Source organism: Paraburkholderia sp. BR14320, assembly GCF_040948665.1.
In the GTDB taxonomy this organism is placed as follows: Bacteria; Pseudomonadota; Gammaproteobacteria; order Burkholderiales; family Burkholderiaceae; genus Paraburkholderia; species Paraburkholderia youngii.
In genome coordinates this window covers 1-94,046 of record NZ_JBFPKG010000030.1, presented here as the reverse complement: position 1 = coordinate 94,046, position 94,046 = coordinate 1, and the positions used below count along the sequence as shown (strand labels likewise).

81 protein-coding genes, 1 tRNA gene, 1 pseudogene and 2 riboswitches are annotated in these 94,046 nt (G+C 64.5%); of the genes and pseudogenes, 29 read left to right on the top strand and 54 right to left on the bottom strand.

From position 1 onward, the window contains the following. Nucleotides 1–313 precede the first annotated feature (313 nt). From fliL to fliR, 7 genes are read left to right on the top strand one after another with little or no spacing between them, the layout of a single operon-like run. Nucleotides 314–814, top strand: a complete 501-nt coding sequence (gene fliL / locus AB3X89_RS25095) for a flagellar basal body-associated protein FliL (RefSeq protein ID WP_368585684.1) — start codon at nt 314–316, stop codon at nt 812–814. 57 nt (nt 815–871) lie between these two features. Then, on the top strand, nt 872–1,870 hold the full coding sequence (gene fliM, locus AB3X89_RS25090; RefSeq protein ID WP_013090865.1) for a flagellar motor switch protein FliM: 999 nt from the start codon (nt 872–874) through the stop codon (nt 1,868–1,870). Beyond that, nucleotides 1,863–2,327 carry a flagellar motor switch protein FliN gene (gene fliN, locus AB3X89_RS25085; protein WP_368585683.1) on the top strand — a complete coding sequence of 155 codons (465 nt, stop codon included), beginning with the start codon at nt 1,863–1,865 and terminating at the stop codon, nt 2,325–2,327. Before fliM ends, fliN begins: the two co-directional genes overlap by 8 nt. Continuing rightward, entirely contained in the window at nt 2,324–2,839 is a 516-nt protein-coding gene (fliO, locus tag AB3X89_RS25080; protein ID WP_368585682.1) for a flagellar biosynthetic protein FliO, read from the top strand. The genes fliN and fliO overlap by 4 nt, the downstream gene beginning before the upstream one ends. Nucleotides 2,840–2,880: 41 nt before the next feature. Then, nucleotides 2,881–3,648: a flagellar type III secretion system pore protein FliP gene (gene fliP / locus AB3X89_RS25075; protein ID WP_368585686.1), complete on the top strand. Its 768-nt coding sequence runs from the start codon at nt 2,881–2,883 to the stop codon at nt 3,646–3,648. A gap of 34 nt (nt 3,649–3,682) precedes the next feature. Next, nucleotides 3,683–3,952, top strand: coding sequence for a flagellar biosynthesis protein FliQ (gene fliQ, locus AB3X89_RS25070; RefSeq protein WP_368585681.1), 270 nt, complete (start codon nt 3,683–3,685; stop codon nt 3,950–3,952). Nucleotides 3,953–3,983: 31 nt separating this feature from the next. Further along, complete coding sequence (gene fliR, locus AB3X89_RS25065; protein ID WP_368585680.1) at nt 3,984–4,766, top strand: flagellar biosynthetic protein FliR; 783 nt, start codon at nt 3,984–3,986, stop codon at nt 4,764–4,766. A gap of 75 nt (nt 4,767–4,841) precedes the next feature. On the opposite strand, the gene flgL is transcribed toward fliR, so the two are convergent. From flgL to flgB, 12 genes are all read right to left on the bottom strand, one after another. Then, the gene (gene flgL, locus AB3X89_RS25060; RefSeq protein WP_368585679.1) at nt 4,842–6,071 is read right to left on the bottom strand and encodes a flagellar hook-associated protein FlgL; all 1,230 of its coding nucleotides are present in this window, start codon (nt 6,069–6,071) and stop codon (nt 4,842–4,844) included. Between the two features lie 11 nt (nt 6,072–6,082). After that, a complete protein-coding gene (gene flgK, locus AB3X89_RS25055; protein WP_368585678.1) occupies nt 6,083–8,077 on the bottom strand; it encodes a flagellar hook-associated protein FlgK in 1,995 nt (664 codons plus the stop codon). Between the two features lie 226 nt (nt 8,078–8,303). Beyond that, nucleotides 8,304–9,077 (bottom strand): flagellar brake protein, encoded by a 774-nt coding sequence (locus AB3X89_RS25050; protein ID WP_368585677.1) that lies wholly within the window; start codon nt 9,075–9,077, stop codon nt 8,304–8,306. Between the two features lie 237 nt (nt 9,078–9,314). Next, nucleotides 9,315–10,322 (bottom strand): flagellar assembly peptidoglycan hydrolase FlgJ, encoded by a 1,008-nt coding sequence (gene flgJ, locus AB3X89_RS25045; RefSeq protein ID WP_368585676.1) that lies wholly within the window; start codon nt 10,320–10,322, stop codon nt 9,315–9,317. A gap of 12 nt (nt 10,323–10,334) precedes the next feature. Then, nucleotides 10,335–11,504, bottom strand: a complete 1,170-nt coding sequence (locus tag AB3X89_RS25040) for a flagellar basal body P-ring protein FlgI (RefSeq protein ID WP_368585675.1) — start codon at nt 11,502–11,504, stop codon at nt 10,335–10,337. A gap of 2 nt (nt 11,505–11,506) precedes the next feature. Continuing rightward, nucleotides 11,507–12,205 carry a flagellar basal body L-ring protein FlgH gene (flgH, locus tag AB3X89_RS25035; RefSeq protein ID WP_368585685.1) on the bottom strand — a complete coding sequence of 233 codons (699 nt, stop codon included), beginning with the start codon at nt 12,203–12,205 and terminating at the stop codon, nt 11,507–11,509. A 29-nt stretch (nt 12,206–12,234) separates the two neighbouring features. Continuing rightward, nucleotides 12,235–13,023, bottom strand: a complete 789-nt coding sequence (gene flgG / locus AB3X89_RS25030) for a flagellar basal-body rod protein FlgG (RefSeq protein ID WP_368585674.1) — start codon at nt 13,021–13,023, stop codon at nt 12,235–12,237. Between the two features lie 54 nt (nt 13,024–13,077). Continuing rightward, the gene (flgF, locus tag AB3X89_RS25025; RefSeq protein WP_368585673.1) at nt 13,078–13,836 is read right to left on the bottom strand and encodes a flagellar basal-body rod protein FlgF; all 759 of its coding nucleotides are present in this window, start codon (nt 13,834–13,836) and stop codon (nt 13,078–13,080) included. A gap of 17 nt (nt 13,837–13,853) precedes the next feature. Next, a complete protein-coding gene (locus tag AB3X89_RS25020) occupies nt 13,854–15,365 on the bottom strand; it encodes a flagellar hook-basal body complex protein (protein ID WP_368585672.1) in 1,512 nt (503 codons plus the stop codon). 43 nt (nt 15,366–15,408) lie between these two features. Then, nucleotides 15,409–16,116, bottom strand: a complete 708-nt coding sequence (locus tag AB3X89_RS25015) for a flagellar hook assembly protein FlgD (protein ID WP_368585671.1) — start codon at nt 16,114–16,116, stop codon at nt 15,409–15,411. An 11-nt stretch (nt 16,117–16,127) separates the two neighbouring features. After that, nucleotides 16,128–16,553, bottom strand: a complete 426-nt coding sequence (gene flgC, locus AB3X89_RS25010; protein ID WP_013090881.1) for a flagellar basal body rod protein FlgC — start codon at nt 16,551–16,553, stop codon at nt 16,128–16,130. Nucleotides 16,554–16,679: 126 nt separating this feature from the next. Beyond that, a complete protein-coding gene (gene flgB, locus AB3X89_RS25005; RefSeq protein WP_368585670.1) occupies nt 16,680–17,180 on the bottom strand; it encodes a flagellar basal body rod protein FlgB in 501 nt (166 codons plus the stop codon). A 218-nt stretch (nt 17,181–17,398) separates the two neighbouring features. Between flgB and flgA the strand changes: the two genes are divergently transcribed. The 5 genes and pseudogenes from flgA to AB3X89_RS24980 all read left to right on the top strand — a co-directional run bounded on the left by flgA (nt 17,399) and on the right by AB3X89_RS24980 (nt 20,827). Continuing rightward, on the top strand, nt 17,399–18,871 hold the full coding sequence (flgA, locus tag AB3X89_RS25000) for a flagellar basal body P-ring formation chaperone FlgA (RefSeq protein WP_368585669.1): 1,473 nt from the start codon (nt 17,399–17,401) through the stop codon (nt 18,869–18,871). 177 nt (nt 18,872–19,048) lie between these two features. Then, complete coding sequence (gene flgM / locus AB3X89_RS24995) at nt 19,049–19,408, top strand: flagellar biosynthesis anti-sigma factor FlgM (protein WP_368585668.1); 360 nt, start codon at nt 19,049–19,051, stop codon at nt 19,406–19,408. 94 nt (nt 19,409–19,502) lie between these two features. Further along, a complete protein-coding gene (locus AB3X89_RS24990; RefSeq protein ID WP_368585667.1) occupies nt 19,503–19,949 on the top strand; it encodes a flagella synthesis protein FlgN in 447 nt (148 codons plus the stop codon). Between the two features lie 290 nt (nt 19,950–20,239). Then, nucleotides 20,240–20,420 (top strand): annotated as a pseudogene (locus tag AB3X89_RS24985) (type II toxin-antitoxin system HicA family toxin). Continuing rightward, nucleotides 20,417–20,827 (top strand): type II toxin-antitoxin system HicB family antitoxin, encoded by a 411-nt coding sequence (locus tag AB3X89_RS24980; RefSeq protein ID WP_368585666.1) that lies wholly within the window; start codon nt 20,417–20,419, stop codon nt 20,825–20,827. The pseudogene AB3X89_RS24985 and the gene AB3X89_RS24980 overlap by 4 nt, the downstream one beginning before the upstream one ends. 94 nt (nt 20,828–20,921) lie before the next feature. Here AB3X89_RS24980 and AB3X89_RS24975 read toward each other — a convergent pair whose 3' ends face one another. The 20 genes from AB3X89_RS24975 to flhD form a co-directional block, all read right to left on the bottom strand. Next, nucleotides 20,922–21,656 (bottom strand): RNA polymerase sigma factor FliA, encoded by a 735-nt coding sequence (locus AB3X89_RS24975; protein WP_368585665.1) that lies wholly within the window; start codon nt 21,654–21,656, stop codon nt 20,922–20,924. A gap of 30 nt (nt 21,657–21,686) precedes the next feature. Then, the gene (locus AB3X89_RS24970) at nt 21,687–22,556 is read right to left on the bottom strand and encodes a MinD/ParA family protein (RefSeq protein ID WP_368585664.1); all 870 of its coding nucleotides are present in this window, start codon (nt 22,554–22,556) and stop codon (nt 21,687–21,689) included. Then, complete coding sequence (gene flhF, locus AB3X89_RS24965; protein ID WP_368585663.1) at nt 22,549–24,504, bottom strand: flagellar biosynthesis protein FlhF; 1,956 nt, start codon at nt 24,502–24,504, stop codon at nt 22,549–22,551. Before flhF ends, AB3X89_RS24970 begins: the two co-directional genes overlap by 8 nt. Nucleotides 24,505–24,786: 282 nt before the next feature. Next, nucleotides 24,787–26,889: a flagellar biosynthesis protein FlhA gene (gene flhA / locus AB3X89_RS24960; RefSeq protein WP_368585662.1), complete on the bottom strand. Its 2,103-nt coding sequence runs from the start codon at nt 26,887–26,889 to the stop codon at nt 24,787–24,789. After that, complete coding sequence (gene flhB, locus AB3X89_RS24955; protein ID WP_368585661.1) at nt 26,886–28,121, bottom strand: flagellar biosynthesis protein FlhB; 1,236 nt, start codon at nt 28,119–28,121, stop codon at nt 26,886–26,888. The genes flhA and flhB overlap by 4 nt, the downstream gene beginning before the upstream one ends. A 175-nt stretch (nt 28,122–28,296) precedes the next feature. Then, nucleotides 28,297–29,610 (bottom strand): DUF3443 domain-containing protein, encoded by a 1,314-nt coding sequence (locus tag AB3X89_RS24950; protein ID WP_368585660.1) that lies wholly within the window; start codon nt 29,608–29,610, stop codon nt 28,297–28,299. Between the two features lie 14 nt (nt 29,611–29,624). Beyond that, complete coding sequence (locus AB3X89_RS24945; protein WP_368585659.1) at nt 29,625–30,170, bottom strand: DUF2844 domain-containing protein; 546 nt, start codon at nt 30,168–30,170, stop codon at nt 29,625–29,627. 337 nt (nt 30,171–30,507) lie between these two features. Beyond that, on the bottom strand, nt 30,508–31,218 hold the full coding sequence (gene cheZ, locus AB3X89_RS24940) for a protein phosphatase CheZ (protein ID WP_176109974.1): 711 nt from the start codon (nt 31,216–31,218) through the stop codon (nt 30,508–30,510). 1 nt (nt 31,219) lies between these two features. Beyond that, a complete protein-coding gene (gene cheY / locus AB3X89_RS24935; protein WP_368585658.1) occupies nt 31,220–31,615 on the bottom strand; it encodes a chemotaxis response regulator CheY in 396 nt (131 codons plus the stop codon). A 61-nt stretch (nt 31,616–31,676) separates the two neighbouring features. Next, on the bottom strand, nt 31,677–32,765 hold the full coding sequence (locus AB3X89_RS24930) for a chemotaxis response regulator protein-glutamate methylesterase (RefSeq protein WP_176124469.1): 1,089 nt from the start codon (nt 32,763–32,765) through the stop codon (nt 31,677–31,679). Nucleotides 32,766–32,770: 5 nt separating this feature from the next. After that, entirely contained in the window at nt 32,771–33,484 is a 714-nt protein-coding gene (gene cheD, locus AB3X89_RS24925) for a chemoreceptor glutamine deamidase CheD (RefSeq protein ID WP_368585657.1), read from the bottom strand. Then, the gene (locus AB3X89_RS24920; RefSeq protein WP_368585656.1) at nt 33,481–34,443 is read right to left on the bottom strand and encodes a CheR family methyltransferase; all 963 of its coding nucleotides are present in this window, start codon (nt 34,441–34,443) and stop codon (nt 33,481–33,483) included. The genes cheD and AB3X89_RS24920 overlap by 4 nt, the downstream gene beginning before the upstream one ends. Before the next feature lie 204 nt (nt 34,444–34,647). Then, nucleotides 34,648–36,510: a methyl-accepting chemotaxis protein gene (locus AB3X89_RS24915; protein WP_368585655.1), complete on the bottom strand. Its 1,863-nt coding sequence runs from the start codon at nt 36,508–36,510 to the stop codon at nt 34,648–34,650. Nucleotides 36,511–36,549: 39 nt separating this feature from the next. Then, nucleotides 36,550–37,083: a chemotaxis protein CheW gene (locus tag AB3X89_RS24910; protein ID WP_368585654.1), complete on the bottom strand. Its 534-nt coding sequence runs from the start codon at nt 37,081–37,083 to the stop codon at nt 36,550–36,552. Between the two features lie 78 nt (nt 37,084–37,161). After that, nucleotides 37,162–39,498 carry a chemotaxis protein CheA gene (cheA, locus tag AB3X89_RS24905; RefSeq protein WP_368585653.1) on the bottom strand — a complete coding sequence of 779 codons (2,337 nt, stop codon included), beginning with the start codon at nt 39,496–39,498 and terminating at the stop codon, nt 37,162–37,164. A gap of 96 nt (nt 39,499–39,594) precedes the next feature. Continuing rightward, the gene (locus AB3X89_RS24900; protein ID WP_176109968.1) at nt 39,595–39,972 is read right to left on the bottom strand and encodes a response regulator; all 378 of its coding nucleotides are present in this window, start codon (nt 39,970–39,972) and stop codon (nt 39,595–39,597) included. An 83-nt stretch (nt 39,973–40,055) separates the two neighbouring features. After that, nucleotides 40,056–41,066: a flagellar motor protein MotB gene (motB, locus tag AB3X89_RS24895; RefSeq protein WP_013090903.1), complete on the bottom strand. Its 1,011-nt coding sequence runs from the start codon at nt 41,064–41,066 to the stop codon at nt 40,056–40,058. Between the two features lie 22 nt (nt 41,067–41,088). Then, a complete protein-coding gene (gene motA / locus AB3X89_RS24890; RefSeq protein ID WP_368585652.1) occupies nt 41,089–41,949 on the bottom strand; it encodes a flagellar motor stator protein MotA in 861 nt (286 codons plus the stop codon). A 136-nt stretch (nt 41,950–42,085) separates the two neighbouring features. Continuing rightward, nucleotides 42,086–42,736: a flagellar transcriptional regulator FlhC gene (flhC, locus tag AB3X89_RS24885; RefSeq protein ID WP_368585651.1), complete on the bottom strand. Its 651-nt coding sequence runs from the start codon at nt 42,734–42,736 to the stop codon at nt 42,086–42,088. Then, nucleotides 42,736–43,056, bottom strand: coding sequence for a flagellar transcriptional regulator FlhD (flhD, locus tag AB3X89_RS24880; protein WP_176109964.1), 321 nt, complete (start codon nt 43,054–43,056; stop codon nt 42,736–42,738). Before flhD ends, flhC begins: the two co-directional genes overlap by 1 nt. A gap of 800 nt (nt 43,057–43,856) precedes the next feature. On the opposite strand from flhD, the gene AB3X89_RS24875 reads away from it, so the two are divergent. Next, nucleotides 43,857–44,921 (top strand): glycosyltransferase family 4 protein, encoded by a 1,065-nt coding sequence (locus AB3X89_RS24875; protein ID WP_152852578.1) that lies wholly within the window; start codon nt 43,857–43,859, stop codon nt 44,919–44,921. A gap of 293 nt (nt 44,922–45,214) precedes the next feature. Here the strand turns inward: AB3X89_RS24875 and AB3X89_RS24870 are convergent, their stop codons facing one another. Continuing rightward, nucleotides 45,215–45,517 (bottom strand): H-NS family nucleoid-associated regulatory protein, encoded by a 303-nt coding sequence (locus AB3X89_RS24870; RefSeq protein ID WP_013090908.1) that lies wholly within the window; start codon nt 45,515–45,517, stop codon nt 45,215–45,217. Between the two features lie 286 nt (nt 45,518–45,803). Between AB3X89_RS24870 and aqpZ the strand changes: the two genes are divergently transcribed. The 3 genes from aqpZ to AB3X89_RS24855 all read left to right on the top strand — a co-directional run bounded on the left by aqpZ (nt 45,804) and on the right by AB3X89_RS24855 (nt 48,048). Next, the gene (gene aqpZ / locus AB3X89_RS24865; RefSeq protein WP_368585650.1) at nt 45,804–46,544 is read left to right on the top strand and encodes an aquaporin Z; all 741 of its coding nucleotides are present in this window, start codon (nt 45,804–45,806) and stop codon (nt 46,542–46,544) included. Between the two features lie 152 nt (nt 46,545–46,696). Then, on the top strand, nt 46,697–47,464 hold the full coding sequence (locus AB3X89_RS24860) for a histidine phosphatase family protein (protein WP_368585648.1): 768 nt from the start codon (nt 46,697–46,699) through the stop codon (nt 47,462–47,464). Between the two features lie 287 nt (nt 47,465–47,751). Beyond that, nucleotides 47,752–48,048: a PXPV repeat protein gene (locus tag AB3X89_RS24855; protein WP_368585647.1), complete on the top strand. Its 297-nt coding sequence runs from the start codon at nt 47,752–47,754 to the stop codon at nt 48,046–48,048. A gap of 113 nt (nt 48,049–48,161) precedes the next feature. Here AB3X89_RS24855 and AB3X89_RS24850 read toward each other — a convergent pair whose 3' ends face one another. Together AB3X89_RS24850 and AB3X89_RS24845 are read right to left on the bottom strand one after the other, a co-directional pair. Next, nucleotides 48,162–48,983 (bottom strand): Cof-type HAD-IIB family hydrolase, encoded by an 822-nt coding sequence (locus AB3X89_RS24850; RefSeq protein WP_368585645.1) that lies wholly within the window; start codon nt 48,981–48,983, stop codon nt 48,162–48,164. Nucleotides 48,984–49,042: 59 nt separating this feature from the next. Next, complete coding sequence (locus AB3X89_RS24845) at nt 49,043–49,921, bottom strand: BadF/BadG/BcrA/BcrD ATPase family protein (RefSeq protein ID WP_368585644.1); 879 nt, start codon at nt 49,919–49,921, stop codon at nt 49,043–49,045. Between the two features lie 140 nt (nt 49,922–50,061). On the opposite strand from AB3X89_RS24845, the gene AB3X89_RS24840 reads away from it, so the two are divergent. Together AB3X89_RS24840 and AB3X89_RS24835 are read left to right on the top strand one after the other, a co-directional pair. After that, nucleotides 50,062–50,658 (top strand): DNA-3-methyladenine glycosylase I, encoded by a 597-nt coding sequence (locus AB3X89_RS24840; RefSeq protein WP_368585643.1) that lies wholly within the window; start codon nt 50,062–50,064, stop codon nt 50,656–50,658. Nucleotides 50,659–50,820: 162 nt separating this feature from the next. Then, nucleotides 50,821–51,246: a hypothetical protein gene (locus AB3X89_RS24835; protein ID WP_368585642.1), complete on the top strand. Its 426-nt coding sequence runs from the start codon at nt 50,821–50,823 to the stop codon at nt 51,244–51,246. Nucleotides 51,247–51,348: 102 nt separating this feature from the next. Here the strand turns inward: AB3X89_RS24835 and rpsU are convergent, their stop codons facing one another. From rpsU to AB3X89_RS24805, 6 genes are all read right to left on the bottom strand, one after another. Beyond that, nucleotides 51,349–51,561, bottom strand: a complete 213-nt coding sequence (rpsU, locus tag AB3X89_RS24830; protein WP_006050883.1) for a 30S ribosomal protein S21 — start codon at nt 51,559–51,561, stop codon at nt 51,349–51,351. A 418-nt stretch (nt 51,562–51,979) separates the two neighbouring features. Beyond that, nucleotides 51,980–52,921: an aldo/keto reductase gene (locus AB3X89_RS24825; RefSeq protein ID WP_368585641.1), complete on the bottom strand. Its 942-nt coding sequence runs from the start codon at nt 52,919–52,921 to the stop codon at nt 51,980–51,982. Nucleotides 52,922–53,132: 211 nt separating this feature from the next. Further along, on the bottom strand, nt 53,133–55,487 hold the full coding sequence (locus AB3X89_RS24820) for a tetratricopeptide repeat protein (protein ID WP_368585640.1): 2,355 nt from the start codon (nt 55,485–55,487) through the stop codon (nt 53,133–53,135). Nucleotides 55,488–55,822: 335 nt separating this feature from the next. After that, nucleotides 55,823–56,122, bottom strand: coding sequence for a flagellar protein FliT (gene fliT / locus AB3X89_RS24815; RefSeq protein ID WP_368585639.1), 300 nt, complete (start codon nt 56,120–56,122; stop codon nt 55,823–55,825). 19 nt (nt 56,123–56,141) lie between these two features. Then, the gene (fliD, locus tag AB3X89_RS24810; protein WP_368585638.1) at nt 56,142–57,728 is read right to left on the bottom strand and encodes a flagellar filament capping protein FliD; all 1,587 of its coding nucleotides are present in this window, start codon (nt 57,726–57,728) and stop codon (nt 56,142–56,144) included. A 148-nt stretch (nt 57,729–57,876) separates the two neighbouring features. Beyond that, on the bottom strand, nt 57,877–59,100 hold the full coding sequence (locus tag AB3X89_RS24805) for a flagellin (protein WP_368585637.1): 1,224 nt from the start codon (nt 59,098–59,100) through the stop codon (nt 57,877–57,879). Between the two features lie 414 nt (nt 59,101–59,514). Here AB3X89_RS24805 and AB3X89_RS24800 point away from each other — a divergent pair, with 414 nt between their 5' ends. Next, nucleotides 59,515–61,647, top strand: coding sequence for a tetratricopeptide repeat protein (locus AB3X89_RS24800; protein WP_368585636.1), 2,133 nt, complete (start codon nt 59,515–59,517; stop codon nt 61,645–61,647). A gap of 284 nt (nt 61,648–61,931) precedes the next feature. Here the strand turns inward: AB3X89_RS24800 and rffA are convergent, their stop codons facing one another. The 7 genes from rffA to AB3X89_RS24765 are packed head-to-tail and all read right to left on the bottom strand — an operon-like array spanning nt 61,932 to nt 69,121. Continuing rightward, complete coding sequence (gene rffA / locus AB3X89_RS24795) at nt 61,932–63,092, bottom strand: dTDP-4-amino-4,6-dideoxygalactose transaminase (protein WP_368585635.1); 1,161 nt, start codon at nt 63,090–63,092, stop codon at nt 61,932–61,934. Nucleotides 63,093–63,101: 9 nt separating this feature from the next. Then, nucleotides 63,102–63,998 (bottom strand): hypothetical protein, encoded by an 897-nt coding sequence (locus tag AB3X89_RS24790; protein ID WP_368585634.1) that lies wholly within the window; start codon nt 63,996–63,998, stop codon nt 63,102–63,104. 29 nt (nt 63,999–64,027) lie between these two features. Next, the gene (locus tag AB3X89_RS24785; RefSeq protein ID WP_368585633.1) at nt 64,028–64,693 is read right to left on the bottom strand and encodes an acetyltransferase; all 666 of its coding nucleotides are present in this window, start codon (nt 64,691–64,693) and stop codon (nt 64,028–64,030) included. Continuing rightward, nucleotides 64,690–65,325 (bottom strand): class I SAM-dependent methyltransferase, encoded by a 636-nt coding sequence (locus AB3X89_RS24780; protein WP_368585632.1) that lies wholly within the window; start codon nt 65,323–65,325, stop codon nt 64,690–64,692. The genes AB3X89_RS24785 and AB3X89_RS24780 overlap by 4 nt, the downstream gene beginning before the upstream one ends. Nucleotides 65,326–65,337: 12 nt before the next feature. After that, nucleotides 65,338–66,162, bottom strand: coding sequence for a phytanoyl-CoA dioxygenase family protein (locus AB3X89_RS24775; protein WP_368585631.1), 825 nt, complete (start codon nt 66,160–66,162; stop codon nt 65,338–65,340). A gap of 26 nt (nt 66,163–66,188) precedes the next feature. Continuing rightward, nucleotides 66,189–66,887: a WbqC family protein gene (locus AB3X89_RS24770; RefSeq protein WP_368585630.1), complete on the bottom strand. Its 699-nt coding sequence runs from the start codon at nt 66,885–66,887 to the stop codon at nt 66,189–66,191. Continuing rightward, nucleotides 66,884–69,121, bottom strand: a complete 2,238-nt coding sequence (locus tag AB3X89_RS24765) for a glycosyltransferase (RefSeq protein ID WP_368585629.1) — start codon at nt 69,119–69,121, stop codon at nt 66,884–66,886. The genes AB3X89_RS24770 and AB3X89_RS24765 overlap by 4 nt, the downstream gene beginning before the upstream one ends. 165 nt (nt 69,122–69,286) lie before the next feature. On the opposite strand from AB3X89_RS24765, the gene AB3X89_RS24760 reads away from it, so the two are divergent. Further along, complete coding sequence (locus tag AB3X89_RS24760) at nt 69,287–69,463, top strand: hypothetical protein (RefSeq protein WP_368585628.1); 177 nt, start codon at nt 69,287–69,289, stop codon at nt 69,461–69,463. A 62-nt stretch (nt 69,464–69,525) separates the two neighbouring features. Here the strand turns inward: AB3X89_RS24760 and AB3X89_RS24755 are convergent. After that, nucleotides 69,526–69,601, bottom strand: a tRNA-Arg gene (locus tag AB3X89_RS24755). A gap of 307 nt (nt 69,602–69,908) precedes the next feature. On the opposite strand from AB3X89_RS24755, the gene AB3X89_RS24750 reads away from it, so the two are divergent. Continuing rightward, nucleotides 69,909–70,808: a cytochrome c5 family protein gene (locus AB3X89_RS24750; protein WP_368585627.1), complete on the top strand. Its 900-nt coding sequence runs from the start codon at nt 69,909–69,911 to the stop codon at nt 70,806–70,808. 117 nt (nt 70,809–70,925) lie between these two features. Here the strand turns inward: AB3X89_RS24750 and AB3X89_RS24745 are convergent, their stop codons facing one another. Continuing rightward, nucleotides 70,926–73,010, bottom strand: a complete 2,085-nt coding sequence (locus AB3X89_RS24745) for a UvrD-helicase domain-containing protein (protein WP_176109948.1) — start codon at nt 73,008–73,010, stop codon at nt 70,926–70,928. Nucleotides 73,011–73,260: 250 nt separating this feature from the next. Here AB3X89_RS24745 and AB3X89_RS24740 point away from each other — a divergent pair, with 250 nt between their 5' ends. From AB3X89_RS24740 to AB3X89_RS24705, 8 genes are all read left to right on the top strand, one after another. Continuing rightward, nucleotides 73,261–74,310, top strand: a complete 1,050-nt coding sequence (locus AB3X89_RS24740) for an oxidoreductase (protein WP_368585626.1) — start codon at nt 73,261–73,263, stop codon at nt 74,308–74,310. Nucleotides 74,311–74,527: 217 nt separating this feature from the next. Further along, entirely contained in the window at nt 74,528–74,878 is a 351-nt protein-coding gene (locus AB3X89_RS24735; protein ID WP_368585625.1) for a hypothetical protein, read from the top strand. 217 nt (nt 74,879–75,095) lie between these two features. Beyond that, a riboswitch (glycine riboswitch) is annotated at nt 75,096–75,198 on the top strand. A 20-nt stretch (nt 75,199–75,218) separates the two neighbouring features. Next, nucleotides 75,219–75,379: riboswitch (glycine riboswitch) on the top strand. A gap of 80 nt (nt 75,380–75,459) precedes the next feature. Next, on the top strand, nt 75,460–76,578 hold the full coding sequence (gene gcvT, locus AB3X89_RS24730) for a glycine cleavage system aminomethyltransferase GcvT (RefSeq protein WP_368585624.1): 1,119 nt from the start codon (nt 75,460–75,462) through the stop codon (nt 76,576–76,578). Nucleotides 76,579–76,638: 60 nt separating this feature from the next. Then, the gene (gene gcvH / locus AB3X89_RS24725; protein ID WP_368585623.1) at nt 76,639–77,019 is read left to right on the top strand and encodes a glycine cleavage system protein GcvH; all 381 of its coding nucleotides are present in this window, start codon (nt 76,639–76,641) and stop codon (nt 77,017–77,019) included. A 94-nt stretch (nt 77,020–77,113) separates the two neighbouring features. Next, nucleotides 77,114–80,050, top strand: coding sequence for an aminomethyl-transferring glycine dehydrogenase (gcvP, locus tag AB3X89_RS24720; protein ID WP_368585622.1), 2,937 nt, complete (start codon nt 77,114–77,116; stop codon nt 80,048–80,050). A gap of 125 nt (nt 80,051–80,175) precedes the next feature. Next, entirely contained in the window at nt 80,176–81,306 is a 1,131-nt protein-coding gene (locus AB3X89_RS24715) for an alginate lyase family protein (protein WP_368585621.1), read from the top strand. A gap of 28 nt (nt 81,307–81,334) precedes the next feature. After that, a complete protein-coding gene (locus tag AB3X89_RS24710; RefSeq protein WP_368585620.1) occupies nt 81,335–82,723 on the top strand; it encodes an L-serine ammonia-lyase in 1,389 nt (462 codons plus the stop codon). Between the two features lie 238 nt (nt 82,724–82,961). Further along, complete coding sequence (locus AB3X89_RS24705; protein ID WP_368585619.1) at nt 82,962–84,689, top strand: thiamine pyrophosphate-binding protein; 1,728 nt, start codon at nt 82,962–82,964, stop codon at nt 84,687–84,689. A 73-nt stretch (nt 84,690–84,762) separates the two neighbouring features. On the opposite strand, the gene AB3X89_RS24700 is transcribed toward AB3X89_RS24705, so the two are convergent. The 4 genes from AB3X89_RS24700 to AB3X89_RS24685 all read right to left on the bottom strand — a co-directional run. Continuing rightward, complete coding sequence (locus tag AB3X89_RS24700) at nt 84,763–85,911, bottom strand: branched-chain amino acid ABC transporter substrate-binding protein (RefSeq protein WP_368585618.1); 1,149 nt, start codon at nt 85,909–85,911, stop codon at nt 84,763–84,765. A gap of 88 nt (nt 85,912–85,999) precedes the next feature. Next, nucleotides 86,000–89,938, bottom strand: a complete 3,939-nt coding sequence (gene putA / locus AB3X89_RS24695) for a trifunctional transcriptional regulator/proline dehydrogenase/L-glutamate gamma-semialdehyde dehydrogenase (protein ID WP_368585617.1) — start codon at nt 89,936–89,938, stop codon at nt 86,000–86,002. A gap of 881 nt (nt 89,939–90,819) precedes the next feature. Beyond that, nucleotides 90,820–92,250 carry a YeiH family protein gene (locus AB3X89_RS24690; protein WP_368585616.1) on the bottom strand — a complete coding sequence of 477 codons (1,431 nt, stop codon included), beginning with the start codon at nt 92,248–92,250 and terminating at the stop codon, nt 90,820–90,822. A 169-nt stretch (nt 92,251–92,419) separates the two neighbouring features. Next, nucleotides 92,420–94,046, bottom strand: a 1,627-nt coding sequence (locus AB3X89_RS24685) for a primosomal protein N' (RefSeq protein ID WP_368585615.1), incomplete at its 5' end; no start/stop codon positions are given.

Below are 94,046 nucleotides of genomic sequence, written 5' to 3'. Positions count from 1 at the left end.
CCGCCATGCGGCAGTTCGCGATCCTCTACGAGGATCGCTTCACACGACCCAACAGCTAGAATGAAATTGATCGCCTGCCACGCCTGAAATGTTCAGACGCCTTGCACACAAAAATTCAGACACTCCCCTAATAGACCGATAAGAAGGCAAGGAAAGGCCAACACCGCAAAGAACAACGACAAAAAAACAAGCAAAAACTAGAAACAGCCAGAAATAGCCAGAAATAGCCCTTCTTTTCGACCCATAGCGCCGCAGGCAAATCAACAACAATCACCCTAACCCTTACTACGCCAGCACCAGGCTGGCAAACCAAATGGCAACCACGACCGCCCCGCAACAAGCCGCGCCCGCCTCGCCGGGCCCCATGAAGCGCATCATCCTGATCGTCCTCATTGCGCTGATCGCCGCGGGCGCTGCCGGTGCCGGCATGTGGTTCTTCATGTCGAAGCGCGCACCCGTCGCCGTTTCGGCCGAAGCCGCGCCGGCGCTGTCCGCCGCGCCGCTGTTCTTCCCGCTCGAATCGATGACCGTCAACCTGCAATCGGACGACGGCCAGCAACACTTCCTGCGCATCGGCCTCACGCTGAAGCTCGGCGACGCCGGCACCCAGCAGGCGCTCACCGATCACATGCCGGAAGTGCGCAGCCGCATCCTGCTCGCGCTGTCGAACAAGCACCCCGAAGAACTCGCGCCGCTCGAAGGCAAGCGCGCGCTCGCCGAAGAGCTAAAGACGCTGATCACCGAGCCGACCGAGCGGGGCGCCGCACCGATCCGCGTGCAGGACGTGCTGTTCACCGAGTTCGTCGTGCAGTGACGTGACCTTGTCCAGCGCTGCCATCATCAATCGCCAAGGGACGCACGAGGAAAAGCAATGAGCCACGAAGAGTTCATGTCCCAGGAAGAGGTCGATGCCCTTCTGAAGGGCGTCACCGGCGAATCCGACACGGAATCCGAGCAAAACGATCGCACGGGCGTACGCCCGTACAACATCGCGACGCAGGAACGCATCGTCCGTGGCCGGATGCCGGGCCTCGAAATCATCAACGACCGCTTCGCGCGCCTGTTGCGCGTCGGCATTTTCAACTTCATGCGGCGCTCGGCGGAAATCTCCGTCGGCCCGGTGAAGGTGCAGAAGTACAGCGAATTCACGCGCAATCTGCCGATCCCGACCAACCTGAACCTGGTCCACGTGAAGCCGCTGCGCGGCACGTCGCTGTTCGTGTTCGATCCGAACCTCGTGTTCTTCGTGGTCGATAACCTGTTCGGCGGCGACGGGCGTTTTCATACGCGCGTCGAAGGACGCGATTTCACGCAGACCGAGCAGCGCATCATCACGAAGCTGCTCAATCTGACGTTCGAGCACTACACCGCGTCATGGAAGAGCGTGCGCCCGCTGCAGTTCGAATACGTGCGCTCGGAAATGCACACCCAGTTCGCCAACGTCGCGACGCCGAACGAAATCGTCATCGTCACGCAATTTTCGATCGAGTTCGGCTCGACGGGCGGCACGCTGCACATCTGCATGCCCTACTCGATGATCGAGCCGATCCGCGACGTGCTGTCCTCGCCGATCCAGGGCGAAGCGATGGACGTCGACCGCCGCTGGGTGCGCGTGCTGTCGCAGCAGGTGCAGGCTGCCGAAGTGCAGCTGACCGCCGACCTCGCACAGGTGCCGGTCACGTTCGAACAGATCCTGAACATGCGCAAAGGCGATGTTCTGCCGATCAACATCCCCGAGCACATCACTGCGAAAGTCGACGGCGTGCCGGTGATGGAATGCGGCTACGGAATTTTCAATGGTCAGTACGCGTTGCGGGTCCAGAAGATGATCAGCGCAGCCGACACGATGAAGGAAGGTGGATATGAGTGACCTGAACGCAAAGCCCGAGAGCGATCTCGAGGCCGCCGAGCAACTCGCCGCCGGCGCGCTGTCCGCCGCGGAAGACGACGCGGCGATGGACGACTGGGCCAGCGCGCTCGCCGAGCAGAACGGCAACGCCGAGGTCAACCCGGCCGCGGCCGGTGTGTTCCAGCCGCTGTCGAAGGTCGAGCCGACCACGACGCACAACGATATCGACATGATCCTGGACATCCCCGTCCAGATGACGGTCGAGCTCGGCCGCACCAAGATCGCGATCCGCAATCTGCTGCAGCTTGCGCAGGGCTCGGTCGTCGAGCTCGACGGCATGGCCGGCGAGCCGATGGACGTGCTCGTCAACGGCTGTCTGATCGCGCAGGGCGAAGTGGTGGTCGTCAACGACAAGTTCGGTATCCGGCTGACCGACATCATCACGCCGTCCGAACGCATCCGGAAACTCAATCGATGAAACGTTTGGCAGGTCGCGGCGTGTTGCTCGCGGCGCTCATCGCGTCCAGCGTCGCGCACGCCGCCGACATGAACGCGGTCAACAACGCCGCGAAGATCGCCTCGGGTGTCGGCACGGGTAGCGCGGTGCCGGCGCTCGGCGTCGGCGCGGTGCTGCAAACCTTCGTCGGACTCGCGGTCGTGATCGGCCTCGTGTTCGGCTGCGCATGGCTCGCGCGACGCTTCGGCCTGCAACCGGGCCAGCGCGGCGGCCTCGTGAAGACGGTCGGCGGCGCTTCGCTCGGCGGCAAGGAGCGCGTCGCGGTCGTCGAGATCGGCGATACGTGGCTCGTGCTCGGCGCCGCGCCCGGCAACGTGCGGCTGCTGCATACGATGCCGGCGGGTTCCGTCGCAGCCGATACGGTTGTCCCTTCGGCCGCACCGCTTTCCGGCACCTTTGGTCAACGCTTTCGCGACGCCATGAAGGGCGAAGTGGGCAAACGTTTCAACGCGCACCGCGGCGGGGATCGGTAATGCAGGTCAGTTTCAGGCAGTCAGGTTGTTTCTTCACGCTAATGCGCGGTGCGGCGCGCGCGCTCCCCGCAGCGCTTCGACTCGCGCTGCCGGCACTGCTGGTCGCGCTGCCGACGCTGTCGTTCGCGCAAACCGCCGGCCTGCCGGCCTTCACGACGAGCCCCGGCCCGAACGGCGGCACGACCTACTCGCTGAGCGTGCAGACGATGCTGCTGCTCACGATGCTGTCGTTCCTGCCCGCGATGGTGCTGATGATGACGAGCTTCACGCGCATCGTGATCGTGTTGTCGCTGCTGCGCCAGGCGCTCGGCACGACCACGACTCCGCCGAACCAGGTGCTCGTCGGTCTTGCGCTGTTTCTGACGTTTTTCGTGATGTCGCCGGTGCTCGATAAGGCCTATAACGAAGGCTACAAGCCGTTTTCGGAAGGCACGCTGCCGATGGACCAGGCGGTCTCGCGCGGCGTCGCGCCGTTCAAGACCTTCATGCTGCGTCAGACCCGCGAAAGCGACCTCGCTCTGTTCGCGCGCATCTCGCACGCGGCGCCGATGCAGGGGCCCGAAGACGTGCCGCTGTCGCTGCTGGTGCCGTCGTTCGTGACGAGCGAGTTGAAAACCGGCTTCACGATCGGCTTCACGATCTTCATTCCGTTCCTGATCATCGACATGGTGGTCGCGAGCGTGCTGATGTCGATGGGTATGATGATGGTGTCGCCGGCGACGATTTCGCTGCCGTTCAAGCTGATGCTGTTCGTGCTCGTCGACGGCTGGCAGTTGCTGCTCGGCTCGCTCGCGCAGAGCTTCGTCTGATTATTTTCGACTCCTCGTTCTTGAGGTACCCACGATGACACCCGAAGCAGTCATGACGCTGGCCCACCACGCCATGTACATCGGCCTCATGATGGCCGCCCCGCTGCTGCTCGTCGCGCTCGTCGTCGGTCTGGTCGTGAGCCTGTTTCAGGCGGCCACGCAGATCAACGAGAGCACGCTGTCGTTCATCCCGAAGCTGCTCGCGATCGCGGCCACGCTGGTGATCGTCGGTCCGTGGATGCTGACCACGATGCTCGACTATCTGCGCCACACGCTCACCAGCATTCCGACGCTCGTCAACTGAGCGCCGCTCGCACGTCCGCCCTCCCCGCTCCATGTTCACGGTCACCTACGCGCAACTGAACGTCTGGCTGACCGCGTTCCTGTGGCCGTTCGCGCGCATCGCCGCGCTGATCGCGACCGCGCCGGTGTTCGGCAATACGTCGCTGCCTTCGCGCGTGAAAATCGGCCTCGCCGCGTTCACGACGATCATCGTCGCGCCGACGATCGGCGCGCTGCCGCAGGTCACCGTGTTTTCGGCGGACGGCGTGTGGATTCTCGCCAACCAGTTCCTGATCGGCGTCGCGCTCGGCGTGACGATGCAGATCGTGTTCCAGGCGATCGACGCAACCGGCTACTTCATCGGCCTCGGCATGGGTCTCGGCTTCGCGACCTTCTTCGACCAGCAGGCGACCGGCTCGGGCGTCGTGATCTCGCGCTATATGACGACGATCGCGACGCTGGCGTTTCTCGCCGTCGATGGTCATCTGCAGATGATCGCCGCCCTCGTCACGACGTTCCAGTCGGTGCCGGTGTCGGCCAACCTGCTCGCGCCGCACGGCTGGCAGACGCTGGCGAACTGGGGCAGCTCGATCTTTTCGGCGGGGCTGCTGCTGTCGCTGCCGGTCGTCGTCGCGCTGCTGATCGCCAACCTGGCGCTCGGCATTCTCAATCGCGCGGCGCCGCAGATCGGCGTTTTCCAGATCGGCTTTTCGCTGACGATGCTGGTCGGTCTGCTGCTCGTGCAACTGATGCTGCCGAACATGATCCCGTTCTTCGTGCGGCTGTCCGATAGCGGCATCGATGAGATGGGACGGGTCGCGGCGGCGCTGAAATAACCCGGAAAATCCCGGACATAAAAAAACCGGCTCGAGTTCATCGCGCCGGTTTTTTTATTGCGCCGCCGAGCGGCATCAGTTGTTGATGTACTGGAACAGCGACATGTTCTGGATTTGCACGAACGCTTGCTGCGAAGCCTGCAAGGCTGCCTGCTGCATCGTGTACTTGCTGATCGTCGAGACCATGTCGGTCTGCGTCAGGTCCGCGAGATTGCTTTGCGTTTGCAGCGAGTTGGTCTGCGTGACCGTTTGCAGCGCCTTGACTTCCTGCTCGCGGCCGCCCACCGATGCCTGCACCGCGGTGATGTTGTCCAGCGTGTTGCCGAGCTGCGACAGGCCCGTGTTCAACGCGTTCTGCAGCGTCGCCGCGGCCGCGGGGTTGCCGTTCACCGGCTGCTGGAGCGCGGTGATCATCGCGTTCAGGTTCGCGAATACGTTGGTGCCCGCCTGGTTGGCCGGCTGCACGGTGAATGTGTCGTTGGCGGCCGGTGTGCCTGTGATCTGGACCTTTTGGCCGGCGATCGTGATGTCCGAGCCTGACGTGTATGGCTGGGCCGTAGCAACCGGGGCGTTGGTGGTCGTGTCGGTGATCGTGTACGTGAGCGAGCTGCCGCTGCCGCTGAACTGGATCTGGTAGGCGTCCGCATTCCCCGCGTTGGTCGGATCGTTGACCGACACCGCGCCGATCACGCCGCTGCCCGTATTGGCCGAATTGCCCGAGGCAATCGACTGCGCGTTGGTCGCGCCGACGCTCATGAACACCGCCAGCCCATTGTCGCCGGTCGCGACGGCGTTGCTATCGGTGACCTGCACCGTGCGCGAGCCGGTGTCGCCCGTATAGGTGACGTTGCCGGCCGCATCGGTCGTGAAGGCCTGGGTCGAATTCTGGAAGCCGGCGAACAGCGCATTGCCGGAGCCGTCGGTCGCATTCGCGTAGGTGAGGAGCTGGTCGCGCAGCGTGGTCAGCTGCGCGGCGATCGCCGTGCGGTCGGCGTCGTTCAAAGCGCCGTTGCCGGCGCGCAGGCCCAGCGTGTTCGCGCTTTGCAACGTCGTGATGACGGTGGACAGCGTCGAGTCCTCGGCCTGCAACGACGTGAGCGCCGCGGTCTGGTTCGTCGTGTACTGCGACAGCGCGGCCGCCGTCGAGCTGAGCTGCACGGCCTGCGCCGCGCCGAGCGGATTGTCGGCGGGCGTGGTGAGGCTCTGGCCGCTCGAAATTTCCTGATAGATCTGCGACAACTGAGCCTGCTGATTGCTCATGTTCGCGACGTTCATGCTGAAGTACTGCTGGGAAGAAATTCGCATGGTTCAACGCCTTACGAGAAGATGCCAAGCAAAGTCTGGAACAGCGTCTGCGCCGTCTGGATGACCTTGCTGTTAGCCTGATAGAGCTGCTGGTATTGAAGCAGGTTAGCCGCTTCCTCATTGATATTGACGCCCGACACCGACTGCTGCGCCGACGTGATCTGCGTGACGAGCGAGGTTTGCGTCGTCGCCATCGCCTGGATCTGCGTGGCCTGGTTGCCGATGTTGTTGACGTAGCTCGCGTACGCGCTCGTGAGGGTCGCGGTGCCGCCCGCGAGCACCTGCGCCTTCGTCAGGTTCGACAACAGTTGCGCGTTGCGGCCGTCGTTGGTCGCGCCGGTGTTCGGTCCGATCGTGAACGAGTCGCCGTTGGCTGGCGTGCCGCTGATCGTGACCGTCACGTTGTTCATCACGCCCGCGTTCGTCGAGTTGGTCGGGTTGGTGATGGTCAGCGTCGCGCCCGAATTCGGCGAGTACGGCACTGCGTCCGCTGCCGTGTTGATCGTGTACGACGTGGACGGCGAGCCGGCGACCGTCACCACCGAGCCGATCGGGAAACCGGTGAGGCCGGTGCCCGCGGTGTAGATGATCTTCGACGCGCTGGTCGGCGCGCTATAGCCGGCCGAAACCGTACCTTGCGTGATCGTCGCGCTGCCGGTGTTCGACGTCGACGCCGACGCGAGCACCGGCGCCGCGGCCGCGATCGCCGAGCCCGCCGTGGTGGTCAGCGCGAAGCCGTTCAGCGCGCCGCGGGTCGGCTCGACAGTGAACGAGTCGCCGGCGTTCATCGTGCCGCTCGCGACCGAGAACTGCAGGCCGCCGATCGGGTTGGTCAGGGCCGCCGCCGAACCGACGATGCTGCCCGTCTGGTTGTCGGTCAGCGTGTAGGCGCTGCCGTTGTACGACAGCGTGTAGTCGCCCGTGGTCGGCTGGCTCGCGTTGGCGAACGAGACGCCGAGCGTCGCGGTGCCGCTGTTCTGCGAGTTCGCGTACACGGTCGGCGAGCCGACGGTGAACAGCGCGCCGCCCGGGGTGCCGTTCAGCGTCAGGCCGAGTTCGTTCTGCGCATTGACCTGCGCGGCGAAGCTGGTCGCGATCGCACCGAGTTGCGCCTCGGCCGGATCGAGCGTTTGCGATCGGAATTGCACCAGGCCGCCCAGCGTGCCGCCGGACACGCTGCTGTCGGACAGCGTCTGCGGAGTCGGGGTCGGCTTCGCGCCAACCTGGCCGAGATACTGGACCGACAGTTCGGTCGGATCGGCCGACGAAGTCGCCGTGCCGAGGTTGAAGCTGTTGCCGGCCAGCACGAGCGGCTGTCCGTTGGACATGAACAGGCTATAGCTGCCGTTGTCCTGCACGACCGACACGCCGATCAGCTGCGACAGGTTCGACACCGCCAGGTCGCGTTGGTCGAGCAGCTGGTTCGGCGGTTGGCCCTGGCTGCTCGCCTGCGTGATCTGCGTATTCAGCGACGCGATCTGCGCCGTGAAGGTGTTGATCTTCGTGACCGCGTCGCTCATCTGCGTGTTGACGCTCGCGCGCAACTGGTCGTATTGCTGGCCAGCCGCGTTGATCTGATTCGCGAGCGTCTGCGCGTCGCTGATCGCGGTTTGTCGCGTCGCCACGCTCGACGCGTCGTTGGCGACGTTCTGCAGCCCCGTGAAGTAACCGCTGATCGCGCTCGCAATCCCCCCAGTCGGACTGCCGACGAGGTTGTTGAGCTGGCTGATCATCGTGTTGTACGTGCTGAGCGAGCTGCTCCACGACTGCGCGTTGTTGAGCTCGGTCGTCAGGTACTGGCTATACGCGCGCGTTATGGTGTCGGTGGAGACGCCCATCGGCATGTAGCCGGAGCCCGTATAGTTGCCGCCCACCTCCGAATACACCGGAGTTTCCATCGTATAGCCGGGCGTCGACGCATTGCTGATGTTCTCACCAGTCGTCGTCAAACCCCATTGGGCCGCGTTGAGTCCGCTAAGGCCGATATTCAACAGATTGCTGGACATGCGTCATCCTGAAGGGCGGCATCGCAGACATGCCACCGTGTTAGTGGAACATCCTCTTTAACGGCCCGTGGTGCGAAAAATTGAGGGCCATTCCACCTCGTTTGCGCTCATCGCTTGGTTTCCGAGCTATTGCTTTCACTGCGTGTGCAACGTTTGCTTAGCGGGCCAAAACGTTCGCGCGGTGCCGAGCGTCTCGCGCACGGCCGCCGCGCGTTCGGCTCGCGGCTCAGCGCGCGAGCGAGCGGCGCTTCATTTCGAGCTGCGTGATCAGCCGCTGCAGCGTGTTTTCCGCGCTGCCCGGCAGCGACAGGAAACGGAAGCCGAGCTGATAGCGCTGCGTGCCGTTCGGCATCGCGAGCGAGCGATGCGACACGAGCTGCAGATCGAGCGACAGACGGCCGAGCGCGCCGAGCGTGAGCTCGCAGTCCATCAGGCGGGCGCCCATCGGCAATTCGGCAACGCGCAGGTCGGCCGTGCGCATGCCGACGCCGCCGAGCGACAGGTCGTGCACCTCGAAGCGGAACGTGTCGCCGTCGGGCAGACGGCCCGTACACATGAACGGGTCGAGAATCGGCGCGGCGACGCGGAAGTATTCGCGGCGCTGCACGTAGAACAGCACCTCGGGGAAGTCGGCCTCGAACGCCGGCATTCCTTCGAAGCGCGTCTCGCGCGGCGTCGGCGTCGCGAACTCGACGCGCACGCCGTCGGGCGATGCGTGGAACTGGCAACGCGGGGCGCTGAGCAGCCCCTTGTTCTGCTCGGGGAGCGCGCCCCAATCGAAGGTGAAGGTGCGCTCGCGCACGTCGACATCGAGCAGGCGCGTGACGAGCTGGCCGCCCGCATATTCGACCGTGAGGAAATCGCCGCGATTGACGATATTGCGCAGCTGCACGCCGATTTCCAGCGGATTGCGGCGGCCGAAATCGGAAGGGCTCTCGTCTTGCGGGACGTGCGGCTGACCGTTCGTGTCAATCAGGCCGTTCGACTGGTTCATATCCATGGGCTTGCCGGTAAGCATGTTCTTGCGGGCACGTGCCAGGGCCTAGCCATCGACTCTGAGGGTCTTCATGCAAAGCCGCAGCACACGCGTTCGACCGGACCTTGCAGCGCTGTTCCGGTATCGGGTCTAACTCGTTAGCGGCAGCATCGAGCCAAAATTTAGGGGCTTAATTTAAATATTCGCCGGCAAAGTTCGCGCAAACGTTAAAAGCGTACCCGCCCCATTTCCGGCGTTCAATCAGCCCATTTTCTGCATGATCGACAGCAGCTTTTTCGCGTAATGCGGGTCGGTCGCATAACCGGCGCGCTGCATGCCGTTCGCAAAACCGTTCACGTCGCGCGACGAATTGAGCACCTGTGCGTAACGCGGATTGTTCTTCAACAGGCGCGCGTAATCGGTCATCGCTTCCTCGTACGAGTCGTACGCGCGGAATTTCTCGACCGTGCGATGCGGCTTGCCGTTCACGTATTCGGTCGTGGCCGTCGACACGGTCTTGCCGGTCCAGTCGTTGCCCGCCTTGATGCCGAACACGTTGTGGCTGGTCGAGCCATCGGCCTTCTTGATCTCGCTCTTGCCCCAGCCCGATTCGAGCGCGGCCTGACCGATGATGAAGCGCGCCGGAATGCCGGTCGCCGCGCTCGCGGCCTGCGCCGGCGCGGCGAGCTTGTCGACGAACGCATCGATCTTCGGCGAGCTGCCGTCGCCGCGCGTCGGCGGCGTCAGCGCGCTATTGGCCGAGTAGCCGCGGCCCAGCGCGAGCTGGCCGTTGGCCTGGGCGTTGCCGTACGCGCGCGCGAGCGCGTTGAGCGCGGCGCTCCGGCCTTCGTCGCCGCCGCCGACGCCGCCGCCGAGCGCGTTGGCCATGCCGGCGAGACCACCCGCCGCGCCCGCGCCGTTCGCGCCACCCACCTGCATGCCCTGGTTGCGCATCAACTGCTTGAGCATCGCGTCGGCGACGCCGATGCCTCGCTTGGACAGCTGTTGCGCCATCTGCTGGTCCATCATCGACGTGAAGGTCGCCGTGTCGTGCGAATCGAACGGACTGTCCTGCGGCGTCGCATCGCGCATGCTCTTCAACATCATCTGCGTGAACACGGCGTCGAACTGCTGCGCGGCCATCTTCATGCCGGCTTGCGGCGAAGCCTTGGCCTGCGCGCTCAGTGCGCCGAAGCCCTGGACGTCGAGCGCAAACCGGCTGGTCAGGTCGCCGGCGGAGTTGATGCCATTGGTCGGATCGGAATTCATCTCGTGTGCTCCTTAGATGATTTCAAGCTCGGCGCGCAAGGCACCGGCTGCTTTCATGGCTTGCAGGATCGACATCAGATCCGCGGGCGTCGCGCCGAGCGCGTTGAGCGCCTTCACCACTTCGGCGAGGTTCGCTCCGGCGTTCACGAGTTTCAGCGAGCCGTTGTCCTGCTTCATCTGGATCTGCGACTGCTGCGCGACCACGGTGCGGCCGTTCGAGAACGCGCCCGGCTGGCTCACCACCGGCTGCGTATTGATCACGACCGACAGATTGCCATGCGCGACCGCGCAGCTTTGCAGCGTGACCATCCGGTTCATCACGATCGAGCCGGTGCGCGCGTTCAGGATCACCTTGGCGGCCGCCTGCCCGGGGCGCACTTCGAGGTTCTGCAATTGCGCCATGAACGAGACCTGCTGCTGCGGATCGGCCGGCGCGCGCAGCTGGATGGTGCGGCCGTCGAGCGCGGTCGCGGTGCCGCTGCCGAACGCGTTGTCGATCGCCGCGACCACGCGCTGCGTGGTGTCGTAGTCCATGTCGTTCAGGTCGAGCTGCATCATGCCCGCCTGCGACACCGCGGTCGGCACCGCGCGCTCGACGATCGCGCCGCCGGTGACGCGCCCCGCGGCCAGCTGGTTGACCTGCACCTTGCTGCCGTTCGCGCTCGCGCCCGCGCCGCCCACGGCGACGTTGCCCTGGCCGAGCGCATACACCTGGCCGTCGGCGCCCTTGAGGGGCGTGAGCAGCAGCGTGCCGCCGCGCAGGCTCTTCGCATTGCCGAGCGACGACACGGTGATGTCGATCGCTTCGCCCGGCCGCGCGAACGGCGGCAGCACCGCGGTCACCATCACGGCGGCGACGTTCTTCAACTGGATGTTCGACAGCGACGACTGCGAGTTGCTCGAGCCGGCCGCCTGGTTGTTGATCGAGATGCCGAGGTTCGCGAGCATGTTCGCGAGCGTCTGCGTCGTGAACGGCGTCTGCGTGGTCTGGTCGCCGGTGCCGTCGAGGCCGACCACGAGGCCGTAGCCGATCAGCGGGTTGTCGCGCACGCCCTGGATCTGCGCGAGGTCCTTCAGGCGCTCGGCATGCGCGGGCGTCGCGGCCGGCAGCGCCGCGCAGGCGAGCGCGACGAACATCAGTGCGCGGCCCGCGCGCGACAGCGTGTTGAAAACAGTACCCATGATCACCACGGCGCCACGTTGAGGAAGAACCGCTGCAGCCAGCCCATGGTCTCCGCTTCGTTGATGTAGCCCTTCGCGGAGTATTCGATTTTCGCGTCGGCGACCTGGGTCGAGTACACGGCATTCAGGCTCGAAATCGTGTTGGGGTTGACGACACCCGAAAAGCGCACGAACTCGTTGCCCTGATTGATCATCATCTGTTTCTCGCCGCTCACGATCAGATTGCCGTTGGCCTGCACGCCGGTCACGGTCACGGTGATCGTGCCGTTGAACGTGTTCGACGCGTTCGCGCCGCCAGTACCGGCAAAACCGTTGACGCCGCTTGCGCTCAGGTTGGTCTTGGCGAACAGTCCGCTAAGAAAGCCCGCGGTCGGCACGCTCAAGTTCGTGCTGCCATTGCGACTCGCATTCGCGCCCGAGTTCTTCGTTGCGTTGATGTTCTCGGCGATGACGATCGTGATGATGTCGCCCACGTTGCGCGGCCGCTGATCTTCGAATAGCGGACGGCCCGCGAAGCCCGGGTTGTAGATCGAGCCCGGCGCCTGTGCCTGCGGCGGCACCGGCGGCAGCGCGGTCATCGGCTGCTGGATGATCGGTTGCTTCGGCACGAGCGCGCAGCCGCCGAGCGCGGCGAGCAGCGTGAGCTGCACGAGCGCGACGGCCGTGCGCGAATGAACCGGAGTGCGAGTGGAATGCGACATCATCGTTTACCGCCTTAAATTTCCAGTCCTCAAACCGGCATCTGGCTCAAGGTCTGCAGCATCTGGTCGGAGGTCGTCACGGCCTTGCTGTTGATTTCGTACGCGCGCTGCGTCTGGATCATGTTCACCAGCTCCTGCACGACGTTCACGTTCGACGCTTCCACGTAACCCTGGTTGAGCGAGCCCGCGCCGTTCAGACCCGGTTGCGCCACGTTCGGCGCGCCCGAGGACGCGGTCTCCGCGAACAGGTTCTCGCCCTTCGAGTCGAGGCCGGCCGGGTTGATGAAGGTCGCGAGCTGCATTGTGCCGAGCTGCTGCGTATTGCTCGATCCGGCCACGGTGATCGACACCGCGCCGTCGCTGCCGATCGTCAGCGAGGTCGCGTTGGCGGGAATCGTGATCGCCGGAATCACCTGGTAGCCGCTCGCCGTGACGAGCTGACCCTGCGCGTTGGTCTGGAACGAGCCGTCGCGCGTGTAGGCAGTCTGGCCGTCGGGCATCTGCACCTGGAAGAAGCCCGCGCCGTTGATCGCGACGTCCTTCGAGTTGCCGGTCTGCTGCAGGTTGCCCTGCGTGTACAGACGCTCGGTCGCGACCTGTTGCACGCCGGTGCCGAGCTGAATGCCGGACGGCAGTTCGGTTTGCTGCGTCGAGTTCGCACCCGGCTGGCGGATGGTCTGGTACAGCAGATCCTCGAACACCGCGCGCGAGCCCTTGAAGCCGTTGGTGCTGACGTTCGCGAGGTTGTTCGAGATCACGTCCATCTGCGCCTGTTGCGCATTCATGCCGGTGGCGGCGATATAGAGTGAGCGGTTCACTTATGGTTCTCCTGGTCTCGGGGCGAGCCTCGTAGGGCACCCCGTGGCAATCCGTTAGCTGAAGCTGAGAATCTGGTTGGCGGACTGATCGTTCTTGTCGGCGTTTTGCAGCAACTGCGTCTGCATCTGGAACTGGCGCGCGTTGGTGATCATCGAGACCATCGCGCTCACCGGATTCACGTTGCTGCCTTCGAGCGACGCCGGCGCGAGCGTCACGGTCGGATCGGCGTCGGCGGGGTTGCCGTCGGCGGTGCGAAACAGACCGTCATCGCCGCGCGTGATCGACTGCGGATCGGGATTGACGAGCTTCAGCTGATCGATGGTGACGACCGCGGTGGGCGGATCGCCCGGCGTCAATGCCGTCACCGTGCCGTCCTTGCCTATCGTGATCTGCGCGCCCGGCGGCACCGATACCGGCCCGCCGTTGCCGAGCACGACCTGATTGGTCGCGTTCACGAGCTGGCCGTTTTCGTCGATGTGCAGATTGCCCGCGCGCGTGTAGGCCTCGTTGCCGTCGGCGGTCTGCACCGACAGCCAGCCGGCCCCCTGAATCGCGACGTCGAGCGGATTGCCGGTCTGCTGGATCGGCCCCGGCGTGTAGTCGGCGCCCGGTGTCGACGACAGCACGAAGGTGCGGGTCGTGTTGTCGTTGATCGTGCTGCCGTCGCCGAACGACATCGGCACGGCGCGGTAGGTTTCGAGCTGCGCGCGAAAGCCCGTGGTCGACGCGTTCGCGAGGTTGTTCGCGACGATCGCCTGCTGTTCGAGCGCTTGCGCGCTGCCCGACATCGCGGTGTAGATCAGCCGATCCATGAAGAGGTCCCGTTGGCTTACAGGTTGATCAGGGTCTGGTCGACGGCCTGCTGGGTCTTGATCGTCTGCGCGTTCGCCTGATAGTTGCGCTGCGCGGTGATCAGGTTGACCAGCTCGCTCGTCAGATCGACGTTCGAGTTCTCGACCGCGCCGCCTTGCAGCACGCCGTGATTGGTCGAACCCGGCGTCGAAATCTGCGCGACGCCGGAGGCCGACGTCTGGCCGTACTCGTTGTTGCCGAGGTTGACGAGACCGTTCTGGTTCGCGAAGTTCGCGAGCACGATCTGGCCGAGCGCCGCGGTCTGGCCGTTCGAGTAGTTGCCGGTCAGCGTGCCGTCGGCACCGACCGTGAAGCTGGTCAGCTGGCCCGCCGCGTAGCCGTTGGTGGACAGGCTGTTCACACCGTTCTTGCCGCCGTACTGCGTGGTGCCAGCCATGTTCAGCGTGACGCTCTGCGGCGTGCTCGAACCGTCGGTGTTCGGCAGCGACATGGTGAACGCGCCGAGCGTCGCGGTCGCGAGGCCGGTCGTCGCGTCGGTCGTGCTGACCAGCGTGCCCGACGAATTGAAGTTCGCGGTGCCGATCAGCGAAGCGGTGCCGTTCGACGGGCCCGCGTACACGTTCCACGTGCCCGAGCCCGTCTTCGCGAAATACATGTTGACGGTCTGCGAGCCGCCCAGCGAATCGTAGACCGTCGTGCTCGTCGAGTAGTTGTAGGTCGTCGAGCTGGCCTGGTTGAACGTGGTTGGGTTCGGCGCAACCGTATAGCTGTCACCCGCCGTCGGCGTACCGCTGAAGGTGATGCTCTCGCCGTTGCCGAGCGTGATCGCCGTGCCCGCAGTGAAGGTCTGCGGGGCGCCGGGCGTGCCGGCCCCGACCGTGACCGTATAGTGGGTCGGGTCGGTGAAGTTAATCGTGTACGTGTCCGTGTTGGTGCCCGCGCTCGCGTTAGTAATCGTCGCGCCGGTCGTGCTCAGCCCTGCGCTGTTCCCGGCGCCGGGCGTCACGGTCGGCGCGCCGAGCATGATGTTGTCCTGCGCGTTCAGGTTCAGGCCCGCGGTGATCGAGGTGGTCGCCTGCGGCGCGATGTTCGCGGTCGGCACGGTCAGCGGCACGGTCTGCGCGGTGTTGATGATGCCCGCGCTACTGGCCGCATAACCCATTAGCTTCAGGCCCTGCGCGTTCGTGATGTAGCCGTTCTTGTCGAGCTGGAACACGCCGTTGCGCGAATAGACCAGCGTGCCGTTGTCCGACAGCTGGTAGAAGCCGTTACCGTTGATCGCGACGTTCAGCGCCTGGTTCGTCGTCGTGATCGTGCCTTGCGAGAACTGCTGCTGCACTTCGGAGAGTTTCGTACCGATGCCGATCTGCTGGCTCGTCGCGGTCGCGACCGAATTGGCGTACATGTCGGCGAACTCCGCGGTGCCGCTCTTGAAACCGACCGTGTTGGCGTTGGCGATGTTGTTGCCGATCACGTCGAGATCGCTCGACGACGCCGACAGACCGCTCAAACCTGTTTGATAGCTCATGACGTACTCCGTATCTGGAAAGTCGTAACTGGATGGATCCGGATTACAGGATCGCGGCGACGCTGGTCAGGCCGACCGTCGTGCCGTTCGACAGCACGAGGCCCGGCGTGCCGCTGCTCTGCTGGACGATGCCTTGGACCGTCGCGCTGGTGAGCGTGGTGGCCGTCGCCTGCTGGCCGTTGATCGTGCCGGTCGCGGTAATCGTGTAAGTGCCGTCGGGCAGCGTGTTGCCTGCCGTGTCGGTCGGTGTCCAGCCAACCGGAACCGTGCCGGCCGACTGCTTGCCGAGATCCAGCGTGTTGACGATCGTGCCGGCCGAGTTCTTTACGACGATCTGCAGGTCGCTCACGGCATTCGCGAGCGTGACGCCGAACTCGTTCGCCTTGCCGCTCGACACCGTGACCGAGTTGCCCGGAGCGAGCACGGTCGAGCCGATCAGCAGCGCGGACTGCGCCTGCTGGCTGGCCGACAGCTGCGTCGACAGCGAGGTCAGCGAGGTATTGAGGTTGCTGATGCCCTGCACCGTGCTGATCTGGGCAAGCTGCGAGGTCATCTGCGAGCTGTCCATCGGATTGGTCGGGTCCTGGTTCTTCAGCTGCGCGACAAGCAGTTGCAGGAAGGTGTTCTGCAGGTCCGAGGCCGAGGTGCCCGAGGTGCCGTTCGTCGAGCTGCTGTTCGTGCCGTTCATCGTGTCGAGCAGCGTCTGCGAAACGGTCGTGCCGTTGCTGCCGATCGTGGTGTTGGTGGTCAAAGGCTCTCTCCTCAGGTTCCGATCGTGAGCGTTTTCAGCATCAGGGTTTTGGCCGTGTTCAGCGTTTCGACGTTGGCCTGGTACGAGCGCGAGGCCGAGATCATGTTGACCATCTCCTGCACCGGGTCGACGTTGGGCAGCGTCACGTAGCCGTTCGCGTCGGCGGCCGGATTGCCCGGGTCGTACGCGGTCTTCATTGGCGACGGATCGTCGACCACGCCGGTCACCCGCACGCCGCCGACCTGCTGGCCGGAGCGCGTGCGCGCGCCGCCGATCGGGTTCACCGCGAATATGACCTGCTTGGCCTTGTACGGCTGACCGTCGGGGCCCGTCGTACTGTCCGCGTTGGCGAGGTTCGACGCCGTCACGTTGAGTCGCTCCGACTGCGCCGACATCGCGGAACCCGCGACACCAAAAATATTCATCAGGGATGGCATGTTTCCTGACCTCTCCTGCCGGTTCGCACCGGCTTCACGTTAAGTCCCGTAGCGTTTCTGTTCGTGCGTGCATGCTGCCTGTGTTCAGGCTATGCGCCCTGCTCGTGCGGCGTACTCGTGCCCGGCTTACGACGAGCCCGACGTGATCGCCGACAGCATCGTCTTGATCTGGTTCGACACGACCGTCATACCCGACTGGAAGTGCACCGTGTTGTCGGCAAACTGCACACGCTCGACGTCGACGTCGACCGTGTTGCCGTCGAGCGCCGGCTGCAGCGGCATGCGGTATTGCAGGTTGCCGTAGTCGTCGGGGCTGCCGCCCGTCGGGGTCAGCCTGGCCTTGCCGCTCATGTGGCCGGCCTCGGTCGTGTTCATCGACATGCCGCTCGTCACGCCGGCGGGTTGCGCCATTGCGAGCGTCGTGTTGTTCGACGCGCCCTGCCCGGCGGTGCTGCGGCCCGTTTTCTTCAGCGCGCCGGCGAGCGACGACGCGAAGTCGATATCGCGCGCCTTGTAGCCGGGCGTGTCGGCGTTCGCGATATTCGACGACAACAGTTCCTGCCGGTATGCGCGTACATCCAGCGCCTGCCGGCCGAACGCGAATTCGGCATCGAGTTTGTCCAGCATCGGAATCTCCCGAGAACGTTTCCAAGGCCGTCCCGTGTGCGCATCGTGAGAGACACGCCGTGGGTGCGAAGGCCTTTTTGCATGTGATGCATCTTATTGGCCGGGCGCAAGGGGCAATCGGACGAATAACCGGGAAAGGGGGCTTCTATTCAACGTTTGCGCGAAAGGGGCGCTCACTAGAATGCAAGGCGTACCGATGCATTCGATGGAGACCCGCGATGGACCAGCCCACCAACACCTTGCCGCAGCGTGCGGGCGGCACGACGAGGCGTCGCGTGGGTGGTGCGGGGGCCGATGAGCATGTCGATGGTTCGGAGGGTGTGCTCGCGCAACCGCTGCCGCGCTCTATCTCGCGGTGCGTTGCGCGTTGCCTGACGCGGGTGGTGATCAACGTCGCCGTATGGGTTGCGGGCGGCATCGTGTTGCTGCCGGCTACGACCAAGGCGCAGGATGCGGCTGGCCCGATCGTGATTCCGGGGCCCGCCGAGAACAACCCCGCCGCGCTGAACGATCTGGCGCAACGGATTCAGACGCCGGCGCAGCGCGGCGCGTCGGCGGCTTCGCTCGCGGCGGCGACCGCGCAGTCGCTCGGCCGCGCACCCGCGTCGCGCGACACCGATACGTTCGGGCGTGCGGCGAGCGCTAGCGGCGCGATCGTCATTCCGGGCGCGGGCGAGCCCGCAGCCGCCGCGCCGGCCATCATTCGCACCAACTTCAAACCGGACGCCAACGGCGTCGTGACGATTCCTCCGGCTGCCAGCACGGGAGCGTCGGGCGTCGCGCGCGTGAATGTCGAAGCGGGCCCGGCCGCCGGCGCCGCGAATTCGCGCGCGGTCGCCGCCAATGCGCCGCAAGGCGATGGCTTCGACAGTCTCGCGGCACGCGGCGAGCCGCCCGAGTTCGGCGCGAATGGCAAGCCGCTCGCGGCCGCTGTCGGCCAGCCGGCGCGTCTGCCAAGTGTGAAAGCGCCCGCGACGTCGCCCGGCGCGCGCCAACCAGCCGCCAACACGTCCACCGCCATTGCACAGAGAACGCCGCAGACCGCTGCCGCACCCGCGCCGCTGCCAGGCCAGCAGGACCCGGAAGCGATTCATGCAGCCGCGCTCGCGTTCCTGAAACAGCAGACCGTCGGCCTGCCCGGCAAGGTCGACATCACGGTCGCGTCCTCGTTTGCACGCGGCCTCGCCGCGTGCACGTCGCTCGAACCGTTCATGCCGAGCGGCGGGCGCTTGTGGGGGCGGCTCACCGTCGGCGTGCGCTGCGCAGGCGAGCGGCCGTGGACCATTTATCTTCAGGCGCGCATCTCGCTGCATGCAACCTACTACCTCGCCGCCCGCGCGATGGCGCCGGGCGAAGTGCTCACGGCCGCCGACCTCGTCGCGCGGGAAGGCGACCTGACCGGCCTGCCGCAGGCGATCGTCACGGACCCGTCGCAGGCGGTCGGTTCGGTCTCGCTGGTGCGGATCTCGGGCGGCATGCCGCTGCGCCGCGACATGCTGAAGAGCGCGTCGGCGGTGGTGTTCGGCCAGACCGTACGGGTCGTCGCAGCCGGCGACGGTTTCTCGATTTCGTCCGAGGGCAGCGCGATGAACAACGCGTCGCCGGGTCAGCAGGTGCGCGTGAAAACCGCAAACGGCCAGATCATCTCCGGCATCGTCAAGGACGGCGGCACGGTCGAGATCCAGATGTGAGCGGACTGGTGGCAACGAGCACCGTCGCAGCTGCTGGCGCCGCGGTGGCCGGAGCAGACAGACGGGTATTGAAAGGGGCAGATGGCCGCCTGCCGGCGGGCCGGGGGTCGAGCGATTGCGCTAAAGTTTTGATCAGCAGTTGCCGTTATCAGGATCAAATCGTAAGGGAAGCCAATCGTGAAAGTCGATCCCACCACCTCTTCGAATCTGCCGTCGTTGAAAGACGCTTTGTCCCGTTCGCAGCAGAGCGGCGAAGCCACGCCGGCAACCAGCGCCACGCAGGGCGCGACGGGCACGGCCGCGCGAGCCGCGAGCAGCGCGTCGGGCGACACGAGCGTCAACCTGTCGGGTCTGTCGCAGCATCTGCGCAGCCTCGCGGCGTCCGGCTCGGCCGACATCGACACCGCGCACGTCGAGTCGATCAAGCAGGCGATCAAGGACGGCACGCTGCAGATCGACTCCGGCAAGATCGCCGACGGCGTACTGCAGACGGCGCGCGATCTGTTGCAGAACAAAACCTCGTCGACCGGCAACTGATCGGCATTGCGCCGCGCGGTGATCTGCCGGGCGGCGTTCGACCAACGCGGTTCGCGCGTCGTTCGCGAGCCGGTGTGCGTAGCGAGTTGCTGACATGAAAGACGCCCTGGTTGCTACCCTGATCGAAGAATATTCGACCGTCGAAGCGTTCGCCTCGATCCTCACTCTCGAAACCAAAGCACTGACGGCGGTCTCGCCAATGGAGCAGTTGCCAGCGATCGTCGAGAAGAAAACCGAACTGATCGGCGTGCTCGCGAGGCTCGAAGCCGCGCGCGACGCACACCTGACCGAACTCGGCTTTCCGACCGGCTGGTCCGGCATGGAACTCGCGGCGAGCACCGACGCGCGCATCGCGACGCAATGGAAGCTGCTGCAGAAAGCCGCGGATCGCGCTCGGCGCGTCAACACCAACAACGGCGAGCTGATCCGCGTGCGGATGGACTACAACCAGCGCGCGCTAAAAGCGCTGCAAGTCAACGTGCCGCGCAAGACGAATCTGTACGGGCCGGATGGACGAGTTCCGGCTTATTCGGGACTTTGATCGGCGCGCCTGTCCGGCCCGCAATCGGGCAATATCCGAAATGAATCAAAAGGCCCGTCGATGACGGGCCTTTTCATTTTTCGCCACCGCTTTTTCACCCACTTCCCTCCTCATTCCACGCCGCGTTGGCCGTTCGGCTAGCTGGCGCCAATCCACCTCATCACGTTGAAATGATGACTTCGTTCGAGGTTTCTCCGACGCCGCGGCTTCGAGGGGGCCGAGCATCGACGGGCGAAATCTTGTCTGCTAGTGATTTTGTGTAGGTGTGTGTATAATGGAGGGTGTGATGTGTGAACAGTGCCGAGGTCGTCAAATTGATTCAAGCAAATGGCTGGCAGCTCGTCCGCATAGCGGGCAGTCATCATCATTTCAGGCACGCGGGAAAGCGGGGGCTCGTCACCTCCCCATCCGAAAAAAGATTTGCCGGCCGGCACCCTGAACAGCATTCTGAAACAGGCGGGGCTCAAATGAAGCATCTGATCTTTCCGATCGCCATCGAACCCGGAGACAACACGCACGCGTTCGGCGTCGTGGTGCCCGATATCCCGGGCTGCTACTCCGCGGGCGACACGCTCGAACAAGCGTATGCGAACGCGAAAGAGGCGATCGAATCGCATCTCGAAACCTTGCTCGACGAAGGCTTGCCGCTACCCGAGCCGCTCACGCTCGGCGAGCATCGGCGCAATCCCGAGTTCGAGGGGTTCACATGGGGTTTCGTGACAACGCGCAATATTCCGGCGTTGAAGAAGGCGGTTCGCATCAATATCTCGTTGCCCGAGGTGCTGGTGCAGGAGATCGACGCGTATGCACAGGCGCGCGGCATGTCGCGCTCGGCGTTTCTCGCGCTCGCCGCCGAACATGAAATGGCGGACGCTTGAGCAAGGGTGGGCGGCACCGGCGTGCATCGGCATCGTCGCACCGCCGCATCTGAACGGCAGCGCTTGAAGATCGCCGGCCTGCCCCGCGGTCGCGTCAGTTCGTTTCGGCGTTCGCCCAGGCCATTTCGCGCAACCGGGCGCGCAGGCGTGCCACCGCCTGGCTGTGCAACTGGCATACGCGCGATTCGCTGACTTCCATCACCGCGCCGATCTCGCGCAGATTCATGCCGCGCTCGTAGTACAGCGACATCAGCAGCTTCTCACGCTCCGGCAAGCGGTCGATCGCTTCGATGAGCGCCGAGCGCAAGCTGTCGTCGAGCAGCGCCGACAGCGGATCGGAATGATCGACGCAGTAGCGGTCCAGAAAAGGTTCGTCGTCGGCGGAGCGGTCGAAGTCTTCGTAGTAGATCAGCTGGCTGCCGTGCAGGTCCTGCAGCATCGACTGATATTCGTCGAGCGGCATCTGCAGGTGCTCGGCGACTTCCGCCTCGCTCGCCGAGCGGCCCAGGTTCTGCTCCACCTTGTGCACCGCGGATTCCACTTCGCGCGACGTGCGGCGCAGGCTGCGCGGCAACCAGTCGTTGCTGCGCAGCTCGTCGAGCATCGCGCCGCGAATCCGCTGGCTGGCATAGGTCTCGAACTGTGCGCCCTGGTCTTCCTTGTAGCGGCCGGCGGCATCCAGCAAGCCGATCATGCCGGCCTGGATCAGGTCGTCGAGATCGACGCTCGCCGGCATTTTTGCGACAAGCTGCAAGCCGAGTCGACGCACGAGCGGTGCGTATTTCGTCAGAACGTCGGCCTGAGAAATCTTTCCCTGAGCGTTGTACATCGTGCTCCCCTTATCCTTCGTGCACGCCTTTTAAGCGTGATGCGCGGACGGTTGGTCGGCGTGGTGCGCCGCTGTAACTGTCGCAGGCGCCCGCCAGGGCGTTTGCGACGACATCGCTGGCCGCATCGGCCAGTACTGCAATTCGGCGGCGAGATGGCGGAAGTCGCGCGCGGCCGGGGTCGACGGAAACGCATCGACCACACAGCGCGACAGCTCGAGCGCCCGCGCCATGCGCACGTCGGCCGCGATGCAGCCGGCGCATTCCAACGCGACGGTCAGGTAACGGCCGGCCACGCCGGCGAGCTTCGCGAACGCGGCTTGCGCGTCGTTGGCGCTTTGCACGTGATTGGCGAGCACGCGCAACTGCGCGATCGCGTGCGCGTAGTGCAATCGCTTGATGCACGCATACGCGTCGGTGATCGCCTCGCCCGACATGCGCGCGACGATCATCACGTCGTGCGCCTGCTTCGCGAGCGGCGACAGATGCCCTTCGACGTCGAGCTGCGCGTCGATCAGCACGATGTCGGCCGAGCCGCCGAGCAGCGCGCTGAGTTCGGCCTCCGTGTGACCCTCGCGGTTGTTGCGCGACGCGGCCAGCACCGAAAAGCCGAGCGGGTGACGCGCTGCGGCGAAGTCGACCGGCGTGTCGCCGCGCATCACCGCCGCGAAGTTGCCCGCGCCGCGCAAGCCGCCAAGCATTGCGCTCACCGAGTTCTCACCGACGCATTCGTCGATCACCAACACGTCCTTGCCCTGCTGCGCGAGCGCCGCGGCGAGGTTCACCGCCGCTGTCGTATTGCCGACGCGCGACGACGCACCCGCCAGCGCGATCACGCGCGCACCGCCGCGCGCGAGCAACCGCCGTAACCCTTCGGCTTGATCTGAACCGAACTTATCCAAAGCGAACCTCGTGCAGCTCGGCCGTCGAACGTGCGGAAAGCGAGGACAGCAAAGCAGGGATGTCGTCGTCGTGCGGCACGAACGGCGAGTTGTCGCGCGGAATGCAGAAGGTGCTCTTGATCAGGAATTTCTTCGTCGCGACGTACAGGTTCTCCGGCACCTTCTGTCCGGTCGATACGTAATGCACCGGCAGCTTGTAGCGGATCACCGTATCCAGCACGCCGCCGAGGTTGGTCGCTTCGTCGAGCTTGGTCAGGATGCAGCCGGCGAGCGGATGCTGGTCCGGCGCACGCTGATAAGCCTGCACGACTTCGTTCAGCGTGTCGCCGTGGCTCGTTGCGTTGAGCAGCAACAGACGCTGCACCGGCTGGCCGGCGCGGCTCAGCATCGCGATCTGCTCGGACACGAGGCGGTCGCGCTGGCTCATGCCGATCGTGTCGATCAGCACGATGTGCTTGTTGCGCAATTCAGAGAGCGCGAGTTGCAGATCGGCGCTGTCCTTCACCGCGTGCACGGAAACACCGAGAATCTTGCCGAAGATGCGCAGCTGTTCATGACCGCCGATGCGGTAGCTGTCGGTGGTCAGCAGCGCCACCTTGCTCGCGCCGAAGCGCATCACGCAGCGCGCGGCGAGCTTCGCGGTGGTGGTCGTCTTGCCGACGCCGGTCGGCCCCATCAGCGCGAACACGCCGCCGCGCTCCATCAGCGCGTCTTCGTTTTCCATCACCGGCAGGTTCGATTCGAGCACCGAGCGCACCCAGTCCATGCCGCCGTCCATCGTGTCGACGGCTTCGGGCATGTTGTCGACCAGCATCTGCACGAGCTGCGCGGAAAAGCCCGCGGCGAACAGATGCTTGGTGAGCGCGGCGCGCGCCGGACTGCGGCGCTGTCGATCGCCCCACATCAGACCCGCGAATTGCTCTTCCATCATGTCGCGCATCGACGACAGCTCGTTCATCACGGTGTCCCGGACGACCTGCTCCATGCGCCCCTTGATCGCTTCGGCGACGGCGGCCGGCGTGCGGCCCTCGTCGCTAGAGGACGCCGGCGCGATCTTCTGCGCGCTGCGGCGCGCGGCGACTTCCGCGGCTTCGCGTGCCCAGGCGGGCGTGTCGATCACCGGCCGCGCGTCGACCGCGTTGCCGAGGCCTTTGGCGGTCGCGACGGCGGGCGTCATCGCGGCGGGACGTGCGCTGTATTGGCCGTCCTGTTGCTGCTGCTCGGCCGCGATGCGGCGCGCGTGATCGATCAACCACGGATTCGATTCGGCCATCGTGCGCGGCGCGGCGGCCTCGCGCGCTGCGACGGCCGGCGGTACCGGCACGCCGGCGGCCTTCAGCAGATCCGCGCGGATGTCTTTCGGCAGGCGCGTGGATGCGGCGCGGGCGCTCGCGCCGGAAGGCGCGGCGGCAGCGGGCTGGCTCGCGACGGGCGCGGCGCTCGTCGCGATGGCCGCGGACGCGCCGCTCGCGCCCAGCATCGCCGGGCCAGCTGGCGAACCGGCGGGCAACGAGGCCGGCGCTGCTTCAGTCGCGGAAAGCATGTCGCCCGTCTGGCCGACCGCGGAATTGAGCGCCGAATTGAGCGGCGTCCTGTTCGCCGGGCCGCCCATCGAATCCGCGGCTGCATTCGCAGGCTCGATCGCCGGCATCGCTTCGGCACCCGCTTCCGGGCTCGCGCCGAACACCGACGAAAACACGTCCGGCATGGCGCTCGCATACGGATTCATCGGCGCCGCGGACAAGCCTCGCGGGGCCGCCGTCGATCCCGCGCCTTCGCGCGCCTTCGGCGTGATCGCGGCCAGATCGCTATCGGCGAGCGCGACGATTTCGACGCTGCCGTCGTCCATCGTCCGATTCGACAGCACGACCGCATCGGCGCCCAGTGCTTCGCGAACGAGACGCAACGCATCGCGACTGGTAGCACCGACAAATTTACGAATGTTCAAGCTGGACCCCCGATGAGGTATACGGACTGACGGACCGGCAATACACCGCTTCCCATTGCGATCAATTATTGCGAAACGCGTCGGGCGACGATCGATGGATAAAGACCGTTAAAGGCGGGCAATTCGCGCGATGGACACACGGCAGACATACCGCCTGCGGAGGCCCGCAAAGGCGTTTTTACCGATCCAACGGCAGACGGAATCGCAAGCGCAAACAAAAACCGGCGCCCCACTGGAGCGCCGGTTTGCGTCGTATCGACAGTCACGAGCGAGCGGCCTGTATCAGCCGTGCGCGCCGATCAGGTTCACCACCTTGACGTTGCGCGTATCGGGCACTTCCGCATACGACAGCACCTTCAGCTGCGGCAGGCTGCGGCGCAGGAAGCGCGCGAGCATCGGCCGCAGTGCGTGCTGCACGAGCAGCACCGGCGCGAGGCCGAGGTTTTGCTGACGCATCATCGCCTTCTGCGTTTCGCTGAGCAGCGTGTTCGCGAGACCCGGTTCGAGACCCGGGTTCGGGCCGGTCGAGAGCGCCTGCGACAGCACCCGTTCGAGGTTCGCGTCGAGGCCCATCACCTGCATGTCGGCGGTGCCGGGGAACCACTGCTGCGTGATCGCGCGACCCAACGCGAGCCGCACCGCGGCGGTCAGCTCGTGCGGGTCGGTGATCTTGGTCGCGTGCTCGGCGAGCGCTTCGAGGATCGTGCGCATGTCGCGGATCGGCACGCCTTCTTCGAGCAGGTTCTGCAGCACCTTTTGCAGCGTGGTGAGCGGCAGCATCTTCGGCACCAGATCGTCGACCAGCGACGCCGTGTCCTTCTGCATCCGCTCGACCAACGACTGCACCTCGCGGCGGCCGAGCAGCTCCGACGCATGCGTGACGACGAGGTGATTCAGGTGGGTCGCGACCACCGTGCTCGAATCGACGACCGTGTAGCCGTACACCTGCGCCTGCTCGCGCAGGTTCGTATCGATCCAGATAGCGGGAAGGCCGAACGCCGGGTCCTGGGTCGGCGTGCCCGGCAGCGCGGCCGACACCTGACCCGGGTTGATCGCGAGCCACTGGCCCGGGTACGCCTCACCCGAACCGACCTCGACGCCCTTCAACGCGATCCGATAACCGTTCGGCCGCAATTCGAGGTTGTCGCGGATATGAATGACCGGCGGCAAGAAGCCGATTTCCTGCGCGAACTTCTTGCGGATGCTCTTGATCCGCTTGAGCAGCTCGCCGTCCGAGTTCTTGTCGACAAGCGGAATCAGCCGGTAGCCGACTTCGAGGCCGAGCGTGTCGATCATCGTCACGTCGTCCCAGCTCGCCTCGGCGTTTTCGACCGGCGCGAGCGCGGCCGGCGCGACGTCGACGAGCGCCGGCGCGTTCTTGCGCTCCTCGTTGCGCTTCTTCATCGTGCGGCCGAGCTGGATCAGGCCGCCGCCCAGAATCAGGAAAGCGAAGTGCGGCATGCCCGGGATCAGGCCCATCAGCACGAGAATGCAGCCCGTGATCATCAGCACGCGCGGGTTCGTGAAGAGCTGCCCCGTCAGCTGCGTGCCGATATCTTCGTTGGTCGCGACGCGCGACACGATCACGCCGGCCGCCGTCGAAATCACCAGAGATGGAATCTGCGCGACGAGGCCGTCGCCGATCGTCAGCAGCGTGTAGTTCTTGCCCGCCGCGGCAAAACTCATGTCGTGCTGGACCATCCCGACGATCAGCCCGCCGATGATGTTGATCACCATGATCAGCAGACCGGCGATCGCATCGCCGCGCACGAACTTGCTCGCACCGTCCATCGAGCCGTAGAACTCGGCTTCCTGCGAGATTTCCGTGCGACGCTTACGCGCCTGCTCTTCGTTGATGAGGCCGGCGTTCAGATCGGCGTCGATCGCCATCTGCTTGCCGGGCATCGCGTCGAGCGTGAAGCGCGCGGACACTTCGGCGATCCGGCCCGCGCCCTTGGTGATCACCATGAAGTTGATCACCATCAGGATCACGAACACGACGATACCGACCGCGAAGTTGCCGCCGACGAGGAAGTGGCCGAACGACTCGATCACCTGGCCGGCCGCATCGGGGCCGGTATGGCCTTCGAGCAGCACGACCCGCGTCGAGGCGACGTTCAGCGACAGCCGCAGCAGCGTCGAGAACAACAGCACGCTCGGGAACGCGGCGAAGTCGAGCGGCTTCTTCGTGTACATGCTGACGAGCAGCACCATCACCGACAGCGCGATGTTGAACGTGAACAGCAGATCCAGCAGGAACGGCGGCAACGGCAGAATCATCATGCCGAGGATCATGCAGATCAGCACCGGCCCGGCGAGGGCGCGCAGGTTGGTGCTGCTCAGCGCATCCGGCCGTCGGGCGAGGAAACCGGCGCGAGCGTTCATGCGGAGGCTCCGTTGTTGTCGCCGCTAGTGGCGTCGTTGGCGTTGTCGGCGGTCGGGTTCAGCGTGTCGGCGGCTTCTTCGGCGGCGTCCTGGTCCGACACGCCGCCCTTGTCGAGTTCCGGCGGCACGTCGAGTTCGGTCGGCGCGAGCGGCACGTCGCCGCCTTCGGCCTTGAAGCGGCGCAACTGATAGACCCACGCGAGCACTTCGGCGACCGCGCCATAGAGCGGCCCCGGAATCTCGCGATTCAGATCGACGTTGTGATAAAGCGCCCGCGCGAGCGGCGGCGCTTCGAGCAGCGGCACGTTGTTTTCGGTGGCGATTTCGCGAATCCGCGCGGCCACGAGGTTCACGCCCTTGGCGACCACCTTCGGCGCGCGCATCTCGCCGTCCGTGTATTGCAGCGCGACCGCGAAGTGCGTCGGGTTCGTGACGACCACGTCGGCCTTCGGCACTTGCGCCATCATGCGGCGCCGCGCGATCGCGCGCTGCTGCTGGCGAATCTTGCCCTTGATGTGCGGATCGCCTTCGCTCTCGCGATGCTCGCGCTTCACTTCTTCCTTCGTCATGCGCAGCTTCTTGTGGAACGACCACAGCTGATACGGGACGTCGAGCGCGGCCACCGCGAACATGCCGGCCACCGTCATGCCGCAGCACACCGCGATCAGATGCATGGAGTTGGCGAGCGCGACTTCGAGCGGCTGCGTCGCGAGCGCGAGGAATTGCTCGTGGCGATTCCAGATCGCCGTGCCGCCGATCAGACCCACCACCAGCGTCTTCGCGAGCGACATGCCGAGCTGGATCGGTCCGTTGATCGAAAACATCCGGCCGAAGCCCTCGATCGGGTTCAGCCGGTTGAACTTGGGCTCGAGCCCTTTCGCCGACAGCTGCCAGCCGCCCAGCGCCATCGGTGCCAGCAGCGCGGCCAGTCCGGTGACGCCGAGCACTGGCAAGAGCGCATACAGTCCTTCGCGACCGGCCGTGCCCGCGCCGATCAGCATGCGGTTCGTGTCGAACACGCTCGCGTGGTTGAACATCAGCGACGCACGCACCATGTTCTGCAGATGGTCGCCGATGTTGCCCGACATGCCCCATACACCGTAGAACCCGGCCGCGAGCAGCGCGAAGGTCGACAGTTCCCGCGAACGTACGATCTGCCCCTCCTCGCGCGCCTTCTGCAGGCGCCGAGGGGTGGCGGATTCGGTTTTTTCGAGGTCGCTGTCCTCTGCCACATAGCTCTCCAGTCGGCCGAGGCACGGCGCCTCTTTCCAGTGAGAGCGATTATTCCTGCTCGACGCAAGCGCCGATCGGCGGATAAAGAAGGAGAAACGGGGGTATTTCGACGGATGACCGGACGGCTCGCGCGTGTCTCACGCGCGCCGTCCGGCATCGGATAGACGTGCGGCTTTAGTAGCCGACGAATGGGGAAGGACCGCCGCTCGCGGTCTGATCGAGGTGGTAGTACACATGGCGGCCGTAGAAGAACGGCAGACCAAGGTCGAAGCTGGCGTTGCCGCCGATCTGACCGGCGAGGTTGTTGAACGCGAAGTTGCTGCCGTTCGCGAACAGCGTCTGCGCACTCAGAATGCCAATGCTCGCGACCGCCGACACCTTGTTCAATCCCACCAGCGTGACCGTGCGGGTTTGCGCCGACGACGGGCAATAGAAGCCCGCGAACTGGCTGCCACACAGCGCGATCGAGCTATCGGTGAAGAAATAGCCGTTCGAGCCGGAATCGAGGAACGCCTGGACCGTCGCGCCGTTGAAGGTGCTGTTGTTGAGGTCGCCGAACGGATCGGTCGTGAAGACCTGCGCAGCGGCGAGCGGGTTGTTCCCCTGCGTGCCGATGCCGAACACCAGCGTGCCGGTCGCCGACGCCTGCCCGAAGTCCGACACGGGTGCCATCTGTACGATCACACCGTTGTTGTCGAGCGGGAAGTTCGCGACCGGGTTGGCCACCTGTTGGTTGAGCGGCACCGCGGTGCGGCTGCACGACGTGCCGTTCGGGCAGGCGAAGTAGTTGCTGTAGGTCACCGCGGTCACCGGGTTCGCACAGGTCGCGCCGCAATCGGTCGGCGCGGTGCCGACGCCGAGAATGCCGTTGGCGCCCAGATCGCTGACCGTGTTTTGGGGCGAACCGCTGCCGCAGCCGCGCGTGGGTACCGTGCTGGTGGGCTTGTCGCCGATGATCTGCAGCGGAATGGCGCCGGTCGTCGTTTCACCGCCGATCGTCACGAGCGCGGTGCGCACCGAGCCCCACGTGAAGCCGTCCGCGAACGTCGCGCACTCGGCGAGCTGCGCGCCGTTGCCGCCAATCGTGCTGACCGGCAGCGCGCCGAGCAGCGTCGAATTGAGTACCGAGCTGACCACGCGCAAGCCGAACGAGCCGGTATCGAGCTGAATGTTGTTGATGGTCTGGCAGTTGGCGGTCGAGCCCGGCGCGCAGATCGTCACGCTGACGGTCGGGATGTTGATGACACCGGCCGCGCCCCGGCCGACCGTGATCGGCACCGTGTTCGACGCGTTCGCGGAAATCGGCTGCTGGGTCGGGCTGGGCGGCAGCGAGCCGCCGTTCAGTCCGTTGGACGCGCCGCCGCCATTGTTCGAGTTGTCATCGCTACCGCCACCTCCTCCGCAGGCAACGAGCGTCGCCGTCAGCAGCACGGCAAGGGCGGCCTGCATCCAGCCTTTCAGATTCGCGGTCGTGAGCATGATTCGCATCGTCGTCCTCGCCGTTACTGGATGTCGGAGCCGCTGACGCCGGCCGGTAGCGCTGACGGCAGCCACGCGACGCCGCTGAACGCGCCCATATGGCCGCCCGAATGGACCACGATGTCGCTGTCGTTCACGGCGACCGGCCCCCGCGCGTTGCCGCGCGCGGCCCGAGCGGCCTTCACGCCGGCCACGTACTGCGGGAAATAACTGCCGAGCAGATCATTGAGATCGGGCATTTGCGGACCACGCCACGCAATGCCGAATACCGCGCCACTCGTGCTCAGATATTCGCGCACCACGGTGCCGTTGCCAAACGTGGTCTCGCGTACCGTGTAGGAAGCAGGTGTGGAAGAGGTGGACGATGCCCCGCTCGCTTGGGAACGCATCACACTTTGCGATGATCCGCTGGAGGGCTGCACCACGCGGGACGACACCGACGCGTCGGACGGTGGGGTAAGCGGCGCGCTGCCCAGCGCCGCATGGGCTGACTGCGCGGCCGTCAGGGCCAGTAACGAACATGGCAACACGAGCGCCGTAACTCCGGCGCGACGAATACGACTCCACATGAGAAGCTCCTCCCGGGCCGCGGTGCGCTTCGCCGGTTACGCGAAGCGGCCGCTTATAGGCAGATGATACGGCGCCACCGTGGCCGCAATGCCGAGGGATCCCCTCACCACGCGACTGCCCGGCGTTGCGCGGGCCGGATGCCGTACCGCTTTGACCTCGTAGTATGCCTGCGGATTCTTTCAGCCGGCGCAAGGTGCGCCCGCACGTGCGATTTACCGGCTATTACTAGCAGGAAATCGTAAAGAAGATGTGGAGTCGGTGCTGATTTACCGCGTGTTTGGCGTAAATCGCGGAGAAAGGACCAGCCCGGCGCGCTTGCCGGGCCGAATCGCCTGATCAGAAACCGAGACTCGCAAGCAGATCGTCGACCTGCGACTGATCCTGGACCACATCCGTCTTGCCTTCCGGATTGATCTGCGGACCGTTGAGCAGATGCTCGGGGCTGCCCGTCGACGACACCTCGGCCTTCAGAGCCGCCGCGTGCGCCGCGAACTGCTCGCGCCGTTCGAGCGCGATGTTTTCGACCAGCACGCCGAGCAGCTGCTGCTCGATCAGATAGACGACCTCGGTGATCTTCTTGATCACCTGGCCGGTCAGATCCTGGAAGTCCTGCGCGAGCATGATCTCCATCAGCTGCGAGTTGGTCGCGCTGGTCGAGTCGGGCACGCCGCGCAGGAAGGTGCGCGTGTCGTTCATCAGCGCGCGCACTTCCTCGCGTTCGATCGGCGCCGCGTACCACTGCTCCCAGCGCGCGTCGAGCGTGCACGCGTCTTTCTGCAACTGCTCCTGGATCGGCTTCGCGATGTCGATCGCCGACAGCACGCGCTCGGCGGCCTGCTCGGTCATGTTGGCGATGTACTTCAGCCGGTCGCGCGCATCGGGCACGGCTTCGGCCGCGCGCTCGACGTGCTTGTCGAGCCCGAGCTCGCGCATCGAATCGCGCAACGTGCGCGTCAGTTGACCGATACGGGCAAGGATGCGGTCCGACGCGAAGTCGCCGCTATCGCTGCCCGCTTCGGCGCCAGGCGTTTGGGTCGGCGGCGTCACGTCAGCTCCCGGCTTTCGCCATCTTCTCGAGGATCTTGTTGAGCTTCTCGTCGAGCGTCGCGGCCGTGAACGGCTTGACGACGTAACCGCTCGCGCCGGCCTGCGCCGCCGCGATGATGTTTTCCTTCTTCGACTCGGCCGTCACCATCAGCACCGGCAGATGCGCGAGGCTCGCGTCGGCGCGAATTTCCTTCAGCATCGCGAGGCCGTCGAGGTTCGGCATGTTCCAGTCCGAGATCACGAACTCGTAGTTGCCGCTGCGCAGACGCGCGAGACCGGCCGCGCCGTCTTCCGCCTCGTCGACGTTCGAGTAGCCCAGTTCCTTCAGCAGGTTGCGGACGATCCGGCGCATCGTCGGAAAATCGTCAACCACCAGAATCTTCATTCCCTTATCCATTTCTTTCCCTTTGCTTGATCCATGTTGCGGCGTTGAACCGCGTCATTCCATCCGGCACGCATCATACCCGCTGAACGCGGTCACCCATCGACGACAAACGCGCCATCACGCGCCGGCTCATGTCCGGCAGCGAGGCGATTTCGTCGGCCGCACCGAGCGCGATCGCCTCGCGCGGCATGCCGAACACGATGCAGCTCGCCTCGTCCTGCGCCAGCGTGTAGGCACCCGCCTTTCTCATCTCCAGCAGACCGGCCGCGCCGTCGCGCCCCATGCCGGTCAGAATCACGCCGACCGCGTTCTTGCCCGCGTGCTGCGCGGCCGAGCGGAACAGCACATCGACCGACGGACGATGCCGGTTCACCGGCGGGTCGTCGGACAGATGCGCAATATAGTTCGCACCGCTCCTCGCGAGCAACAGATGCGCGTGGCCCGGCGCGATGTATGCGTGCCCCGGCAGCACCCGCTCGCCGTGCTCTGCTTCTTTAACGGTAATCCGGCACAAACCATTGAGGCGTTGCGCAAAAGATTTCGTAAAGCCCGGCGGCATGTGCTGCGCGATCAGCACCGCGGGCGCATCGGGCGGCAGCGGCACCAGCACTTCGCGAATCGCCTCGGTGCCGCCCGTCGACGCACCGACGATGACCAGCTTCTCGGTACTCAGCAGCGGGTTGTTGAAAAGCGGCGCGGAGCCGACCGGCGCGTGCGCCGCCTGAGTGGCCGCCTGCTGCGCGGGCGCCGCCTGGCGCACGCGCGCGCGGGCCGCCGCGCGAACCTTGTCGGCGAGCTTTTCCGCGTAGTCCAGCATGCCGTCGCGAATGCCGACCTTCGGCTTGGTCACGAAATCGACCGCGCCGAGTTCGAGCGCGCGCAGCGTGATTTCGTTGCCGCGCTCGGTCAGCGACGACACCATCACGACCGGCATCGGCCGCAGACGCATCAGCTTCTCGAGAAAATCGAGGCCGTCCATGCGCGGCATTTCGACGTCGAGCGTCAGCACGTCCGGGTTGTGCTGCTTGATGAGCTCGCGCGCGACGAGCGGATCGGGCGCCGTCGCCACCACCGTCATGTCCGGCTGGCCATTGATGATCTCGGTCATCAGGCTGCGGATCAGCGCCGAATCGTCGACGCACAATACCTTGATCTTTTGCACAGCGCTCACGCCTCCTCTGTGGTTCTGGCGTTGTTGGAATAAGTCGGGCGCGGGCTCGCGCCGAACAGTTCGATTTTCGGCCGCGCGGCGGCCGGCTTCGCGAACAGCTCGACCCGGCTGCGCGCCGCGGCGAGCCGCTCGGCGCGCGCTTCGGCGCTCTGCCGCACGAGCGCCTGTTCGCGCTCGGCGACGCCCGCTTCCTGTTGCAAGCGCAATTTCTTCACCATCACCTGACCGGTGCGCGGCATGAACGCGACCTTGCGCGGATGCGAGCCCTGCAGGTCCTCGGCGACGATGCGGATCTTTTCGGTGGCCAGATAGCGGCGCACGAACTCCGAGTTGCGGTCGCCGATGTTCATCGTCGTCATACCCGCGAGCACCGCGCCGCCGCCGAACACCTTGGCCTCGAAGCGCTCGCGCCGGCCGCCCGCCTTGATCAGTTCGTTGATCAGCACTTCCATCGCGTACGCGCCGTAGCGCATCGAGTCCGACGCGGCCTGCGCGACGTCCGCGCCGTCGTCCGGCAGCATGAAGTGATTCATGCCGCCGATGCCCGCGGTGCGGTCCTGGATGCAGGCCGCGACGCACGAGCCGAGTACGGTCACGAGCACCATGTCTTCGCTCGTCGTGTAGAACTCGTTGGGCAACAGCTTCACGCCGGGGCGCTGGAAGTGGTTGTCGTAGTACAGGTTGGTAGCGATCGGCAGCGTGCTGCTCATGCGGCCACCCCGCTCGCCTGATGTGCGTCATGCGCGTTCGCGCGCGACGGCGCGCGCGCGCCGCTGGTGTCGCGCGTCAGTTCATAGACGGTCTGGCCGCGCAGCCGGAACGCCTGCGTCACGTACGTGAAGTTTTCCGAATGACCGGCGAACAGCAGGCCGCCCGGCTTCACCAGCGGCTCGAAGCGCGCCAGCACCTGCGCCTGCGTCGGCTTGTCGAAATAGATCATCACGTTGCGGCAGAAGATCGCGTCGAACTGCGTGCGCAACTGGTAATCGCGATCGGTCAGGTTCAGTTGCTCGAAGCGCACGAGCGCGCGCACTTCGGGACGCACCTTGACCATCCCCGCATGCGCGCCCGTGCCCTTCAGGAAGAAGCGCTTCAGGCGCTCGGGGGACAGGTGCTTGACCTGATCGAACTGGTAGACGCCGGCCTCGGCCTTCGCGAGCACCTGGGTGTCGATGTCGGTCGCGAGCACCGACGCCTGGCGCGCGCCGGTCTCGCCGAGCGCCTCGATCAGCGTCATCGCGATCGAGTACGGCTCCTCGCCGGTCGATGCCGCCGAGCACCACACGGACACCGGTTGCGACCGGCGCGGCACGAACTCGGCGAGGATCGGAAAGTGATGGGCTTCGCGGAAGAACGCGGTCAGGTTGGTGGTCAGCGCATTGGTGAACGCTTCCCACTCGGCCGGATCGTTTTCCGCTTCGAGCAGATCGAGATACTGGCGGAACGTATCGATGCCGCGCGCCCGCAAGCGTCGCGCGAGGCGGCTATACGCCATGTCGCGCTTGTGGTCCGACAGCGAGATGCCCGCCACGCGATGAATCAGATCGCGGATGCGGGCGAAATCCGCCGCCGTGAATTCGAAATCGCGTCCCGTCTCGACGGACCTGGCCGGCTCGATGCCGTCAGGTGCCGCCCGCACGGGGCGTTGTGTTGCGCGCGTTGCCATCATCAAAATTCCTGTCTGCGATATGAGCCATCACGCTCGCCGCCCAGCCGGACTGGCTGGGAGGTAGGAATTGTCTTCGCGGGGTCGCGCCCTCCCGCGAGTACCATCGACATACGGCCGGCTCGCGACACGCGTGCTGCGCGTGCTTCGATGCTTCGCCCATCCGCGGGCGCGATGCCGGTTGACCACATATCACTCTGCCGTTGCCTAAAACGTTTCCCAGTCCGCGTCCGAGCTTGCCTTCGCCGTGCTCGCCGGAGCGGCGCGCGCGGGCGTGTCGGTCGTCGCGCGAGCCGCTGCTGCGGCCGGCCTGGACTTCAGTGCCGGTTCGACTCGTGCGGCTGCCTCGTGCTGGGCCGGGGCCGCCGGCGCCGCAGCGGTTGCCTTCGCTTCGCTGCTCGCGCCGGCCGGGTTCACCGGCGTCGCCGCGCTCGCTGCTTGCGGTGCGGCCTTGGCGAACTGCGCGGAGGCTTGCGAACGCGGCGTCGCCGGTGCGCTTTGACGCGCCGGTGTGCCGCCGGTCACCTTCCAGCCACTCAGCACCGCCTGCAACTGGCGCGTCTGGTCTTCGAGCGACGCCGCCGCGGCGGCCGCCTGTTCGACCAGCGCCGCGTTCTGCTGCGTGACCGAATCCATCTGCACGACCGCGCGATTGACCTGCTCGATGCCGCTCGACTGCTCTTCCGACGCCGCGCTGATCTCGCCCATGATGTCGGTCACGCGGCGCACCGCCTGGACGATTTCGTCCATCGTCGTGCCCGCGCGGCCGACCAGTTCGGAGCCGCTCTTCACCTTGTCGGCCGAATCGCCGATCAGCTCCTTGATCTCTTTCGCGGCGCTCGCGCTGCGCTGGGCGAGGCTGCGCACTTCGCCCGCGACCACCGCGAAGCCGCGGCCCTGTTCGCCGGCGCGCGCGGCTTCGACCGCCGCGTTCAGCGCGAGGATGTTGGTCTGGAACGCGATGCCCTCGATCACGCCGATGATGTCGACGACCTTGTTCGAACTGGTCGCGATTTCCTGCATCGTCGTGACGACCTGGCTCACCACCTCGCCGCCGCGCGTCGCGATGTCCGACGCGTTGACGGCGAGCTGGCTCGCCTGGCGCGCGTTCTCGGTGTTCTGCCGCACGGTGCCGGTCAGCTGATCCATGCTCGACGCGGTTTCCTGCAGCGACGCCGCCTGCTGCTCGGTGCGCTGCGACAGATCGGTGTTGCCCATCGCGATTTCGCGCGCGCCGGTGTCGATCGATTCGGTACCGCTGCGCACCGCGCGCAGCATCGTCGCGAGGCTTTCCTGCATCCGCTTGATGCCCGCGAACAGGCGGCCGATTTCGTTGTTGCTGAATGCCTCGACCGGGGTGGACAGGTCGCCCGCGGCGATCCGCTCGAAGCACGCGGTCGCGTCTTTCAGCGGCTGCACGATGAGCCCGCGCAGCGCGAAGCTGATGCCGACCACCACCAGCAGCGCGAACACCGTGATCACGCTGATCAGCGTGATCATCAGCGATGTGTTCGACTGCGCGCTCGCCTCCTGATCGGCCACGCTCTGCTGCAGCGCCTGGATCACCGCGGCGGCCGCCGCGTCGTAGGCGATGAACATCGGGCTGATCTTGGTGTCCGCGACCGCGTGATACGCGTCGAGATTGTTCGCATTCAACGCGGCGAATTCGACGTCGACGCCGTCGTGCATCACCGTCGTATGTTTGGCGAGCACATCGTCGAGCAAGGGCTGCTCGACGCCGTGCTTCGGCGCGTCGAGATACGCCTGCCAGCTCTGATTGCTCTTGCCGAGCAGCTCCTGCGCGCGATCGAGTGCCTTCTTCGCCTCGTCCGCCTTGCCGGCGGCCGTCAGCGTGTTGAAGCGTTCGATCGCGATGCGCGCGCGCAGCAGAGACGCCGACGCGTCGTCGAGCGCATGAATCGCGACCAGTTCGCCGCGCGCGATGCGTTCGAGCGAGCCGCTCGCGCGATTCAGCGCGGTCAGCCCGAGCGCGCCGACCGCCACGGTCAGCGTCACCAGAAGAATCCCCACCATCGTCAGCGACGTGCGGATCGACCACCTGCTCAGCATGTTGATGCTCCTTGTGCCGGGTTCCGTTGCTGCATGCCGTCAGACGCCGAGCGTCTCGGTCAGCGCCATCTCGGAGCTGGTCATCAGCTTCTCGATGTCCATCAGGATCAGCATGCGGCCGTCGACCGTACCGAGGCCGGTCAGGTATTCGGTCGTCAGCGTCGCGCCGAATTCCGGCGCCGGCATGATCTGGTCGATCGCCAGCGTCAGCACGTCCGACACGCCGTCCACGACCATCCCGACCACGCGATGCGCGACGTTCAGGATGATCACGACGGTCTGATGGTCGTACTCGACGCGGCCCAGATGGAACTTGATCCGCATATCGACGATCGGCACGATGATGCCGCGCAGGTTGATCACGCCCTTGATGAACTCGGGTGCATTGGCGATGCGCGTCACGTTGTCGTAGCCGCGGATTTCCTGCACCTTCAGGATGTCGATGCCGTACTCTTCCGCGCCGAGCGTGAAGACGAGGAATTCCTGACCGCCGGCGTCCGCCTGCGCGTCGCGGCGGCCATTCGTACCGCTCGCGTTTGCGACGCTCGAATTGATGGATTGGACTTCTGCCACGTTAGCCCCCAAACGGTTGGGATGAATTGAGTTGAAGTTGTGTTGCGATGTCTGTCATTGCGGCGTTTGCTGCAAGCGTCACGCGAGGCTCATCGCCTGCGCATGCCCATGCGCGTGACGCGTTTCGCGGTTCAGCGCCGCGACGTCCACGATCAGCGCGACGCTGCCGTCGCCCAGAATGGTCGCCGCGGAAATGCCGTGTACCTTGCGGTAATTCGTTTCCAGATTCTTCACGACCACCTGCTGCTGGCCGACCAGTTCGTCGATCAGCATCGCGAAGCGCCGTCCCTCGGTCTGCATGATCGTGACGATGCCCTGGGTCGGCTCCTGCTTCGCTTCCGACACGTTGAACACCTCGTGCAGCGCGACGAGCGGCAGGTATTCGCCGCGCACGCGCACCACGCGCTCGCCGTTGGCGACCGTGTAGATGTCTTCGGCTTGCGGCTGCAGCGACTCCATCACGAAGTTCAGCGGCAGGATGAAGATCTCGTTGCCGACCTTCACCGACATGCCGTCGAGAATCGCCAGCGTGAGCGGCAGCACGATCCGCGTGGTGCTGCCCTTGCCCGCGTGCGACGTGATCTCGACGTGACCGCCCATCGACTGGATGTTGCGCTTCACCACGTCCATGCCGACGCCGCGGCCGGACACGTCGGTGACCTGCTCGGCGGTCGAGAAGCCCGGCAGGAAGATCAGGTTCCAGACTTCCTCGTCGGTCATCGTTTCGCTGACCTGCATGCCCTGCTTGGCCGCCTTCGCGAGAATCTTGTCGCGGCGCAGGCCCGCGCCGTCGTCGCTGACCTCGATGACGATGTTGCCGCCATGGTGGGCCGCCGACAGCACCAGCTGACCGGTCGAATCCTTGCCCGCCGCGCGCCGCGCCTCGACGGTTTCGATGCCGTGGTCGAGACTGTTGCGCACGAGGTGCGTCAACGGATCGATGATCCGTTCGATGAGGCTCTTGTCGAGTTCGGTCGCCTGACCGAAGGTGACGAGTTCGACCTCCTTGCCGAGTTTCGCCGCGAGATCGCGCACCAGACGCGGGAAGCGGCTGAATACGTAATCCATCGGCATCATGCGGATCGACATCACCGCTTCCTGCAGATCGCGGGCGTTGCGCTCGAGCTGCGCCATGCCGTTGAAGAGCCGGTCGTGCAGCGCCGGATCGAACGTGCTGGTGGTCTCCGCGAGCATCGCCTGCGTGATCACCAGTTCGCCGACCAGGTTGATCAGCTGATCGACCTTCTCGACGCCGACGCGAATCGAGCTGCCTTCGCCGCTCGCCGCCGCGGCGGCCGGGCGGGCCGCCTTGCGGTCGTGTTCGGCGGACCCGGCCGAAGCGGGTTTGGCTGCCGCCGGAGCCGCCGCGGGCGGCGCTGGCGGCGGCTCGATGCTGTCGGCGTGACTGGCCGCGCTTGCGGGCGCCGCGGCGTGAGCCGCCGGAGCCGACGATGCCGGCTGCTCCGCATGAACGACCGGCTGCGCCTGCGCTTGCGCCGCGGGAGCGGCGGGGGCGACAGGCGCGCTTTGCGCCGGTGCCGGAGCGGCGGCAGCGGCGGGCGTTCCAGGTTCGCCCTGCTGCGCGTCGTCCGCCGGCGCGGTGCCGCGGCCGATCGTGATCTGACTTTCGTCGATCACGAAGCAGCACACGGCGATGATGTCGTCGGAGGGTACGTCGCTCGAGAGCCACAGCATCAGATCGCCGCCGCTCTTGACCTGCCCGACGATATTGCCCAGGTTGCCCAGCTCTTCGGCGAGCAGTTCCTGGTCTTTCTCTCCCACGCCCCGTAGCGTGATTTTCAGATGTGGGCCGGCGCTGTCGTCCGTGCCCGCGGCTTGCCCGGTCTGTGCCGGTTCGCCGTCCATCCATTCGCCCGCCATTTGCACCGCCTGTTCGACGACGTGCTCGGGCGGGGTGCCGCCTTGCTGCTGTACCGCGGTTGTTGCTGTTGTTGTTTGGGTTGCCGCCTGCGCCGCGACCGGCGCGGGCTCGACGGCTGCCGCTGCCGGCGCGCCGCCCATGCGGCTTTCCGCGTGCAGCTGCTCGAGCTTCGCGCAGATCGCGCGCGCCACCTCGGCGTCGGGCTCGGCGCTCGCGCGGTAGTCGGCGAGCTGGCCGGAAAGCACGTCCTTGGTTTCCAGGAACGTGTCGATCATGTCCTTGCGCAGCACCAGCTCGTTGTTGCGCGCGCGATCGAGCAGCGACTCGAGAATGTGCGTGGTCTCGGTGAGCGCGGTGAAGCCGAAGGTCGCCGCGCCGCCCTTGATCGAATGCGCGGCGCGAAAGATCGCCGCGAGGTCTTCGGGGTCCGGGCGGGCCACGTCGAGATTGAGCAGCAATTGCTCCATCTGCGCGAGCAGTTCGTCCGCTTCGTCGAAGAACGTCTGATAGAACTGTGTGATGTCGAGTGTCATGCCTGGTTCACCGCGAGAGTGCCTGTCTGGCGTGAGTTGCCGGAGAGGCGCGTCGAGAGCTATCTGTACTGTGTCTAAAGGTATTGAATGCGCGGATCAATCCGGGTCCGGTTCGGCCAGCGCCGCCACCAGCTCGGTCAACATGTCCGGGTCGAGCGGCTTTTCGATCCAGCCGGTCGCACCCGCTGCGCGCGCCGCCTCTTTGAAGGGCTCGCCCGATTCCGTCGTGAGGACGAGGATGGGCGTCGCCTGGTAGGCTGGATTTCCGCGCAGCGCGGTGATCAGATCGAGACCGGTCTTGCCGGGCATATGCTGGTCGGTCAACACGAGATCGAACGCCATCGCGAGCGCGTTTTCGAGCCCTTCGTTGCCGTCCGCCGCGAGCGTGACCTCATAGCCGGCGCCTGTCAGCGTCGCGGCGAGGATCTGCCGCATCGATGCCGAATCGTCGACTGCCAGGATGTGCCTGATCATGAAAACCTCGCTGCGCTAAACACTGGGCCGCCTGGCGGGGCGCGCCGCTCGGGCGCGGACCCCGGCCCGGCGGCCGCGGTCTGTTACTTTGCCGGCGGCGCCGCCGCCGGCAACTTCGGTGCAGCCGTCACCGGCTGCGCAAGTTTTTGCAGCAGCGGCTTCGAGCCGGCTGCGTCGTCCGACAGCGTGGTCGTCGTCGAATCGTCGTGATCGAGCGCCGCCTCGGACTTCTTGTTCAACACGATGATGCTGATGCGACGGTTCTCCGGATCGAGCGGGTCCGCCTTGTTCAGGTTCTGCGTCGACGCGAGGCCGAGCACGCGCATCACCTTCGCTTCGTCCATGCCACCCGCGACCAGCTCGCGCCGCGACGCGTTGGCGCGGTCGGCCGACAGCTCCCAGTTGCTATAGCCCTTCTCGCCGCCCGCGTACGGCACGGCGTCGGTGTGGCCCTGGACGATGATGCGGTTCGGCACGTCGTTCAGCGTGTGGCCGATCTCGCGCAGAATGTCGCGCATGTACGGTTCGACGACGTCGCGCGCGGTCGCGAACATCGGCCGCTTCTGCGAGTCGACGATCTCGATGCGCAGGCCGGTCAGGGTCGAGTCGATGCGGATCTGCTGCTTGAACTGGCGCAGCACCGGGTTCGCCTCGATCGCGGCCATCAGCTTGACCTGCAGGTCGTGCAGGCGCACCTGCTCGCGGCGTTCGAGCTCGCCCTGCAGCTGCTTCACCGAGTCTTCGTTGTTGCGCGACGCGGTGCGCTCGGCGCGGTTGCTGCTGCCGTCGGTCGAGCGGGTCACGCCCTGCGCGTCGGTCGAGATGTCACGCCCGCCGCCCTTCAGGATGCTCGAGTCTTCGGCGCTGCGATCGCCGCCCCACAGCGTGATCTTCAGCGGCTGGTTGAAGTACTCGGCGATGCCCTTCAGTTGCACGGTCGAGGCCGAGCTCAGCAGCCACATCAGCAGGAAGAACGCCATCATGGCGGTCATGAAGTCCGCGTAGGCGAGCTTCCATGCGCCACCGTGATGACCGTGCTTCCTCGGTGCCGAGCGCTTGACAACGATTGCGCGGTCTTTGTCCTTGCTGCTCATCGATTCGGTTCCCGTCGCCGCCTTATTTCGCCTTGACGCGGCGCACGTGCTCTTCGAGCTCGGCGAACGACGGGCGCTCGGTCGAGAACAGCACCTTGCGGCCGAACTCGACCGCGATCGCCGGCGCGTAGCCGTTCAGGCTCGCGAGGATCGTCACCTTGATGCACTGGAACATCTTGGTGGACTCGGTCACGCGCTGTTCGGCGACGCTCGCGAGCGGTCCGATCAGCCCGTACGAAAGCAGAATGCCGAGGAAGGTGCCGACCAGCGCCTGCGCGATCATCTCGCCGAGCACCGCGGGCGGCCTGTCCGCCGAGGCCATCGTGTGCACGACGCCCATCACCGCGGCGACGATACCGAACGCCGGCATCGCGTCGCCGACCTTGCTCAGCGCCTGGGCGGGCGCCTCGCCTTCCTGATGGTGCGTTTCGATCTCCTCGTCCATCAGGCTTTCGATCTCGAACGCATTCATGTTGCCGCCGACCATCAGCCGCAGGTAGTCGGTCAGGAACTCGATGATGTGCTTGTCGGCGAGGATCTTCGGGTACTGCGTGAAGATCGGGCTCTTCGACGGATCGTCGATGTCGGCTTCGAGCGTCAGCGTGCCTTCCTTGCGCGCTTTCGCGAGCAGCACGTACAGGAGCCCCATCAGCTCCATGTAGACGTCCTTGTTGTACTTCGCGCCCTTGAACAGGGTCGGAATGACGCGCAGTGTCGCCTTGATCGTCTTCATCCCGTTACCGAGAATGAACGCGCCAAGTCCGGCGCCGGCGATCATCAGCACCTCAACGGGTTGCAGCAGCGCGCCGAGATGGCCCCCTTCCAGCGCGTAACCGCCGAAGACGGACAACAGCGTCACGAGTGTTCCCACGAATATCAGCACTGCCGAGCCCTCACAAAAATGCGACGGTCACCGTCGTTAGTCAGGTTTACGGCACCGAGGCGGAAAACTTTGGGGAAAAAGACGGCGCTCGCGTCCGGTGTAAACCAGAGGCTTGCGCTGCCTCAACGTGCGCCGCTCAAACTTCGGCGGTGGCGAGGGTGTCGAGCGTGGGAGCGGTGCGGCGGACCTCGTGAGTCCGCGTGTCGGCCACCTGCGGCACTCCGGCCGGGATTCCGGCGACGGCGGTTTGCCGCTCGGCCCGCGTTTGCGCTGCTTTTTTCGTTTTGCCCGCGCGCGACGGCGGCTGACACAGCCCGCAAACGAACGCGTGCTGCGGATCGTGCGCGTGCGCGACGAAGTGGCCGCCGCAGCGGCGACAGGCGCTCAGCTGCAGCATGCCCGAGTCGAAGAAGCGCACCAGCGTCCACGCGCGCGTGAGACTGAGCACCGGCTCGTCGTCGTGCAACTGCACGTGCTCCAGATACAGCCGGTAGCTCTTCACGATCGATTCGATCGCGCGGCAGCCGCCGTAGCCGGCCATGAAACGGTAGATGTTGTAGAACAGCGATGAATGAAAGTTCGGCTGCCAGGTCATGAACCAGTCGGTCGAAAACGGCAGCATGCCCTTGGGCGGCGACACCCCTTTCAGTTCCTTGTACAGCTTGATGAGCCGGTCGCGCGACAGGCTGGTTTCAGCCTCCAGCAATTGCAGACGCGCGCCCAGTTCGATCAGCTCGATCGCGAGGGTGATTTGTCGGGCTTCGAGTACGACGCTCTTACTGGCCATCAGCCGAGCTGCTCGACCGGCTGGCTCGCCATCAGGATGGCCGAATGAGCCTGCGCGATCGCGCTCGACTTGTCCTTGTCCGCGAGGGCGGACAGTACCGCGTGATCGTCGAAGCGGAAGCGGCACAGCATCTGGTTGGACGCCGCGAGCTTGACGGTCTGCGCCAACGACAGGTTGGCGAGCACGTCGGCCAACTGGTCCGAAATACCCATGCGGAACATGCCCATCGGCTTGTCTTCGCGCAGCAGACGCTGGGCGAGCAGCAGATAGGACAGGTTGACTTCTCTGATCTCACTGAGCATGTGGCTGGTCGTGCTCATGATTCCCCCGTTCGTATGCCCGGCTGGTCAGGCCGATTTTTTTTGCGGAAACGTTTGCTCGAACGCGCGCGCTTAACCCGCGCGAATCGACTCGTCTCTGGTCTTGCAAGCATTGTCTCGAAAGGGGGCACAGCCGAAAATCGGAGAGACACCCCACCGGGATGACGGATTAATCCGTCATTTGTGTAGGAATAATTCCTACAAGTCAGGGTGCGGCGAGTCCCAAATTGGGACGAATTGAGGCGCTGGGCGGGACCGATGATGCGCGCTGGGAATATTTACGGCTGCGGCGTGTACCGGTTGGTGAGTTTTTAGAATTTCACCACCGCACCGTAAAACGGTGAACAAGAATTATAAGACGTTTTCACCCGCCTGCCATCGCCTCCGTTACCCGCGTTTTCCATTCATCCGACCCCCGGGTCCGCTGCTTGCTACGGTGCATTTCGCCCTGTGGCGCGCTCGATTGAGTCGGCGCAATTGCGTTTGCCGATCATGGGACGGTTGCGATTGGACTGTGTATCCCAGGCTGTAACGGTCCATGTTTCGCGCTGTAACAACATTAAGCGTTTGAAAAATAACTCGAATTACCGCGGTCGATCCCGATAATGGAGGCTAAGGGATTACCCGATACCTATTTCGGACCACCCTTCGGGCGGGGAGAAACCGCGCCCAACCGCCCGTTAGGGCTACGTACCTCGAGCGGTCCCGCCGTCGTGCGAAGCCCCGGTGAGATCAAAAATCTGCATGGGATTCGGGTCAGCGCCCCTCGCGCTAACTCCAATCGATACAGGAGAAAACGCATGCGAATCGCACAAATCGCGCCGCTCTACGAAGCTGTCCCTCCGAAACTCTATGGCGGCACCGAACGTGTCGTGTCGTATCTGACCGAAGCGCTCGTCGACCTCGGCCATGACGTCACGCTGTTCGCGAGCGGCGACTCGGTCACGTCCGCCAATCTCGAGGCGTGCTGGCCGCGCGCGCTGCGCCTCGATCCGACGATTCGCGATGCATTGGCGCCGCACGTGCTGATGATGGAAAAGGTCCGCAAGGTCGCGCACGAGTTCGACGTACTGCACTTCCATCTCGACTACATGCCGTTCCCGCTGTTCACGACGATGGACACGCCGTTCGTGACCACGCTGCACGGCCGTCTGGACCTGCCGGAATTGCAGCCGGTGTTCGACGCGTTCTCGCATGTGCCGGTCGTGTCGATTTCGGATTCGCAGCGTCTGCCGCTGCAGCAGGCCAATTGGCTCAGCACGATCTATCACGGTCTGCCGGACCAGCTGTTGACGCCGCAGCCTCACAAGAAGCCCGAATACCTCGCGTTCCTCGGCCGCATCTGCCCGGAAAAACGCGTCGATACAGCCATCAAGATCGCCGCGCAAAGCGGTCTGCCGCTGAAGATCGCCGCCAAGGTGGACAAGGTCGACATGGAGTACTTCAAGCGCGAAATCGAGCCGCTGCTGTCGATGGCGCATGTCGAGTTCGTCGGTGAAATCAACGAGGCGCAGAAACCCGAGTTTCTGTCGGGAGCGAAAGCGCTGTTGTTCCCGATCGACTGGTCCGAGCCGTTCGGCCTCGTGATGATCGAGTCGATGGCCTGCGGTACGCCGGTTATCGCGTTCAACCGCGGCTCGGTGCCCGAGGTGATCGACCACGGCGTGACCGGCTATATCGTCGAGGACGTGCAAGGCGCGGTAGCGGCTCTGCAGCGTCTGGACGAGCTGTCGCGCACCGAAATCCGCGCCCAGTTCGAACGCCGCTTCAGTTCGAAAACGATGGCGCAGAACTATGTCGACGGCTATTCGGCCTTGATTGAAACGTCGCGGCGCCCGGTATTGCGCCAGGTCGCGGTCGGCTAAGCGCGCTTGAAAACGGCCGGCGCTTTTACGGCCGGCCGTTTTCGGTCCGCTTTGAAGCGGCGCTGTGAACCTTCGCTTATAACGCCCAATAGCGGACGAATCCGGCATCGGTATCGTTTGCAGGACCGGAAGACGAAGTCATTCTCGCCGCCGGACGCGAAAAAGCCGCCCTGTATGGGCGGCTTTTTTAATACTGCGATGGTGGCGCTTCCACCGCGGATTAGCGCGTAGCGATTAAGCCGAAGCGGCAAAAAACCTTCAAACCGCTTGCACCGCGTCACCTCGAGCGGAGATCAGGCCGAGCCAATCAGAAAGCGCTCGCGATTCTTGCCAACGATCCATTTGGGCGGCTTGCCGCGCCCGCTCCATGTATTGCCCGACTTGGGGTCCTGATATTTTGCCGGCAGCGGCGTCTTCTTGGGCGGGCGGCCGCGCTTGGCGGCGACCGCGAAACCGAGATCCTGCGCGGTCAGACCGTATTCGGCGATCTTTTGGCGGATGTCGGCAACGACATTGTCGATTTCCGTGCGTCGCGCTTCTTCTGCCTGTGCCTGCAATTTGGCTATCTGCGCCTTGAGGTCTGCATATTGAGACATTCGGTTCTCCCCTTTCTAGAACTCATTCGACCGCAGACTAGCTGCAATTATAGAAATTCGCAATGGCCACTAATACCGGTTTAGCGAATTTTCCTCTGATAATTATTAAAGCGTGTGAATTGTAAAACATGCGCTTTATCTCGTAATAGTTTATAAATTCTGTCCAGATTGACAATCCTTGACACCTGATTTGGCGCTGCCTACCTAGAATTGCGCGTTCAACGTACGTACTCGCGGTTTCCGATGGGTGCTTCTGAAGTGCCAATTCTTTTTAGGATCACCAAACATGCAGTTGTCAAAGCGCCTCGTTGCCGAACTGTTCGGCACCTTCTGGCTCGTGCTCGGAGGCTGCGGCAGCGCGGTCCTCGCCGCCAACTTCGCCGGGCCGGTTCATGGTCTGGGCATCGGCTTCGTCGGCGTGTCGCTGGCCTTCGGCCTGACCGTGCTGACGATGGCTTTTGCGATCGGCCACATTTCAGGCTGCCACCTGAATCCGGCGGTGAGCGTCGGCCTGACCGTCGCCGGCCGATTCCCGGTGCGCGATCTGCTGCCCTATGTCGCCGCGCAGGTACTCGGCGCGGTGTTCGGTGCATTCGTGCTGTCGCTGATCGCGTCGGGCAAGCCGGGCTTCGACCTGGTCGCGAGCGGTTTCGCGACGAACGGTTATGGCGAGCAATCGCCGGGGCACTATGCGCTCGCCGCCGCCTTCGTTTGCGAAGTGGTGATGACGGGCTTCTTCCTGTTCGTAATTCTCGGCGCGACTGATCGCCGCGCGCCGGCCGGCTTCGCGCCCATCGCGATCGGCCTGTGCCTGACGCTGGTCCACCTGGTCTCGATTCCGGTCACCAACACGTCGGTCAATCCGGCGCGCTCGACGGGGCCGGCGCTATTGGTCGGCGGCGCGGCGATCGATCAGCTGTGGCTGTTCTGGGCTGCGCCGATCATCGGTGCGGTGATCGCGGGAGTCGTCTATCCGCTGATCGCCGAGGATCGCTGCAGCGATGCGAGCAAGCTGGCGCTCGACTGACGGCTGGTTCGACGCGTCGGTCGCATGAATGGGCGCCCCGGCGCCCATTACTCATTGCGAGCGCCAATGCGATATCAATGCGCGGCAGCCGCGTGCCGGAGAGCACCGCTGCTAGAATCGGGCGACTTCCCAGCCTCGCACAGGTGCTTTCGATGAACCGTTTCCGCGGATTCCTGCAAGGCGTCGCACTGTCGCTCGGCGGCTTGTGCGCGAGCGCGCTGACGTTGCCGGACGCGTCCGCGGCGACGAACACGGCGACTGTCGTCGCAACCGCAGCCCCCGCCACGGCTGGGGCGGGCGGCAATATCGAAACCCTCGTATTCGTTCGCCATGGCGAGAAGCCTGCGCAAGGCTACGGCCAGCTAGACTGCCAGGGGCTCAACCGAGCGCTCGCGTTGCCGGCGGTGATCGCCGCCAAATTCGGCAAACCCGATGCGATCTACGCGCCGGACCCCGGCCAGCAAAAAGACGACGGCGGTCATCCGTACTATTACGTGCGCCCGCTCGCGACGATCGAGCCGACCGCGATTCAATTCCAGCTACCGGTGCAAACGCCGTACGGCTTTGCGCAGGTCGACCAGCTCGGCAACGCGCTCGTCGACCCGGCTAATCGCGGCAAGCTGATCGTGATTGCGTGGGAGCACAAGCTGATCGAGAAGCTGTTGCGGCAGCTGTTGAGCGCGCATGGCGGTCGCGCGGCCGACGTGCCGAAATGGCAAAGCGACGACTTCGACAGCATTTACATCGTCCGGCTCGACTGGCAGAACGGCATGCCGCGCGCGAGCTTCAAGCATGACCGCGAAGGGCTCGATGGCCGGGCGACCGATTGCCCTTGTGCTGCGTTGCCGGCGGTGTCGGCGTCTTCGGCAGGCGCGGCCTCTTCCGCCAGTTCGACCGCTTCGGCGCCTGCGGCGGATTAATAGGGTAATACAGATGTAAGCCACGATTACGTGGGCCGGTGCATCAAGCTGCAAGCGTGTGCGACGCGCCGCCTGCCGGCCTGGATTGTCCGGCCGCAAAGCCCCGTGGGGCGCGGCTGCCAGCGAAGTAAGGTGTCTGCGCGCAACGTCCGCGAGTTCTTTCCGCCTGCCTTCGCTGACTTCGACGATGCTTGCAGTCCGTAACATCTGGTCGCAGTCCTCCCCGGCTCGAGTGCGTACATTGGTCCTGTGCGACAAACCTACGTCGCCTCACAGGAGAGACCAACATGAAGCGCATCGTCACTCACTTGCTGGTTGCTGCCGGACTCGCGGCGGGCGCATGCGGTGTCGCGCAGGCGCATACGGATCTGAGCGTCGGCCTATCGCTCGGCGCTCCGGTTTATGCCGCGCCCGCGCGCGTCTACGCCGCGCCGGAGCCGGTGTATTACGGCGGCTGGGATCATCGCTACGCGCGCGGCGACTACTACTACCGCGACTATCACCGCGATGACCGCGGCTGGGGTCACGACAATCGTCGCTGGGGCCATGACTATCGCGGTGAGCACCGCGGCTGGCGGGATTGACGGGCGTAAGCGGAGTGCATCACGCTCCGCGCTTCTCGCTTCGCGAGCAACTTCTGCGGCCCGCATCCACGCGAGTGTGGATGCGGGCCGCCTTCAATTTGAGTGATTGCGGTTCAGGACGCCAGTTCGTCTTTGAGAGCAAACAGTTTACGCAGATGATGCGCAACGCCGGCCTCGAAATTGTTGCCAATGCGCGGCACATGCGGCAGACGCGTGATCAGATCGGGATTGGCATTGTTCATCATGAATGGATGGCCGGCCGTCTCGAGCAGATCGATATCGTTCATGTTGTCGCCGAACGCGACGCACTGCGACGCGTCGATAGCGAGTCGCTCGAGCACGATCTGCAGCGCGCGCCCCTTCGACACATTCGCGGTCATCACTTCAAGACAATCCGGCAACGAATACGTCACGTATAGCCGCTCGTCGAATTCGCGTTCCAGATTGGCGGCAACCTGCGCGAGATCGGCGGGATCGCCGATATACAGCGCCTTGGCAATGTCGACGCCATTGTGCTTCGGCAGGTCGGTCACTTCGTACGTGAAGCCCGAATCCTGGTGAAATTCCAGCAGATGGGGCGCGTCGCGATCGATCAGCCACGCCTCGTCAGCAAACAGACTGACGATCACTCGACCATGCGCGCCGACAATTTCTGGCTGCACGAGACGCTGGACGATCGCGGGCTGCAGATCGTCGGCGTGAATCACGGTGTTGTCAGGCGCGTGAACCCGCGCGCCGTTCGACGTGATCAGGTATGGATTGATGCCGAGCAGATCGCGGATGCCCGCGACGTCGCAGTAGTGCCGCCCCGTGGCGATCACGAACTGCAGCCCGTCGCTTTCGAGCTTGCGCACCGTGGCGACCGTGAACGGGTCGACCTGGTGGTCGGCGTTGAGCAGTGTGCCGTCGAGATCCGTGGCGATGACTTTATACATGGTGAGTCCGGCGGCTGAGCCGTCGAGGCAGCGTCAAAGCCGATATTTTACAGGTCTCGTCAAGCCAGCCGCTGCGCCTCGTGCCGCGCCAGCTGCAAGCCGCCACGCGCCGAATCCGCCCGCGGCTCGCGCAGGCGCGCCTGATACGCCTCGGGCACGTACTCGCGCAGCGGCGCGCCGAGGCCTCCGCATAGCGCGACCGGCAGCGCGCCCGTCGCGTCCAGCGCGGCGATCATCTTGCCCACTTCGACGCCAGCCTCGCCGAGCAGGCGCGCCGCGAACGGATGTGCGCGGTGTTCGATCGCGATCGGTGCGAGCCGCGCGTAGGCAGTTTGATTAGCCGCGCACAGCCACACGACCAGGCTGTCGCGATCCTGAGTGCCGGTATGCGCGAGCAACGCATGCGCGAGATCGTCGACGGCAGCGCGGCCGTCTAGTGCCTGTTGCGCGTGCACGATCAGCCGCAGGCCGAGCCACGCGCCGCTCGCCTCGTCGCCTGACGGAAAGCCGTAGCCGCTGGCCATGCGGAACTCGCCGTCGTTCGCAAGCGAGGCCGCGACGCTGCCGGTGCCGAGTGCGACGATCACGCCGGGCGAGCCTTCGTGCGCGCCGAGCAAGGTCGTGTAGGCGTCGGATTCGACGGCGAGTCCGGCCAGTCGCGGCGCGTGCTCGTGAAACTCGGCGAGCCAGTCGCGATTGTTGACGCCCGCGAGTCCGCAACCGAGCACGCAGCGCGACCAGTCCAGCGCGATGCCGGCTCGCTCGAACGCTTCGCCGCAGGCGGCCTGAATGGACTGCCATGCGCGCGGGATGCCGAGCCCGAGGCCCGATGGTCCGCTTGCCGCCTGCGCCAGTTCGCGGCCCTGCGCATCGGCGAGCACGACGCGCGTGCCGGTGCCGCCGCCGTCGACGCCAATCAGAAAGAAGTCGTGGTTCATCGAATCGAATCAGTTGTGTGGGTGAATAACGCTTAGCGTGGCAGGTCAGTTTGAATCGCGCAATTAGCCGATTGGCCAGCTTGCGGCGTACACCGCTTCCGCTATGCTGGCGATCGATACGACCACGCGGGAGCGCGACAGTGACACAACGATGCAACTGGGTATCGAGCGAAGCGCTCGCACAGTACCACGACTCCGAGTGGGGTGTACCCTCGCGCGACGACCACCACCTGTTTGAAATGCTGGTGCTCGAAGGCGCTCAGGCCGGGTTGTCGTGGTCGGCGATACTCAACAAGCGCGCCGGCTACCGCCGTGCTTTCGCGGACTTCGACATCGACAAGGTCGCTGCCTTCACGCCGAAGCACGTAGACGCGCTCGTCGCCGATGAGAGCATCGTGCGGCATCGCGGCAAAATCGAGGCGGCGATCCAGAACGCGCGCGCCGTGCTGCAGATCCGGGCCGAACACGGCTCGCTCGCGAACTTCGTGTGGTCATTCGTCGACGACACGCCGATTCAGAACGAATGGGCTTCGTATAAGCATGCGCCTGCGTCGACGGAAGTATCGGACGCGCTGAGCAAGGCGCTCAAGCGTTATGGCTGCAAATTCGTCGGGTCGACGATCTGCTATGCATTCATGCAGGCGGTTGGCATGGTCAACGATCATGAGACGACTTGCATGTGCCGTGAGCGATGCGCGTCGCTGGGCAAGAAGGGGCGTCGTCGTAAGGCGGGGTAAGGCCAAGGGGTCCGTCGGACGCGCAAACTCGCGAATTGGCGCCTTTTCATGCTCGTAGTCGGTCCTTCGTCGGACGGCGCACGGTGGATACTCATCGCCATGCGCTCGCTCGATGTGCGCTCAACAACAAATAACTACCGCCTCGGACGCGGGAGACCAACCATGAAAACTCTTCGCTTCCTGACGCATCAGGACATATACGATCGGTCCGTCACGCATCTGTTCGAACAGAAACGCGCTGCATTGCTACCGAGGGGTGGCGGCGCCTACCGCGGCTATTGTGGCGGATGCCCGGTCGGCAACCTGATCAAGCCGCGCGACTATGTGACTGCGATGGAAGGCGTGCCCGTGCGCTTCATCGGCAAACCACCGACGGAAGTGCCCGCTTACATGGATGTCGGCGTGGCCGCGCTGAAAAAAGCGCTGCTGCGCGCCCGCATCAACGTGTATGACCCCGTGACCATCGCTCTGCTCAGTTGCCTGCAAAACGTGCACGACGTGTTCGGCACGTGGGAGTGGCACGACCGGCTGGGCTCGATCGCGCGCGAATTCGGACTGTCGGCCGAGCGGCTGAGGAACGCGGCGTAACGGCTGCCCCGGCGGCGCACAAATCCGACGCCGCAAAAGCAAAACGGCGGTGTGGCTTCTGTCGAAGCTCACACCGCCGTTCGGCGTACGTAAAAAGCGTGCTTAGTGCAGCTTTTTTGGCAGCATCTGGCTGCGCAGACGCTTGTGCAGGCGCTTAACAGCTGCTGCCTTCTTGCGCTTGCGAGCCGTAGTCGGCTTTTCGTACGACTGGCGCTCACGCAGTTCAGCGATCAGGCCATTCTTTTCGATTGCGCGACGAAAGCGGCGAATTGCCACTTCGAACGGCTCGTTTTCCTTCAGAAGAATCGTCGTCATGTAATTCCTAACTCAATCACTAGATACGGGTTTAATTGCTTGGCGGTAACCGCTCAGGTCACCACTTACGCACCGGCACTCCGGTCACTCCGATTCATGGCCAGTAACAGGCAAACGCGAGGCTCATAAACAACCCCGGCCAAACCACGAATGAAGCGAGAGGCAAAGCGGCCACGGAGGCCGGAAAAGAGAGGTGGGGAGTTCACCGCGGAACGCGGACAGACGTAATGCAAAAGCCGCGTCTGTTGCCGTTTCGCCAACCTTTCATCAATGAAGAACACTGACGAAACAGGCAAAGATCTCAATTCACTCCCGATGATATCAGGAAACTCTCCATCCTACCAGGGGTTTACCGATTGCGCCAGGCTTTTCCCTGGCGCCGATCGCCTTCGCGTGGGCGATCGAGGCGCCCGCCTTATCAGGCGCTCGCTTCGTCCAGTTCACGGATATCGTCGGCGGTGAGGGACAGGTGGACAGCTGCGATCAGGCTCTTCAACTGCTCGACCGAGGTCGCGCTCGCAATGGGGGCCGTAACGCTCGGCCGCGCGATCAGCCATGCAAGCGCGATCGCGGCCGGCGTGCTGCCGTGCCGTTGCGCGACGCGGTCGAGCGCGCCGAGAATCCGTAGGCCGCGCCCGTTCAGGTATTTTTCGACCCGGCTCCCGCGTGCCTTGCCGGCCAGATCGGCCTCGCTGCGGTATTTGCCCGACAGGAACCCGCTCGCGAGGCTGTAATAGACCACCACGCCGAGATGATTCGCCAGCGCCACCGGTTCGTTGTCGCCCTCGTATTGCGCGCGGTCGTACAAGTTGTATTCGGGTTGCAGCAACTGATACTCGGGCAGCCCGTGCTCGCGCGACACCGCAAGCGCTTCCTCGACGCGCGCGCCACTATAGTTAGACGCACCGATCACGCGCACCTTGCCCACCTCGATCAGCTTCTGATACGCACCGAGCGTTTCAGCGAGCGGCGTCGCGGAGTCGTCGTCGTGGGAGAAATAGACGTCGACGTAATCGGTTTGCAGGCGGCGCAGCGAGTCTTCTACGGCCGCCTGGATATTTGCCGCCGACAGCCCCTTGCGCTGCGGATGCTTCGACACCTTGGTCGCGAGCACGATCCGTTCGCGCTTGCCGCTTCGCCGGAACCACTTGCCGAGGATCGTCTCCGACTCCCCGCCCTGGTTGCCGGGCACCCAGGCCGAGTAGACATCGGCGGTGTCGATGAAATTGAGTCCGGCTTCGACGAACGCATCGAGGATCGAGAAAGAGGTGGCTTCATCGGCCGTCCAGCCGAATACGTTGCCGCCGAACATCAGCGGGGCGACCTGCAACGAGGAAGTGCCGATCCTGCGTAGTTCCATGATGGCTCCAGACTGGGGTGGACGGAATGGCGTGAGCGAACTGCTTGGGACGATGCCGGGACCGTTGAGCATACGCCGCCTTGCACCAGGTTGCAGCCGGGACCGACGGCTACGCTGCACGCCTCGTGCCTGAACGCAGTCGATGCATGGGACAAAAGATGACGCAATTGCTCGCGCGCGCCTCGAGCATTTTCAGAACACCGCTGGAGTTTTATGAATGCCGCCCTGCATTGTGCGCATTGCTGACATCCGCTAGCACCTCGAAATGCTCAGGCTTGAGCCCATCGCACCACCGCTGCCACATGATGCGAAACGCGCGCGACGCGGCATTGGCGATCGTACCCGCATCGATAAGGACCGACTGCCTGCAGTAGTCGCGAAGCTCCCGCCGCACTACCGCGAGCGCTTCGGGGTCGGCGGCCAGCGCGGCGCACTTGCGCACGAAGTCGTCCTTGTCCCGCGCGACGAAGGCCGCGTCTAGCCCGAGGTGCGAAAGCCACCCCGTGCTGCTGCGGCTCGCCATCGAAACGCCGGGCAGGGTCATGGTGGGCACGCCCATCCACAGCGCTTGCATGGTCGTGGTCGAATTGCCGAAGGGGAACGTGTCGAGACAGACGTCGATCAGATGGTGCTGCTGCAGGTAGTGCACGACGTTTCCACGCTTCAGAAAGCTGAGGCGACTCACGTCGATGCCTTCGCCCGCGAGCAGTCCGGTCAGTTTGGTGATCTGCTCCGGCTCGCTAATCGCACCGACGAGCAAGCGGGAATCCGGCACCTCGCGTAGCACCCGCGCCCAGAGCGCCACAACTTCGGGGCCGATCTTGACGATCCGGCTGAAGCTGCCGAACGTGATGAAGCCGTTCTTCAGCGCGGGCAGATCGTTGACTTCGGGCGCTTGCGGATGCGGCTTGAACGGCGCGAGCGCGGGGAGGAACACGAGTTTCTCGGAGAACCAGCTCTCGAACTGTTCAAGCGGCGTGACAAACCGGTCCGACAGGTAGTAATCGACGGAATCGAGACCGGTCGTGGCTGGGTTGCCGATCCAGCTCACCTGGACCGGCGCCGGCTTGCGCGCGAAGGTCAGGAGTCGGTTGCGGCCGGTATGGCCCGACAGGTCGATGAGGATATCGATGCCGTCGTTACGGATCTTCTGTGCGACGGTGTCGTCGCTCATACCGAAGATTTCGCTCCAGGTCCGTGCATGGGCGCGAATCTCCTCGGTGAAGCTGTCAGTCACCGTGTAGTTCGAATAGATGTGCAATGACAAGCTAGGGTCGCGCGCCAGGTGCTCCAGCACCGACAGGAAGAAATACGCAACCGGGTGATTGATCAGGTCGCCCGAAACGAAGCCAATCCGCAGACGCCGCGCCGGATCACGGTCGTTGGTGTGCCGGGGCCGACGCGTGTTCAGCGGTGCTTCGTGGCGTGCCGCGAACGCGCGGAACTCCGCGAATGCGCCGGCTGCATCGAGGTCGGGCTTGTGCATCAGGTAGAACAGCAGGTTGCTGTGTGTCACTGACTGCATCGGAGCCAGTTCAAGTGCGCGGCGAAAGGCGGTTTCGGCTTCGTCGTACAGTCCATGCTTGCCCAGCGCGCAGGCGAGCGAGTCGAATTCGTATGCATCGTTCGGCGCTAGCTCCACGGCACGGCGGAGATAGCCAATCCCCTCGGCGAATCTGCCCATTTCCAGCAAGGCGGAGCCCAAGTTGCGATGCAGTGAAGCATTCTCGGGGTATTTTTCGAGCGCCTGTCTGCAATGCGCCTCGGCACGCTGATACTGGCGAGTGACAATGAGCCGGTCTGCCAGTATTGTCTGGGCGAGGATGTGTTTAGGCAGCAAGCGGGCGGCATGCTCGGCCGCCTCGACGGACTCGTTGAAGCGTCCCGTGAGTTGCAGGACACGCCCAAGTTCGAACCAACATTCGCCGTGCGCAGGGTATTGCTGCGTCAGTCTGCGGGCAATCTTCAGCGCCGCTTCGAGTTTCCCGCTGTCCAACAAATGCTGGTATTGGCGCATCTCCTTGAGGCTTGCTCGGCGCGTATCGATTTTCACGCGCTCGTCCGTCTCGGGTGCCAGAGGAGGTGCGTTGCAACCGCTCGCATCGGCCTGCGGAGCGGTTGCCTCGCCCTCCGGATCAGACATGAGCCGCTCATTTTCCCCGTTAATCCGCGCGCCCAGCGTCCGGACGGCTGCATCGGGAAGACCTTGTTGGCGCGCGACGTCGAGCGCGATCCGCGCCGCCTCGGTCTGCTTGCTGGCGACGAGGGCGTTGATGTAATAGACCCAGATCTGCCCGTTCTGCGGCACCTGCCCGAGCACCGTCTCGAAATGCGGCACGGCCTCGGCGGGCCGCTCCGTTTGCATGAACAGCACGCCGAGGTGGTAGTGCGCGTCGGTGTGATCGCTCGCGACCTCCAAGACAGATGCATAGAGCGCTGCGGCCTCACCATATTCCTGCTTCTGATGATGGTCGATCGCGCTCTGCATGGCGAGCGCGATGTCGTGATTCTGCTGTAGTTCGGAGGCAAACGGGACGGTGTCGGCCGGAATAGGAAAAGCGGTCATGACGAGGGCGCGCGTGTGCGGCAGGAAGTCGGAACGATGAAATTATGGGGGGCGGACAATTGCGCCGATGGTCCGAGCTAGCGTCAAAACAGCCGCCAATTTGGCTTCGATTACGAGATACGCGGGGAATCCAGCGTGAAACTCAGCCTCAATGAGAAGAACGATGGCAGCGCAAAGGGTTTTGGGCAGTCGTGAACTCCTTCTTTCTTGCCTGAAGTGATTGCGAAAACGGTCCGTTCTCAAGTCAGAGCAACGGAAAGGCGAGAAAAAGCCCGCACAAGGCGGGCCGGGAAGCGCGCGCGCCGCGAACGGCGCGATGGAACGTTAGGGCAGCTTCAGTACCGCGCCACGTTCAGATACTGCCCGGCGTTCCGGCTCGCTTGCATGCTCGCCTGATACTCGGCGCCCAGCGCCTGCTGCGCGGCCTGCGCGGCCTCGACAATTCGGCTGTCGATCTCGTGGATCGCCTTGAGCCGCGCCATGACCTCCTGCGGCTGGGGTGCGCCGAGCGCCGTCAAGAGCGGCGAGCGCTCGTCCGCGATTTGCGCGGCACGCTCCCACTCGCCGACAGCGACCGCCAGTTCGAGCTCTTTCGTCATCTGCCAGATGCGCTCGATCGTTGCAACGTTCTGCATGACTCGCTCCTCGTTGCGCTCACTTCTTGTTCGTGGCGAGCGCGCCTGCGCTGTTGGCGCCACCGAACAGTTGCGTGAGGTATTGCGAGTTGCTGCTCATCGTCGCCATGAGCGTGTTGAGCGCCGTGAATTGCGCGGTGTACATGCTAGTGAGCTGGGCCTGCCACGCCGTGAGCGTCGTCTTCTGATTCGAGAGGCTCGTCAGCTCGCTGTTGATCGCATCCGTGCGGTTCTGGATGATGCCGCCGGACGAGGTGTAGGTCGTGATGCTGTCGTCCAGTTGCGCGGCGATGCCGTTCGTCGGGTTGAACAGCGAGGCTACGGCCGACTGTTTGTTCTGGAGCGCATTGCTGAGCGTCGTGTTGTCGACCGAGAGGGTGCCGTCCGCCTGGAGCGTGATGCCGATCGCGGCGAGCGTCGTCTTCGAGGTGCCGCTGCCCACGCCGCTGCCCACGATCTTGGCGAGCTGATTCTGGATCATGTTCACCGTAGAATCGCCGATCAGCACGCCCTGCGACGTCGAGTTCGCGTTGTACGCCGTCAGCGATCCCATCGTCGTAACGAGCGTGTTGTAGAGGCTGACGAAATTGTTGATCGCCGAGGACTCTGCGCTGGTGTTCTGCGCGATCGTGAGCGTCTGCGTGGTGCCGACCGCCGCTGCCGTGAGGTTCAGCGTTACGCCGGACACGGCCGCCGTCACGGTGTTCGAGGAGCTGGTTACGCCGACACCGCCGAGCGTAAAGTACGCATCCTCGGCGGCTTGCGTCTGGGTCCAGCCCGTGCCGGTAATGGTCGACTGGCTGGGGTTGATTGCTTTGCCGCTGCTATCGGTACCCGTGAGGTCGCTCGCACTGGAGATCGACCTGCCAGCGGTCGTCGTCACCGCGAGTTGGTTGAGGGCATCGGCGTTGCCGCTCGCATCCTTATTCGAATCGTTGACAGTGATGCTGATGCCGCTCGACGCGCCGGTCGAGGCCGATTGCAGCACGAGGTGCGCGCCGTCCGCGCCCGTCACCACGGTCGCCACTACGCCGGGATTGTCGTTTGCCGAATTGATCGCCGATGCAATGCCGGCGATCGAGCTGTTCGAGCTATTCAGGGAAATCGTGCTGCTCTTGCCGTTGACCGTCAGGGTCATCGTGGCCGCGCCGGAAGCCAGGTTCGTGGCCGAACCGTAGCCCGCCGAGGTGAGTACTTGCGACGTGGCGACCTGCGCCACATTGAGCGAGTACGAACCCGCCACCGCGCCGGTGCTGGCGGTTGCAGTCACACCGCTGCCGCTCAGGGTGGTGGAGAACGAGTTGAGCGTCGCGCCGTCGCTGAGCGGCCCGGCGGCTGCCTGCAACGCGGACAGTGCCGCGGATAGCGTGCCGTATGCCGAGATCAGCGTGTTGTCCGCGGTCTGCTCGGCAGCGATGGTCGCGGCCTGGCCGGCGGTCTTGGCGTTGACGAGCGCGCTGACGAGCGAACTTGTGTCCATCGACGAATTGGTCGAGCCGCTAATGATCGACTGGGCGGCTGCCTGCACCGTGGCGTTGGCGCTTGCGGTCGTGGTGGCGACTGCACTTGCGATCGCGCTGGTGGTGGATCCGGTTACGGTGGACATGAGAAGGCTCCGAGCGTCGGCAATGCCGGTTAAAGCGATTTAACAAGCGGGGTAACGCAGGAAAAGACAATCGGGAGGCAAGCCTCCCGACGGGTTTGCGTCCGGCGCGCATCGAGCCGCGCGCCGGATGCCTGCAGCGGGAAGCGCCTTACTGGAGGAGCTTCAGGATCTGCTGCGGTTGCGAGTTCGCTTGTGCCAGAACTGAGATACCGGCTTGCTGAAGCACTTGCGCCTTGCTCAGGTTCGCCGTTTCTTGCGCGAAGTCCGCGTCCCGGATCGACGACTGTGCGCTCGACAGGTCGGTCGATTGCGCTTGCTGCGTTGAGCCAATGACGCTGAAGCGGTTTTGCGCCGCGCCCAGCGTTGCCTGGAGGCTGTTAAGCGTGTTCAACGCGTTGTCGATCGATTCCATCGCCATGCTGCCGCCGCTCTGGGTGCTGATGTCGATCTTTGCAACAGTCGACGGCGTGTTGAACGCATTGATCTGAGCAATTGCATTGGCGTTGTCGAGTCCAGCTTGAGCTGCGTCGACGGCACTTTGCGATCCGGTGCCAGCGGCGAGATTTGCCTTGGCGGTACTGAGCGCAGTCTGGTAGGCGGACGCAGAGCTCACGGCGGCATCCGCAAGCGTCATAGCCGCACCGGTGCCGTTGAAGCTGCTGGCTGCCGCACCGAACACACCCGAGACTTCAGCGCTGGTCAGTGCCTGGTTGTTCTGATCCGTGAACGTGAAGCCACCGCTGCCGTCGGAGAGCACGTTGATGGAGGTGATCGTGGCCGTTCCAGTCGTAGCAGCACCGGCCGAGTCCAGCGACAGGTTGGTGAGCGTGCCGAGCGTATTGCCCTTTACCGGCACGCCGTTGCCGAGCTTCGCAGCCGACATGTCTTGCGTCAGGTTCAGGCTGATCGTCTGGCCAACGTTCGCGCCGACCTGGAACGACACGTTGCCCATCGTACCGTCGAGCAGGTTCATGCCGTTGAACGTCGTTTGCGACGCGATACGGTTGACTTCCGAAACTTGCTGTGCAACTTCCTTCTGCAGCGCTGCACGGTCATCGTCGGTCATCGAGCCGTTCGCCGATTGCGTAGCCAGCTGGCGGATACGCTGCAGGCTGTTCGTCAGCGACGCCAGGCCGCTCGATGCCGTTTGCACCATCGAAGTGCCGTCGTTCGAGTTCGACACACCCTGGTTCAGACCGTTGATCTGGGTCTGCATGATGTTCGAGATCGCAAGACCTGCTGCGTCGTCCGCTGCGCTGTTGATGCGCTTGCCCGACGACAGGCGCGTGATCGCCTGCGACAGCGCGCTACCCGAACCAGACAGGTTCTGTTGCGCGACGAGCGAGTTGATATTGCTGTTGATTCCGAGCATTGAAATTCTCCTGATGGGGCCCTCGGCCCAGTAACGGCAGCGGTTCGTTGGTTGGCCGCCTTGTTTGTGATTACGACCCCACCCGGGAAAACTTTAGCCACTTGTTGATACGCCCCTGCCCCCTTCCTACGTCAGCGCGTCGCGGGGGACACGTCATTAGAGATCGGGGGAACCTGGGCTTCGTCCTTCGGGTTTCCGCCGTTTGAGGCTCGGGGGCGTCGATGACCTCTTTCGCGTCGCAATGCTGATGCGTCGCGGATCGCGCTCGATGTGCGCCCGACCTTACGGCTTCGAAATACAAAGCCCGCGCTGCCCGTCATCGGTCGAATTGAACCGCGCTTCGCGCTCAATTCGGGCCGCCACCGCGCGAGCTCATACCTTAAGCTGCAAATCCACGATTCCCCCACGCCCACCGTGACCGCTACGAGCCCACTCGCCCCCACGCGCCAGCACATTCTGAGCGAAGCCACCGCCCTGAGCGCCACCGGACAGTTCGCCGACGCACTGGCGCTGCTTGCGCCTCTGGTCGGCACGGAGGCCACCCCCGAGGACGCGCAGCACGCCGATGCGCTCAACCTCGCGGCCGTGTGCGCGACGGGTGCGGGCCGGCCCGCGCACGCGCAATCTCTATGGTTGCGCTGCATTCAGGCGAAGCCGGATTTCGCCGATGCGTATCTGGGCCTCGGAGCGATGCTCGCGACCCTCAACCAGCTTGCCGAAGCGGAAGCGGTTTATGGACTGCTTGCTGCGATACGCCCCGAGGATCCCGATGTCCACAGCAATCGCGGCATTGTCCTGCACCGTCTCGGACGGCACGACACCGCCGAGGCCGCGTACCGCGTGGCGCTCGCTCTTCGCCCGAATCACGTCGACGCGAATTACAACCTCGGCATCGTGCTTCACGAGCAGCGCCGCCTCGACGAAGCGGAGGCGGCCTATCGCACAGCGCTCGCCGCGAATCCTCAATTTGCGAAGGCGAACAACAACCTCGGCAATCTTTTGTGCGAACGCGGCCGGATCGAAGAGGCTGAAGAAGCGTATCGGCAGGCTCTGCTCGCGCACCCGCAATACCCCGAGGCACTGAACAACCTAGGCGCCATTTACAGGACGCGCGGCCGGCTTCGCGAAGCCGAGCTGGCCTGCCGGCTCGCGCTTCAGATCCGGCCGGCCTACGCGGACGCGCTCAACAACCTCGGCTGTGTGCTCACCGAACTCAAGCGCCTGCCCGAGGCGGAAAACGCCTACCGGCAGACGCTTGCGTTGCGCCCCGCGTTCGCCGAGGCGCACTACAACCTCGGTTGCGTGCTGCACGCCCTGGACAAACTGGCCGATGCCGAATCCGCGTATCGCGACGCGCTTCGGCTCGCGCCGAACCGTGTCGAAGCGGCCAATAACCTGGGCTGCACGCTGCTGGCGCAAGCTCGCCTCCCCGAGGCACTCACGGCGTTTCGCCACGCGCTCTCATTGCGCGCCGATATCGCCGAAACCCACTTCAACATCGGCAGCATCGTGAAAGAACTCGGCGACCTGGAGCAAGCCGAAGCCGCCTATCGCCGCGCGCTCGCACTGCGCCCCGACTACGGCGACGCGAAGTTCCGTCTCGCCACGCTGCTCATCAGCATGGGCCGCTTCGAGGAAGGCTTTCTGCTCTACGAATGCCGCTACCACATGCCTGGCTTCGCGCATCACGCCTCGCAGTCGATGCTGCGGTGCCCGCGCTGGCGAGGCGAGCCGCTCGCCGGCAAATCACTGCTCGTTTGGCAGGAGGATGGACTGGGCGACATGCTGCAATTCGGGCGCTATCTGCGCCTCTTGAAGGCCCAGGGCGCCGCTCACGTCGCGTTTGCCTGTATGGCACCGCTACAACGCCTGTTCGCCGATGTCGATGGAGTCGACGCCGTGCTCACTCATGACGAAGCCTCCGCGCGTGCCGGCGATTTCGATTGCTGGACCAGCGCGCTCAGCGCACCGCTGTATCTAGGCACGACGCTCGACACGATTCCGCCGCCCCTGCGCATCACCTTGGCCCCGTCGCGCGTCGACCATTGGCGCGCGCGCCTTGCCGCTCTGGGCGCGGGACACCGCGTGGGTCTCGTGTGGAAGGGCAACCCGAAACACCACAACGACGTGCACCGGTCGCTACCGTTGCTCAACGCACTTGCGCCGCTGTGGAGCCTGCCGGACGTGAAGTTCGTGAGCCTGCAAAAAGGCGCGGGGGAAGACGAAGCGCTGTCATTTCCTGCGAGCCTCCCGATCCTGCCTCTCGGCGCGGACCTCGAAGACTTCACCGACACGGCTGCGGTCATCTCGCAACTCGATCTGCTGATCTGCGTGGACACGTCGACAGCACATCTGGCAGCCTCGCTCGGCAAACCATGCTGGGTGCTCTTGCCGGCACGCGACGTGGACTGGCGCTGGATGCACGGCCGCGACGACTCGCCGTGGTATCCCGATACAGTTCGTCTGTTCAGGCGAGGGCTGGATGAACCGTGGCCCGCTGTCGCGGAGCGCGTGCGACAGGCCTGCGCTGCGTGGTTCGGCGCGTGACATCAACGCCGCGCTTGCGGTGCAGTGAGCAGACAATTAATTAGGCCTGTGCGTGACGCGCACCGCCGTCTGGCGATCTCCCTGGCGGCATATGCTCAACGATCATCCCGGTTTCGTCCGCGTGAGTCCCGCGCTCATGTTCGGGCGCCTTCGCATTCGGCTGCGACCGCCGGCAAAGCCGCCTCGTTCTCGATCCTTGCCCCTCTTTTCCGACGCCGGAATTCAACCCGCAATTTGAGCCGGAATTACCATTCTTTTCATATTTAGGCTCAACCTGCGGGACTCTATACTGCCTCGACGAAATTCCGTTCTCGAATCTGGAACGCAGCAAATGCGCGAGTCACTTGCTGCTGGTCGTCCTCCGTCATGCCGAACCAAAGCGGCAACCGGATCAGCCGGTTCGCCTGCGATTCCGTCACCGCGAGCGAGCCGTGCGTGCGGCCATAACGCAGCCCCGCAGGCGAAGAATGCAGCGGCACGTAGTGAAAGACCGCATCGATCCCGTTTTGACGCAGCCGTTCCAGAACACGCTGTCGCTCGCTGAGCGATTCGACCAGCACGTAATACATATGCGCATTGTGCTGGCAGTGCTCCGGAACGACAGGCCGCCTCAGCATGCCTTTCGCCTCGAACGGCTCCAGCATGGCGTGATAGCGCGACCAGTTTTCCAGTCGCGTTTTCGTGATCTGCTCGGCCTCTTCGAGCTGGGCCCAAAGAAAAGCGGCAATCAGCTCGCCGGGCAGAAACGACGAACCGATGGATTGCCACGTGTACTTGTCGACCTGGCCGCGATAAAACTGGCTTCGGTTCGTGCCTTTTTCACGGATGATTTCCGCGGCTTCGGCGTATTCGGGCCGATTGACCAGCAATGCACCGCCTTCGCCCGAAATCACGTTTTTCGTTTCGTGGAAACTGTAGGTGCCGAGGTCGCCGATGCTGCCGAGCGCCCGCCCCTTGTACGTCGCCATCACCCCTTGCGCGGCGTCTTCCACCACCTGGAGATTATGGCGTTGCGCGATCTCCATGATCGTGTCCATTTCGCACGCAACGCCTGCGTAATGCACCGGCACGATCGCGCGCGTACGCGGCGTGATTGCGGCTTCGATCAGACGCTCGTCGAGATTGAGCGTGTCTTCCCGAATATCGACAAATACCGGAATGCCGCCGCGCAATGCGAACGCATTGGCCGTCGATACGAAGGTATAAGACGGCATGATGATTTCGTCACCGGGCTGGATATCCAGCAACAGCGCGGCCATTTCGAGCGCCGCGGTGCACGAGTGCGTGAGCAGCGCTTTATCGCAGCCGGTCGTCGTTTCCAGCCAGGTGTGGCATCGCTTGGTGTACGGGCCGTCGCCGGCCAGTTTTCCGTTGATGTGAGCCTGTGCAATGTAGAACAGCTCTTTGCCGCCCATATGGGGCTGATTGAACGGGATCTTTTTCATTTTATGACTCTAGTCTCGACGCAGAATTGCGAGTCCGAATCCAGTCGCTCCGAACCGGTCGCCGTTGTAAAGCATGTATCGTTCGTTTTTATGATCGAACACGTACGGGTACTCGATCATGTTGGCGTCCCAACCTTGCGGTGACGGCTCGATGCCGACTTCGTCGAGCGCGAGCACCCAGTTTCTGCCGTCGGCGCTTTTTGCATAACCGATCTGATAAGGCGTGCCGCTGCCGCTGCGATACGAAAACCACATCTCGTAGCCGCCTTGCGGATGCAGACAAACGGTGGGGCGAGAAAACGCCTGTGCCGTGCCGAGGTGATGCGGCACGACCTGACCGTGACGGACCCACTGATCGCCGTCGTCGGAGGTGGCGTAGTTGAAGACGTGCAGCATTTCACCGTTACCGGCATTCCACGTCACGGTGGAGCCGTACCACATCTGCAAACCGCCGCCCTCGGCGCCCATCACCCACGGATACGACAAGCTGACGGGATCGCAGGCATCGGAGCCCATCAGCATTTCGACGCGACTTTCGTCGAGCATCAGATCGTCGGTAACGGGCACCCGGCCGATATCTCCGCGCCAATGTCCGCCTTCGGGGTTTTGCCAGCCCATGAACAGCATGTAGCGGATGCCGTTCGCGACATAGCAATTGCCGATACTCACGCCGGCGGCATAAAAACTGCCTGCGGGGCCGTGAATCAGGAATGGCTCGCGATGCGTCGCGACAATCCCGCGCCGGACAATATCGACATCGACCGCGCCGACCGACGAGCGATTTTGCTCATCGCGGCCGCTATAGAAGATGCGATAGACGTCGCCATCCAGCTGCAAAGGCAGCGGATTAGCCGCGTGCGAACGCAGTTTGGGATGCCCGCCTGTTTCGGGCGGGCAGAAGATCATTCGCTGCTTCTCCCACCGTGGCGTCCTGTTCATATCCCGCGGAGCCTTGTGCTGGGAACGCGCGAACGTTCCGTCGCCTGGCCGATATAGACGCCTTCGCTTTCGGCATTGGCCAACAGGATGGCGCCGGCGCCAACCACGCATCTATCGCCGATCTGAATATGATCGCGAAGCGTCGCATTGACGCCGATAAAACACTGCTCGCCGATCTTTACGCCGCCCGACACGACAATGTGCGAAGCCACGAAGGTGTGATCGCCGATCTGCGAGTGATGGCCGATATGATTGCCGCTCCAGAGCGTCACGTTGTTGCCGATCGTGGCGAACGGCTGGATCGTGTTGTCTTCGAGGATGAAACAGTTCTCGCCGATCCGGTTGGGGTCCGGCACATACGCACGCGAGCTGACATAGCTGGCGATGCCATAACCCATTGCCTTCGCCGCCAGATATTTCTCTTTGCGAATCGCATTGAGCTTCGAATAACTCAGAGCGATGAACATGTCGTACTTGTCAGCGGGGTAAGTCGAGGCCAGCGATTCGAACGCCACCACCGGCCGACCGCAGAACACCGGCTTGTCGATCCAGGCCTCGTCGACCGTAAACGCGGCGACTTCACGATCCGAATCGTGCGTGAAGTAGAAGTGCGCGAGCTCAGCAATGTCACCGGCGCCAAAAATCACCAAGGGTTTCTTCATGGTTTCTGCCTTACGAGGATGGTGAACTCGTACAAACCGTAGTCGTGCAACAGCGCGACGTGCGGGGAATAGCGGCGCTTGCAGAAATCGAATGCCCAGGCCGGGTCGGCGTAATAGAGGTAGTCGCGCATCTTGTCGCGGTCGGAATACGACGTCAAACAATTGAAGGAGAAACCTTCACGACTGGATTCGGCGATCACATCGAGCGTTGCTTTGACGTAGTCGAGCCACTCGCCGTCCGTGCGCTCCATCCGCACATTGAAAATGCCGCTCGCCACGCTATAGTCGGCCGGCTCGGCGGGGCGTTCGGTAAACAGGAATTTCGCGTTATCGGCTTCGGCATGGCGATTGCGTGCGGCGACCACCATGTCGTTGCTGATGTCGGTGCCGACATAACTGAAATCGCGATGCGTCGTCGACAGAAAGTCGTAATACGCGCCGTACCCGCAGCCGATATCGTTGATCGAAAACTGTCGATCCGGGGCGATCACTTTGGAAAGCTGGACGAATCGCAGCGTCTGGCCTTCCTCGCCGTTCCAGTCAACGCCGCGCGGGCTTTCCCCGTGCTCGCTGAGCTTGCCGCTGTAGTACTTCGCCACTTCGGCGTGAATCGTGTCGTTATTCCGGGTCATATTTTTTCCTGATTACTGTCGCGATTCGCGCTGCGCGAAATAAGCATCGACAGAGGCGGGCTCCTGATGACCGAAGCCTAGGATCGCCTGATCCCGGGGCGTCAACGCCGCCGAAGCCAGATTGGCTGGAATATTGATCTGCTGCTTGAGGTACGGAATGGTGAATACGTGATTCACCGCGCGGCGTTGCAATGGCGAACTGTTGATGCCGCCGCAGTGGTAAAGCATGCAGTCCAGCAGAATGAACGAGCCAGCTTTGGCTTCGACCTGAAGCGCATTGCGGCGCACGTATTCGTCGCTCGGGAATTTCTCGGACTTGTGCGAGGCCGGGAGAATAAAGGTCGCACCGTTCCGGCTCGTGAAATCGTCGACGCAAAAGAGCGCGTTGATGGCGATCGGACGCGACGCCACAAAATGCTGGTACGGCAAATCCCGGTGCCACGCGCCCTGGCTGTACGCCTCTCCAGGCGGATTCACCAGTGCATTCTGCTGATTCAGAATGAACGTCCCGGTGATGGCGCACCTGAGCGTATCGAGTAGCGCCGTATTCAAGGCCAGGTCGAGGAACGAGCGGCTATCGAGCGTCAGCGGCGAGCGCACCGTATGAAACTCATTCAGACGGCGCAGGCGGTCTTCGCCGAAATGATCGATATAGGCGTGGCGCACCCGTTCGAATTCCGCCTGCAATGCCTGCAAACCGGCGGCGTCGTATCCGGCGTCGAGAACGGCATAGCCGACATTGCGGAGGCTTTCGGCCGCGAGTTCTGCTTCGGAGGTTCCCTGGACCTGTTCCGTTATGCCGTAACGGCCGGTGGGGACAGTGCGTTCGACGAACATGGTTTCAGTTTTCCCGTCTTCCGACATCACGACGCGACGTACTTCATATACTGCGCCGAGGATTTCCCGCAGTTGAACAGCAGGTCCAGGATGGTCACGCCGTGCGTGAACTCTCCCCACTGCTGCAGATACTCTGGATACCCGGCGTACTCGAACCACTGCAATTCGATTCCGGCATTCTGAAAAATGCTCTCGTCGACGTAGTCTTTCGCCGCCGGCCCCGAGATATAGGTCGCCCCCCCGGCTTGCGCACAGAGATCGGCCAGCCGCTCCGTTTTGCCATCCGCCAGCACGTAATCCGACGAACTCGTAATACGCGTCTTGATGCCTAGATACTTACAAATCTCGCTGATCAGACTTCGATTGAAATCCGAAAGCAAGACGAACGATTTTTCCTCGTAGAACGGCGCAAGCCAAGCCGCGATTTCTTCGAAGTGCGGCGCCCGGCGGTAGTTCTGCGTCAACGCCTTCCAGTGATTACCGGCCCAGGGCGTATCGCTGTCTATCTCCGTTTCATTGATTTTCTGGTCGTAACGGCCCTTGACGCGCACGGGCACCGTTAGCCATTGAACGCCTTGCGGCGTTTTGATCTGATTGCGATTGCGCCAGTCGCGTCGCGTGTATTGCATGTCGTCGTAGAGAATGAACTCGTCGACGGCCGCGATCATGTCGAAATATCCTTTCCACGGAATGTAGTTGGATTGGACGATGGCAACTTTTTTCATTGCACTTGCATTCCCGCTTGAATGGTTCCCGCCTCGGTCACAAGCGCCCAATCGAAAGTCGGCAGCGCGAGCAGTTGAGCGGCGGCGGCTTCGTATTCCCGCGGATTGGCGGCTTTCAGATATCGCAGTTTCGTCGTCCATTCCGGCAGGATGTCCTGCTGAGTAGTCAGCACAACACGAATCAAATCCCTGTACGGCGTGGAGTCGATATAACCGAAGGTCCGGTCGATCTGCTCGCCGCAACCTTCGGGATCGAGAACAAGCACGCCGCGCACGATTTCCGACGCACTCTCCGTTTGCGACGGCGGCTCGGGTTGTTCGACACCCAACGCGCTCATTAGCGCGCCTTCCAAAGACGCGGGCAATTCGCGCAGCGAATGCCATCTGCGCACCTTGGCCTGCGCCGTATGCGCCAGTTGCCGGCGCAGCGACGGCGTCTCGATCAATTTGCCGATGGCATCGATCCAGTCTTGCTCGGTGTCGTTCGCCAGCAAGCCGTCGTAACCGTTTTGGATCGCCGCGCCATACGCCGCGCGCGCGCTCGCGATGGTGGCCATACCGGCCGCGGAGAATTCCAGATACGACGCCGTCGAGCCGCTTTCATTGAAAGCGGTATTGTCGAGCGGCACAAGCGCGATATCGAGCCCGAGCTCATGCAGTTGACGCGCGCGCTCGTCGAGCGTCGGCGCGACTTTGACGAACCGGGCGCCCCGGCCTGCACCCCAGCCCGCAGGAGATGTCTCGCCCACGAACGCGAATTTGACCTGGTTGCCGTAACGGTCATGAATCTTGCGAAGCGCTTTGTCGAGCACCGCGAAATTCGACGCTTCCAGCGAATTGCCGAATACACCGATACGAACCACCGGCGCGGCCGCGCGAACCGGATGCTCGAAGAGCTCGAATACCACCTGGCTCGGTACGACATGCACGCGCGACGAGATCGCGCGATACGCGTCGGCCAATTGCTCATTGGCCACGATTACCGCATGGGCATGTTGCACGGCATAGTCGATCGATGCCTTGAACTGCTCGCTCTGCGCATCGAAACGCGCGTCCGTATCGTAGACAATGGGGATGCCGAGACGGAACAACTGTTTCAGCGCATCGAGCGAGAACATGCCGACGATGGCCCGTTGAAGCACGATCAGTTGCGGCGGATTTGTAAGGTCGACGTTGACCTGACCGTCCTGCAACCCTGACACGACTTCCCAGTCGTCCGGCGCGAGACCCAGCGGCTTGATGAGGCGCATGAGCGGCGCGGTGGCGCCTGCGGGATCGGCCGACAACAAAATCACGCGCTTTTTTGCGGGAATCGGGCCGGCTTGCGCGGCTTGCGCGGCTTGCGCGGACGCGATTTTGCGCACACGCGCTTGGGTCCGATCGATGAAAGCTTCGAGTTCGCGCAGGAACGATTGATTGACCTGCTCGTAGACCTCGGGAACGCGATCGATCGTGCGCCGCGCATGCTCGATCTGTTCGGGCGAATTGCCCCACGCCGAACCGACATCGGTCAGGTAGCTCGGCGGCGGCATGTCGAGCATGACGTTATTCGGCAGATACACGACCGGGCATCCGCACAGCATCGCCTCGAAGCAGGCTGTCGAGGGCTCGTACGTGTAGAGGAATTCGGCCGACCGATAAAGCGCGGCAAGCTGTTCGGGCGTGCGCCGCACGACACGGAACGATATTTCCGTGCACCCTTCCGTAATCGGACTGAGTTGCCCCCCGCGGCCCAAATAGCGATTAATGAAGACCAGACTGCCCGAGCGCTTCGTATCGTCGACGCCGTCGCGGTTGTAAATGCTCGTATTGATGAGCGGCAGTTGCAGCAGATCCGCTTCCATACCCGCAGGAACGACACAGCTTCCATGCGCGTAAATGAGGTCGTCGGCGCCCCACGTATATCCTTTCTGATGCAGAAAGCCCGGCACATTCAGCAGATAGCGGACGACGTGGCGGGCGTTGGCAGGATTGCCGCTCACGACCTCCGGATAAACGATGATCGGCTCGCGATTTTCGGCGCGATGACGCTCGACCTCCTTGAGCGTGAGCGTGGGCGTGCGCAGACCGGGAGACACCTTGTCGGTCGTGACGTAGGCTTCTTCGCCTGCCAGATTGAGCGCATGACACAGGTAGTGCATCGCGCGAATGCCGCCGGATGCAAGCGTGAAATCCGGCGCATAGACGTAGTACGGCGAGTTGAGCTTGGCAAATAATTGCAGCTGGCGATTCATGAGTTTCTACTTTGCCGGGAAGGGGAGCCGATTAGCGGATCGCTACAGATGAGGATGAGACTAAATCGGATTGGGCTCAAACAAACCCCCGAACTGACGGTCAAATCCTCGCCAATTCCTCTGCCAGTCCATTGAATCAGAAGAATCGGCGGTAATGGGTCGTGTTTGACGGGGGCGATCGAGGACCTGGCGTCGGCGCTTCATGCGTCGTGCGTGACGCTGCGCGGGGCCGGCGCGGCGTTGCTCGCCCGCGCGCAGGCCGACGGCCATGCGCGCGCCGATCGTGTGTTCGATTTGATTACCGGGGAGATTTTGGCGAAGCGCGGCGCGGGAACGGATTGACGAGCGTGCCTTGCCCGCGCAATCGACCGCCGCCGACTATGAACTTTAGGGGGAAAAATTCTTGGCGCGCCCGGCTGGGATCGAACCAGCAACCCCTGCCTTCGGAGGGCAGTACTCTATCCATTGAGCTACGGGCGCATCACTACAAACTGCGGGGACTTAACACGAAAGCGCGACAACCAGAATGGACTCGACGCCAACGCGAGAGACCGCAAGCATACCCGGTTTCAGCCGAACCGTCCACCGGACGGCCTCCGACGCCCGCCTCAGCGTCTTCCCCGAGCTCTGTCATCGTCCATGCCGATCCGGGTAAACGCCTGCTGAACACCCTCCAGGCCCCCTCGCCGCCGCCGAAACCTTGCGTCTATAATCGTCCGTGGCTGACAAAGAACAAGAAGTTGCCGTCGCGCTGTACCGCTCACATACCCACGGAGACGAGACAAGCATGAGCGAAGCACCACACGGAGCCCCGATCAAAACCCCAGCACAGCTCATCGCCGCGGTCATCGCCGGGTTCGCTGTGCCGATCATCATTATCGTTCTGCTCGCCGTCTACGTCGATAATTCGACACGCACCGGCGCCGGCACCGACTCCCTCTCCGAAGCCGAAGTCACCTCCCGCATCCATCCGATCGCCCAGGTCGAGATCCGCGACGCCAACGCCCCGCGCGTCTACAAGACCGGCGAGGAAGTCTACAAGGCGGTCTGCTCGGCGTGTCACGCGTCGGGTGCCGCAGGCGCGCCGAAATTCACCAACACCGCCGACTGGGCGCCGCGCATCGCGCAAGGCTTCGACACGCTGTGGCACACCGCGCTGTCCGGCAAGGGTGCGATGCCACCGCGCGGCGGCACCAGCCCCGACGACTACAGCGACTTCGAGATCGCGCGCGCGGTCGTCTATATGGCGAACAATTCGGGCGCGAGCTTCCCCGAGCCGGCGCAGCCGGCGGCGGGCGCGGCGGCGGCATCGGGTGCCGCTGCGGCATCCGGCACGGCAGCCGCATCGGATGCAGGCGCGGCCCAAGCCGCCGCGGCGATGGCCGCCATGGCCAGCGTGCCGCAGACTCCCGCCCCGGCAGCGGGCGGCGCACAAAGCGCGGATGCTTCGCAGGCCGGCAAGGCGCTGTATCAGTCGGTATGTCAGGCTTGTCACGCGGCCGGCGTGCTGAACGCGCCGAAGTTCGGCGACAAGGAAGCATGGGCACCGCGCCTGAAGGACTCGATGGACACGGTCTACAACTACGCGCTGCACGGCAAGGGCGCGATGCCGCCGAAGGGCGGCTCGAATGCATCGGATGCGGACGTGAAGGCGGCGGTCGACTATATGGTCAGCGCGGTGAAGTAAAACGGGCGGCATCGGCCGCTAAACTAAAAATCCCTGCATGCGCTACCGCGCTGCAGGGATTTTTTTGTACGCAATGACAAGCAACCGCACCGGGCGGCCACTTGAAGCCCCGCCCGCTCACGCCTTCTGCAACAGCGCCTTCAAACTCGCGAGCCGGTCCTTCGGCGACATCGGCGCTTCTTCCGGAGTCGGCGGCGGCGCATCGTCGAGCAGCATTTCGTTGATGAAGCGCGACGGCTCGCAGACGATGGTCTCCCGCGCCCGCTTACGCTTCTTGCACCAGTTCAGATGCAGGCTGCGCTGCGCGCGCGTGATCGCGACGTACATCAGCCGGCGCTCCTCCTCGATGCGCGCGTCGTCGATCGGCTCGTCGTCCGCGCCGCCGCGATGCGGCATGATGCCTTCCTCGACGCCGACCAGAAATACGTGCGGATACTCGAGCCCCTTCGACGCATGCACGGTCGACAGCCGCACCGCATCCGGATCTTCCTCGCGGCCTTCGAGCATCGACATCAGCGCGACCGTCTGGATCAGGCCGAGCAGGTTCTTGCCGGTGTCGCCGAGGCCGTCGGCGGTGTCGTAGCCGGTCGCCTCGCTGCCGGCCGCCGGCTCCTCCTTCGTGCCCTTGCGCTTCAGCCACTCGATGAACTCGAGCACGTTCTGCCACTTCGCCTGCGCCTGGCGTTCATCGAACGCGTCGTACAGATACGCTTCGTAGTGGATCGCTTCCATCAGCTCGTCGAGCAGCGTGCCTGCCGCGTCCTTCTCCGCGCGGTCGGTCAGGCGCTGCATGAAGTCGCAGAACGCGCGCATCGGCTCGATCTGACGCGGCGACAGCCGCGCCTCGATGCCGCCCATGTAGACCGCCTCGAACAGCGACACCTTCGCCTGGCCCGCGAACGCGCCGAGCGCCTCCAGCGTCGTATTGCCGACGCCGCGACGCGGTGTCGTGATCGCGCGGATGAACGCGGGGTCGTCGTTCGCATTGGCGATCAGACGCAGGTACGCGCAGATGTCCTTGATCTCGGCCTTGTCGAAGAACGACTGGCCACCCGACAGCACGTACGGAATCCGTTCACGGCGCAGCACCTGCTCGAAGATGCGCGCCTGGAAGTTGCCGCGATACAGGATCGCGTAGTCACGGAAATTCGCGCGCCGCTCGAATTTGTGCGCGGACAGCCGAAACACGACCGACTCGGCCTCGTGCTCCTCGTCGTTGCAGCCCGTCACCGTGATCGTGTCGCCCATGCCGTGCTCGGACCACAGCTTCTTCTCGAACAGCTTCGGGTTGTTCGCGATCACGTTGTTCGCGGCGGTCAGGATGCGCACCGTCGAGCGGTAATTCTGCTCGAGCTTGATCAGGTGCAGATTCGGAAAATCCTTGCCGAGCTGGCCGAGGTTTTCGAGGGTCGCGCCGCGCCAGCCGTAGATCGCCTGGTCGTCGTCGCCGACCGCCGTGAACGCCGCGCGCTTGCCGGCCAGCAGCTTCACCAGTTCGTACTGGCACGCATTGGTGTCCTGATACTCGTCGATCAGCAGATAGCGCAGCTTGTTCTGCCAGCGGTCGCGCACCTGCTCGTTGCTCGCGAACAGTTCGGCGGGCAGGCGGATCAGATCGTCGAAATCGACCGCCTGATACGCATGCAGCGTCGCCACGTAGTTGCGATAGACGATCGCCGCCTGGTGCTCGTCCTCGGTCGATGCGGTCGCGATCGCCTGCTCGGGCATGATCAGGCCGTTCTTCCACAGCGAGATGATCGACTGGATTTTGCGGATGAAGCCCTTGTCCGTCGAGCCGACCTGTTCCTGGATCATGCCGAAGCAGTCGTCGGAATCCATGATCGAGAACTGCGGCTTCAGGCCGACGTGTTCCGCCTCCTGCCGCAAAATCTGCACGCCGAGCGAGTGGAAGGTACACACCGTCAGCTGGTTCACGGGCACCTTGCGGCCTTCCTTGCCCGGGGCGGTCAGCGTCTTGCCCTCGAGCAGCTTGCCGACGCGCTCGCGCATTTCCGCCGCGGCCTTGTTCGTGAACGTGACGGCGGCGATGTGGCGTGGCTCGAAGCCCTTCGCTTCGATCAGGTGCGCGATTTTCTGCGTGATCACGCGTGTCTTGCCGCTGCCGGCGCCGGCGAGCACGAGACAGGGACCGTCGAGATAACGGACCGCTTCACTTTGAGCGGGGTTCAGGCCTGCGGACATCGTTTGTGGATGGGTAAAACGGTTGAGGGCCGCTGAGGTCGGACTGGCGGGCAGCGCCGGCCGAAGGCCCGGGGCATGCTGCGCGGCTCGATGCGCGCGAGAGGTGCGATGTTAACATGGACAACCGCGATGGACCCCCGCAATGGGGTGATGCTCAGCCCCCGGTCCAGCCCGCAAATGCCACAATGATGAGATTGCGCGCCGCCGCCGCGGTGGCAAGGCGGCGCGCCGTTCCTCCAGGAAGAATCGCATGTCCGCATCGCTGAAGGTTGGATTGATGGGCTACGGCTTCGCCGGCGCGACGTTTCACGCACCGGTGATCGAACATTGCGGACGCGCGAGCGTCGCCGCGATTGCGACCGGGCAATCCGAGCGCGCGCACGCCGACTATCCGCACGCGAAGATCGTCGCCGATCTCGACGCGCTGCTCGCGCTCGACGACATCGACTGCGTCGTGATCGCGACGCCCAACGACACCCACTTCGACCTCGCGCGCCGCACGCTCGAAGCCGGCAAGCACGTGGTCGTCGACAAGCCTGTCACGCTGAGCGCCGCCGACGCCCACACTCTCGCGAATATCGCGCTCGCCCGCAGCAAGCTGTTCGCACCCTTTCACAACCGCCGCTGGGACGGCGATTTTCTGACCGTGCGCGATCTGCTCGCGCGCGTGGAGCTCGGTCGCGTCACGCACTACGAATCGCATTTCGACCGCTTCCGGCCGGGCGTGCGTCAGCGCTGGCGCGAGGACGCGACGCGCGGCGGCGGTCTGCTGTTCGATCTCGGTCCGCATCTGATCGACCAGGCGCTCGCCCTCTTCGGCGCACCGCAGACCGTCTCGGCGACGGTGCGCACGCATCGCGACGACGCAAGCGCCCCCGACTACGTGCACATCCAGCTCGGCTATGGGGAGTTCGAGGTCGTGCTGCATGCAAGCGCGTTGACCGCATTGCCGGGACCGCGCTTTGCGATCCATGGCACGCGCGGCAGCTATGTGAAGCACGGCCTCGACACCCAGGAAGATCAGCTGAAAGCCGGCCTGCGCCCCGGCGACGCAGGCTTCGGCGCCGGCAACACGCCAGGCGTGCTGCACGTGCTCGAAGGCGACCAGGAAGTCGAGCGCGAATTGCCGACCCGCAACGGCGAGTACGCAGGCTTCTACATTGCGTTGGCCGACGCGATCCAGAACGGCGTCGCATTCCCGGTCAGCACGCGCGACGCGGTCGACGTCATGACGATCATCGAACTGGCCGCGCGCAGCTCCGAGCAGGGCGTGCGGCTGCCGTTCGAGCGCATTCGCTGAGCCTTGCATCGCTGTGCGTCGCACCGTGCTCGCGCGGTCTGTGTACCGAAAACGGGATGACCTTTCGCGCCGCGTAGGCCGTCGGCGCGGGGCTTTCCTGACGTTCCAGAAAGGAACATAACGTTACAAATTCGCCCGCTGCCGAGTCAGCGGGCGTTCCTCGTCATCCGTTGCTAGCGAGGTAGTAATCGATACGACAACGACTCCGGGAGAATCCATGTCTCGAATCATCCGTGCCCTTGTTGCATGCGCGCTGCTCGGCTCCGTCGCCGCCTGCGTGGTAACGCCGCCGCCGGCCCCGCGCCCGAGCCCCACTCCGCAGCAGATCGCGGACCAGCGCCTGCATCAGGTCGAGGGCCGCATCGACAATCTCGCGCGCCGTATCGACACTCGCGTGAATCAGGGCTATTACCCGCCGCCGCAAGGCGCCGCGCTGCATCACCGCCTCGAGACGATCCGCCAGGAAGCACACGACATGGCCACGCAGCATGGCGGCGGTTTGTCCGCGGAAGAACAGCGCGTGCTGAACCAGGAGCTGGACAATGCGGCTCACGCGATCGGCGAGTGAGTCGGCGAGCAAGCCGGCAAACCGAGTTGGCAAGCGAGCAGCGGGTGAGCACCCACTACCACTCATGGTGCGGTGACGGATAGCGCCGGGACGAGCAACTCAAAAGCGCGGGCATACGCTCCGCGCTTTTCTTTTTGACACCCCGAAACAGTCGCAGTCGCCCTCACTGCGCTCCCGGCCCTTTATTTGACAAGCCCCGGCCCGTCGCGTACATTCGCCGCACGCGTCGGGAGAGCGTGCTGGCAAGCGAAAAATCGCAGGCCGCGCCGCCGAAGGGGCACACCCGCAAACTCTCAGGCAAAAGGACCGACCGCGTCGAAAAACCCGTCTTCCGGCGGCTTTTTCGCACTCTGGAGAGCGGCAGTAGCCATCCGCGTCGCACGTCGTGCACCGCAGGCAGGCTGCCCACCGAAGGGGCGCGCGTTTCACCGCGACGAATCGAGCTCATTGAGCCCGTCGCGGCGGCGCAATCTCTCAGGTATCGAGGACAGAGGGGTCATGCAGAACCACGCTCGCAGGCACACGGCCGCGAGGCAGTGCGCCGCATGGCCTTTTTTGTTCCGCGAGACGCCCGAGGCCCCATGACCGAACTCAAACACACCCCGCTCCACGCCGCTCACCGTGCGCTCAATGCCCGCATGGTCGACTTCGGCGGCTGGGACATGCCCGTCAACTACGGCTCGCAGATCGAGGAACATCGCGCGGTGCGCACCGACGCCGGCATGTTCGACGTGTCCCACATGTGCGTGGTCGATTTCACCGGCGAGCGCGTCCGCGCGTTCTTCGAATACGCGCTCGCGAACAACGTCGCGAAGCTGCAAACCCCGGGTCGCGCGCTCTACTCCTGCATGCTGAATCCGAACGGCGGCGTGATCGACGACCTGATCGTCTATTACTTCGGCGAAGACCACTTCCGCGTGGTCGTCAACGCCGGCACCGCCGACAAAGACATCGCCTGGTTCGGCCAGCTCAACGCCGAAGGTGGTTTCGGCCTCACCATCACGCCGCGCCGCGATCTGGCGATCGTCGCCGTGCAAGGCCCGAACGCGCGCGAAAAAGCCTGGCAAACCGTGCCGGCCGCGCGCGCCGCGACCGAAGCGCTGAAGCCGTTCAACGCCGCGCGCGTCGACGGCACGCCGTTCGGCGAGCTGACCGTCGCGCGCACCGGCTACACCGGCGAAGACGGCTTCGAGATCATCGTGCCCGCTAAGCATGTCGAAGCGCTGTGGAATGCGCTCGCCGCCCAAGGCGTGCGCCCGGCCGGTCTCGGCGCACGCGACACGCTGCGCCTCGAAGCCGGCATGAATCTTTACGGCCAGGACATGGACGACAATGTCTCGCCGCTCGACGCCGGTCTCGCATGGACCGTGGACCTCACCTCGCCGCGCGACTTCATCGGCAAAAGCAGCCTCGAAGCCGGCGGCTCGCGCGCCGCGTTCGTCGGCCTGATCCTGCTGAAGGAAAACGGCAAGGCCGCCGGTGTGCTGCGCGCGCATCAGAAGGTCATCACGCCGCACGGCGACGGCGAAATCACCAGCGGCACGTTCTCGCCCACCATGCAGGAATCGATCGCCTTCGCGCGCGTGCCGAAAGGCGTGCAGCCGGGCGACACTGTGCATGTCCAGATTCGCGACAAAGCCTGCCCCGCAAGCGTGGTAAAACTGCCGTTCGTGCGCAACGGCAAGGTGCTGGCGGTTTAAGCGGCCGGCGCACGCCCCTACATTCAAACCACTACCGAACATACCGTTCAGGAGCATCCAATGAGCATCCCGGCCGATCTGAAATACACCGAATCGCACGAATGGGTCCGCACCGAAGCGGACGGCACGCTGACGGTCGGCATCACCGACCACGCGCAGGAAGCGCTCGGCGACATCGTCTTCTTCGAAGTCCAGCAACTCGGCAAGTCCGTGACCGCGGGCGACACCGTCGCCGTGATCGAATCGGTGAAGGCCGCTTCCGATATCTACGCGCCGGTTTCGGGCGAAGTCATCGAAGCGAACACGACCGTCGGCGACTCGCCGGACACCGTCAACAGCACGCCGTACGACAGCTGGCTGTTCAAGATCAAGCCGGCCGCCGACGCGTCGCTCGAGCGTCTGCTCGACGCCGACGCGTACGCGAAGTCGATCGGCGCCTGAGTTACGACCTGACTCACTGCCTGATTCAGTTTTCGTTTTAACCGTCAGGCGCGGCGCTCGCACCACGGCGCGCGCCACGCCGCCAGGAACACCCATGAAGCTCGAACACCCGGATCGTCTGATGAACCGCACTCCTCTCTCGCTCGCCGCGCTCGAAGTGCACGACGCCTTCGCCGAACGGCATATCGGCCCGGATACGGCCGACCAGCAAGCGATGCTCGAAGCAATCGGCTTCGCGTCGCGCGCGGCATTGATCGACGCCGTCATCCCGAAGACGATCCGCCGCACCGAAGCGCTGCCGCTCGGCCCCTTCGCGCAACCGAAGAGCGAAGCCGAAGCGCTCGCGGCCTTGCGCGAACTCGCGGACAAGAACCAGGTGTTCCGCTCCTACATCGGCCAGGGCTATTACAACGCCCATACGCCGACGGTGATCCTGCGCAACGTGCTGGAAAATCCGGCGTGGTACACCGCGTACACGCCGTATCAGCCTGAAATTTCCCAAGGCCGTCTGGAAGCGCTGCTGAACTTCCAGCAGATGGTCACCGACCTGACCGGCCTCGCGATCTCGAACGCATCGCTGCTCGACGAAGCGACCGCCGCCGCCGAAGCGATGACGCTGCTGCAGCGTGTCGGCAAACCGAAGTCGAACGTATTCTTCGTCGCCGACGACGTATTGCCGCAAACCATCGAAGTCGTGAAGACGCGCGCGACGCCGGTCGGCATCGAAGTGAAGGTCGGCCCGGCCGCCGAAGCCGCCAACGCCAACGCCTTCGGCGTGCTGCTGCAATACCCGGGCGTGAACGGCGACGTGCGCGACTACCGCGCACTGACCGAAGCGATCCACGCGGCGGGTGGCCATGTGGTCGTCGCCGCCGACCTGCTCGCGCTGACGGTGCTGACGCCGCCGGGCGAATGGGGCGCGGACGTGGCCGTCGGCAATACGCAGCGTTTCGGCGTGCCGGTCGGTTTCGGCGGCCCGCATGCCGCATACCTCGCCGTGCGCGATGAATTCAAGCGGCAGATGCCGGGACGGCTGGTCGGCGTGACCGTCGACGCGCAAGGCAACCCGGCGCTGCGGCTCGCGCTGCAAACGCGCGAGCAGCACATCCGCCGCGAGAAGGCGACCTCGAACGTGTGTACCGCACAGGCGCTCCTCGCGATCATGGCGAGCATGTACGCGGTCTATCACGGGCCGCGCGGCCTGAAGACGATCGCGCTGCGCGTGAACCGCATCGCCACGCTGCTCGCCGAAGGCGCGAAGCAACTCGGCTACAAGCTCGTCAACGAAACTTTCTTCGACACGCTCACGTTCGACACCGGCGCACGCACGCAAGCGCTGCACGACGCGGCCACGGCGAGACGCATCAACCTGCGCCACGTGAGCGCGACGCAAGTCGGCCTGTCGATCGACGAAACCACCACGCGCCAGGATCTGGCCGACCTGCTCGCGGTGTTCGCGCAAGCGGCCTTCAAGAGCGACGTGCCGCAAGTCGACGCGCTCGACGCCGCGCTGAGCGCATCGAAGACCGCGTCGGTGCCGGCCGCGCTCGAACGTACGAGCGCGTACCTCACGCATCACGTGTTCAACCGTCATCACTCGGAAACGGAAATGCTGCGCTACCTGCGCAGCCTGTCGGACAAGGACCTCGCGCTCGATCGCTCGATGATCCCGCTCGGCTCGTGCACGATGAAGCTGAACGCGACGTCGGAAATGCTGCCGGTCACCTGGCCCGAGTTCGGCCAGATTCATCCGTTCGCACCGGCCGAACAGACCGTCGGCTACCGCGAGATGATCGATCAGCTCGAAGAGATGCTGGTCGCCGCGACAGGCTATGCGGCCGTGTCGCTGCAACCGAACGCGGGCTCACAGGGCGAGTACGCGGGTCTGTTGATCATCCACGCATATCACGCGTCGCGCGGCGAAGCGCATCGCAACGTCTGTCTGATTCCCGCGTCGGCGCACGGCACGAACCCGGCGTCGGCGCAGATGGCCGGCATGCAGGTCGTGGTCGTCGCATGCGACGCGCAGGGCAACGTCGATATCGAAGACCTGAAGAAGAAGGCCGCGCAGCACGCCGATAAGCTCGCGGCGATCATGATCACGTACCCGTCGACGCACGGGGTGTTCGAACAGAACGTCCGCGAAATCTGTGAGATCGTGCATGCGCACGGCGGCCAGGTGTACGTGGACGGCGCGAACATGAACGCGATGGTCGGCCTGTGCGCGCCGGGCCAGTTCGGCGGCGACGTCTCGCACCTGAACCTGCACAAGACCTTCTGCATTCCGCACGGCGGCGGCGGACCGGGCGTCGGTCCGGTCGCGGTCGGCGCGCACCTCGCGCAGTTCCTGCCGAACCAGACCTCCTCGGGCTACCAGCGCGCGGAAAACGGCATCGGCGCGGTGTCCGCCGCGCCGTACGGCTCTGCGTCGATCCTGCCGATCTCGTGGATGTACATCGCGATGATGGGCGCGAAGAACCTGAGCGCCGCGACCGAAACCGCGATCCTCAACGCGAACTACGTCGCGAACAAGCTCGCGCCGCACTATCCGGTGCTGTATTCGGGCCCCGGCGGCCTCGTCGCGCACGAGTGCATTCTCGATCTGCGTCCGATCAAGGACACGAGCGGCATCACCGTCGACGACGTCGCCAAGCGCCTCGCCGACTACGGCTTCCACGCGCCGACGATGAGCTTCCCGGTGCCGGGCACGCTGATGGTGGAGCCGACCGAATCGGAGTCGAAAGAAGAGCTCGATCGCTTCATCGAGGCGATGATCGCGATCCGCGAGGAAATCCGCGCGGTCGAGGAAGGCCGCTCGGACCGCGAGGACAATCCGCTGAAGCACGCGCCGCACACCGCGGCGGTCGTGATCGCCGACGACTGGAAGCATGCGTATGCGCGCGAGACCGCTGCGTATCCGCTGAAGACGCTGATCGCGAACAAGTACTGGCCGCCGGTCGGTCGCGCGGACAACGTGTACGGCGATCGCAACCTGTTCTGCTCGTGCGTGCCGATCGCCGATTACGAGTAAGAGCGAGTCGGCCGCACGTCACGCGCGGCGCTGCGAAGGTCCATCAGCGTGCGCGCGCGATCCTGTTGTTGAAAGCCGCAACCGGCTAACATCACACACCGAATCAGCCTAACGAGGAGTTTCGCATGGCGCGAAAGGTGCGATTGATGCAAAGCCGGGACGAGGCGGCGGGTGTCCGTCCGTGGCGACCGGCTTACGCTGTGCTGCTGGCCGGTGCGGCCGTGCTGTTGCCGCTGCGCGAAGCGCAAGCCGCGATGAATTTTTGCGCGGCGCCGGCGCTGCAAACGAGCGAGCGCACCAATGCCGATCCCGGCGTCAAGGCGCTCGTCGCCAACGTGCAGGCGCATCTGAACGAGCAGCCGCATGCGCTCGCGAAACTGCACACCGAAGGCACGCTGCCGCACGAGGGCATCTACGATCAGAGCGTCGAAGCGCAGAAGGATCTCGACCTGCTGCGCGACGCCGCGCTCGCGTGGCGCGCGACCAGCGACGACCGCTTCCTGAAGCTCGTCGATCGTCTGCTGTATGTATGGGTCACGACCTATCAGCCGAGCTTCAATCCGATCGACGAAACGGGTTTCGAAGGGCTGATCCTCGCGTATGACATGACCGCGAGTGCGCTGCCCGTCAAAACGCGCAACGCGGCGATGGCGTTTCTGACGAAGTTCGCCAACGGCTATATCGCGCAGATCGACGCGCAGCCGCGGCCGCTCACCGGCACGTTCCGCAACAATTGGCAAAGCCACCGCATCAAGCTGATCGCGATGGCTGCGTTCACGCTCGACAATCGCAAGATGATCAACGCGGCGCAGCGGCTGTTCGTCGAGCATATCGGCGACAACATCGCGCCGGACGGCTCGACGATCGACTTCGGCGAGCGTGATGCACTGCACTACGTCACCTACGATCTGCAACCGCTGGTGACGGCCGCGCTCGCCGCGCGCCGCCACAACCGCAACTGGCTGCAAGAAAAGGGCGCGAACGGCGCGACGCTGCTCGCCGCGCTGAACTGGCTCGTGCCCTTTGCGATGGGCGCCCAGACGCATGAGGAATTCGTGCATTCGAACGTCGCGTTCGATGCAAAACGTCGCGAGGCCGGCTTGCCCGGTTATTCGGGTCGGTGGGATCCGAAGAACGCGGCGGAACTGTTTCACCTGGCGGCGCGTCTCGATGGACGCTTTACGCCAGTCGCGCTGCAGCTCGCACCGACGCCGCCCGCGTGGCTCGCCGTGTGCCTGCCGCTGGCGGCGCGCTAAACTCTTATCTATAGGCAGGGAGCAGTACATGGCAGTCAGCGTCTTCGATCTCTTCAAAATCGGCATTGGTCCGTCGAGCTCGCATACGGTCGGGCCGATGCGCGCGGCGCTGATGTTCGTCCAGGGGCTCGAGCGCGACGGGCTGCTCGATTCCACCGCAGCGGTGAAAGCGGAGCTGTACGGCTCGCTCGGCGCGACCGGCAAGGGGCACGGCACCGATCGCGGCGTGATGCTAGGTCTGATGGGCGATGCGCCCGACACCGTGAATCCCGACACGATCGCGCAACGGCTGGAAGCGGTGCGCACGTCGCGCAAACTCGCGCTGCTCGGCACGCACGAGGTGCCTTTCGTGCAGAAAGAGCAGATCGCGTTCTATCGCCAGGCATTGCCCGAGCATCCAAACGGCCTGAAGCTGTTCGCGTTCGATGCGCAAGGCGCGACGCTGCGCGAGTCGACCTATCTGTCGGTCGGCGGCGGCTTCGTCGTGACGGCTGGCGCGCCGAACACGAAGGTGCTGAGCGCCGTCGATCAGCTTCCGCACTCGTTTCGTACCGCCAATGAGTTGCTCGCGCTGTGCGCGTCGAGCGGCAAGAGCATCGCGCAGCTGATGTGGGAAAACGAACGAGTCTGGAACAGCGAGGAAGAAACGCGCGCGGGTCTGCTGAAGATCTGGGACGTGATGCAATCATGCGTCGCACGCGGGTGCGGCATCAACAATCCCGACGCCGATGGTCACTTGCCCGGCCCCTTCCAGGTGAAGCGGCGCGCGCCGCAGCTGTATCGCGCGTTGACGGGCAACCCTGAGCGCGCACTGCAGGATCCGCTGTCGATGGTCGACTGGATCAACCTGTACGCGATCGCCGTCAACGAAGAGAACGCCGCGGGCGGGCGCGTCGTCACCGCACCGACCAATGGTGCGGCCGGCATCATTCCGGCGGTGCTGCATTACTACACGCGCTTCATGCCGGGCGCGAACGAGCAGGGCGTGATCGACTTCCTGATGACGGCCGCCGCGATCGGCATCCTGTACAAGCTGAACGCGTCGATTTCCGGCGCGGAGGTCGGCTGCCAGGGGGAAGTCGGCGTCGCGTGCTCGATGGCCGCGGGCGCGCTGGCCGCCGTGATGGGCGGCACGCCGAAGCAGGTCGAGAACGCCGCGGAAATCGGCATGGAGCACAACCTCGGGCTCACTTGCGATCCGGTTGGCGGCATGGTGCAGATTCCGTGCATCGAGCGCAATGCGATGGCATCGGTGAAGGCGGTCAATGCCGCGCGCATGGCGTTGCGCGGCGACGGCAGCCACTACGTGTCGCTCGATTCGGTGATCAAGACGATGCGCGAAACCGGCGCGGACATGAAGACCAAGTACAAGGAAACGTCGCGCGGCGGCCTCGCGGTGAATATCGTCGAGTGCTGAGGCGTTGAGCGCGGCATCCAATTGCATGCGATGGAATCGGAAAAGCGCGGGCCCTGTGGCCCGCGTTTTTCATTTGGGCAACCGCGTTGCGCCTACGCCGTCGAACAGTTGCGCTGCGCCATGACAACGCCCACGGGCTCGGCGTAAGCTGTCGAATCGCCCATCGGCCGCTGTTGCAGGTTCCGCCGATGCGGCTCCACTCCAACGCACTCACGCACTGCCAGGAGGCTTCTTCGCAATGTCGCTGCCGAATGCTCCCGCTGCCCATTCCGCTTCCCATACCGCACGCACGACCGGCGCGCGCCTCGTCGTCGATGCGTTGCTCACGCACGGCGTCGAACGTGTTTTCTGCGTTCCCGGGGAAAGCTTTCTCGCCGTGCTCGATTCGCTGCATGACGAAACCGGGCGCATCCAGACGATCGTCTGCCGTCACGAAGCCGCGGCCGCGAACATGGCCGAAGCGGTCGGCAAGCTGACCGGCCGCCCGGGTGTCGCGCTGGTCACGCGCGGACCGGGCGCGACGCATGCGTCGATCGGCGTGCACACCGCGTTTCAGGACTCCACGCCGATGATCCTGCTGATCGGCCAGTGCGCGCGCGAACATCTCGATCGCGAGGCGTTCCAGGAGATCGACTACCGGCGCATGTTCGGTCAGATGGCGAAGTGGGTCGCGCAGATCGACGACCCGAAGCGCATCCCCGAATATCTGAGCCATGCGTTTCATACGGCCACCTCGGGGCGGCCGGGGCCTGTAGTGCTGGCATTGCCCGAAGACGTGCTGAGCGATGCCTGCGACGCGGTGCCTGGCGCGCCCGCTTATCAACGCGTGGCGGCGTCGCCATCGGCAGCGCAGATCACGAAGCTGCGCGAGTTGCTCGAAGGCGCGCAACGTCCAATGGTGATCGCCGGCGGCAGCGGCTGGACAGCGACCGCATGCGCGGACCTGCGGCGATTCATCGAAAACTGGCAGCTGCCGATCGGCCTCGCGTTCCGCTTCCAGGACACCTTCGACAACGAGCATCCGAACTATGCGGGCGACGTCGGTCTCGGCATCAATCCCGCGCTCGCTCAGCGCATTCGCGATGCGGACCTGCTGCTCACGCTCGGTCCGCGCCTCGGCGAAGCGACGACCAACGGCTACACGCTGCTCGATATCCCGAAGACGAAACAGACGCTGGTGCATGTGCATCAGGGCGCGGAAGAACTGGGGCGCGTCTATGCGGCCGATCTGCCGATCGTCTCCGGCATGCCTGAACTCGCGGCGATGCTCGCAGAGCTGGAACCGTCGTCGTCCGGCAAGCTCGCCTGGGCGGGTGCCGCTGAGGAAGCGCATCGCGCGTATCTGGAATGGCGCAAGCCGCGTCCGGTTCCCGGCGACGTGCAGATGGGTGAAGTGATCCAGCAGTTGCGCGCGCATTTGCCCGAGGACGCGATCGTTACCAACGGCGCGGGCAATTACGCGACGTGGCTGCATCGGCATTTCTCATATCGACACTTCCGTTCGCAGCTCGCACCGACGAGCGGCGCGATGGGCTACGGCGTGCCGGCGGCGCTCGCGGCAAAGTCGCTGTATCCGCAACGCGCGGTGGTCGCGCTCGCCGGCGACGGCTGCTTCATGATGGCCGCGCAGGAGCTGGCAACCGCGATGCAGTATGACCTGCGCGTGCTGTTCATCGTCGTCAACAACAGCCATTTCGGCACGATCCGCATGCATCAGGAGCGGCACTATCCGCATCGCGTGCATGGCACCGGTCTCACGAATCCGGACTTCGCGGCATTCGCCCGTTCGTTCGGTGCGCATGGCGAGACCGTTGAACGTACCGGGGATTTTCTGCCGGCGTTGCAGCGCGCGATCGAATCGCAGCTGCCGGCCGTGATCGAGATCCGGATGCCGCAGGAGGCGAGCACGCCCGCGGCGACGCTCGAAATGATTCGTGAGCAGGGGAGGAAGATGCGGGGGGAGTGAAATTGCGCCGCCGTCAATCAAAAAACCCCGCACAAGCGGGGTTTTTTGTGGCTTACGTGGTTTAGCAGGAAACTTACTTGCCGCCCACGCTTTGCAGCGTCGTCCACTTGCCGTCGACGACCTTGTACAGCGTAATACCGCCGTTCTTCAGATCGCCGCGCTCGTCGTACGCGAGGTTGGCCGTCGTGACGGCCGGCTTCGACGTCTTCGCGAGCACCGGCAGGTACTTGGCCGGATCGGTCGAGTTCGCGCTCTTCATCGCGGTGAACATCGCCATCGCGCCATCGAACGCGTACGGCGAGTACGTTTGCACGTCTTCGTTGAAGCGCGCCTTGTACTTTTCGACGTACGCCTTGCCGCCCGGCATTTCTTCGAGAGGCAGACCGGCGAGCGAAGCCACCGTGCCGTTCGCCGCGTCGCCGGCGAGCTTGATGAAGGTCGGCGTGTGGACCATTTCTCCGCCCATCAGCGGCGCCTTCACGCCGAGCTGCTTCATCTGCTTGACCATCGGTGCTGCTTGCGAATCCGCGCCGCCGTAATAGATCAGATCCGGGTTCGACGACTTCAGCTTGGTCAGGATCGACTTGAAGTCGACGGCCTTGTCGTTCGTGTATTCACGATCGACGATCGTCGCGCCGGCCGCCTTCGCTGCCTTTTCGAACTGATCCGCAAGACCCTGGCCGTAAGCGGTGCGATCGTCGACGATCGCGATCTTCTTCATGCCGAGGTTCTTCACCGCGAACGTGCCAGCGACCGAGCCTTGCTGCGTGTCGGACGTCATCATGCGGAAGGTGGTCTTGAAGCCCTGCTGCGTGTATTCCGGCGCGGTCGCCATCGCGATCTGCGGAATGCCCGCGTTCGCGTAGATGCGCGAGGCCGGAATCGTCGTGCCCGAGTTGAAGTGGCCGAGCATGCCCTTGATGCCGTCATCCACGAGCTTCTGCGCGACCGTCGTGCCGGTACGCGGGTCGGCCTGGTCGTCGGCCGAGTCGAGCACGATGCGAACCGGCTTGCCGCCGATCACCGGCTTGGTCGCGTTGAACTCTTCGACCGCGAGCGTGATGCCGTTCTGGAAGTCCTTGCCGTAGTGCGCCTGTGCGCCCGTCATCGGACCGGCGAAGCCGACCTTCACGTCTTCCGTCGATTGAGCGTTGGCCGTCCCCGCCAGCGACATAGCGGCAACCAGAGCTGCGCCTGCCAGCTGTTTCATTTTGTGTTGCATAGCTTCTCCTTGATACCAGGTGTGGATGAAGCGGTGTCGGGGTCGCCGTGCCCGCTTCCTTTCTATTGAAGAAATCGCCGAGGTTCGCTCAACCGATCGTCATCAAATTCGCATTACCGCCTGCCGCCGCGGTATTCACGCTGACCGAGCGCTCGGTCAGCAGACGCTCGAGCGCGTAGTCCTCGTCGCCGCTCGCGAGCGCCCGGGCCGCGACGCCCTGCACCGACACGATCGGCCCCGCGCGCTTCGCGACCTCTTTCACGAGCGTGAGCAGCTCGTCGCTGTCGCCTTCGAACAGCACGGCGTCGAATGGCGCGTCGGCGCTCTTCTTCACGCTCGCATGCGCCTTCAGCGACGCCGGCAATTGCGAGACCAATTGTTCCCCCGCCGCGCCTTCGAACAACGCACGATTTCCCGTAGCCAGCACCGCCGCGAACTGCACGCGTGCGCCGCTCGCCGTCGATGCGATGCACAGCACCGTGCCGCGCGGGCCCAGCGTGTAGGTATTGCGCTCGCCGGTCGGCCCAGACAGTACCGCGGTTGCGCCCGCTGGCACATGCGACAGATAGCCGTCACAACGCGCGGCAAGCTGCGGCTCGCGCTCGTCGATCAGCCAATCGCGGAATGCGGTCAACGCGGCCGCCGGATTGTCGCCCTTTTCTGCTGCCTGCGCCGCCTGCGGCACTTCGACCACCAGCGCCTGCGCGAGCGACTTCGGCAAACCAGCCGGACGGGTCGCGAGCAGGCGCTGCAGATACAGCGCGCCGCCGGCCTTCGGCCCCGTACCCGACAGCCCTTCGCCGCCGAACGGCTGCACCCCGACCACCGCGCCGATCACGTTGCGGTTCACGTAGATGTTGCCCACGTGTGCGCGGCTGATCACGTGCGCGATCGTTTCGTCGATGCGCGTGTGAATGCCGAGCGTCAAACCGTAACCGGTCGCGCGAATCTGTTCGAGCAGCTTGTCGAGCTGGCTACGGCGATAGCGCACTACGTGCAGCACCGGGCCGAACACTTCGCGCTTCAGCTCGTCGATGCTGTCGAGTTCGATCAGCGTCGGCGGCACGAACGTGCCTTGCGTCGCGCCTTCCGGCAGCGGCAGTTGCTCGACCTTGCGGCCTTTGTCGCGCATCGCCGCGATGTGGGCGTCGATGCCGCGCTTGGCGTCGAGGTCGATCACCGGGCCGACGTCGGTCGACAGCCGGTCCGGGTTGCCGAGCGCGAGTTCGCGCATCGCGCCGGTCAGCATTTCGAGCGTGCGGTCCGCAACATCGTCCTGCAGACATAGAACGCGCAACGCCGAACACCGTTGACCAGCGGAGTCGAAAGACGATTGCAGCACGTCGGCGACGACCTGCTCGGCGAGCGCCGACGAGTCGACGATCATCGCGTTCTGGCCGCCGGTTTCGGCGATCAGGGGGATCGGTTTGCCATCCGGATCGAGCCGGCCGGACAGCGTCTTGTTGATCAGACGCGCGACTTCGGTCGAACCGGTGAACATCACCGCCCGCGTGCGCGGATCGGCGACCAGCGCGGCGCCGACCGTCTCGCCATTGCCCGGCAGCAGCTGCACCGCGCCCGCCGGCACGCCCGCTTCGCGCAGAATCCGCACCGCTTGAGCGGCGATCAGCGGCGTCTGCTCGGCTGGCTTCGCGAGCACCGTGTTGCCGGCCGCGAGCGCGGCGGCCACCTGGCCCATGAAAATCGCCAGCGGGAAATTCCACGGGCTGATACAGACCACCGGACCGAGCGGCCGATGTGTGTCGTTCGAAAACTCGTCGCGGATCTGCGTCGAGTAGTAGCGCAGGAAGTCGATCGCCTCGCGGATTTCCGCGACCGCGTTGGCGAGCGATTTGCCCGCTTCGCGCACCACGAGGCCCATCAGCGTGTGCATCTGCGCTTCGAGCAGATCGGCGGCACGCGCGAGGCAATCGGCGCGCGCCTCGACCGGCGTCGCCTGCCAGATCGGCGCGGCGGCCACCGCATGGCCGAGCGCTGCGCTCACGTGCTCCGGCGTCGCTTCGACGACGGTGCCGACGAGATCACGATGGTCGGCCGGGTTGCGCACGTCACGCCCAGCACCGACGGCGATCTGGTTGTCTTCGAGCATCGGCGCGGCGCGCCATGGATGATGCGCGCTCGCGAGCAGCGCCGATGACAGCGACGCGAGCCGATGCTCGTTCGACAGATCCAGGCCCATCGAATTGAGCCGCTCGGCGCCGTACAGATTGCGCGGCAACGGAATGCGCGCGTGCGGCGCGCCGAGCGGCACGATCTTCGACGCTTCCTCGACCGGATCGGCGACCAGGTCCTTGATCGCGACGGATTCGTCGGCGATCCGATTCACGAACGAGGTATTCGCGCCGTTCTCGAGCAGCCGGCGCACGAGGTACGCGAGCAGCGTCTCATGCGTGCCGACCGGCGCGTACACGCGGCACGGGCGGTTCAGCTTGTCGCGGCCGGTGACTTCTTCGTACAGCGGTTCGCCCATGCCGTGCAGGCACTGGAACTCGTACTGGCCGGGGTAGTAGTTGTTGCCGGCGAGGTGATAGATCGCCGACAGCGTGTGCGCGTTGTGCGTCGCGAACTGCGGATAGACAGCATCGGGCGCGCCGAGCAGTTTTTTCGCGCAGGCGAGGTACGACACGTCGGTATAGACCTTGCGCGTATAGACCGGATAGCCTTCGAGGCCATCGACCTGCGCGCGCTTGATTTCCGTATCCCAGTATGCACCCTTCACGAGCCGCACCATGATGCGGTGACGGCTGCGGCGAGCCAGATCGACGATGTAGTCGATCACGAACGGGCAGCGCTTCTGATACGCCTGCACGACGAAGCCGATGCCGTTCCAGCCTTGCAGCTCCGGATCGAAGCACAGCGCTTCGAGCAGATCGAGCGACAGTTCGAGGCGGTCGGCTTCTTCGGCGTCGATATTGAGGCCGATGTCGTAGCGGCGAGCGAGGATCGCGAGCGAACGCACGCGCGGCAGCAACTCGCTCATCGTGCGTTCCTGTTGCGCGCGCGAGTAGCGCGGATGCAGCGCCGACAGCTTGATCGAGATGCCGGGGCCTTCGTAGATGCCGCGGCCGCCGGCGGCCTTGCCGATCGCGTGGATCGCCTGCTCGTACGACGCGTAGTAGCGCTGCGCGTCGGCCTCGGTGGTGGCCGCTTCGCCGAGCATGTCGTACGAATAGCGGAAACCGCGCGCCTCGTACTTGCGGCTGTTCGCGAGCGCTTCGGAAATGTTCTCGCCGGTGACGAACTGCTCGCCCATCAGGCGCATCGCCATGTCGACGCCCTTGCGGATCAGCGGCTCGCCGCCCTTGCCGATCAGCCGCGTCAGCGCCGACGACAGGCTCGTCTCGCTATTGGTCGTCACCAGCTTGCCGGTGATCATCAAACCCCAGGTCGCCGCGTTGACGAACAGCGACGGCGCCTGGCCGACATGCGATTTCCAGTCACCCTTGCTGATCTTGTCGCGGATCAGCGCGTCGCGGGTCGCCCGGTCGGGAATGCGCAGCAGCGCCTCGGCGAGGCACATCAGCGCGACGCCTTCCTGGCTTGACAGCGAAAATTCGTGAATCAGCCCCTCGACGCCGCCGCCCTTGCTCTTCGTGCGCAGCGTTTCGACAAGCTTGCCGGCCATCGCCTGCACGTCGCCCGCTAGGTTGGCCGGCAGACGCGCCTGGCCGAGCAGGAACGGCACGCACTCGGGTTCCGGGCGGCGATACGCGGCGGTGATCGCCGCGCGCAGCACCGACTGCGGCTGCACGTTCTGCGCGAAATCGAGGAACGGATGCGACGCGCCATCTTCCTCGTTCTCGACCGCCGCGCCGTCGGCGAGATCGGCCGTGCCGGTTGCGCCCGACAGTTCGGCCGGCAACTGACCGTGCTCGATCTTTTCGAGGTAGGCGAAAATCGCCTGCTTGATCAACCAGTGCGGGGTGCGCTCGAGTCGGGTGGCGGCATCTTTGAGCCGGGAACGCAGGAGGTCGTCGACCTTGACGCCAAGGGTGGTGCTAGCCATGTTTCCTTCTTTGGTACCGGGCGTGAGCCTGGCGAAAGACTAAAAGTTGGGCGAATCGTACGCCTACAAATAAAAAGGTGCAACCAATTCGACAGCTTGGTTGCACCACGTCGCGAGCCTTATGCGGCGGGGGTTTCCGGGAGTTGCGCGAGAGCCGGAGCGGGGTGTTTTCGATCGGTACTTTCCCTGGCGTGATTCTTTTTGAAATAAGCCTTATCAAACGACTTCGCGCGCCGATATACAGAAGCACGACGATGGACGGCCCGAAACGTCGGTTTCAGGGCGCGCAGAAAAGATAAACGGGGTTCCCGAGGGTTGGTGTGATGGAAAAGTGGCTGGTAATACTGGGCATCTGGGTGATGTGCGCGGCCTGTGCGGTATTTTTCATTCGAGGCGCGACCAGAAGCTCGAATCAGCGCGAAGAGGAGCGCAAACAGGCAAGCGCGGCCTCGCGTGGATCGACGGGCGACACGCGAAACGCGCTGAACGACTGAGAGCAGGGGCCCGCGCGACGGCTCATAAAGCCGGGAGCGCGCGGATGTGGGAATTTGCGATCGGATTGGCGCGCGGCCTTTGCGCCTGAAGATCGCCGTTGGGTCAGCGCGGCCCCAGTGACGGCGCAACCGACTCGAACTGCGCACAGACGTCGCCGGGTGAAACCAGCTGGTCGTGCAGACGACACAGCCTGCTATCGGCAACGCTCGCGCCGAACCCCGAACTCAACGCGACAAGCCCGGGAATACGCTGCTCGAGCGCATCCCGGTCGCTCACGCGATGCCGGCATCCGGCACAGCATGGCACGTCCGCCGCGCCGCGGCGCTCTACGGCGCCCGCGCATGGGTTTGCGCCGACTCCACGAGCCATTGAAATCTTCACGGGCGTTATCCGAGGCTGTTCCAGTACGACGCGAACACGTGCGCGGACAGCGCATAGCCGATCGCGATATTGACCACCACACCCGCCGTGAACGCGAGGAACGGCTTAAGACCGGTCGCGGCCAGCGAGCGGAAGCGCGTCGTCAGACCGATGCTCAGGAAGCAGAAGGTGAACGCCCACGTGCGCAGCACCGTGATCGGCGCGACGAACTCCGGCGTGACGACCTTGCGGTAATCGGCGAGCGAATAATGGCTCGCGATCCACGTGACCAATGCCGACGCGATCACGAAACCGATCACGAACTTCGGGAAACGCGCCCAGATCTCACCGGCATTCGCGCGCGCGGTGACGCCGCTGTCCTGCGCTTCCCAACGCGTTGTCGCGACGATGGCGAGCACGAACGCCCAGATGCCGATCCAGATGTCGCGGCCGACCACCTTCATCAGCGTGAACGCCTGCAACGACGCTTCCGGCGCGCCGGCGATCGCGCCTCCCGCGTGTCGCGCGAAATCGCCATAGGCTTGGGCGGCGGCGATGCCAGCGGCGTCGGCGAATTCGGACGTGCCGATCCAGGCGCCGGCGACGGCCGTCGACAGTCCGAGCGAGCGCGACACGAACGGAAGCACGAAGATCATCACGACTGCCCACAGCACGACCAGCGTGATCGCGACCGACGCCTGCTCGCGCTTCGCCCGTACCGCGCCGGCAATCGCGATAGCTGCCGACACGCCGCACACTGCGCCGCCGACACCGAGCACGGCGGCAAAGCGCCGATCGAGCCCGAACGCCCGCGCAACGAGGAAGATCACGAAGAACGTCACCAACGACACGATGCTCGCCTGTACGACCGCAACCGGCCCGGCCCACACGAGCAGCGTGAACGGCAGCGTCGCGCCGAGCAGCACGATCCCGACCTTGATGTAAAACTCGACGCGCAACCCCGCCCCGAGCCACTGCGGCAGCGTGAACAGGTTCGACACGAGCAGCCCGAGCGCGAGCGCAACCAGCGGCGGTTCGAGGTTGTACTTCGACGCGTCGACCCACGCGCCGAGCGTCAGGATCAGCGCGGAAGCGACGAATACGACGACGAACGCCGCGAGAAAAGCGCCGACGCGCTGCCTGAGCAGAGCGACGCTCGCGCCGAACAGCACCGCGAAGGTCGCGAACAGCGCGAGGTAGTTAGGTAAATGTTTGCCAATGTCCTGCGCAGCCTGTGAGACGCTCGACCATTTGGCCGGCGCGACGGCGAGCCACTTGATGCTGCTGCCCGACGCGAACAGCGCCCACGCAATCACGATCACGAGGAGGCCAACGCCAGCAGCGAGCCAATCTTCGGTCAGCGAAAAGCCGCTGCCTCGTGCGGTTTGCGCATCTTGTGTACCTTGCCGATGACCCGGTGCGGCGCCCGCCGGTGCGGGATGATGGGTGTCGCTCATTGCAGATGCCCCGAGAAAGTTGAGTGGTATCGGCGCGAAGTAGTTGTTGTTTAGCCGCAAAATGCGCCGATTTGGCGAATATAGGCGAGCGCTATCACAAAGCGAAACGATCATTCGCTCTATGGATATGACTCAAAGAAGTAAGGCCGGCGTAACCTGGGCCGTGGCGTCAGATGTCGATCGGATCGACTTCGAGATTCCAGCGCAACACGCCCTTGAGTGCGCGCAACAGGGGCTGCCACGCGCGCAACGTGGCCTGCAGCGCAGCGCGCGACGCGCTTTCGATCAGCAGTTGCGCGCGATGCACATGCATCACCTTGACGATCGTGAGCGGCACAGCGTCGTAGACGGTGACGCGCTCGGCGGCCGGAATCTGCGCAAGCTCGGCGGCGGCCTGCTGCAGAAACGCGAGCGCCGCTTCGAGCGTGCGGCCTTCGGCGCGCAGCAGCGCCTGGTAGACGAACGGCGGCAGGTGCGCGTCACGTCGCTCCGCGAGCGTCGAGTTGGCGAAGCCGACGTAGTCGTGACGGCCAAGCGCGTGATACAGCGCGTGACGCGGATAGCGCGTCTGCACCAGCACTTCGCCCGGCAGGCCGGCGCGGCCCGCGCGGCCGCTCACCTGCATCAGCTGCGCGAACAGGCGCTCGCTCGCGCGGAAATCATGCGAAAACAGCGCGGTATCGGCATTCAGCACGCCTACCAGCGACACGCGCTGGAAATCGTGTCCTTTCGCGATCATCTGGGTACCGACCAGAATATCGACCTCGCCCGCGTGCACGTCCGAGAATAACGCCTGCGCGCTGCCCTTGCGGCGCGTGCTGTCGGCATCGATACGCAGCACGCGGGCGCCCGGAACCGCGCTCGCGAGCGTTTCCTCGACGCGCTGCGTGCCGCGCCCGAGCGGTGCGATATCGACGTTGCCGCACTCCGGGCACGAACGCGGGATACGAGACTCCCAGCCGCAGTGATGGCAGCGCAGCGCGCGCTCGGGCTTGTGCAGCACGACGTAGGCGCTGCAGCGCGGACAACCGGCCACCCAGCCGCACGCGTCGCAGGCGAGTTGTGGCGCGTAGCCGCGACGGTTCAGGAACACGAGGCTCTGTTCGCCGCGTTCGAGCCGCGCCTTCATCGCGGCGATCAATGGACCCGACAAGCCTTCGATCGACGCCCGCCCGCGGCGGCGCTCGTCTTCGAGATCGATCAGGCGCACGGCCGGCAGCGCGGCGTCGGCGACGGCCCGGCGCGACAGCGTGAGCCGCTTGTAGCGGCCCTGATCGGCCTGCCACCAGCTCTCGAGCGACGGCGTCGCCGAGCCGAGCACGACCGGCACGCCGAGCTGCTTCGCCCGATAGATTGCGAGATCGCGCGCCGAATAGCGCAAGCCCTCCTGCTGTTTGTAGGCGGGATCGTGCTCTTCGTCGACGACGATGATCGCCAGCCGCGGCAGCGACGCGAGCACCGCGAGCCGCGTGCCGAGCACGATGCGCGCTCGGCCGGTGTGCGCGGCAAACCAGTTGCGGGCGCGCTCGCCTTCGGCGAGGCCGCTATGCAGCGTGACGATCGCGCTGGCGTCGAGCGCGGCGAAGCGGCCGCGGAACGCCGCCTCGAACTGCGGCGTCAGGTTGATCTCCGGCACTAGCACGAGCGCTTGCGCATCAGGCTTGGCGGCCAGAATCGCGGCAAGCGCGCGCAGGTACACCTCCGTCTTGCCGCTGCCCGTCACGCCGTGCAGCAGGAACGGCGCGAAGCCGCCGGCGTCGCGGATCGCTTCGACGGCACTCGCCTGCTCGTCGGTG

Coding starts and splice junctions, on each gene's coding strand:
- AB3X89_RS24855 (WP_368585647.1), top strand. CDS start 47,752: ATGAAGCGCATCGTCACTCACTTGCTGGTTGCTGCCGGACTCGCGGCG.
- flgB (WP_368585670.1), bottom strand. CDS start 17,180: ATGCTGGACAAACTCGATGCCGAATTCGCGTTCGGCCGGCAGGCGCTG.
- AB3X89_RS24835 (WP_368585642.1), top strand. CDS start 50,821: ATGAAAACTCTTCGCTTCCTGACGCATCAGGACATATACGATCGGTCC.
- AB3X89_RS24780 (WP_368585632.1), bottom strand. CDS start 65,325: ATGACCCGGAATAACGACACGATTCACGCCGAAGTGGCGAAGTACTAC.
- AB3X89_RS24705 (WP_368585619.1), top strand. CDS start 82,962: ATGTCGCTGCCGAATGCTCCCGCTGCCCATTCCGCTTCCCATACCGCA.
- AB3X89_RS25040 (WP_368585675.1), bottom strand. CDS start 11,504: ATGGGTACTGTTTTCAACACGCTGTCGCGCGCGGGCCGCGCACTGATG.
- AB3X89_RS24990 (WP_368585667.1), top strand. CDS start 19,503: ATGAAAGACGCCCTGGTTGCTACCCTGATCGAAGAATATTCGACCGTC.
- fliR (WP_368585680.1), top strand. CDS start 3,984: ATGTTCACGGTCACCTACGCGCAACTGAACGTCTGGCTGACCGCGTTC.
- fliM (WP_013090865.1), top strand. CDS start 872: ATGAGCCACGAAGAGTTCATGTCCCAGGAAGAGGTCGATGCCCTTCTG.
- flhD (WP_176109964.1), bottom strand. CDS start 43,056: ATGAGCACGACCAGCCACATGCTCAGTGAGATCAGAGAAGTCAACCTG.
- AB3X89_RS24785 (WP_368585633.1), bottom strand. CDS start 64,693: ATGAAGAAACCCTTGGTGATTTTTGGCGCCGGTGACATTGCTGAGCTC.
- aqpZ (WP_368585650.1), top strand. CDS start 45,804: ATGCAGTTGTCAAAGCGCCTCGTTGCCGAACTGTTCGGCACCTTCTGG.
- flgF (WP_368585673.1), bottom strand. CDS start 13,836: ATGGATCGGCTGATCTACACCGCGATGTCGGGCAGCGCGCAAGCGCTC.
- AB3X89_RS24950 (WP_368585660.1), bottom strand. CDS start 29,610: ATGCGAATCATGCTCACGACCGCGAATCTGAAAGGCTGGATGCAGGCC.
- rpsU (WP_006050883.1), bottom strand. CDS start 51,561: ATGACGACGATTCTTCTGAAGGAAAACGAGCCGTTCGAAGTGGCAATT.
- AB3X89_RS24850 (WP_368585645.1), bottom strand. CDS start 48,983: ATGTATAAAGTCATCGCCACGGATCTCGACGGCACACTGCTCAACGCC.
- AB3X89_RS24875 (WP_152852578.1), top strand. CDS start 43,857: ATGCGAATCGCACAAATCGCGCCGCTCTACGAAGCTGTCCCTCCGAAA.
- cheA (WP_368585653.1), bottom strand. CDS start 39,498: ATGACACTCGACATCACACAGTTCTATCAGACGTTCTTCGACGAAGCG.
- AB3X89_RS24765 (WP_368585629.1), bottom strand. CDS start 69,121: ATGAATCGCCAGCTGCAATTATTTGCCAAGCTCAACTCGCCGTACTAC.
- AB3X89_RS25020 (WP_368585672.1), bottom strand. CDS start 15,365: ATGAGCTATCAAACAGGTTTGAGCGGTCTGTCGGCGTCGTCGAGCGAT.
- AB3X89_RS24790 (WP_368585634.1), bottom strand. CDS start 63,998: ATGATCTTCTGCCCGCCCGAAACAGGCGGGCATCCCAAACTGCGTTCG.
- AB3X89_RS24820 (WP_368585640.1), bottom strand. CDS start 55,487: ATGACCGCTTTTCCTATTCCGGCCGACACCGTCCCGTTTGCCTCCGAA.
- flhC (WP_368585651.1), bottom strand. CDS start 42,736: ATGGCCAGTAAGAGCGTCGTACTCGAAGCCCGACAAATCACCCTCGCG.
- AB3X89_RS24750 (WP_368585627.1), top strand. CDS start 69,909: ATGAGCGAAGCACCACACGGAGCCCCGATCAAAACCCCAGCACAGCTC.
- AB3X89_RS24915 (WP_368585655.1), bottom strand. CDS start 36,510: ATGCTGAGCAGGTGGTCGATCCGCACGTCGCTGACGATGGTGGGGATT.
- AB3X89_RS24740 (WP_368585626.1), top strand. CDS start 73,261: ATGTCCGCATCGCTGAAGGTTGGATTGATGGGCTACGGCTTCGCCGGC.
- AB3X89_RS24945 (WP_368585659.1), bottom strand. CDS start 30,170: ATGTGGAGTCGTATTCGTCGCGCCGGAGTTACGGCGCTCGTGTTGCCA.
- AB3X89_RS24735 (WP_368585625.1), top strand. CDS start 74,528: ATGTCTCGAATCATCCGTGCCCTTGTTGCATGCGCGCTGCTCGGCTCC.
- flgH (WP_368585685.1), bottom strand. CDS start 12,205: ATGTCGCATTCCACTCGCACTCCGGTTCATTCGCGCACGGCCGTCGCG.
- AB3X89_RS24770 (WP_368585630.1), bottom strand. CDS start 66,887: ATGAAAAAAGTTGCCATCGTCCAATCCAACTACATTCCGTGGAAAGGA.
- fliN (WP_368585683.1), top strand. CDS start 1,863: ATGAGTGACCTGAACGCAAAGCCCGAGAGCGATCTCGAGGCCGCCGAG.
- putA (WP_368585617.1), bottom strand. CDS start 89,938: ATGGCTAGCACCACCCTTGGCGTCAAGGTCGACGACCTCCTGCGTTCC.
- gcvP (WP_368585622.1), top strand. CDS start 77,114: ATGAAGCTCGAACACCCGGATCGTCTGATGAACCGCACTCCTCTCTCG.
- AB3X89_RS24980 (WP_368585666.1), top strand. CDS start 20,417: ATGAAGCATCTGATCTTTCCGATCGCCATCGAACCCGGAGACAACACG.
- flgK (WP_368585678.1), bottom strand. CDS start 8,077: ATGTCCAGCAATCTGTTGAATATCGGCCTTAGCGGACTCAACGCGGCC.
- flgA (WP_368585669.1), top strand. CDS start 17,399: ATGGACCAGCCCACCAACACCTTGCCGCAGCGTGCGGGCGGCACGACG.
- flgC (WP_013090881.1), bottom strand. CDS start 16,553: ATGCCATCCCTGATGAATATTTTTGGTGTCGCGGGTTCCGCGATGTCG.
- AB3X89_RS24975 (WP_368585665.1), bottom strand. CDS start 21,656: ATGTACAACGCTCAGGGAAAGATTTCTCAGGCCGACGTTCTGACGAAA.
- motB (WP_013090903.1), bottom strand. CDS start 41,066: ATGAGCAGCAAGGACAAAGACCGCGCAATCGTTGTCAAGCGCTCGGCA.
- fliT (WP_368585639.1), bottom strand. CDS start 56,122: ATGCAGAACGTTGCAACGATCGAGCGCATCTGGCAGATGACGAAAGAG.
- AB3X89_RS24860 (WP_368585648.1), top strand. CDS start 46,697: ATGAACCGTTTCCGCGGATTCCTGCAAGGCGTCGCACTGTCGCTCGGC.
- AB3X89_RS24775 (WP_368585631.1), bottom strand. CDS start 66,162: ATGTTCGTCGAACGCACTGTCCCCACCGGCCGTTACGGCATAACGGAA.
- cheY (WP_368585658.1), bottom strand. CDS start 31,615: ATGGATAAGGGAATGAAGATTCTGGTGGTTGACGATTTTCCGACGATG.
- fliL (WP_368585684.1), top strand. CDS start 314: ATGGCAACCACGACCGCCCCGCAACAAGCCGCGCCCGCCTCGCCGGGC.
- fliP (WP_368585686.1), top strand. CDS start 2,881: ATGCGCGGTGCGGCGCGCGCGCTCCCCGCAGCGCTTCGACTCGCGCTG.
- fliO (WP_368585682.1), top strand. CDS start 2,324: ATGAAACGTTTGGCAGGTCGCGGCGTGTTGCTCGCGGCGCTCATCGCG.
- flgJ (WP_368585676.1), bottom strand. CDS start 10,322: ATGAATTCCGATCCGACCAATGGCATCAACTCCGCCGGCGACCTGACC.
- AB3X89_RS25050 (WP_368585677.1), bottom strand. CDS start 9,077: ATGGATATGAACCAGTCGAACGGCCTGATTGACACGAACGGTCAGCCG.
- AB3X89_RS24900 (WP_176109968.1), bottom strand. CDS start 39,972: ATGATCAGGCACATCCTGGCAGTCGACGATTCGGCATCGATGCGGCAG.
- rffA (WP_368585635.1), bottom strand. CDS start 63,092: ATGAAAAAGATCCCGTTCAATCAGCCCCATATGGGCGGCAAAGAGCTG.
- AB3X89_RS24700 (WP_368585618.1), bottom strand. CDS start 85,911: ATGCAACACAAAATGAAACAGCTGGCAGGCGCAGCTCTGGTTGCCGCT.
- AB3X89_RS24870 (WP_013090908.1), bottom strand. CDS start 45,517: ATGTCTCAATATGCAGACCTCAAGGCGCAGATAGCCAAATTGCAGGCA.
- gcvH (WP_368585623.1), top strand. CDS start 76,639: ATGAGCATCCCGGCCGATCTGAAATACACCGAATCGCACGAATGGGTC.
- AB3X89_RS24920 (WP_368585656.1), bottom strand. CDS start 34,443: ATGATGGCAACGCGCGCAACACAACGCCCCGTGCGGGCGGCACCTGAC.
- AB3X89_RS24825 (WP_368585641.1), bottom strand. CDS start 52,921: ATGGAACTACGCAGGATCGGCACTTCCTCGTTGCAGGTCGCCCCGCTG.
- AB3X89_RS24805 (WP_368585637.1), bottom strand. CDS start 59,100: ATGCTCGGAATCAACAGCAATATCAACTCGCTCGTCGCGCAACAGAAC.
- AB3X89_RS24690 (WP_368585616.1), bottom strand. CDS start 92,250: ATGAGCGACACCCATCATCCCGCACCGGCGGGCGCCGCACCGGGTCAT.
- gcvT (WP_368585624.1), top strand. CDS start 75,460: ATGACCGAACTCAAACACACCCCGCTCCACGCCGCTCACCGTGCGCTC.
- fliQ (WP_368585681.1), top strand. CDS start 3,683: ATGACACCCGAAGCAGTCATGACGCTGGCCCACCACGCCATGTACATC.
- cheD (WP_368585657.1), bottom strand. CDS start 33,484: ATGAGCAGCACGCTGCCGATCGCTACCAACCTGTACTACGACAACCAC.
- flhA (WP_368585662.1), bottom strand. CDS start 26,889: ATGAACGCTCGCGCCGGTTTCCTCGCCCGACGGCCGGATGCGCTGAGC.
- AB3X89_RS24715 (WP_368585621.1), top strand. CDS start 80,176: ATGGCGCGAAAGGTGCGATTGATGCAAAGCCGGGACGAGGCGGCGGGT.
- flgL (WP_368585679.1), bottom strand. CDS start 6,071: ATGCGAATTTCTTCCCAGCAGTACTTCAGCATGAACGTCGCGAACATG.
- AB3X89_RS24745 (WP_176109948.1), bottom strand. CDS start 73,010: ATGTCCGCAGGCCTGAACCCCGCTCAAAGTGAAGCGGTCCGTTATCTC.
- AB3X89_RS24845 (WP_368585644.1), bottom strand. CDS start 49,921: ATGAACCACGACTTCTTTCTGATTGGCGTCGACGGCGGCGGCACCGGC.
- AB3X89_RS24710 (WP_368585620.1), top strand. CDS start 81,335: ATGGCAGTCAGCGTCTTCGATCTCTTCAAAATCGGCATTGGTCCGTCG.
- fliD (WP_368585638.1), bottom strand. CDS start 57,728: ATGTCCACCGTAACCGGATCCACCACCAGCGCGATCGCAAGTGCAGTC.